Raw genomic sequence first — 114,674 nt, 5'->3', positions numbered from 1 at the left:
TTGAGCTCTTGAGAACCAGCGTGCAAGCCATGGCGCGGGTGCTGAGCGTACCGCTGAGCGTGGACATCGAGGGTGGCTATTCCGATGACCCGGAGGAAGTGGCCACGGTGGTCGAGGCAGTGTTGGCGGCCGGTGCGGTCGGCATCAATCTGGAAGATGGTCATGCCAGCCCGGAAATATTCTGCCGCAAGATTGCGGCGGCAAGGCGCGTAGCAGAGGCCCGGGGCGTGGATCTGTTTATCAACGCGCGTACCGACGTTTACCTCAAGGGACTGGTCGCACCTGAACAGCGGCTTGCCGAGACCCTGACCAGAGCCGATTTTTACAGCAGTGCCGGAGCCGATGGTCTGTTTGCCGCCGGCATGGTTGATAGCGATGAGATCGGTGAACTGTGTCGCTCGATAGAGCTTCCGGTCAACCTGCTCTATCGCCCCGGGCTACCGGAGATCGACACACTTCGTGAACTCGGCGTCAGACGCCTGAGTGCCGGCTCGGCGATTGCCGAATTTCTCTATGGTGCCGGTGCCGATATGGCTGCTGACTTCATGGCCACCGGCAGGCTCTCGACGCAAAACCTGAGCGCCTGTACCTATCGGGAAATGAACGAGCTGATGCCGCCGGTGTAGAGGCTCACGTCAGCTCACGAATCACCCGGGCCGGGTTGCCCACCGCCACGACATTGGCGGGAACATCCCGGGTGACGACGGCGCCAGCACCGATGACGCTGTTCTCCCCGATGGTGACGCCGGCCAGTACGATCACGCCGCCGCCCAGCCAGACGTTGTCATGAATGACGATGGGGGCGCCGGCTTCGAGCTTGTCCCGGCGCGCCTGCGGGTCCAGCGGGTGGGTCGGCGTTAAAAGTTGCACATTGGGGCCGATCTGCACGTCCCGCCCGATGGTGATGGGTGCCACGTCCAGCGCCATCAGGCCGAAATTGGCAAACGAGCCCTCGCCGAAGCTGATGTTGAAGCCGTAGTCGACATACAGCGGCGCTCTTATGTGGGCGGTGTCGCCCAGGTGCCTGAACAGCCCCTTCAACACCAGATGGGCGGCGTCGACGTCGTGCTCGTAGGCTCTGGCGAACTCGGCCATGGCCGCCTTGGCAACGCCGGCATCATGAGCAAGCGCCGGGTCGTCGGCGATGTAGTGCTCGCCGGCGAGCATCTTCTCTTTTTGCGAACGCTCATCCGTCGGCTGATCGTGACTCATGGCGCGCTCCTGTCAGGTCCAGGGTTGAACGATTCAGGCCCCGGGCACCGGGGTGACCAGCGTTTTTCCATCGCGAAAGGCCTCGAGGTTCTGGATCACCAGATCGATGGTGGCGTCGAGCGCCTCGGGTGAGAGGCCAGCGGTGTGCGGTGTCATGATGATGCGCGGCTCGTCCTTCAGCGCCCGGGGCACCTCGGGCTCATGCTCGAAGACATCCAGCGCGGCGCCGGCGATGCGCTTTTCGCTCACGGCGCGGGCCAGGGCGTCGCTGTCCACCACGCTGCCGCGGCCGATGTTGACCACGATGCTTTCGGGCGTCATGGCGCCCAAAAGGGCGTCATCGATCAGATGTTGGGTGTCCGGGCCGCCGGGCAGGGCACTGACCAGCACGTCGGCCTGTTCGGCCACGCGCCTGGGGTCTGATTCGTGCTGCCAGTCGAGATCGGGTTTTGGCTGGCGGCTGAAGTAGACAATCGGCATGTCAAAGCCGTAGTGGGCGCGCCTCGCAATGGCGCGGGCCACGTTGCCCATCCCTAAAAGCCCCAGGGTTCTGCCGTGCAGCACCGGGGCTCCGCGGCGAATCTCCTTCCATTGCCCTTGCCGCAGGCCGGCATCGCCCTGTGGAATGCGGCGCAGGCAGGCCAGCATCAGCCCGAGCGCATGATCGGCGACCGTCTCGGCGTTGGTGCCGGGGCCGTGGACGACATTGATACCCCGCTCGCGGGCGGCCACAACGTCGATGCCTTCAAAGCCCACGCCCTGGGCGCAGATCAGCCCCAGATTCGGCAGTTCGTCCATTTCATCCGCCGTGAAGCCGATGGTGCCAATGGTCATGACCGCGCGGATATCGTCACGGTGGTGATCGATGACCTCGCGCCGGGCCTCGGCGTCTTCGGCCATATGCAGGCGAAAGCCTGCCGCCTCGATGCGAGCCTGGTGATGGCGTGACAGACGCGTCACGACCAGCAGATGAATCGCCATGTTGCGGGCTCCTTGTGCCGGAAGCAGTGTCGGTGTCGATACCTTATCGTGGCGCGTCATGTGAGTGGTAGCGCGCCGCAAGTCTGGCCAGCTCCGATAGCCCACATGGACCAGGGGACATCGAGCCCAGGTGCTGTTGAATGAATACTAATATAGGTAAGGTGGGAGAGGCCGGGTCGAGCCATGGCTGACGCCGGGATATCACTCTTTGCGCTGTCTGACGGTCCATCCCTTCGCGGGCAGGCCCGTCAACCAAAGGAAGGAGGTGGAACATGACACAGAATATTCTGGTACCCCTTGATGGTTCCCGCAGTGCTCGCATGGCGCTTGAGCACGCCTGCCTGATGCAAAGGGCAGGTGGTGGCACCCTGCATCTTCTCCATATTGTTGAGCCACCCCCCGCGACCGATCACCTGGGCGTGCTGACCGGGTCGTCAGCCGTGGGTTACACCACGGCGCAGGGCCATGAACAGGGCGAGACGCTGTTGAAGAAGGCCTGGTCGGATCTCGGTACACCTTCAGCGCCGGTCGAGTTTCATGTGGATGACAATCGGCTGGGCCGACCGGACCATACGATCGTGGCGCTGGCCAAAGCGCTTGGCGTGGATGCCATCGTGATGGGCAGCCGCGGTCTCAGCGATATCAAGGGACTGGTGGTGGGCAGCGTGTCGCACAAGGTTTCCCATATCGCTCCCTGTACGGTGATTACCCTGCACGTGCCCGACGCGGACGGGTGATGCCGCCGGGCAGCCTCACCGGGGTCATCTGACACCTGATTCAATGCGCGCCGGGTGCTGTTGCCTTCATGGCATCAGCATCCGGCGTGTCCTTCATGTCGACAAGGACGTCGATCGGGCGTTACGGCGCGACATCACGAGTGTGCAGTGTGTCTTCACTCGATTCGCCATGATCAATCACCGCCTCGAAGGCGCGTAGACGCTTGATGATCGAGAGCAGCTCGATGATGGTCGACCATGAGTTGACCAGATACTGAAAGGATTCCCGCACCTGACCAAAGACGTTGAGGATCTGCTGCAACAGCCCGAGTGTCAGCTTGCCGGCCACGATCGAGGGCGCCAGCACGATCAGGCCGAACACCACATCGGCCTGCAGATAGAAAATGCGGGCAATATTGAAGTAGGCGTAGTGCCAGTAGAGGCGAAAGTAGTTGCGCCGCACCCGGTTAAACAGCGTAGCGACGGTGGCAGGCGCCGCACGCGCCGGGTCATCCTCGCCGTAGACCAGCTCCTTGCGGTAGGCCGCCTCGACGCGCTGGTTACGAAATTCAAGACCCGGCAGGCGGATGCCGACCACCGCCAGCAGCACGGTGCCAAACAGCGACCAGGCGATCGCCGACCACACCAGCGCGTTGGGAATATGACCAACCAGCGGCAGCTCGGTGATGTTCTGCGACATGGTGACCAGAAGCGGCATGAAGGCGATCAGGGTCATCACCGCCTTCAGGAGATTGACGCCCAGCCCTTCGAGCGTGGTGGAAAAGCGCATGGTGTCTTCCTGCACGCGCTGGGCGGCGCCTTCGATGTGGCGCAGCTGCGACCAGTGGCGCATGTAGAAGTTGTTCATCGCCCAGCGCCAGCGAAAGATGTAGTGGCTGACCACGAAGTAGTTGAGCACGCCCACCGTCACGGCCACGAAGGCAATACCGGCAAAGCTGAACATGCCGGTGTAGATATCGGTCACCGTCACGTCACTGTCACCGCCCAGCGCCTGCTGGATCATGTCCCAGAACGGCCCGTACCAGGCGTTGACCGCCACGCTGGTCTGCACCGAAAACCAGGTCATGAAGACGATCAGCGCGCTTCCGAGAATCGACCAGCGCTGCCAGCGGTGAGGCCTGATCAGGGCCCACGCCGCGGCAAAGACCGCCACGCACAGCGTGTAGTAGAGATAAAACCACAGCATCGACGGCGCCCAGAAGCGCGAGACATCCACGGGCAGGGCATCACCCTCGGCCAGCGGCGGCAGACCGATGGCCCCACCCCAGCTGCTGGCGCCCAGCTGCCACAAACCAATACAGATCAGCGCCCAGACCACAACGCTTGAGAAAAAAAGGGGCGGATTGGGAAAAAACGACCGTAACACGATAGGTATCCTGGGGTAGCGACAACGTTCAGACAGGCCTGGTGGGGCCGCGCACTTTCAATCGACCCTGTGGCGAGCGTTGCGTTCCCGAGTGTCACCTCGAGAAGGCGGTTGGCTTATACCACAGCGACGTGCCCTGGCGTGTCACGATAAAGGCGTGCCGCGACACGACGTGCCAGGAAATGGCAGGTTACGCAGTGACAGGTTACGCAGGACAGAGCGACAGCAGCGTGCTGACGGCGCGGGTCTGGAGGGAGAGGGCGCCGCCATGGCCCTGCCGGCACCAGGCGGCGGGTCATGGCGGCGTCCGTGGCAGTGATCTACCAGTTCAGCGTTTCGAAATCCCCTTCCCTGCGCTGCTCGGGGGCCGTTTCATGCTCATCCGAGGGGTCATTAGTGACACCATCGGCCGGCAGCGGACCGGCGCCGGGGTCGCGGGCGATACCGTCGGTCACGGGGTGGTCGCGGAAATACTCGTCAAAGCGCATCTGCGCCTCATCACCAAACAGCAGCTCGCACGCCTCCATCAGGCCTGCCGACTGGCGGATGGTCTCCTGACGCGAGACGAGGCTGATCTTGGAGCGACGGCGCAGAAAGTCCTCGAGCTTGGTGATCATCTCGCGACGCGCGGCCTGACGCACCTCGGCGCGGATGTATTCGGTGCCCTCGATGAGAATCTCGGCCTGGCGCGGGTCCTCGCGAATGTATTCCAGCATGCCGATGGCATGGGCCGCGTAGCGCCGCCACAGCCGGGTCGACAGCGGCTCGGAGGCGCTGGGGTCGGTGTAGTCATCAAGCTTCATCAGGCGCGCCTGGTGGAAGAACTCATCGCGTACGGCGTCTACCGGCTCGCCGTACCAGCGATAGTCCGGGAAGCGGATGTCGATCCCCATCTTCTTGACCAGATCCACGATTTCTTCACCGACGTTAATGCAGTCGGTGAGCTTGCCGCCGAAGATGCTGATAAAGCCCTGATCGATATCGGAGTCGATCTCGTGCTTGCGCGAGAGCTGCAGAAAATCGCGGTCGCCGCCGCTGGTGTTCTGCACCGCCAGCGGCCGCACGCCACAGCGGGTGGCGATGATGTCGTCACGATCCAGCGGCTTTTCAAGCGACAGACGCGCGTTGATGTTATCCAGCACGAACTGGATGTCGTCGTCGGTGATGGCCGCGTGGGGATCTTCGGTACGGGTATCGGTGGTGCCGATGCAGGTGCGCGTCCCCATCGGGATGGCGAAAAAGAGCCGCCCGTCCTCATCGAAAAACGCCAGCACGCGCTTGTTGGGCGTGATCTGGTCGACGATCAGGTGGATGCCCTTGGAGAGCACATGACTGTGCTCGGTCTTTTTGTGGGCCAGGGCGTTGGTGCGATCGGCCAGCGGGCCGCAGGCATTGACCAGGGTCTTCGTTTTGACGGTCCACTCACGCCCGCTCATGACGTCCCTGAGGCCGACGTGCCAGAGATTACCCTGACGCTCGAAGCCGGTCGCCTCGACGTAGTTGGCCGCCACGCAGCCGCTGTTCATGGCGATGCGCACGAAATTCCACACAAAGCGCGCGTCGTTGTCGTGCAAAAAGGCATCGGAGTATTCGAAGCAGCCGACAGCCGGGTCAGTGTTGATCACCGGCTCCTCGCGGTTGATGGTCGAAAGGCTCGGCAGGCGCGGTATTCTGGTAAAGCCGTTGCCGAACAGCCAGTAGATCCAGGTGCCTGCCCACAGCGCCAGCGGATGCCAGCGAAACCCCTTGGTGATCGTGGTGAGAAAGCGGATCTCCTGGACGGTCGAGGGGTAGTGCTTGATCAGGTGATTGCGCGAGATACACAGTTCGCGCACCAGCTTGAAGTCCCGCGACTCCATGTACTTGATGCCGCCCCAGATAAGGTTGGATGACCACATGCTGGTCATGCCGGCGAAATCGCCCTGTTCCACCAGACCGACCTTCACGCCGCGCCCGGCCAGCGCCGCGGCGCAGACCGCGCCGTTGATACCGCCACCGATGATCAGCGTGTCGTAGGTCCCGCCGTCGGCGAGTCTTTCGATATTGCTCTGCCTGAGTTGCATCGCTTGGCTCCGCGTATCAAAAAAATGGCGCGCCGTGACGGGATGCCCCGTGTCGGCGTGGTCATCACTTCAGTGTCCTTTGCTCCAGTGTACTACCCATGCGCCGGGTTGCATCCGCAGGCGCGGTATTCGGTGCCCGAGCGCACCATCGCCTCGGCCTGTTTGAGGGCGTAAAAAAGACTCGACGGGTCGGCACGGCCGGTGCCTGCGATATCAAAGGCGGTGCCGTGATCGACGCTGGTGCGCACGAACGGCAGCCCCACCGTGATGTTCACGCCGTTCTCGACGCCCAGATACTTCACCGGAATCAGGCCCTGATCGTGATACTGCGCCACCACGGCGTCAAAGTGGCCGCGGCGGGCGTTCATGAACACCGTATCGCTTGGCCAGGGGCCGGAAGCATCGATGCCTTCCGCGCGCGCGCGGGCGATGGCCGGTGCAATGATGGCCTTATCCTCGTCACCGAAAAGCCCCCCTTCACCGGCGTGCGGGTTGAGCCCGGCCACCGCAATGCGAGGTTCGGCGATGCCGTAGGCATGGCAGGCGCGCGCGGCCAGGCGGATGGCGCGCAGCTCGCGCGCCGGTGTCACGGCTTCGATCGCCTGACGTAGCGACAGATGGATCGACACCAGCATCACGCGCAGCTCGTCGTTGGCCAGCATCATGCCGAAATCCTGCGTGCCGGCGCGGTCGGCCAGAATCTCGGTATGACCGGGATAGGTGATACCGGCGGCGGCCATGGCGGCCTTGTTGAGCGGGGCGGTGACGATGGCGCTGATCGAGCCCTCGAACGCCAGATCAATGGCGCGATTGACGTAAGCGTAGGCGGCGGCACCGGCGCGGGCATCGACCCGGCCCCAGGGCAGATCCGGCGGCAGCGGCTCACCGGCCGGCAGCACGGCCAGCTGCCCCGGTGTGAGGCCGCGATCGCCCAGCTCGTCCGGATGCCTGATCGGAAACAGGGTCAGGGCCAGCCCGAGCTGATCGGCCACACCACGCAGCCGCTTGATATCGCCGATGACCAGCAGCGGGGTATCACCGGCACGCGGAGCGCAGGCCAGACGGACAACGATTTCCGGGCCGACGCCGGCCGGGTCGCCCATGGTGATGGCGATGGGCGTGCGGGGGGATGCAGACATGACAGGGCCCTTCTGGCTGGTGAGCGCCCTGAGCACAACGTCATGGGCGACAGGAATTGACGGTGCCATAATAGCGCTCTGCCCCGCGCCGCGTCAGGCCCCTGCGTGACGCCGCGTGCCCCGATGATTGACAGCCGGCGGTCGTGTCCATGTCTGAAATGCCAACGTGCCCTGTTGCTCCTCTTGAAACCCTGTCGGCGTCGCTGGCCGAGCGCCTGGCGCGTGACGGCTACCTGTTCGCGCCGGCCGGTGCGATCACGCCGGCGTTCCAGACCTGGTGCAGCGAGCGCGATCACCGCCGTGATGATCGCGCGGCGTTCACCCGCTACTGGGATGATCTCGCCCCGGATCGCTTCATGAATGATGGCGGTCGCTACCGGCGTCGCCGTCATGCGGTGTTCAGCGCCGCCCCCGGGGCGCACTCGCTGGTGCGCAAGCCGCATCAGCCCCATTTTCAGACCACCCATTTCAATGCGCTCAACGGCGGCATCGAGCGTCACTTCGAGCCGGTGGCAGACGGGGCCGTCGAGACCCACGCCTTTGCCTTTCTCTGTGAGCTCTGCCTTGGTGTGTTCGGTCGCTGCGCGAGCGATGCCGCCTGGCATGTCGAGATGCATCAGTTTCGTATCGAGGTGGGCGGTGACATCGCCACCGGCCTGCCCACGCCGGAGGGGCTGCACCGTGACGGCGTGGATTTTGTCGCGATGGTAATGATCCACCGTGACAACGTCTGCCAGGGCGTCTCCCACATTCACGGTCTGGACCGTCAGCCGCTGGCTGACTTTACGCTGGCCGAGTGTCTGGACATGGCGCTGGTGGATGACACCCGCGTGCTGCACGGCGTGACGCCGATCGTGGCGATGGACGCCGAGCGTACGGGGACGCGCGATCTGCTGGTGCTGACCTTCAAGCGCTGCGATCCGGCGTCTGATCAGCCCTCCGGCGGTGCGTCCGGCGTGTGAGCCTTCAAGGAGGCCTTGAGCTGCTGGCGGCGGTGTCCCGGAGGCTTTTGATAACCGGCGAGCCAGTAGTAGGCGATCGGCACCACGCCCAGCGTTAACAGCGTGGCGCTGGCGCAACCGGCCAGCAGCGTGATGCCCAGTCCGAAGCGGCTGGCCGCCCCGGCACCGGTGGCCATTACCAGCGGCAGCGCGCCGGCCATGGTCGACAGTGAGGTCATCAGAATCGGGCGCAGGCGCGTCTGCGCCGCCTGCAGGATGGCCTCGCGCAGCTCGGTGCCCTCATCGCGGCGCTGATTGGCGAACTCGACGATCAAAATGCCGTTCTTGGCCGACAGGCCGATCAGCATCAAAAGCCCGATCTGGGCGTACAGATTGAGGCTCTCGCCCAGAAGCCACAGCGCCATGCCGGCACCCAGCAGCCCCAGCGGTACCGTCAGCATCACCACCAGCGGGCTAATGAGGTTCTCAAACTGGGCGGCGAGCACCAGCCAGGTGACCGCGATCGCCACGGTAAACACCAAAAGCAGATCACGCCCGGCATCGAGAAAGTCCTGGGTGGCGCCCTTGTAGTCGATACGTGCCTGCTCCGGCAGGGTTTGTGCCACCGTTGCGTTCATGTGATCGAGCACCTGCGACAGGCTGTAGCCCTCGGCGACGTTGGCCGAAAAGGTGACGGCGCGAATCCGGTTGTAGCGGTTGAGCGTGGGGGACACCGCTACCTCTTCCAGATGCACCAGATTGGCCAGACTCACCAGCGCGCCGCTGGCGCTGCGCACCCGAATCTGCTCAAGCGCCTCGGGCGTCAGGCGCTGCTCGCGCAGGCCCTGCAGGATGACGTCATAGGACTGGCCGTCGCGCTCGAAAGTGGTCAGGCTGCGCTCGCCGAAAAAGGATTCAAGCGTCTGACCCACCGTTTCGGCGCTGACGCCGAGCTGGGCGGCGCGCTCACGGTCCAGGCGCACCTGCAGCTGCGGCGTGGTCTCGATCAGATCGCTGTCGAGCGCTTCAAGTCCGGGGTAATCCTGCCACTGGGTCATCAGCGCATCGCGCCAGGCGCCCAGGGTGGCATAGTCCGGCCCGCCGACCACGAACTGCACCGGCGCGGCGTTGCCCGAGCTCAGCCCGCGGGGCAGCAGCGTGGTGGCGCTGAGCTCGGAGAAGCCCTCGAGCGCGTCGTTGATGCGCGCGGCCACCTCGCGGGTGCTCTCGTCGCGGTCCTGCCAGGGGGTAAAGCTGATGATCCAGCGGCCGTTGTTGACCGGCCCTTCGCTGTTGCCGGGCGAGGGCAGGCGCAGCGAGGCGTTATCGATCAACGCCTTGTCGCCGAGAATCGGCGCCAGACGCTGGCCCATGGCCTCCATGCGCCGCTGCATCTCCTCGAAATTGACCCCTTCCTCCGCCTGCACGCCAATGCGCAGTGCGCCGCGGTCGTCATAGGGTTCGTATTCGGTGGGCAGCGTCGTGATGATCGCGGTGGTCACGATCACCATCGCCACAAAGCCGCCGCCGACCAGTACCGGGCGGTGCAGCATGCTGCCCAGATGGCGCTGGTAGCGCACCGCCACGCCGGCCATCAGCCGCCCCACCGGCGAGCCCTGACGGTGGTGTCTGCCGGTCAACAACCACGAGGCCATCACCGGCGTCAGCGTCAGGGAGACCAGGGTGGAGAAGGCAATGGTGGCGGCGATGGTGACGGCGAATTCGGTAAAGAGCCGCCCGGTCTGGCCGCTCATCAGCGTGATGGGCAAAAAGACTGCCATCAGCACCAGGCTGGTGGCGATGATGGCAAAGGCGACCTGGCGGGCGCCGCGAAAGGCGGCCAGCAGCGGGTGGTCGCCATCTTCCAGATGGCGCTGGATGTTTTCGATCATGACGATGGCATCATCCACCACCAGTCCCACCGAGAGCACCAGCGCCAGCAGGGTCAGCATGTTGAGGCTGAAGCCCAGCCCCAGAAGCAGCATGCCGCAGGCCAAAAGCGAGACGGGAATCACCGTGGCCGCCACCAGCGCCGCGCGCCAGGAGCCCAGAAACAGGAGAATGACGCCGACCACCATCATCACCGCGATGACCAGCGTCAGCAGCACCTCCTTGAGCGCTGCAGAGATGTAGCGGGTGTCGTCAGAGACGATGTCGATGCGCAGGCCCTCGGGCAGATCACTGCGCAGATCCTCAAGCGTTGCGCGCACGTCGCGCGAAATGGACAGCGTGTTGGCGGTGCTCTGACGGCTGATGGCGATCGAGACGGTGGGCTCTCCGTCGACCAGAAACGCCTCGCGCCGCGTTTCGGAGCCCAGCGTGACCTGTGCCACATCGCCCAGGGTGACGGTGCGGGTGCCCTCGCCCCGGCGCAGCGGCAGGCGACGGAAGGACTCCGGCGTTTCATAGCCCGGCAGCAGGCGCACGGTGAACTCGCGGGTGGTGGACTCGATCCGCCCGCCCGGGTACTCGACGTTCTGGGCGGTCAGGGCGCTGGTGATGTCCGACACGGTGATGTCATGCGCTGTCATGGCGTGGCGGTCCAGATCCACCCGCATGGCCGGCAGCTGCGAGCCCCACAGCCGCACCCGCGAGACGCCATTGATGGTCGAGAAGCGATCCAGCAGCTGCCGGTCGGCATAGTCCGACAGCGCCATGGCACTCATGCGATCGGTCTGGACCGACAGGATCATGAGCGTATCGCTGCCGCCCTGGTCCTTGCTGATCTCGGGCGCCTCGGCACCGGTCGGCAGGGCATCGGCGACTCTTGAGACCTGATCGCGCACGTCGTTGGCGGCGGTGTCCAGATCCACGTCGCTTGAAAAGGTCAGCGTGACTTCGGACTCGCCGTCGTTGCTTTCGGATTCAACGCTGACCACGCCTTCAATGCCGGCGACCACGTTTTCGATCGTCTGGGTGACGCGCGATTCCACCACCGCCGCCGAGGCGCCGGGCCAGGCGATTTCGACCGACACCTCCGGCTCCTCGATGGACGGGTACTCTCGAATGGGCAGGTCCAGAAAGCCCAGCACGCCAAAGAGCACCAGCAGCGCCGAGAGCACCAGCGTGCCGACCGGTCGCGTCACGGCCAGATCGGTCAGGGTCATGGGACGCTCGTCTCCCGGACCGGGGCGTCATCGCCGTTGGCGGCAGGCTTGAACAGGGCCTGCGTGTCGCGGGCAGCGTCCTCGTCGAGCACCAGATCACGTCCTTCGCCGATATCGCGCAGACCGCTGACGGCCACCGAAGCGCCGGGACGCAGCGCGGCGTCGTCATCCTCTGCTTCGATGGCAGCCCAGCCGGGCCCGCGTTCGAGCACCCCGATGTTCACCCGGTGAGCGCGATGGCTGCCATTTTCAGAAGCGATCACCCAGGTCCACTGGCGGTCACGCTCACCCAGAAGGGCACTTTCCGGCACGATCAGGCGGCGCTGCGCCGGCAGAAGAAGGGTGATCTCGAGCAGCATGCCGGGTCGCAGGGCCATATCGGGGTTATCAAATTGGGCGCGAACCATGACCGTGCGGGTGCCGCGATCCAGGCGCGGATCAATGGTGGTGACCTCACCGTGAAAGGTGCGATCGGGCCAGGCCACCGAGCGCGCCGTGACCGTCATGCCCTCACTGACGCGTCGCAGCTCGCGCTCGGGCAGGGAGAAGTCGACCTGCACCTGGTCGATGCTGTCGAGAGTCACCAGTGGCGTGTCGGCGCTGATCTGCTCTCCCGTGCTCAGATTGTTGAATCCCATGAAGCCGGTCACCGGGGCCACGATAGTGCGATCTTCCAGCGCGGCGTTGAGGCGGGCGAGTTCGATCCGGGCGCTTTCCAGCCGGTTGCGCTGGGCATCGACCTGCTGGGTGGCGATCGAGCCCTGACGTGCCAGCGGCTGCAGGCGGTCATATTCACGCTGCTCCTGCTCGACAATGACGCTGGCGGCGCGCAGCCCCTGCTGCTCGGCGCGGTCATCGAGCTGGATCAGCAGATCGCCCTTGCTGACCCGCTCGCCGCTGTCAAAGTGCAGTCCGGTAATGCGCTCTGTGACCAGTGAGGCGATCTCGATCGAATCAAGGGCTTCGACATCGCCCACGGCGTGCAGCGTGGCGGATAGATTGCGCTCGATCACCTCGGCGCGACCGACGGCCACGGGGGCGGCGGGACCGCTCTCCTTTGGCGCTTGCTCGCGCGCCAGCCACCACCAGAAGGCAAGGGCCAGCGCCACCGCCAACAGCGCAACCAGCCAGATCAGCGGGCGTCGGGCATCGTGGGACTCAGCAGGCATGGGCAGGTTTCCGCAGAAAGGCGTTCAGGACAGCAGGGAGCTTGTCCCCTGACAGCATACGAGTATCGGGGCAGGCCGCAACGTCATTTATTCAAGCGTGCTTAAGGCGACAGTGACCGGCAGGTTCAAATGCCACGACAGGAAAAACGGGCAGTCATCGCGTGAATGCACCAGGCTGACAGGGGTTTACACTATCGTGGGTTAACCCCAGGACCTGCCAAAAGGAGACAGAGACGATGGCCCGGATACTGGTGCTGTATTACTCGATGTATGGCCATATCGAAACCATGGCCGAAGCGGTCGCAGAAGGCGCCCGCTCGATTTCGGGAGCCGAAGTCACCATCAAGCGCGTGCCGGAAACCATGGACGAGGAGGCCTTCAAAAAGGCCGGTGGCAAGGTGGATCAGTCGGCGCCGGTCGCCGAGCCGTCCGAGCTTGCCGATTATGATGCCATCATCCTGGGCACGCCGACCCGCTACGGCAACATGGCCGGCCAGATGCGCACGTTTCTGGATCAGACCGGCGGGCTGTGGGCAAAGGGCGCCCTGCGCGGCAAGATCGCCAGCGTCTTTACCTCCACAGGCACCGGCGGCGGCGAGGAGATGACCATCACCTCGAGCTGGACGACGCTGGCGCATCACGGCATGGTGATCGTGCCGATCGGCTACGGGGTCGAGGAGCAGTTTGATATCTCCGAGGTCAGCGGCGGCACGCCCTACGGCGCCTCGACGCTGGCCGGTGGTGACGGCTCGCGCCAGCCCAGCGCGCGCGAGCTGAAGATTGCCCGCTTCCAGGGCGAGTATGTGGCAGGCTTTGCCAAAAAGCTGACCGTGCAGGAACTGTAACGCCAGCGTCATTTCTGATTGGAAGCAGGATAAAAAAACGCCCGGCCAAATGGCCGGACGTTTTTTATCGTATGACGCAGGCCGTCATGGCCGCTATCGTCACATCTTACTTGTCGAGCTTTGTCATGCGCAGGTAGGGCTTTTTCTCGTCCCAGCCCTGCGGGAAGAGCTTGGCGGCTTCCTCGTTGCTCAGTGACGGCACGATAATGACGTCATCGCCCTGGCGCCAGTTGACCGGCGTGGCCACTTTCTGGTTGTCGGTCAGCTGCAGGCTGTCGAGCACGCGCAGTATTTCCTGGAAGTTACGGCCGGCGCTGGCCGGGTAGGTCAGGGTCAGACGCACCTTCTTCTGAGGATCGATGATGAAGACCGAACGGACTGTCAGGGTGTTGTTGGCATTGGGGTGAATCATGCCGTACTTCTCGCTGATACTGCGATCGGCGTCGGCCAGCAGCGGGAAGTTGAGGCCACAGCCCTGGGTTTCCTCGATGTCACCCTTCCAGGCATGGTGGTCTTCCAGCGGATCGACGGACAGACCAATGGCCTTGGTATTGCGCTTGTCGAACTCGGGCTTCAGACGGGCCACTTCGCCCAGCTCGGTAGTGCACACCGGCGTGAAGTCCTTGGGGTGAGAGAAAAGAATCGCCCAGCTATCGCCCAGCCACTCGTGGAAATTGATAGTCCCTTCAGTGCTTTCCTGAGAGAAATCCGGGGCAGTATCACCAAGTTGCAGCGCCATTTGTCACTCCTTTGGATGATCAATAAAAGCGGAAGTCGACAGCAGTCCCGTACCAGGGGACGGGCCGACAAGGGTCATTGCCAGATAATGACGACTCCGGGTCGCAGAACCAAACAACGAGTTGTCCTATGCTGATTCCTTTTTGGTATAAAAAGACACCGTTAAAGCATCAATCGCTATAACGAATGAAGGCCCGATCCTTGTCCGGAATCAGCACGGTTTCACCCTTGCGCAGCCCTTCATGTTCTTCAACACGCCTTTCATCTTCAACACTGATGCCGAGCACCTCGGCAATCGAGGTGTCATTGCCTTCACGATCCAGCACCTTCATGCGCACATTGGCCTGCATGTAGCGGGCCGTAATGATATCGCCCTTTTTGGGCTTCTTGTGCAGGAACTGGGTCAGCTCGTCGTGATCGGCGACATGATCAACACCTTCCTGATCCCATGTCACAGCGCGTGCGTTACTCATGCTCTATCTCCTTTTCCAATAACAAAAGTCTAGCAGTTTGCGCCTGCCTCGCCGCATGCATTCGCCTTCAGAATCCGGTTGACCCGTCGATATTTTTATAAGAAACGACGAATATTGACGCGTGAGGATGGTATGACATGGCGACGGTGGGTCACTGCGGGCATAACCCTGATAGGGCTGTCAGCGCCGATGACGGCACAGGCCGAAGGGTGCCCGACACGTAAGGAGATTGAAGATCGCATCAAGCAGCTTGCCGAGCAGGTGGCGCGCTGGGACGAGGCCTATTATCAGCGCGGCAAGCGGATGGTGGATGACGGAGTGCATGACCAGGCGCAGGCACGTTTGGCGCACTGGCGACACTGTATGGGGCAACCGGCGCCCGCCATTACCCTTGACGGCGGTGAGCAGCGTCATGCCATCGCCCAGACGGGACTGAACAAGCTGCCGGATCAGACAGCCGTCAAGCGTTGGCTGAAGACATTGCCGCCGGGGCCGCTATGGGTTCAGCCCAAGGTGGACGGCGTGGCGCTGACGTTGGTGTATGACGCGGGTCAGCTGATAGCAGCGACCAGTCGCGGTGATGGGCTGACCGGTCAGGACTGGCTGGGCAGCGTATCAGGTATCAGGGATATCCCCGTTCAGCTGGCCGGAGAGGCACCCACCCGGGTGGTGGTTCAGGGTGAGCTCTATCTCAAACGCGATGACCACGTGCAGCGCCGTGACGGCAGCGCCGGCGCGCGTTCAGACGTTGCCGGGCTGATGCAGCGCCATGTGCTGGACAACGAGGCAGGCGCTCAAATCGGCTTTTTTGCCTGGGCACTGCCTGATGGTGCCGAGACGCTGACCGAGCGCAATCGACAGCTGGCCGCCTGGGGGTTCATGAACCCGCAGCGCTGGAGCCAGCCGGTCAGCACCATTGATGACGTGGCGCACTGGCGCCGCTACTGGTATCGACACGCACTGCCCTTTGCAAGCGATGGCGTAGTGGTCAAGCGCGATGTCCAGCCACCGGGCCGTAGCTGGCGCAATACACCGCCTGCGGAGAGCGTGGCATGGAAATATCCGGCCGCTGCCACGCTTGCCGAAGTGCAGGACGTCGAGTTTCGTATCGGTCGTACCGGGCGCATCACGCCCGTGCTCGAGCTCTCGCCGGTCACGCTGGATGACCGTACCATCCGCCGCGTCAGCGCCGGCTCCCTGGCGCACTGGCAGTCAATGGATATTCGCCCCGGAGATGAGGTCATGATCTCGCTGGCCGGACTGACCATTCCGCGCCTTGATGAGGTCGTGATTCGCAACGAAAAACGCGTGGTGCTGGACGTGCCTGATCCCAAGGCGTTCAACGCCCTGAGCTGTCTCGAGCTGACGCCGGGGTGTCGCTCGCAGTTTCTGGCCCGTCTGACACATCTGAGCAGCCGTCATGGGCTCGACATGCGTGGGATCGGAGAGGGCACCTGGAAACGATTAATTGACGCCGAAATGATGACTTCCTTGCTCGATTGGCGCGATCTGGATGGCGCTACATTGCGCTCGTTGAACGGTGTTGGCGATGTTCGCGCCAGACGATGGCGTGCAGCGTTTGATCGGGCCGGCCAGCAGCCGCTGCAACGTCTGCTGATGGCGCTGGAACCGGCGCATGCCCGGTTTTATGCCTCTCAGCCTAAAGTCGTCTTTCGATCAGTCGATAGTTTGAACCACATTGTATTCATGCGCTCGCTGCGCGATGACGGCTGGCAGCAGGTTCCAGGATTGAACAGTAAGGATGCAGCTACGCTGGCGGCCTTTTGGCAGGATGAAACGATGCAGGCACTACTGACGAAGTGGATATCTGAAGAGGGTGTCGACGCAGGAAGCGGATGAGACAGGGTATGCAGGATGATGGAGGTTGTCATCATTTTGGCGGTTGAAAAGTTGTAGTTCGATAGTTCTTTTCAATTTCCCTCATGCTAATTACACAGTGTACTTTGCGTTACCTTCTGATACATTAAGCATTACAGAGTTACTGATAAGGCAGCTCATACGGTTCTCAACCTTCATGCAGGGTGAATCGATCAGCGAAGGTATCAGTGGTCTGAAAGGAATCAGCGGTTTGTTGGAGCACAGCGCCCGGAAAAGGCGACCACCATCAGGAACATGGCTGTGCAAAGTGGCTTCCATTTAAAAAACGCGCTGCGATAACGCCGCGTTGAGAGGAGATAGGACCATGGCACTGTTAATCATTGGCGGAATGGGTTACGCACTGCTGATCATGTTCATGCTGGGGGCGATGATGCTTTCCGGACGAGCAGCAGATCGCGAAGCGCGTCGACTGCAGCCGGTAGCGGTAAGAACTTCTACACCGGTTGCTTGCAGCAACACACAGCAGCCTGCAAGCTTTTCGCCCATGGCCGGCCGTGACGCTGCCTGATCTTCCCTGAGCGTTGATCAACAAAAGGCCGCTGCCCGAAAGGGCAGCGGCCTTTGTGTATCTGCTGTCTGCTGTCTGGTGATTCAGGAGGCAGGAGGCAGGAGCGACACTATCCATCCGATCGGGGTTATCTTCAGAACATAAAAAACGGCCTGCATTTCTGCAGGCCGTTTTCGTGTTCAACGATACCGTTTCAAGCGTGCTTACTTCTTGTTGCGCTTGCGGTCGGTTTCCTTGAGGTGCTTCTTGCGGATCCGGATGAAGCCGGGCGTGACTTCCACCAGCTCGTCGCTGTCCAGAAACTCGATGGCCTGTTCCAGCGTGAAGCGGATCGGCGGCGTCAGCACGATGTTTTCATCGTTACCCGAGGCACGCATGTTATCGAGCTTCTTGCCCTTGGTCGGATTGACCACCATGTCATCGGAACGGTTGTTGATCCCGATCAGCATGCCTTCATAGACCTCGGTGCCGTGATCGATGATCAGCTTGCCGCGATCCTGCAGGGCGTAGAGGGCATAGGCCAGTGCCTTGCCGTCCACCATGGAGACCAGGACGCCGTTGCGACGCTCAACGCCGGCGCCTTCCTTCAGCGGCCCGTAGTGATCAAAGCGGCTGGTCAGGATACCGGTACCGGAGGTCATGGTCAGAAACTGTGAGCGGAAGCCGATCAGACCGCGCGAGGGAATCATGAAGTCCAGACGCACACGACCCTTGCCATCCGGGTTCATGTTGGTCAGCTCGCCCTTGCGATAGCCCAGCTCTTCCATGACAGAGCCCTGATGCTGCTCTTCACAGTCGATGATGACCTCTTCGTAGGGCTCCTGCTTGACGCCATCAATCTCGCGAATGATGACCTCGGGACGACCCACGGCCAGCTCGTAGCCTTCACGACGCATGGATTCGATCAGCACTGACAGGTGCAGCTCGCCACGCCCGGAGACCGTGAACTTTTCAGCGGATTCACCCTGCTCGACACGCAGGGCCACGTTGTGGATCAGTTCCTGATCCAGACGGTCCTTGATGTTACGGCTGGTGACGTACTTGCCGTCACGCCCGGCAAAGGGCGAATCGTTGACCTGGAAGGTCATCGAGACGGTCGGCTCATCCACGGTCAGCGCCGGCAGCGCTTCGACATTGGACGGATCACAGATCGTATCGGAGATCGAAAGATCGTCGATGCCGGTGATGCAGACGATGTCGCCGGCACTGACCTCATCGGCCTGAACACGTTCCAGACCCAGATGCGTCATGACCTGACCGATCTTGCCCTTGCGGGTCACGCCGTGACGGGAGATGACGCTGACCTGCTGGTTGGGACGTACGCGACCGCGCTTGACGCGACCCAGACCGATGACGCCCACGTAGCTGTTGTAGTCCAGCGCCGAGATCTGCATCTGGAACGGGCCATCGAGCTCAACGGTCGGCGGCTCGACGATATCAACGATGGCCTGGAACATCGGGTCCATGTTGTCGGACAGGTTTTCCGGGTCCATGCCGGCGATGCCGTTGAGCGCCGAGCAGTAGATGATCGGGAAGTCGAGCTGCTCGTCGGTGGCACCCAGGTTGTCGAACAGATCAAAGATCTGATCGATGACCCAGTCAGGACGCGCGCCGGGACGGTCGATCTTGTTGACGACCACGATCGGCTTGAGGCCCTGGGCAAATGCCTTCTGGGTCACAAAGCGGGTCTGCGGCATCGGGCCATCAACGGCGTCGACCAGCAGCAGAACGGAGTCCACCATCGACATGACGCGCTCGACCTCACCACCAAAGTCGGCGTGCCCGGGGGTGTCGACGATGTTGATGTGGTAGTCGTGCCAGGTAATGGCCGTGTTCTTGGCCAGGATGGTAATACCGCGTTCCTTCTCCTGGTCGTTGGAGTCCATGATGCGCTCCTGGTTTTCCGCCTTGCGGTCCAGGGTGCCGGACTGGGCCAGCAGCTTGTCAACCAGCGTGGTCTTGCCGTGGTCAACGTGCGCAATAATGGCAATGTTTCTTAGCTTCTCGATATTGCCGGAAGTCAGCGTATCGGACATAACGCGTTTTCACCTTTGTGTACACGCGCCTGTTCAGGGTAGGAGCATGACCGTGCATTGTTTCAACGGCCACGTCAGCAGCGTGCAATAAATTTGGCCCCGCATTGTATAGGCTAAGTCGTCGGTCGAATAGCTGGAATCGTGACCCGGACGCTGTGAAATGCAATCAGTCGTGCCATGACATACCGCTGTCATGACAATATGACGACAGCACGCCCCTCGGGTTCTGCGCTTTTTTGGTGCAAAAGCGGCATTGGCTGAGCCTTGATGGTGCAGGGCAGCCTCGCCAGGCAGGCCTTCCCACGCCTGCAGCGTCATGGGAAAAAGTGTCTGAATGACGGTTTGAATCTTCAAGTCGCTGTATCGACAGCATTTTTAAAATGCAGTGATTGTCTGCGCGCCATTTTGGCACGCTCCATGCATTATTTGGGTACACGGCGGGACTTGCATGCACTGTGCTTGCGCGTGATACAACGGTGGCGAAAGTGATGGCGTCCTGTTAACGGTTTTTGAGCAGTACCCTTTTTATTGGAGGAGTCACATGTCTGAGAAAACGCTTGCCCTGATCGAAGAAAATGACATCAAGTGGGCCGACCTGCGCTTTACCGACACCAAGGGCAAGGAACATCACGTCACCATTCCTGCGCGCATGGTGGATGACGAGTTTTTTGAAAACGGACAGATGTTCGATGGCTCCTCCATCGGCGGCTGGAAGGGCATCAACGAGTCCGACATGATTCTGATGCCCCAGGATGGCTCCGGCTATCTCGACCCCTTCACCGAAGACCCCACGATTGTCCTGCGCTGTGACATCATCGAGCCTGCCACCATGCAGGGCTACGAGCGTGATCCGCGCTCGATCGCCAAGCGCGCCGAGGCCTATCTGAGCAGCACCGGTCTGGGCGATACGGCCTTTTTCGGCCCCGAGCCCGAGTTCTTCATCTTTGATCAGGTGCATTTCAAGAACGACATGAACCATTCGTTCTTTCGCATCTCGTCCGAAGAGGGTGCCTGGTCGACCGACGGCACGTTCGAAGGCGGCAACATGGGGCACCGTCCGCGCGTGAAGGGCGGCTATTTCCCGGTCCCGCCGGTTGACTCCTTCCACGATATCCGCAGCGCCATGTGCGCCACGCTGGAAGCCGTGGGACAGAGCGTTGAAGTGCACCACCACGAAGTGGCCAACGCCGGTCAGAACGAGATCGGTGTGAAGTTCAACACGCTGGTGCAGAAGTGCGATGAAGTGCAGACCATGAAGTATGTGATCCACAACGTGGCACATGCCTATGGCAAGACCGCGACCTTCATGCCCAAGCCGATGGCCGGCGACAACGGCAGCGGCATGCACGTTCACCAGTCCTTCTGGAAGGATGGCGAGAACATGTTTGCCGGCGACGAGTACGCAGGTCTCTCCGAAACCGCGCTGTATTACATCGGCGGCGTGATCAAGCATGCGCGTGCCCTGAACGCTTTCACCAACCCGTCGACCAACTCCTACAAGCGTCTGGTTCCGGGCTTTGAAGCGCCGGTCATGCTGGCCTACAGCGCCCGTAACCGCTCGGCCTCGATTCGTATCCCCTACACCGCAAGCCCCAAGGGCAAGCGTGTCGAGACCCGCTTCCCTGACCCGATGGCCAACCCGTATCTCGCCTTCTCGGCGCTGCTGATGGCCGGTATCGATGGTATTCGTAACAAGATTCATCCGGGTGAGGCACTGGACAAGAACCTGTACGACCTGCCGGCCGAAGAAGCGCTCAACGTGCCTACGGTCGCCTCAAGCCTTGAAGAAGCCCTCAAGGCGCTCAAGGAAGACCACGCCTTCCTGACCGAAGGTGGCGTGTTCACCGAAGAGATGATCGAGGCCTACATCGAGCTGCAGATGGAAGATGTGACCGCCGTACGCATGGTGCCAAGCCCCATGGAGTACGAGCTGTACTACAGCCTCTGATCGCTGATGCACGATGCCGGCCTTCGGGCCGGCACAGGGAAAAGCCCCGTTTTGACGGGGCTTTTTGTCGTCTGGTGTCAGGGCTGCTTCCGCGATAATGGTTGCCCCATCTTCGTGGAACTGCTGCCGTGTCGGGTCGCCTTCTTTACCCCATGACGCTCTGGGCGGTCGTGCTCTGGCTGCTGCTGACAGCCGTGATACCGGATGCCCACGCGGCGGTCTATCGGCATACGGATGCCCAGGGCAATACGGTCTGGAGCGATCGCCCCAGCGGTACCCGCGCCCAGGTGCGCGCACCGCGCGTGCTGTCGCCTGCAAAAGCTGCTTCCGAACCCGCCGCGACGCCATCCGTCCCGGCGGTCTTTATTCCCTATCAGCGTGTGAGTCTGAAACCCCGCGCCGCGGCCGTTACATTCGAGCAGGCCCGCCTGGGCATTGCCCTGCGTGTGGAGACGGTGCCGCCCCTGCGTGCCAGCGACCGGGTGCAACTGATGATTAATGGCAGGCGGCATCAGTCTCCCCTTGCCAGTCGTGTGCTGGTGGCCATGGGGCTGGCAGCGGGCCGTCATGACCTGATGGCCGAAGTGCTCGACAGCGCCGGCAAGGTCCGTCAGCGCTCACCCATCATGACGCTTGAAGTGCTGGCGGCGACCGAGTCGCAGGTAATCTCTCCCTGAGCTGCCGGGCCGCTGGCCTTGATGCACCATAAAGGTGCATCATGTTCTGCTCAATATTGGTGCTGCGCCACGCACGTGCCCTCCCGACGACATTCCTTCCCCTTGTGGTGCGGCATTTCGCATATGTGGCGCGCTTTTTGCACTATGACAGGGAAACGACGTTCACGAGGCGCTTCATGCATCAACGTCTGCTGGAACATCTCACCACGGCCGTGGTGCTGCTCGATGAGCAGTTGAATGTGCGCTGGCTCAATCCGGCGGCAGAAGCCCTGATGGGGCTGAGCCTGTCGCGGGTACAGGACATGCGGCTTGAGTGTCTGGAAGGGGAAGAGGGACAGATTGCCACCATGCTGGCAGGCGCCCTGCGCAACCAGCATCCCTATACCCAGCGCGAAACGCAGCTGGCCATGCCCAGCGGTGAGCGCATTACGGTGGACTACACCGCCACGCCCCTGTCAAAAACCGAGCTGCTGCTGGAGTTCGAGCCGCGTGATCGGCTGATGCGCATCTCGCGCGAGGAATCCCTGATTGCACGTCAGGAGATGGTCAAGGTGCTCACCCGGGGGCTTGCCCATGAGGTCAAGAATCCGCTGGGCGGCATTCGTGGCGCGGCGCAGCTTCTGGAGCGCGATCTGCCCGATGAAAGCCTGACTGAATTTACCCGCATCATCATCGAAGAGGCCGACCGGCTGCGTGATCTGGTCGACCGCATGCTGGGGCCCAACCGCCCGGTCGAACAGCGCCCCATCAACGTGCATGAAGTGGTCGAGCGCGTGCGGGCGCTGCTGCAGGCCGAAACCGACACCATTCATCTGATTCGCGATTACGATCCCAGTCTGCCCGCCATCATGGGTGATGCCGGCCAGCTGATTCAGGCGGTATTGAACGTCACCCGCAACGCCGTGCAGGCATTAAAGGAAAACGCCATCGAGCAGCCGGTGGTAACGCTGCGTACCCGGGCGCGGCGTCAGTTTACCCTGGGGGCGGAGCGTCACCGGCTGGTGTGCGAGGTCAGCGTGATCGACAACGGCCCCGGCATTCCCGAGACGCTGGCAGAGTCGCTGTTCTACCCGATGATCTCCGGACGTGCCGAGGGTAGCGGGCTGGGGCTGTCCATCGCCCAGTCAATCCTGCATCAGCATCAGGGGCTGATCGAATGTGAAAGCCGCCCCGGCCATACCGAATTTCGCCTTTTGATTCCGCTGGAAGGATTCAGCGAACCCGAGCACGACCGACATGAGAAGGGAGGCACCCATGAGTGATACGGCCCGCGTCTATATCGTGGATGATGATCGCGCCATTCGCTGGGTACTCGAGCGCACGCTCGCCCAGCCCGATATCGATGTCTCCAGCTTTGAACGTGCCGATCAGGCCGAGGAGGCGATCAATCGACAGGCCCCCGACGTGCTGCTCACCGATATCCGCATGCCGGGCATCGATGGACTGGATCTGATGGCACGCGTGCGCGAGCGTCACGCTGACATGCCGGTGATCATCATGACCGCGCATTCGGATCTGGACAGCGCCGTGGCCTCCTATCAGGGCGGGGCGTTCGAGTATCTGCCCAAGCCCTTTGATGTGGATGATGCGCTGTCACTGGTGCGCCGTGCCATCGCCCATGCCCGCGAGCGACAGGCCCCGGCCCGCCTGCCGGAAGGCATTCAGGCCGAGATCATCGGCGAGGCACCGGCCATGCAGGAGGTGTTTCGTGCCATCGGGCGGCTGTCGCACTCCCACATCACCGTCATGATCAACGGCGAGTCGGGTACCGGCAAGGAGCGGGTCGCCCGCGCCCTGCATCAGCACAGTCCGCGCGGCCATCAGCCCTTTATTGCGCTGAACATGGCCGCCATTCCGCGCGATCTGATGGAATCCGAATTGTTCGGTCATGAAAAGGGCGCCTTTACCGGCGCCACGGCGCAGCGTCGCGGGCGCTTCGAGCAGGCCGACGGCGGCACGCTGTTTCTCGACGAGATCGGCGACATGCCGGCCGAAACCCAGACGCGGCTTTTGCGTGTGCTGGCCGACGGCGAGTTCTACCGGGTCGGTGGCCATGTGCCGGTCAGGGTGGATGTACGCATCATCGCCGCCACCCACCAGCATCTGGAGCGCCTGGTCGAGGAAGGGCGCTTTCGCGAGGACCTGTTCCATCGACTCAATGTGATCCGTGTGCATCTGCCAAGGCTCTCCGAGCGGCGCGAGGATATTCCCAGGCTGGCCCGGCACTTTCTGGCCGAGGCGGCGCGTGAACTCTCTGCCGAGCCCAAGGTGCTCACCGAGGCCGCCGGGCAGCATCTCTCCCATCTGCCGTGGCCGGGCAACGTGCGCCAGCTGGAAAACACCTGCCGCTGGCTGACCGTCATGGCCTCCAGCCGCGAGGTGCTCGTCGATGATCTGCCGCCGGAGCTTCGCGACCTGGAAAGTCCGGGCGAGGGCAGCGGTGACTGGCGCAGCGCCTTTCGCGAGTGGGCCGACCGGGCACTGGCCGCCGGCCATACCCACCTGCTGGAAGAATCCGTACCGGATTTCGAGCGCATCCTGATCGAGACCGCCCTCAAGCACACCGGCGGGCGCAAGGGCGAGGCGGCCGAGCTTCTGGGCTGGGGCCGCAATACCCTGACCCGCAAGCTCAAGGTGCTATTGCCGGCACTGGCCGACAGTACCGACCAGGCCGATTGACACAGGTCGATATTCAAAGCGCGCCGGATTGGTGCGTTATGGGACAAAGGTATAAAGTAGGTCGCCATCAAGGATGGGCCGGTCGGGCCCATCGCCGCTTTGTGATGTTCAGGAGTTGTCATGGCTACCCCGTCCCAGCACGATCTGCGCAACCAGTTCCGCGACCTGCTTGCCCGCGAGGACTGCTTTTTCACTGCCTCGACCTTTGATCCCATGTCGGCCCGCATCGCCGCCGATCTGGGCTTTGAAGTCGGCATTCTGGGCGGCTCGGTCGCCTCGCTGCAGGTGCTGGCAGCCCCCGACTTTGCCCTGATCACGCTCAGTGAATTCGTCGAGCAGGCCACCCGGATCGGGCGCGTCACGCGGTTGCCGATCATTGCCGACGCCGACCACGGTTACGGCAACGCGCTCAACGTCATGCGCACCATCTCGGAGCTGGAGCGCGCCGGTGTCGCCGCCCTGACCATCGAGGACACGCTGCTGCCGGCCAAGTACGGGCGCAAGTCCACTGATCTGGTGCCGCTGGAAGAGGGCGTGGGCAAGATTCGCGCCGCCCTGGAAGCGCGTATCGATCCGGCCATGTCGATATTTGCCCGCACTAACGCCGGTGTGCTCAGCGCCGAGGACGCCACGACCCGCGCCATGGCCTACGAGCGCGCCGGGGCTGACGGTATCTGCATGGTCGGCATTCGCGATTTCGATCATCTGGAAAGCATTGCCTCCCATATCAATGTGCCGCTGATGCTGGTCACCTACGACAACCCCGAGCTGCGCGATCGTGAGCTCCTGGCGCGTGCTGGCGTGCGCGTGGTGGTCAATGGGCACGGTGCCTACTTTGCCGCCATCAAGGCCACCTATGACTGCCTGCGCGAACAGCGCCAGATTGCCGATGGCAACCTCAACGCCTCAGAGCTTTCTACCCGCTATTCAACGCTTGAAGAGAACCGCGAGTGGGCGCGTCGCTATATGGATGTCAACGAATAAGCGGGCCTGCAGGGCAGTCATCAATGAACGGCCGGCGGCTGAAGCGCCGGCCCGAAGGGACGAGGCGAGATGAGTCAAATGCAGTGGGAACAGTTGCTCACCCCCGTGCGTCTGGATGACAAGACGACCGAGCGGGAGCGCGAGATCGGCCGCAGTCCCTTCCACAAGGACTTTGATCGCATCGTCTTTTCCGGCTCCTTTCGCCGGCTGGGGCGCAAGACCCAGGTCCACCCGCTGACCGAAAACGATCATATCCACACCCGGTTGACCCACTCGCTGGAAGTCGGCTGTGTGGGTAGAAGTCTGGGCATGATCGTGGGCGAGCGTCTGAGCGAGCGCCTGCCGGGCTGGATTACCCCGGCTGACATGGGGGTGATCGTGCAGGCGGCGTGTCTGAGCCACGACATCGGCAACCCGCCCTTTGGCCATGCCGGCGAGTACGCCATCCGCGACTGGTTCAAGCGCGCCGAGGCCGACGGCACCGGCTTTCTCGAGGCCTTGAGTCCGACCCAGCGGGCTGATCTGCTGACCTATGAAGGCAACGCCCAGGGATTTCGGGTGGTCACCCAGATCGAATACAATCAGTTCAACGGTGGCATGCGCCTGACTGCACCGACGCTCGGGGCGATGCTCAAGTACCCCTGGACGGTGGAGCGGGCGGGCCTGGCCGGCAAGTTTGGCGCCTATCAGTCCGAAAGTGATCAGCTCGAGCGCGTGGCTGGCCTGCTGGGACTCAAACGGCTGAGCGATCACGCCTGGTGTCGTCATCCGTTTGCCTGGCTGGTCGAGGCGGCCGATGACATCTGTTATGCCCTGCTCGATCTCGAGGATGGTCTCGAGATGGGTATCCTGCGCTTTGAAGAAGTCGCCGGCGTGCTGACTCATATCGCCGGTGGTGAACCCGAGGACTACGCCCGCATGGCGCGGGACAATGTTTCCCAGCGTCGGCGTGTGGCGGCTCTGCGTGGTGTAGCCATGGAGCGGGCGGTCAATGAGGTCGCGGCGACCTTTGTCACCCATGAGCAGGCGCTGCTCGACGGCAGCCTGGAAGATGACCTGCTCGATCTGTGCCACCCGGATCTGGGCTGGGGCGTGAGCGAAGCCAAGAAGATCGCCCGCGATCGCATCTTTCGCAATGCCCGCAAGGCCAAGCTCGAGATCGGTGCCTATACGACACTGGGCATCCTGCTGGAAGCCTTTATCGGCGCGGCGCACGAGCTGCACTTCACCGGGAGCTCAAGCTTCAAGCATCAGCGCGTGCTGGCGCTGATTGGGGAAAACACTCCGCAGACTCAGTGGCCGCTGTATGACAGCTACCGTCGCATGCTCGATTTCATCGGCGGCATGACGGATAACTTCGCCGTCGATCTGGCCCAGGAGATGGGCGGGCGTCTGCGAGGGGAGTAATCAGAGGATAGCCCGCACAAAGACATGCAGGCATCAAGGACGCGGCCTGGCCACGTCCCGCTTTCTTTTGTTGGCTCCCCGGCGTTTTCTAGAACCACACTTCCATCTGGGTGCCGAAGGTCCATTCGCTGCCAGTGAAGCCGTCGCTGCCCAGCGCATCCTCATCCGAGAAGCGGTTGAGATCCTTGTTCCAGTCGCTCCAGGTAGCGAAGAAGCGAATCTCCGGGCGCAGCCCGAAACCGCCGACCTGCGGCTTGATGGTGGGTGCGATGGTCAAGCGTGTGTAGCCACCGTTGACTCTCTCAAAAACCTGGGGGTTGTTGTTGCCATCTACATATCCATATCCCGCAGGATCGAGATCCATCCACTGATAGCTGGCTTCGTACTGCATCTCGAAATTCTCGGTCAGCTCGTTGGCCAGTCGCGCGCTGAGGGTTACCCAATCGTAGCGGTCGCCGTTGGCGTAGCGGTCGCGGCTGGTCTGGGCCAGCAGTGACGGGGCGATGCGCCAGTTGGGTGACAGATAGGTGGTACCATACAGCGCCAGCCGGGTTGTATTGGCATCGTCGTTCAGGTTGCCGTCGGCTCCCAGATCCTTGACCTCGCCGCCCAGCCCATGACCGTACATCAGGGCCGCCTTGAAGGTGCCGTCACCCATGCCGAAAAAGCTGTCGCCATGATAAGCCAGCATTGTCTGAAAACCGTTTTCGGCAACATTGTCTCCCGGCACGCCATTACGCGGATCATTATCACGCTCGTCGTTGTCGTTGGCTGACATGCCGCTGATCATCCACTGCCAGGGGCCGAAGCGGTTATTGGAGGTCAGGATCAGGTTATCGGTATCACCATTCAGTTCCGGCTGCTCGCGGGTAATGACGGGGTAGTCGCTGAAGCTGCGCCCGTATAGCGAGACACTGGTGTCCCAGCCGTCGGTGACGCTGATGTCATAGATTCCCGCACCGGTACCGGCGAGAAAGACAATGTCGCTGTCAATCCACTCGATGTTGAAGTTGTCGCGGTCAAAGCGCTTGCCCGCCCAGATCGAGGCATTCTCGAACGCGCCGGTAAAGCTCGGCAGATCACTGAACTCGACGAAGGCCTGGCGCAGGTTGAGTTCGGACTCGTCGGCGGTCCAGTCGTTGCTGGTGGTGGTTTTGTCGGCCAGCATGACGCGATAGAGCGAGTGCGCGCCATTGTCGAAGCGCTGGTTGTAATCAAAGATCGTCTCGACGTAGGTGTCCGGTTCGTTGCCCAATCGCCCCACGGCACCGCCGGAGCGCCCGGCCGGGGTCAGGTAGGGCCCGCCGGGGGCGCTCTTGCGATCGCTGCCGATCAAAAGCCCCGAACGGGCGTAGACGCTCATCGACAGCCCCTCGCCTTTACCCTCTTCCTCGCGTATCTCGGACGGGATGCCGGGGGCCGAGAGCTCCTCATCCTCCGAAGTCTGTGGGACCCCGGAAGTCCGCGAAACATTGTCATGCTGCGCCAGCTGCTGCGCCGGAGCATGACCCTGCTCCGTGCCCTGCTGCGCTTCCAGTGCCGCTTCTGCCCGCGCGGCGCGCTGCTCGGCCTGACTGGCCCGGCGCTCGGAGGCGGCAATACGAGCTTCCAGTTCGGCAAGGCGTTCTTCAATGGACCTGTCAGCGGCACTGGCGGCTGTCGGCAGGGTCATCGCCAGCGCAACGGCAACGGCCAGCGGATGACGCGAAAAGCGAAAAGGCGAAGGCATCGAGGTTCCCTTGTTCATGATTATTGTCGTGATCCGGCTGCTCGATATGTGGGCAGTCTTGTTATGCGCGCCTTGTGCGCGGGATCGTCAAGGGAACTTACCGTTCGATGAAGCCGGTTTCATTGCGACATTCGTCGCCTTGACAAGGAATTATTAAATCCCCTTAAGTGTTGCTATCGCGTCGATAAAAGTGCCTTTCATGGTGGGCTAAAACGATTAAGCAATTGGTCTGGCCTTTGCTGCCAGAGGTGTTTTCAGATGCTCGAAGAGCTCCGCAAACCATCTGATAATCATCATCGCCTTTCACGTCTGGCAGGCCCGCACCGCTGGATTTTGCGCGGCACAGAGGCCATCTTTTTGATGACGACAGTCAGGCGCTGCCGCCGGACGACGTCGAGTACAGGAGCGCACAGGCGCCGATGCCCCCAATCCCCTCACCACACGACGGAAGCTCCCATGACCCAACAGCACTCCCGGCCACAGTGGTGGCATCACGCCGTGATCTATCAGATCTATCCGCGCAGTTTCATGGATGCCAGCGGCGACGGCATCGGCGATCTGGCCGGCGTTACCCAACGCCTCGATTACCTGGCAAACCTGGGGGTCGATGCGCTCTGGCTGTCGCCCTTTTATCGCTCGCCGCAGGCGGATGCCGGTTATGACGTGGCCGACTACCGTGATGTCGATCCGCTGTTCGGCACGCTCGAGGATTTCGATTCGATGCTGGCAGGCGCCCATGAGCGGGGCATGAGGATCATCGTCGATATCGTCCCCAACCATACCTCCAGCGAGCACGTCTGGTTTCAAAAGGCGCTGGCTTCCCCATCGGGAAGCCCCGAGCGGGCGCGCTACATCTTCCGCGAAGGGCGCGGTGAATACGGCGAGCAGCCGCCCAACAACTGGGAGAGCGTGTTCGGCGGGGCGGCCTGGACACAGGTGCCCGGCGAGCGCGAGTGGTATCTGCATCTCTTTGATACCAGCCAACCTGATCTCGACTGGCACAATCCCGAAGTACTTGATGAGTTCGACGATGTGCTGCGCTTCTGGCTCAAGCGCGGGGTCGACGGTTTTCGCGTCGATGTGGCCCACGGCATGATCAAGGCCCCGGGGCTGCCGGACTGGAACGGCTCTCAGGCGATGATCGAGGGCGGCAACCGGGGGCCGATGTGGGATCAGGATGAGGTGCACGACATCTATCGTCGCTGGAATCGGGTGCTCTCCGAGTTCGGACGCGATCGCATGATGGTCGCCGAGGCCTGGGTGCATCCGCCCTCGAAAACGGCGCGCTACGTGCGACCGGACGAAATGCAGCAGGCGTTCAACTTTGACTATCTGCTCACCCCCTGGGACGCCGACAAGCTCAGAGACGTTATCGATACCTCGCTTGAGAGCTACGGCGCGGTCGGTGCGCCCACCACCTGGGTGATGTCCAATCACGACGGGGTGCGTCATGCCTCGCGTCTGGGACTCTCACGCCCGGGAACGCGGCCCAACGGCATCGATGCCGACGATGAGCAGCCCGATGAGGCGCTGGGGCTGCGCCGGGCGCGAGCCATCATCATGCTGACACTGGCCCTGCCGGGCTCGGCCTATCTCTACCAGGGCGAGGAGCTGGGGCTGCCGGATCACACCACCATGCCGGCCCACTATCGCCAGGACCCCACCTTTCACCGCACCAACGGCGAACAAATCGGCCGTGATGGCTGTCGGGTGCCGCTGCCCTGGTGCGCCAATGCCCCGGCCTTTGGCTTTAACACCACCGGTGAAAGCTGGCTGCCGCAGCCGGAGAGCTATGCGCGCTACGCCGCGGATCAGCAGCTGGAAAATGAAGATTCAACGCTGGAACTTTATCGTCGGCTGCTGGCCATGCGTCATGAGCACGGGCTGGGTCATGGCGAGCTGGTCTGGCAGGCGAGCCCGCGCAGCGACGTTTTGAGCCTGACCAACGGGGACGTGACGCTGGTGCTCAACCTGGGCGAGATGCCGGTGGCACTTCCTGGCGGAGAGGTGGCACTGCAGAGCGTGACGGATGCCATCTGTGACGGACAGCTCGCCGGCAATGCTGCCGCCTGGCTGATCCACGCTGATGCCTACCCAGACAACGATTGAATCAAAAGGGCGTGGCGCACTTGTTGGGTGCGCCACCGCTTCATTTCTCATCCCTTTGGCGTTTGTAACCCCTCTCATGAGGACGAGGACACCAGCGCCGTTCATGCCTTGCTGACTCAGGCCCTCCCGGGACACGACCGGTCCACTCGGCAGCGTGGCTGCGAGAGATCTTTATCGGCGTCAATAACCATGGGTTTTCAAACTTTTGCTTTTCAATAAGTGTTTTTTTGAACGATGGTTAGATTGAGTTAACGTTATCCTGAATCACTGCCATGCGATAACAGCATTGAATGCTGATCAAGGGCGCTCTTCCAATCTCCAATAATCAATCAGGAAGACACATGAGTGAGACAACAAAAGACAAGGCCCCCTCGAGGGACCGGCTCAACCCCACCGTCTTCTACGGCTCGGTCATTGGCATTGTGGCGTTCTCGCTGTGGGCAATGATCGCCACCGAACAGGCCAGCGGCGTGATCAACGCCGTGCTGGGCTGGATCTCCAACACCTTTGGCTGGTACTACTTTCTTACCGTCGTGATCTATCTCGCCTTCGTGGTGTTCGTTGGCGTGTCACGCTTTGGCAGGATCAGGCTGGGCCCGGAGCATGCCCGACCGGATTTCAATATCTTCTCCTGGTCGGCGATGCTGTTTTCCGCCGGCATCGGCATCGGCGTCATCTTCTTTGCGCTGGCCGAGCCGTTGACCCAGTTCTATACCGCGCCAAACGCCCCCGAGGGTCAGGTGGAGGCTGCGCGTTATGCCATGCAGCTCACCTTCATGCACTGGGGCCTGTCGGGCTGGGGCATCTACACGCTGGTGGGCATGTCGCTGGCGTTTTTCAGCTATCGCCATAACCTGCCGCTGACCATCTCAAGCGCGCTCTATCCCATCGTGGGCAAGAGAATCTATGGCCCCATCGGCCATGCGGTGGATATCGCCGCGGTACTGGGCACCGTGTTCGGCATTGCGGCAAGCCTGGGGATCGGGGTCATCCAGCTCAACTACGGGCTGAACTTCATGTTCGGCATTGCCGAGAGCGCCTGGACCCAGACCGCGCTGGTGCTGATGATTGTGCTGTTTGCCACCATTTCCGCCGTGACCGGCGTCGAACGGGGCATTCGCCGGCTTTCCGAGTTCAACATCCTGCTGGCGGTGGCGCTGCTGCTGTTTGTCCTGTTTGCCGGCGATACCGTCTTTTTGCTCAACGCACTGGTGATGAACATCGGCGACTATCTCTCGTCGTTTGTGCAGATGTCGTTCAATACCTACGCCTTCGACCGGCCCATGGACTGGCTCAATGCCTGGACGCTGTTCTTCTGGGCCTGGTGGATTGCGTGGGGACCGTTTGTCGGGCTCTTTCTGGCGCGCATTTCCCGCGGTCGCACCATCCGTACCTTTGTGGCCGGTACCCTGACGCTGCCGATCGCCTTCATGGTGATCTGGATGTCGCTGCTGGGAAACAGCGCCATCGACATGGCGATCAACGGCGCTGCCGAGTTCGGTCAGCAGGTGATGGATAATCCGCCGGCAGGCATTTATCTCTTTTTGCAGGAGTATCCCTTCCCGGTGGTCACCACGATTGCCGTGAGCATTCTGGCGATCGTCTTCTTTGTCACCTCGGGGGACTCCGGTGCGCTGGTGCTGTCGAACTTCACCTCGATTCTCAAGGATGTCAGCAGCGATGCGCCGGTCTGGATGCGTATTCTGTGGTCGGCGGTCATCGGCATTCTGACCCTGGCGCTGCTGCTGGCCGGTGGGCTTTCCACCCTGCAAAGCGCCGTGGTAATCACGGGGCTGCCGTTCTCGGTGGTGCTCTTTTTCATGATGGCGGGGCTCTACAAGGCGCTCAAGGTCGAGGCCTTCAAGGAGGAGAGCCATCGGCTGAGTCTGGCCGGGTCCCTTTCCGGTCGCATGGGCACCAGCCGTGGCGGGCAGGGCAATTGGGAGCAGCGGCTTGATCGGGCGATGAATTTCCCGGACCGCAGCGAAGCGCAGCACTTTCTGGAGGCGCGGGTGCGCCCGGCCATGACCGCGATTCGTGACCGGCTCGACCGGCAGGAAGTGGGGGTGCATATCTGTGGCGGCGAGCAGCACGAGAACGACTATCTCTCGCTTAACGTCGACTTCGGTGACGAGCAGAACTTTACCTATCAGGTCTGGACCCGCGCCTTTGCCACGCCGGCCTTCGCCATGCGTACCAAAAGGGTGACGGAGCGCTACTACCGGCTCGAGGTGCATCTGCTGGAGGGCAGTCAGGGCTATGATCTGATGGGATATTCCGAGCAGCAGGTGATTGATGACATTCTCGATCAGTACGAGCGTCACCTGCAGTTTCTGCATCTCAACCGCATGGAGCCCGGCCATATCAACATGCCGGACAGCCCCGAGCAGCCACCGGTCTGAAAATGCCCCGCCCATAATGGCAAGGGCCCGACCACGCGGTGGTCGGGCCCTTTGTCATGCGATGTACGCCATGTGGCCCGTCTGATTGACCATGGTCGCCGCCCGATCAGGCCTTGGCCGCCGGTCGGGCCAGCGCAATGGCCAGTACTGCGGCCACGGCAAGCGCAATAAAGGCGTAGTGCAGCGTGATCGCCTCGGCCAGAAACCCCAGCATGGGTGGGCCGCCGAGCATGCTCAAATAGCCCAGCATGGCTACCGAGGCAATGGCGGCCGAAGGTGACATGGATCGATTGCGCCCGGCCAGGCTCAAAAGGCACGGGAACAGGGTCGACATGCCGATACCGGCCAGTGCAAACCCGAGCAGGGCGGCGTTGGGATCGGCCGCCACGATGGCAAAGGCCAGCCCTGCCAGTGCCATGGCGCTGCCGATCTCCAGTGCCCGCACGGCGCCAACCCGATCCAGCCAGCGATCGCCCAGCAGCCGGCCGACGGCCATGGTACCGGTGAACACGGCCAGCCCCAGCGCCGCGTGCCCGCGCGAGGCGCCAAGCTCAGTCAGAAAGAGTGCCGACCAGTCGGCCATCGAGCCTTCGATAAAGACCACGGCTGCCGCGATGATACCCAAAAGCCAGACACGCCCCTTCGGGCGCACGAACAATGCTCCCACCGGGCGTTCGGCGCGGGGCGGCGGCGCCAGGAGATGACGGTGGCTGATCACAATGCCCAGCAGCAAAAAGGCAGCGACCAGCAGCAGATGCCAGCGCGGTGTCAGCCCCAGCATCGCCAGTGCACCCCCGATCAGGGAGCCGGTCATGCCGCCCAGACTGAAGACGCCATGAAAGGAGGACATGATCGAGCGGCGATAGCGTCGTTCCAGCGTGGCGGCCTGATCATTCATGGCAATATTGAGCAGTCCCATGCCGGCACCGAAAAGCGCCAGCGCCAGTCCCAGCGTCAGCGGGGAGATGGCAAACCCGATCGATACCAGTGACACCACAATGGCGCAGGCCGCCACGCGAGTAATGCGCCGACTGCCAAAACGGGTATTGAAGTAGTTTGACAGCAGCGTCAGGGACAGCGACCCGGCCACCGGGCACAGCAGCAGCGCCCCGAGCTGGGACTGGGACAGATCAAGCACCATGCGAATATCGGGAATGCGTACCGCCCAGTTGGAGAAGGCAAGGCCCGAGAGGGCAAAGAACCAGGCAATGGCCGCGCGGCTGGCGGGGGCACGTGCCACGACGCTCTCGCCGGCAGGTTCATTCATGAAAGACTCCTTGTGAAACGCGGCGCGCCAGCGCCTTCGACAGGGCTGGCGCGTCGTTTTGATGACCAGTGTTGCAATGTGAGACAGGGCGCAGGATCTGCAGAAGCCATTAAATCACTGCATCAGGGCGACGTGAAATACACCCCGATGGCGCGTTATCGGGTCTCGGGAGACAGCGCGTGATGGGTCTGCTGGTCATCGGTCAGGCGCACCAGCGCCCGGCGGACTTCGTCAAACAGGGACTGTGGCAATGTCGGTGTATCATTGCGCTGCAGAAAGTCCAGCAGCTCGTTGTCGCCCAGCACGCGAACATCGTTGTTGTCCCTGGCCCGCTCGATGCGCCAGCCCGGCAATATCAACATGGCCTGTACAGGCACCTGCTGCTGGCAGTCCCGACTCAGGCGCTCGTGCAGCCAGCGCCGGGCGCGCTGCGCCTCGCGCATGGGGCGGGTCTCTTCACGATCGGGAAAGCGCAGTCGCTCGCCATCGAGTGTCAGGGTACGAACGTTATCCTGTACGGTTTCCGGGCCGGCATGACGGGTACGGACCAGCAGCGAGAAGATGCCGTGCTCGGTGACCACGACATGGTCGATGGTATAGCCATCGGCCGGGACATCATGAAAGATCAGGATGCCCTGATGGTGAGTGCGCAGTAGATTCTGCAGATCGTGTGCCACGTTCATGGCACCGGCCAGACGCAGGCGCAGATTAGAAATCCGGTAGGAAAGTGCCATCATGAAGGCGCCCACGATCATCGCCGCAATCGTGGTGATCAGCCCGTAAATGCTCCATTCGAGCCAGTCCTGATGCGATGAAAACAGCATGCGGCCCATGCCGTAGATCAACGGTGTGATCGCAAGAACAGGCCCCAGGGCGCCGGCCAGAAAGAGTTTGACGCGGGCCTCGGCCAGACGCTCGCGAAAGCGGTTGCCGGACTGTCTGAGCCGGTGGCCGGAAGGAGAGAAGCCGGGCTTGTCCTGAAATAGATGGCGCAGCCCGAACACGACCACGGCCGTGGCAAACAGGGGGGTCAGAAAAATCAGGGGGAGCAGATATTCCAGCCAGCGCATGACGTCATCCCGGTGGGTAGAGGGTTAGTCTAGCGTTCTGCGAGGTTGTCATCCATGCCCGACCACCATTTTGCAGTCGGAATTCATCGTCCGGCCGGCAGGTCATGAGGAGTGATCATGAGCAGCAAATCGCAGGCCTGCGCGCAGGCACTGATCGATCTTGTCAGGTGTTATCCGCGCCTGTGCGTCCTGACGGGCGCCGGGGTCAGTACCGACAGCGGTATTCCCGATTATCGTGACGAAAAAGGCGAGTGGAAGCGCCCACCGCCCATGACTCATCAAGCCTATATGCAAGGGCCTCTTGCGCGTCAGCGCTACTGGGCCCGTAGTCTGGTCGGCTTTCGCCTGCTGGCAGGCGCCGAGCCCGGTCGTGCCCACCACACGCTGGCGGCGCTGGAAGCGCAAGGGTTTATCGAGGGGATCATCACGCAAAACGTTGATCGATTGCATCAAAAGGCGGGCAGCAAGCGCGTGGTGGATCTGCACGGCCGCGCCGATCTGGTGCGCTGCATGCAGTGCAATCTGCTGGTGCGTCGTCATGTGCTGCATGACCATCTGGCCACGCTCAACCCGGACTGGGTCGGGATGGACGCCGAGATTGCCCCGGATGGGGACGCCTATCTCGACAATGTGGATTTCTCGAGCTTCCGGCTGCCGGACTGCCCCCGTTGTGGCCACGGCATCCTCAAGCCCGATGTGGTGTTTTTCGGCGATAACGTGCCGCGCTGGCGATTGGACCGGGCGATGTCGATGCTTGATGACAGTCAGGCACTGCTGGTAGTGGGTTCGTCTCTGATGGTGTTCTCGGGCTTTCGCTTTGCCCGCCACGCCGCTGCAAAAGGCATCCCGGTGGCCTGCATCAACCGCGGGCACACTCGGGCGGATGCGCTCTATACCCTCAAGTGCGAGGCGTCCATCGATGAGAGCCTGACCGCCCTGCTGGCCGGGCTGTCAGGCGCGCAAACGGCAAGGGCAACTACGGACTGACCGGCGTCAGCGGCACGCGTACCTGCTGCAAGGGCGCGCCATCGGTCAGTACCGGCAGGGGTTCCAGCGTCAGATAGCGCGTATTGTCACCTTCGCGCAGGGCAGCACTCAGGGCGTAGCGGCGATCGTCCTCGATATGGTGGCGGTCATACTGCAGCATGAAAGGCACCGGCCAGCGACCGTGGGTATTCTGATCGACCTGGGCGACGGTGGTGCGCCCCTGGGTGATATCCAGAAGGCGGATCTCCAGTCGGGCATCGTGCGTGATCGGCGTTTGTTCGTCGCTGAATGCCTCACCCGAGAGCGTGGCGAAATCGGGGCCGCTGGAAAACAGTGAGCAGCCGCTCAAAAGGGCGGTCAGTACCAGCGGCACAGCGGCCGGTAACGCGCGAAAGTGACGACGCTGCATGATCAGCCTCCCGCCAGCTTGACGGTGTAGCCGCGTTTTTCCAGCTCGGCGCGCAGCGTGTCGCGATGATCACCCTGAATCTCGATCACACCTTCCTTGAGCGCGCCACCGCTGCCGCAGCGCTTTTTCAGCGCCTGCATCAGGGTTTTCAGCTCATCGCTCGGCAACGGTATGCCATGCAGCGTGGTCACGCCCTTGCCCTTGCGTCCGGCCGTTTCGCGCTTGATGCGCACGATGCCATCCAGCGCGGCCAGACGCGCCTCATCCTGCGCCTTTTGGTCATCGCCGTCGTTGTGCTTGCGCATATCCCCGGTATCGGTGGAATACACCTTGCGGCTCAACTGATCGCGCAGTGATGACATTGTTCGACTCTCCCTCGCCTCAAGAAGGCTCAACAATAGCGCAACCCCGCGGTACTTCGAAACGCCGGGTCTGCACTCATGACGCCGCCGGTAGAAATAAAAACCCAAAGCGTCGCTATTCAGACAATTGGATATCCCGGGCATGAGTAGACTCACGGCTATCACATGACGCCGACATCATCGGCGCACCGGAACTTTGATCATTCTCGAGAGGCTACGTCATGCGTCGTATTGCTACTGCTGTAATCACCGGAACCCTGCTGCTGGCTACCAGTGCAGCGGCCATGGCGGAAGATCACTGGTCGGTGGCCGGCAGTGCCGGTACGACCGGGCTGGGCGCCAATGTGAGCTGGCGCTTTCATGATCATTTTGCCCTGACCGCCGGTTACAGCGGTTACGAATACAACGATCTTGACCACACCAATGGTGATTACACCTACAAGGGCAAGGTCGACATGGATATCTACAGCCTGAAGCTGGATGTCTATCCCTGGGTCAACAGCGGCTTTTTCGTTTCAGCCGGTGCGGTCAAGCCCGATGTTCAGCTCCGGGCCACAGGACGTTATACCGGTGGCGATACCTTTGATGAACTTGGCGGCTTCTCCATTAGCGCAGACGATGCGCGACTCGATGGCCGCGGAAAGCTTTCCAGCGATGTTGAACCCTATCTGGGCATTGGCTGGCGTAACAGCTCGAAGCAGGGGCTGGGATTCTATGCTGAAGCCGGCGCCTTCTGGATCGATCCCAGTGTGTCACTGACGCCGCGCGGTGACGCACTCAATATTCCGGGTGTCCGACCAATTGCCGAACGCGAAGCCCGTGAGCAGGAAGACGAGCTGCGCAAGGATCTGAACAAGTACAACGTCTATCCGGTCGCTGTCATCGGTATTGAATACACGTTTTAATTCCGATATCTCATGAAAAAGCCCCGCCATGCGGGGCTTTTTTGTGGCTGAAAACCAATATTTCCTCTCAATGTTCGACCGTATCGCCGTGTTCTACCAATCGACAGGAAGGCTGGCTCAAGGGGAACAGCTACGCTGAACCTCAGGTAACGTGCCATGGGCATGACGTTGCTGTTCGTGGAAACGGCGATGGCGTGCTCAAGCAGCCCTGCATCCGGTCGATAAGCACTTTTGCTCTCATCTGACGCATCCGGTCGGCAGCCCGGACAGGCCGGGTGTCTTTCAGTGATGCCATGCCGTCACCCTTGCGGGAGTGGCGAATCATTTAAATGACTGTGCGACGGTGCCGCGGACGAGGAAGTCCCCATGCAGGAAAATACCACGGAGCTGGACCGTGCGCTGGAGACTGAAGGCTGGCTGGGACGGATCACGATACCACCCGAGCAAAGGAATGCGTTCGCTGCCCGAACGCTGGCACTGCGCCGCCAGCTGCTGCTGATTTCCGTCCTTGTCGGGCTGGGCTTTTACACGGCCTTTGCGGCGGGAGACTGGTTTGCCGTGCCCGATAGGGTCTGGCTGGCCCTGACCCTTCGTTTCGCCGTTATCCTCCCCTGTGGTCTCGCGTTGCTCTACTGGCTGCGCCATGCGCGCTGCCGGTTGATCGTGCAGCAGTATGTGACCTGCGCCTTTCATCTGCTGGCCGTGACATTGCTGGCGGTGTTGATTGCGCTCTCCGATTCCGTCAATGCCCTGGGGTTCGTGTTCGCCAACTATGCGGTGCTGATGGCGATGGTCATCAGCATGGCGCTGCCCTGGCGTCTGGTGGTGATTCTGGCAGGTATCGTGGTTGCGATTCAGGCCCTGGCGATCGCCCTTGGCCCGCTTCAGCTATCGGTGCTGCAGTTACACAATATTATGATCGCCATTGTGATCGTCGGGCCGTCGCTGTGTGCCAACTGGCTGATCGAAAACGAGCGCCGTCGGCACTTTGTGCTTATCGAGCGCGAGGAGAACCGAAAGCGCCAGCTGGCTGAGCAACGCGATATGCTCAGCCGACTGGCGGCGCTGGACCCCCTGACCGAGCTGGCCAACCGCCGAGGGTTTCATGCAGGGCTTGAAAGTGACCTCGAGCGCTACTCTCCCGATAACGTCATGGCGATTGCCATGATCGATATCGATTATTTCAAGCCTTACAACGATCACTACGGGCACGCCGCCGGCGACCGGGCGCTCAGGCGTGTGGCACAGGCGCTGGCCGAGGCGGCGCGGCCGAAAGGACGTGCCGGGCGTCTTGGAGGAGAGGAATTCGCCATTGCCGTGCCGGGCATTACGGCCGAAGAGGTCGTGCTCTACGCGGAGCGCCTGCGCATCAGTGTGCAGCGCCTTGCCATGGCTCATCACTACAGCACTGCAGCCAGCGTGGTAACCGTCAGTATCGGCGTGGCGCTGGGCCGGATACCCGCTGGCAATACCGCTGCACTATTCGAGGTCGCTGATGCGGCGCTTTATCAGGCCAAGGCCGCCGGGCGCAATCGTGTAGTGATCCATGACCTGATACAGCCAGTGGCTGACGCCTCCTGGAGGTGCTTTTCTGCTGGAGCGCCATGATCGGTTTCATTGCTTTCCCTGACAGCGCCGAACAACTGCACCAGGCTTGGGAATAGTGTTTTTTATCCATGGAGAGATCAGGAGGTCACATGGCACAGGGAAAGGTGCGCTACGCCGTGCTCGGCGGTGGGGAAATCTCGCAGGGCGCGTTCATGCCGGGTATCGCGGCCAGCGACAACTCGGAAATGACCGCGCTGGTCACCGGTGATCCGAAAAAGGCCGAGGTGCTGGGCAAGCGCTACAACCTGAAGGTCTACGGCTATGAGGACTACGAGACGCTTTTGAACTCCGGCGAGATCGACGCCGTCTATGTCGCCACGCCCAATTTTCGTCATCGCCAGGACACCGTGCCGGCGCTGGAAGCGGGCATTCATGTGCTGCTGGAAAAGCCGATGGCGACCAGCGTTGAGGATTGCCAGGCGATGATCGAGGCCGCCGGGCGCGGCAATGCAAAGCTGATGGTCGCCTACCGGCTGCATCATGAGCCGGGCACACTGGAGATGATCCAGCACATGCGCGAAGGCACCATCGGCGCACCGCGCACGTTCTCCTCCCAGCTGACTCAGGATCTCAACCCGAAAAACCATCGCGCCCTGCACGGCTACTGGGCCGGCCCCGTACCCGACATGGGCACCTATCCGATCAACGCGGTGCGACATCTCTTCGGTGCCGAGCCGGTCGAGGTCAGCGCAATGAGCGACAACACGCCGGGGCGCGACTACACCTGCGATGACAGCGTGACCGTCAGCCTGCGCTTTCCCGAAGGGCAGCTGGCCCAGTTTTATGTCAGCTACGCCACCAGTGGTCATAACCATCTGTCAGTAGTGGGCGAGCGCGGTGCGCTGTTCTCACGCCCCAGCTACATGTTCGGGCCAGGCGTGTCGATCGACTATGACCTGAGTGTCGACGGCGAGACCACGGTCCATTCGCCGGGCCCGGTCGAGCAGTTCGGCGGACAGACCGACTATTTCTCCCACTGCATTCTCAATGACATCGACCCCGAAGCCGACGGTACGGAAGGGCTGCGTGATGTGCGCATTCTGGAAGCCATCGAGCAGGCGCTTAAAACCGGTCAGCCGCAGTCGATCGAACCGCTTGAGTATCGCGAGCGCATTCAATCGGACCAGGTGCGCCGCCTGACGCCGGTCGAGCCTCCGGAAGTGATCAGCGTCGAGACCATCAGCGGTGACTGAGTCATCCTGACCGCGCACGTGATGTAAAAGGGCCGCCCAACAGGGGCGGCCTTTTTGTGTCGGTAGTCGGTCGGTTTTGTATCGGAGGTCGGTCTGGCAGGGACATCCAGCGACTCAGTGGGACAGCCTGAACATGGGTTTGGCGCTACGGACGCCGTCGAAGCACTCAAGGGCCTGCTGCCACTGGTTCAGGGCAAACTCTTCGACCGGCGGCATATCAATGTCGCGCAGCAGCGCCCAGAGCGTCGTAAAGGTGTCATGCCACTCCTGTAGTGCCAGACCGATCAGATGATCGCGCAAATGAAAGCGCCGAATGCGCGGGCCCATCAGCGCCGGGCTGATCGGGGCGCCGGACAGCAGTCCATAGGCGATCAGCAGCCCATCTCCCGGCAGATAGGCAAGGATATGGTCGGCCAGCGCGCCGCCGGTGGCATCAAAGACGCGTTCGGCGCGTCCGGCAGCAGCGGCGATGGCCTCATGCTCATGCTGTCCCAGCAGGGTGATGCCCATGTCCGACAGCGTCTGATGCTGCTCGGGGTGACGACAGATGCCGGTGACCGACCGCGCCCCACAGTACAGCGCCCACTGTCCCAGCAGCTGAGCGCAGCCGGAGCCTGCTGCCGTCAGCAGCACATGACAGCCTGCGACCGGCCAGCGGTTGAGCATGGTCAGGGCTGCCATGGGATTGATCCAGGCCCGCGCCGCGACCTCATCGGGAATGTCATCGGGAACAGGAATGGCCAGACGCGGATCACAGTCGATTCGGGTCGCCCAGGTGCCGGGCCCCCGCAGTGGCAACACCCGCTGCCCCAGAAGCTGCTGCCAGGGCCCGTGTGCCTGGGTCACCACGCCCACACCCTCGTGACCGGCCACCAGCGGCGGGGTCAGACGGTGGCGGTAGGCGCCGGTAATTGGAATCAGATCCGAGGGATTGATTGGCGCACAGCGCATGTCGACCCGCATGAGCTCCAGGGGCAGTTCGCCTGTCGGCATTGGCTCCAGATTGAGCACTGACAGCGGCGAGCCAAAGCGGTGATAGCGCAGGGCAGGCGCCGCCATGGCGCTCAGGCAATGGGCAGCCGGGCGGGTAGTGGCATGGGCAGTGGCGACATTCATGTCAGTCAATCCTCCTGTTGCATTGTTCTATGGTAGTGAGGGCCGATCCAGGGACCACGACGCAGGATGTGGCGCAGTGCCCGGCACAGGGTGTCTTCAGGCTGAAAAGGAGGGCAGGGAGCGATGCCGGTGCCAAACGTCGCTGGCCCACAGGTCAGCGACACAGGCGACGTCCATCGGGGAGCCGGACAGTCTTTCGCCGGCCGCATGACCAGATGTGAGAACGGCAGGCATCCCGGACTCCTTTTCGAATACTGTTTAAATATACAGCTATTTCGACAGGAACCCAAGATATCCGGCGTGTTCAGTGCAGCGCGTTACGCCGTCTGGCGCAGCGCCGATCAAGGTCAGTTATCAGTTATAAGCGGGGACAGGCGTTGGCGGCCTCGACAGGATCGAAATTGCGTCGTCAGGGCTCTTTAAAGCAAACACACCCTGTGATAAATCTGCGCCGATACTCTGGCCGGGTCCGTCACCATGGCTTGGGGGGATCAATGCCTTCGGTGCTTGAATGCGGGCGTAAAGCAACCTCATTTCGAAATACCGCTGGCGGGTAGTCGCAACATCCATCAAAAGGATAACACCATGCGTCGTACACTATTGCTGTCAGCCCTGTTGCCCCTGTTATTGCCTGGTATGCCTGTTCACGCCCAACAGGCATTGGAAACGGACAGCGAATACCTTCAACACCGCGCGGCTTCATTGAATGAACGAATAGATGTCGCTGCAAAGGAACACAGCCTGTCCAGAAAACAGGCAGACGAGCTGCATCTTTCGGTAGAGCAGGTGCAGACGCTTGCAGGGAATTTACAGGCCCGTAACGGAACGATCAGTCGACAGGATGCTGACGAGATGAACCAAAGGCTTACTGACGTCGAAAGGACACTGACCCACCAGCCATGATGGACAAGGAAACGCCGTCACGCCGAGCAGTCGGTGCGGACAGTCACATTGTCGCGTCATCTCCTGACAGGACCGTGCCGATTGACTGTGCTGGTCGAGCATTTTGACAGCCTGATCCTTCCCTGCATCGACCCTCCCCAGGGCAGGCTCTCGCGGGTCTGCAAGGGCAGCTGCTCATTTCCGGGTCGCCCATCCCTCCAGGCCATTGGCTCCATGCGCTGCAGGCCAAAGCAGCGCATGGAGCAGTGGTGCATCATCGGGCCTGGCATCAATCAGCAGACGCAGTAGCTCGCAGATCCTTCAGCAACGCCTCGAGCCGCGCCTCGGTGAAGCCCGAAAAGGAGATCATGGCGCGCAGTGGCAGGTAGTGGCCCATAGCGTCCATCAGGTCGTCACCGCCGCCCCTGCCCATCAGGTCGTTGAGCATGGGCAGTTCCTCGGCGATGTCGGCAAGGTGCTCGCGCAGGATACGAACGGCGCCGTCATGAGCCTTGAGATCGCCCAGCAGGGTGTTGCGATCGATTGCCGGCAGCGGCGTCTTGTCACCGCGCACCTCAAGACACTGTGTCAGGCGAATATCACGCGAGGAGGCCCCCACGCGAATCTCGAAGCTGCCGGTGGGCAGGCGCCAGTCGGCGCGCTCGGCGTCATACCAGCAGAAATCACGTCGCGACAGCGTCATCTCGACCCGTTCGGTCGCGCCAGGGGCCAGCGTCACCCGGTCAAAGCCGCGCAGGGCCTGCGCCGCCACTGGCACGGTCTGCGTTTGATCGCTCAGGTAGAGCTGGACGATCTCGCTGGCCTCGCGCTCGCCGCTGTTGGTGATATCGAGACTCACCGTGAGCTGGTCATCGCCATTGAACGTGTCGGCGGAGAGCGTCAGGTTGGCGTAGTCAAAGTGGCTGTAGCTCAGGCCGTGACCGAAGGGGAAAAGCGGTGCGACATCATGGGTGTCATGGTAGCGATAGCCTACGAAGATGCCCTCGCCGTAGCGCACTACGTCCCCTTCGCCCGGGAAGTTGAGATGGACCGGGTTGTCCTCCAGCCGCTGCGGAAAGGTTTCGGCCAGCTTGCCGCCGGGGGAGACTTCGCCGTAGAGCAGATCGGCCACGGCGGCGCCGACGGCCTGACCGCCCAGATAACCCTCAAGAATGGCGCTGACGCGCCCGGCCCAGGGCATCACGATCGGCGCACCGTTGGCCAGTACCACCACGGTGTTGGGCTGCGCGGCGGTGACCGCCTCGATCAGGGCGAGCTGGTTGGCCGGCAGATCCAGATGGGTGCGGTCATAGCCTTCCGACTCGTGGCGGTCGGGTAGCCCCAGGCAGAGCACGGCAACGTCGGCGTGGCTTGCGGCGGTCGCTGCGTCCTGCTCGAGCTGCTGATCGGGCGCATCGCGGTCGATCTCGAAGCCTTTTGTATAGTCAAAGCTCGCGCCTCGCGTTTCGAGTGCCTCGAGCAGCGGTTCGACGCGGGTGGCATTGACATGCGAGCTGCCGCCGCCCTGATAGCGCGGGCGCTCGGCAAATTCCCCGATCACCGCCACGCGTTGCTCGTTGGCCAGCGGCAGGGTGCCATCGTTTTGCAGCAGTACCATGCTTTCGCGGGCAATGCGCCGGGCGAGCTGGTGATGGGCCTCGGCGTCGAAGCCGGCGTCTTCCAGACGAGCGTCCACCGCCCTGAAAAAGACTGTCAGCAGACGCGCCACGGCCTGATCCAGCACGGCCTCATCCAGCTGACCCTCGCGCACGGCGGCCACGATCTGAGCATCGCGCTCACCGCCGGAGGCCGGCATCTCGAGTTCCATACCGGCGACAAGGCCCGGCACGCGCTCGTTGACCGCGGCCCAGTCGGAGACCACAAAGCCTTCAAAGCCCCACTCATCGCGCAGAATATCGGTCAGAAGCCGGCGGTGTTCGCTGCAGTATTCGCCGTTGACCCGGTTGTAGGCACACATCACCGTCCAGGGCTGGGCTTCCTTCACCGCATGCTCAAAGCTTGCCAGATAGATTTCACGCAGCGTGCGCTCATCAATGCGGGCATCCACCGACATGCGGCGATGCTCCTGATTGTTGGCGGCAAAGTGCTTGAGCGAGCTGCCCACGCCGCGCGACTGGGTGCCGCGAATATGGGCCGCCGCCAGATGCGAGGAGAGCAGCGGGTCTTCGGAAAAGTATTCAAAGTTGCGTCCGCACAGCGGTGAGCGCTTGATATTCGCCCCCGGGCCGAGCACCACGTGCAGCCCCTCGGCCTGGGCCTCATCACCCAGCGCGGCGCCGAGCTGCTCGAGCAGATCCACACTCCAGGAGCTGGCAAGTCCTGCCGCGGTGGGAAAGCAGGTGGCCGGTTTGCTCTCGTTGACGCCCAGATGATCCTGCTCCTCGCCCTGGGCGCGCAGTCCGTGCGGGCCGTCGGAAAGGTTGATGGCTGGAATGCCGAGGCGTTCAACGCCCTTGGTGCGCCAGAAATTATCGCCCGAACACAGGCCGGCCTTCTCTTCCAGCGTCATCTGTTCGATGAGGGTTGTCACGTTGCGCATGCGCTTGCTTCCTTGTCGATTGATGGAGGGTCGGGGTCCGGTTCATGCCGCCGTGGGCTTGGCGGTACGGATGTCGGCCATGCGGCGATCGCCCAGTGGATAGATCAGCATCAGGATGGCAACCCCCACAGCACCCACGGCCGGCAGTACGCTCATCATGGATTTGATCAACACCAGTACGGTGTCGCTCTGCTCGGTATTGGGGGTGTAGCCGTAGGTGGTGAACAGCACGCCGGTGACCAGTCCGCCGATGCTCATGCCGAACTTCTGGCTGAAGGTGACGGCGCTGGTCGTGGTACTGGTCGCACGCCGCCCGCTCTTGTATTCCACGTAGTCGGCGATATCGCCCACCATGGCCCACATTGTGGGTGCGATGATGCCGTTGATGAACTTGGCGGCCATGAAGGCGGCAAAGTAGAAGGGCATGCCCATGTCGGCGGCCACGAAAAAGCTGGCCAGCGCGAGGGCGTAGGCCAGATTGGCGCCGATCATGACGCGGCGCTTGCAGAAGCGGCGCATGATCAGCTGATTGAAGATCACGCCCACCACCATGCTGGCGTAGCCCATCGCCAGAAAGAGCGACACCGAGGACTCCTGATCGGCGTAGTACTTGAAGAAATAGATGGCCGCCGAATCCGGCATCAGCATCAGGGTAAAGATCAGGATGCTGGTGGCGAACATGATCCAGAACGGACGCGCACGGGCGATGTGCGCGAAACTTTTGAGCGGATTGCTGGCGCTTTCGCCTTCTACATGGCGCTCACGCACACCCCGAAAGGTGAGCAGAAACACGAGGAAGGTGATCACGCCATACAGCGTATAGGTCAGGGAAAAGCCGCGCTGCTCATCGCCATTGCCCAGAAACTCGACCAGCGGCAGGGTGGCATAGCTGATCAGTACGAAGGCGATGTAGGAAAGAAACATTCGGGCGTTGGTCAGCTGGCGTCGCTCGTCGTTATCGGTGGTCATCGATACCGGCAGTGCCGAGTAGGGGATGTTGACCAGCGTGTAAAGCCCCATCAGGGCAATATAGGTTGCAAAGGCATAGATGATGCGTCCGGTCTCACTCAGTGCAGGCGTCGTGAAGGTCAGCGCCAGCATTGCCCCCAGGGGCAGCGAGAAAAAGAGCAGGTAGGGGCGCAGGCGACCAAAGCGGGTGCGGGTGCGATCGGCCAGCAGGCCCACGGCCGGGTCAGTGAAGGCGTCCCAGAGTCGGGTGACCAGAAACAGCGTGCCAACCACGGCCGGGCTGATATCAAACACATCGGTATAGAAATACATCAGATACAGCGACAGCGATGCCCACGTAAAGGCACTGGCAAAATCACCCAGTCCGTAACTCAGTTTTTCCTGTGTACCCAGCATTGATACGCCCTCATCGGTCCACCCGGATTGTCATGAAACCGGTTTCATGATGGCGTGAGGGTAGGCTTTCCAACCATGCGACATTGGGCCCATATATGTCGGAATACTACAGCGTATACACCATGAAGCAGACTTGCCGCGCGTGTGGGCTTCTGGTCAAGTAGGGCCGAATCAACGAGGAGTATCGATGGCCACCATTCGTGAGGTCGCCGCCCATGCCGGCGTTTCGCCCGCCACCGTATCGCGTGTCATGAAAGGCGAGGTGCGGGTCAACCAGAAGACCCGCGAACGCGTCGAGGCGGCCATCGCGGCGCTGCACTACGCCCCCAACGTGTTTGCCCGCTCGCTGGCGTCCAACCGGTTGGGCGGCGTGGGGCTGGTCATTTCCCATCTGGCCGGGCCGTTCATGGGGCGGGTCATGATGACGCTGGAGGCGGCGCTGCGCCGGGCCAATGTTTCCCTGCTGGTGGCCAGCGGCGGCGGCGAGGCCGAACGCGAGCAGGAGGCAGTGGACTTTCTGCTGGGGCGGCGCTGCGATGGATTGATCGTGCATGCCGATGCGCTGGAAGATGCCACGCTGGCGGCGCTGGCGACCACCACGCCGATGGTGGTCTTCAATCGGCTGGTGCCGGATATCGCCGCGCACTGTATCCATCTGGACAACGAGTGCGGCGGCTACCTGGCCACACGTCATCTGCTGGATCAGGGGCATCGCCACATTGCCTGCCTGACCGGACCGCTGCGCCAGCAGGACGCCGCCGGACGGCTGGCCGGCTATCGCCGGGCCCTGCGCGAGCAAGGGATCGAGGCAGATGAGCATGCCATCATCGAGGGTGATTTCACCGAGCGCAGCGGTGAGCAGGGCATGGCCACCCTGCTGGCTCGCGGGACGACGGTCACGGCTGTGGTGACCGGCAACGATGACATGGCCCTAGGCGTCATGACAGCATTGCGCGCCCGGAATTGGCAGGTGCCGCAGCAGATCTCGTTGATCGGCTATGACGATGAGGCCTGTGCGCGCCATGTCGTGCCGGCCCTGACGACCATTCATGCGCCACTGGAAGAGATGGCCGAGGCTGCGGCGCATCGCCTGCTGGCCCTGATCGAGGGGGCCTCGCCGGCACCCTCGAGTCCCTTCGTGCCAACGCTGATCGAGCGTGGCACGGTCGCCCCGCCTATGGCCTGATGACTACTGCTTCGGGGCTCTGAGCGGTACGTCATCCTCAGCTGTGACTACAGGGGCCTTTTTGAGTCGTCTCACGTTGATGATGGCAATGCCGCCGACCACCAGCGCCCCGCCGATGAGCTTGTTGAGCGCCATGCTCTCGCCCAGCATCAAAACGCCCAGCAGGACCACTACTGCCGGCGTCAGAAGCGACAACGGGATGAGACGCGCCACCGAATGGCGTCGCAGCAGGGTGTTCCAGAGGCCATAGGCGATAATCGATGACATGACGGCGCTGTAGATGACCGCGCCCCAGCCTCGCCAGCCGGCCTCCATCATGGCTGTCCACTGATGCTGTTCAAACAGGAGCGAGCCTGTCCCGACCAGTGGAATGGCAAACATCGACAGCCAGCCGGCCATGGTCAACGGCTCGATCTCCGGCCCTGTCTTGACCAGCAGGTTGGTGATCGCCCAGCCCAGTGCGCTCAACAGCAAAAGCGTCAGCGCCAGCGGGCCCGGTAGCGTGGGACCGCCGGCCAGCACCATCACGCCGGAAAAGGAGACCAGCATGCCGATGGCCGGCTTCAGCCGCAGGCGCTCTTTCAAAAAGATGGCGGCCAGAATGGTGGCAAAGGGCGTGCCCAGCTGGACCAGCAGCGCCCCGGTACCGGCTTCGGCGTAGTTGAGCCCGATGAACAGAAAGCCGAAATGCATCAGCCCGAAGCTGGCGGCCAGCTTGAGCACCAGCGGCAGCTGCGCGCGCGTGATCCGCGTGAACGGCACGATCAGCATCGCCACCAGCGCAAAGCGCAGGGTGGTCATCAAAAGCGGCGGCATCTCGACCAGGCCCAGCTTGATCATGATGTTGTTGAACGCCCAGATCAGGATGACGGCCAGGACCAGATAAAAATCGCGAAGTGGCACGGTGGCTCCTGTCAGTGTCGGGAAGACGTCAGGCGTCAGGGGGTATCGACCCCCGGGCAGCGATTGCCGGTCACTGGTGACGCAGCCTTTTGAAGGGTCATGACATTCTAGCAACTCATGACCGCCACGGGCGGCAACACCTGATAGGCAAGCCGGAAATTGGCCAGCGCCACGACAGGCTTCAGCATCCCCTGATACTGCCGGTTGAAAGGTAGGCGCGCCCGCAGGAAAGGCCCGGATCACGGCGACACATCAAAAGGCATGGACGCCGCCTGACGGTGCGATAAGCTTGGCGATCAAACCCCAGACAATCGCAGGAGAAAACCGGGATGCGTCAGTGGCAGGTATGGGCAGGAATTGTGTTAATGATGGGACTGGCCGGCTGTGAAAGCATCCAGAGGGTGGCGGACAACTTCCCCGGCATGTCCAGCGAGGGCACGGTGGGCAGTACGCCGGCCGACAATACCGTCAAGCGCCAGGTGCCCTTCCCGGCCGAGACCTATGCTGCGCTCCCGAAAACCGGCACGGCCACCATCAAGGGGCGGCTGGCCTACAAGCTGACCTCGGGACAGACCGCCTATGGTGATCACGAGAAGGTCTCGATCGCACCGGCCACCGAGTACTCGGCGGAAGCCGCCGACAAGGCACTGGCCGGGCAGCGCGTCGAGCCTGCCGACCCGCGTGCCCAGGCCTATACCCACATGGTCACCACCGACGGCAACGGCTATTTCACCGCCACCGGCATTCCGGCCGGCACCTTCTATGTCGCCGGCACCGTGGCCCTGCCGGAGGGCCGGGGTCGCAGTCCGTTCATCCTCAAGCAGGTGCGGGTGAAGGAGGGCGGCTCGGTCAACGTGGATCTGAGTCGCTAGATACCTCCAGTCGGCATAAAAAAACCGGCGCCCGAAGGCGCCGGTTTTCATGCAGGCCTGTCATCGCTGACAGTTAAACCCTATTGCATCAGCTCTTTTGAGAGAGCGTGGCAAGTGCGTCGTTAAGGATTTTGCTCGGACGCATGGCCTGACCGGCCAGTTCGATATCCGGGTGGTAGTAACCCTTGATCTCGACGGCCTTGCCCTGCACGCCGTTGAGCTCATCGACAATCGCCTGCTCGTTGTTTTTGAGCGTCTCGTAAAGCTCACCAAAGAGCTTCTGGAGTTCGGCGTCGTCACTTTGCTCGGCCAGCGCCTGGGCCCAGTAGAGCGCCAGATAGAAGTGGCTGCCGCGGTTATCCAGCTCACCGGTCTTGCGCTTGGGCGACTTGTCGCTGTCGAGGAACTCGCCGTTGGCGCGATCGAGTGCGTTGGCCAGCACGATGGCGCGCTGGTTATCAAACGTCTTGCCCAGGTGCTCGAGCGAGGCGGCAAGTGCCAGGAATTCACCCAGCGAATCCCAGCGCAGGTGGTTTTCTTCCACCAGCTGCTGCACGTGCTTGGGCGCGGAGCCGCCAGCACCGGTCTCGAACAGGCCACCGCCGTTCATCAGCGGCACGATCGAGAGCATCTTGGCGCTGGTGCCCAGCTCCATGATCGGGAACAGGTCGGTGAGATAATCGCGCAGCACGTTGCCGGTAACGGAGATGGTGTCTTCGCCACGGCGCGTGCGCTCCAGCGTAAAGGCCATCGCATCGACCGGTGCCATGATCTGGATGTCCAGGCCGCTGGTGTCATGATCCTTCAGGTACTGCTCGACCTTCTTGATCATCTGCGCGTCGTGGGCACGCGCGCTGTCGAGCCAGAAGATCGCCGGGGTCTGGCTGTCGCGGGCACGGGTCACGGCGAGCTTCACCCAGTCCTGAATCGGCGCGTCCTTGGTCTGGCACATGCGCCAGATGTCTTCACGCTCCACATTGTGCTCGAACAGCACGTTGCCGCTCTCGTCAGTGACGCGAACGGTGCCGTCGGCCGGGATCTGGAAGGTCTTGTCGTGAGAGCCGTACTCTTCGGCCTTCTGCGCCATCAGGCCCACGTTGGGCACGCTGCCCATGGTGGTCGGATCAAAGGCGCCATTTTTCTGGCAGTCCTCGATGGTGGCCTGATAGATGCCGGCATAGCAGCGATCCGGGATCACGGCCTTGGCATCGTGGCGGTCGTCGTCGGCGCCCCACATCTTGCCGGAGTCGCGAATCATCGCCGGCATGGAAGCATCGATGATGACGTCACTGGGCACGTGCAGGTTGGTAATGCCCTTACTGGAATCGACCATGGCCAGCGACGGACGCGCCTTGTAGAGCGCCTCGATGTCGGATTTGATCTCGTCCTGCTGGTCAGCCGGCAGCGAGGAGATGGCGGAGTACAGATCGCCCACGCCGCTGTTGGGGCTGAAGCCGGCATTTTTAAGCGCATCGGCATGCTTTTCCAGCACGTCGCGGTAAAACTCATCGACCACGATGCCGAACATGATCGGGTCGGAGACCTTCATCATGGTGGCCTTCAGGTGCAGCGAGAACAGCACGCCCTGCTGTTTGGCGTCCTCGATCTGTTCGCGGATAAAGGCGCGCAGGCCGCGAGCGCTCATGCTGGCGCCGTCGATCACTTCACCCTCGGTGACCGCGACCTTTTCCTTGAGCACGGTGGTGGTGCCATCGTTCTGGACCAGCTCGATCTTCAGGTTGCCGGCCTTGTCGACCACGGCGGATTTTTCGCTGCCGTAGAAGTCGCCTTCGCTCATGTGAGCAACGTGAGACTTCGAGCTCGAGGACCACTCACCCATGCGGTGCGGGTACTTCTTCGCGTAGTTCTTGACCGACTTCGGCGCGCGACGATCGGAGTTGCCTTCGCGCAGGACCGGGTTGACCGCACTGCCCTTGACGCGGTCATAGCGGGCACGAATGTCCTTTTCCTCATCGCTTGACGGCGATTCGGGGTAGTCGGGGATCTTGTAGCCCTGACCCTGCAGCTCCTTCACAGCGGCCTTGAGCTGTGGCACCGAGGCGCTGATGTTGGGCAGCTTGATGATGTTGGCTTCCGGCGTTTTGGCCAGATCGCCCAGTTCGGCCAGATGATCCCCTATCTTCTGGTCGTTACTGAGGTAGTCGGGAAACTGCGCCAGAATACGGCCGGCAAGCGAAATATCGCGGGTTTCAACGATGATGCCGGCAGAATCGGTAAAGGCATCAATAATGGGGAGCAGCGAATGGGTGGCCAGCGCAGGTGCTTCATCGGTGAGGGTGTAGATGATTTTTGGCGTGTTGGACATCCTGGTATAAACCTCTCTTGTCACTGCGATTGCATGATGGATACATGGCGGTTGCATGAAGCTGGAGCGGTACGCAGTGGACGTGCAAGGGCAGTCTATCGTCTGTCTTCGCACCCACTCGCCCGACGATGAGTCTTGCCTGCGAAGCGCCCGGGGCCCATGCGGCTGATGCACACGCACGGGTCGGCGATCCGACCTCGGCGAGTATAACAGCGGACCCAGCCGGGTGCATGACCGGACCCCGGGGCAGCGGTGCCCAAAAAGTAATCCATGTTATATAAATGTTTGATACAAAAGAAGTTGTTCTCAGCGCTTGGATAATCGATCAGCCCATCTATGCTGAGGGAGTACTCATTATTGCAGGAGGCAACATGAAAGCGACATGGATAGCACCCTTCGTTCTGGCACTGGCCACCACGCCGGCACTGGCCGGCGAGCAGGCAGGTTCTACAGGACAGGTCAGCAACAGTACCAGCACGTCTTCCCAGCAGGGTGTCGGTGGCTCGGGCCAGACTACCCAGCAGGGTGGCGGCAATACCGACACGACCCATGAAGGCGGCGATACCGGTACCACCGGCACCAGTGGCATTGACAATACCAGCGATAGTCAGAGCGGGCAGGAACAAAGCGTGCCCGGCAGTGCCAGCGACGCCGGCAATGCTGGTACCAGCTCAGGTCAGGGCAGCCAGTCCGGCAGCATGACCGACAAAATGAAGCAGAAGGGCGGCGAGAAAGCCAAGACCGAGATCGACAACCGCACGGGTACCGGCAGCACCAGCACCCCGCAGTAAAACTCTCTGCCCGGAATCTTGCTGATCGCGCCTGACCACGGCGCCTATAGTGCCTCTGCTTTACGGCAGGGGCACTTTTTTGTCTCAAGGCTTGTGAAGACAACAGATCGGGCGCTGAACGCTTGTGCCGAACTGTCGCCCTGATTGATGATCAGGCCAGCCCCGCACATGGCTCATGCAATGAATGACAGGGGTGCCCATGGCTCGCAGCCTGCAGGATCGAAAACAGCGTCTCGGTAAGCGGCTTGTCGGACTGATGGATCACCCGAGCGCCGTCTGGCTGCTGTTCGTTGCCTCGGTACTGGAAACCCTAATTGTCCCGATTCCCATCGAAACCGTGCTGATCCCCTGGATGGTGCTGCGCCCCGAGCGTCGCTGGTGGCTGGCCTTGATCGCACTGGCAGGCAATCTGATGGCGGGGGCCATTGGTTACGGGCTGGGTGCCTGGGCGATGGGACATTTCGGCGACCAGTTGATCTCATTGTTCGGTGGCCAGCAGGCCTTCAACGACTTCGATCAGCGCTTCAGCGACAACGGCTTTCTGGCCGTGCTCTCGATCGGCGTGATTCCCATTCCGTTTCAGATTGCCATGCTGGTGGCCGGTAGCACCGGTTACTCCTTTTTACTGTTCATGCTGGCTGCCATGCTGGCACGCGGTGCCCGCTACTTTGGACTGGCCCTGCTGGTGCATTTTTTCGGCGACAGGGCGCGCAGGCTCTGGCAGCGCAATGAGCGCACCATGCTGGTGTTGTTGGTCGTCGCCGTCGTTGGTTATCTGATCTACAAGGGCATCACTCTGATCGGTGGCAGTGGCTCGGCGTGAGCCACTGCCCCGAACTCTGCGTTACCAGTTCATGTTCCAGCCCAGCGAGAAGGTGCGCCCGCGACCCTGAAACTCGTAGAGTTCCTCGGGGCCATAGACAGGGGCATAGAAGATCGCTGCGCGCTGGCCCCATACGGTGGCGTACTTTTTGTCCAGCAGGTTGTCGATGCCGGCCGTAAAGGTGCCGTAGCCATCGGTGCGCTGGCGGGCGATCAGATCAAACGTCGTGACGCCGTCGATCTCGTTGTCGCTTGAGGCACCAAGCTCTGAAGCATCGTCAGACAGATCAAAGGCGTGATTGCCCTGCAGGCGCAGCGAGCGATCGCTGTCAGCCCACTCCACAAAGGCCGTCGCGCTGGACAGCGAGGCGTAGCGGGCATCGCGCCGGTGCCAGTCACCGTCGTCCCCGAGCTGTTCGGAGCGGGTCAGATGCGCGGTGCCACCCACTTCCCAGTGATCGCCGATATAGCGTGAGGTGGCGGCCTCAAGGCCGTAGTCGCGACGCTTGTCATCAATGATGCTGGTGCCCAGCTGGCGGTCGTTGTCCAGCGCCCGGTCCGACCAGGCGTAATAGAGCGCGACCTGACTGTTCCACGTGCGGCTGCGATAGCCCCAGCCCAGCTCGACCTGATCGGTCTTGATGCCCTCTACGGCGTTGTCGCCGATATCGAACTGCGCGTTGTTATACACCGCGCCGATGTTGGGCAGCTCAAATCCCTGGCTGTAGTTCGACCAGAAACGATGGCCGCTGTCGTACTCCTGTACCACGCCCAGGTTATAGAGGGTGTTGCTGTAGCTGTTGCGCCCGCCGCTGTTGCCGTCGGGCGTGTCGTTATTGAAGGCATCGACATCCACCTCGGCGTGTTCCTGGCGTACGCCACCCTGGACCTTCAGCCGCTCGGTGGCCTGCCATTCGAGCTGGGCATAGCCGGCGATGCCATCGACCGAATAGCCCGGGTAGCGCGGCCCGGTGCGGTCGGTGGCCAGACGCAGACCGCCGGTGGCATCGGCAGTGTCGCGTTCAAAAAACGCCTGATCGGAGTTGAAGCGCTCGTGGTAGTAGTCAAGGCCATAGGTCAGCTCGAGATCATCGCGCAGCGCCGCCACGAACAGCGCCCGCGCCCCGCCCAGGTCGGTGCGCTGCTCGGAGGCGCGAAACTCGACAGCGGTGTTGTCATCCACGTAGTAGGGGAAGGGCGAGAAGGTGCTGTCCTCCTCGCGATAATACGCCTGAAAATAGAAGTCCTGCCCCAGCAGGTCAGCGTGGTGGTAGTTGGCGTTATAGAGCTTGCGCCGGGTGCGCGGGTCACGATCGGCATCGTAATGGCCGCGAATGTCGGCGTTGTCCAGGCTGCCCTCGGCCAGTTCCGGGAAGCGTACGCCACGATCGCCTTCAAAGCCCGAGTCATAGTGCTGGGCCAGCAGCGACAGGCTCTGATCCTCGGCCAGGTCGATATCCACCCGGCCCAGGATATCCACGGCGCGGTTGTCCTGCAGATCGGTCTGGGCCAGATCCGGAAATATCTCCCGGTTGTCGCCGTCGTAAAAGCGACCGTTCTCTTCATAGGCTACGCTCAGCCGACCGCGCACGCGCTCGCTGCCACCCGAGACTGACTGGGCCACGCGCCGGTCGAAGTCGCGATGGTTGTTGAGCCCGGAAGTAACGCCCACCCGCGTTTCAAAATGCGGCCCGCCCGCCTCGGGCGTTTTGGTCACGATATTGATGGTGCCGCCGGTGGCGTTGCCGCCGTAGAGACTGTTGGCGCCGGAGAGCACCTCGACGCGCTCGATATTGAACAGATCGATCGAGTCGAACTGGCGTGACAGTCCCCGGGAGCTGGTCATCGACACGCCATCGATCAGGATCTGAGGGCTGCGCCCGCGCAGGTTCTGGCCATACTCGGTGCGCCCTTCCGGCGCGAAGTCGAGTCCCGGAATCAGCTTGCCCAGCATGGTCTTGATATCCTCACCGGCCTGGGCCCGGCTTTCGATCTGCTCGCGATCGATGAGCCAGACGGCGCCGGGAATCTGGTCGGGCGAGGCCGGAGAACGCGATCCGACCACCACCATCTCCTCCTGCGATTCGAGGGTGTCGCTGAACGAGTCTGCCGTGGTCGTGATGGTCGTGATGGTCGTGATGGTCGTGGATGCCGGTGACGACGGCGCCTCGGCCACGGCCGTGAGCGGTGCCAGCAGCAGGGCGGTCGACATCATGACCGTCAGCGGTGCGACGGCATGGTTTCGATAGGACATGTGGGTTCCCGGAGTCTCGTTGTTATGTGATTTCTTGAGAATGCTTATTGTTCACGATGAGACGCTACCCAGGGGCGAAGCGGTCGACAACCCGACAAGGGATGATGACTGAGCAGGCTTCAGTTTGACCCTGGCGTGGCGGAGGCGCCTGCCTTTGTAGAAAAGATGTCACGTAAAAAAGCCACCCCGGTGGGTGGCTTTTGATACCAACAGTACCGGCCAATGCTGCGTTAACCGATATCGCTGCGGGCCAGTACCACCAGTCGGTTGGGCAGTTCGTTGCGCTCGTGTGTGGCGGGCACATGGGTTTTCAATAGCGTCCCGCAGGCCTCGACGCAGTCGAGAAAGCCCTGCTGGGTCTGTCCCGCGCGCACCTTTTGGGTGAAATCGTTGACGATATCGGTCCACACCGTGTTGTCCAGCCGGCGTGAAATACCCTCATCCACCAGAATCTCGACGTAGCGCTCGGCTTCCGATACGAAGATCAATACTCCGGTGGCATCCTGCGTATGGTGCAGGTTCTGCTCGAGAAACTGTCGCCGGGCGAGATTGGATGCGCGCCAGAAGCGCACATGACGTGGAATCAGCCGCGTGGTGATACCGGGCAGCCGAAAGATCACCGCCAGTGCCACAAACATGACCCATTGCACCAGCAGCATGATCCAAGGGCCGGTGCCGAACACATCAAGGCCGAGCCAGCCCGCCAATACGGCCAGCGCCCCGGGCACGATCAGGGCGGCAAGCCCTGCCCAGAGCAGCGGGATGTAGGCGTAATCATCGGCCTGTGCGGCCAGCACCGTCACAATCTCGGCATCGGTATCGCGCTCGACGCGTGCTATCGCGTCACCGACCTCACGCTGTTCGCTCTCTTTCAGTAATGACATACCGCGTTATCCCTTTAGAGTCGTTACCAGCCGCCGGAAGCACCACCGCCGCCAAAGCCGCCGCCGCCACCGCTGAAACCACCACCGCCGCCGAGACCGCCACCCGAGCGGCCACCGCCGCCGAGCATGCCGCCCAGCAGCATGCCACCCAGCAGGCCGCCTCTACCGCGACCGCCGCCGCGCACGATCATCATGACGATGAACATTAAAATCGTCAGCCAGATGCCGGCGCCGCCCAGCTCATTGGATTCGCGTTCGGGACGCTGCCTGGACGTCTGCGCCAGCGGGTCGCCACCGAGCACCTGGATCATGGCCTGGCTGCCTTCAACAATCCCGCGGGCGTAATCCCCCTCACCAAAGGCCGGCGTGATCACCTGATTGATGATCATTGAGGACTGCGCATCGGTCAGGCGCCCTTCAAGGCCATAACCGACCTCGATACGCACCTGGCGCTCCTCAAGGGCCACGATCAAAAGTGCCCCGTTGTCCTCGCCCTCCTGACCGATGCCCCATTCGCGACCGAGCTGATAGCCATATTGCTCGATGGTCTCTCCGCCCAGATCGGGCAGGGTGACGACCACTACCTGTTCGCCGGTGGCCTCTTCGTGGGCGGCCAGCGTTTTGGAGAGCTGCGTCTCGGTGGACACATCGAGCAGTTCGGCGTTATCCACCACGCGTCCGGTCAGCTCGGGGAAGTCGGGTGCGGCATGTACGGCTGCCGTGCACAGCAGCAATAAAAGACCGACGGCGAGCGAGCGTGTCAGTCGCATAAGGCATTCACCTGTCGCATTGGAAATTTATCGGGGGCATTAGAAATTCACCTGCGGTGCCTGGTCTGCATTCTCTGCGGTGGCTTCGAAGTTGGCGCGGATCGGCATGTCGCTGTACATGATCTTGTGCCAGATGCTGCCCGGGAAGGTGCGGATTTCGGTGTTGTAGGCCTCGACCGACTGAATGAAGTCGCGACGCGCCACCGAAATCCGGTTTTCCGTGCCTTCAAGCTGTGACTGCAGGGCCAGGAAGTTCTGATTCGACTTAAGCTCCGGGTAGCGCTCCGAGACCGCCATCAAACGGCTCAGCGCGCCGCTCAGCTGCTGCTGCGCCTGCTGGAACCGCTGAAGCTGCTCGGGGTCGTTGAGCGTATCGGCATCGACCTGAATCGAGGTCGCCTTCGAGCGCGCCTCGATCACGGCCGTCAGCGTCTCCTGCTCCTGATTGGCGTAGCCCTTCACCGTCTCGACCAGATTGGGAACCAGATCGGCGCGGCGCTGGTACTGATTCTCGACCTGTGCCCAGGCGGATTTCACCTTCTCATCCAGTGTGGGGATGTTGTTGATGCCACAGCCGGAAAGGAATACACACAGGCACAGCAGCGCCAGCCACTGCCAGTGAAGGCGTCCCGGGGCGGTGCGGGAGGAAGAAGAACGGTCGTAATACGTTGGCATGATTCGGATTCTCGAACGGACAGGCTTGAAGGTTCCAGGTTGATGGTCCATCACCGTGATGGACCATCGATGATGTCAGTCTAGATGCCGGCGCGCCAATCGTCGTCGTTGATGCAATGCCGGCGCGTGTACGAGACCAGAGCAGTACCTTAAAAGAGGTGATTCATCCCGGCGCCCGCTATGCTCATGACTGGTATGGACCACCACAGGACATCATCATGAAAACATCACGGATCGCATCCTGGGGACTGACACTGGCGTTTGTGCCCATGCTGGCGCTGGCTTCCTCGCAGCCGGACGAGGCGCGCCCGGGCAGCATGTCGTCTCAGTCGATGGAGAGTGCCGGTCAGAACATGGAGAACGCTGGTCAGACCATGGAAGGCATGCCGCGTCAGGGCGGTGCCTCCGGACTGGAGAGTCAGAACGGCAGTATGCAGCGAGAACGTCAGCAACAGATGCAGGAGTCACATGCGCCATCTTCTCCGGCCATCGGAACTCATGACCAGCGTCAGGAAGCGGGAGCCGGCAGCATGAATGCTGACAACACCACCAGAATGGAGCAGGGCACCGGCGATATCCCCGATCAGCGCACTCAGGATGACACTGCGCCGTAAGCAGCTTGAGCTGCATTAAACCGCCTGTCTCATGACGAGGCAGGCGTATTTTCTGATTCCATGGCACCCGTTCGTCGATTCAGCCCCGTTACCGCCCACGCCATCAGCGCCACGACGACCAGCAGCCAGAGGTTGAGCAACTGCCAGCCCCGCCAGGTGTTGAGTGGCCCTGCCAGCAGCGCTGAAAGTGTCACGAGCGTGAACACCACGCAGTCATTGAGCGCCTGGACCCGGGGTGCTTTTTCGGCAGTGTGTATCCTTGTTAGCCAGACGCAGCAGGCCGGGCTGGTACTGGGCTATGCTGGAAGTCATGAAAAGGAGATCGCCCGTGCCGGTGGCTGGCTGGCGCGGGCGTGGCAGAGTCTTTAATGCTCGGTTTTTCAGCGTTAGGGGAGAGCATCATGGCCGGTGGCTGGACAAGAGATGGCGCGGTACAGGATCAGATCGACGATACCGTGGAAGAGGGTGTGGCGCGGGCGCGCAGTCGGCTGGTCCATCACGGCGAAAGCCTGGAATTCTGTGAAGCCTGCGAGGCACCCATCCCCGAACGTCGGCGCGAACTGGTGCCCGGGGTTCGCCTGTGCGTGGACTGTCAGGCCGAGGAAGACCGCCATACAAGCCGCAGTGCGGGTTTCAACCGACGTGGCAGCAAGGACAGTCAGCTGCGCTGACAGGATAGAGTCTTCAAACGCCGGGCCTGTAGGCCCGGTTTTTTCGCCTCTTACGCTTTTTGCTTATTTCGAGCATAACTGCGTCGCGCTATGCTGCGCGCCTGATATCACGGACAGGCGGAGGGCGCGATGACCACGGGGCGCTGGGTGGGCGTAATAGGGTTATTGGTAATTCCGGGCATTGTGGTGCCCTTTACGTTGCTTTCCCGGGTGCAGGCCTGGTATGGCAGCTTTCTGCTCTGGAGCGTGCTGGGGCTTTTGGTCATCGTGCTCAATGCGCTGGCCACGCGCCATTTTGCGCGTGCATCCAAGGAGGGTGACAGGCATGAGTGAGTCGCTGATCTGGAGTGCCGTGGCGCTTTATCTGGTGGTCTCACTGATGGTGGCCTGGTGTTCGCGCACGGGGCAGCGTGCCAGCATGGCGGACTACTTTCTGGGCAGTCGGCAGATGGGTGGCGTGGTGTCGGCGCTGAGCTACAGCGCGACCACCTATAGTGCCTTCATGATGGTGGGGCTGGCCGGGCTGACCTATGCCGGCGGGGTGGGCGCCTTTGGTTTCGAGATCCTGTATTTTGCCGGTGTGTCGCTGGTGGCCATCTTCGGGCCGCGTTTCTGGGCGGTCGGGCGCCATTTCGGTTTCGTCACGCCCGGCGAGATGCTCGGGCACCGTTATGAACATCGCGGCGTGGCGGTGGCGGTGACGCTGACCAGCTGTCTGTTTCTGATTCCCTATGCGGCGGTGCAACTGGCAGGCGTCGGCTATCTGCTCTCCGGCATGAGTGGTGGGGCAGTGTCGTTTATCACCGGCGTGGTGGTGGCTACGGTACTGGCCATTGTCTTTTCCCGAGTAGCGGGCATGCGCTCGGTGGCCTGGACCGATTCGCTGCAGGCGCTGTTCATGATTGTGGCGTCAACAACGGTGGCACTGCTGGTCGTGCAGGCGCTGGGCGGGTTTGGTGCGCTCTTTGAGCGGCTGGCGCTGGAACACCCGCAGTCGCTGGTGGTGCCGGGTAATGGGGTGTTCAACCTGGTCAACTTCCTGGGGCTGACCCTGCCCTGGTTCTTTTTCAGCCTCTCCAATCCGCAGGTCAGCCAGCGTCTTTTCATGCCGAAGGATCTCTCCGCGATGCGACGCATGCTGCTGGGATTTCTGGTATTCGGCTTTATCTACACGCTGGTGTCGGTGCTGTGGGGCTTTTCGGCGCTGGTGGCCTTTCCCGACCTTGCAAGCCCTGATCTCGCCACGCCGACGCTTCTGGCATCAACCCATGTGCCGCCGGTGCTGGGGGTGATCGTGATGGTGGGTATTCTGGCCGCGGCGGTATCGACGATTGATTCCATCATGCTGACGCTGGCCTCGATGATCGCGCGCGATCTTCGCGTGCCTTCGACGGGAGGGGCCGGGAAAGAGGCCGGTGAGCAGGCTCAGCTGCGGCTGGGTAAATGGGTCATGCCCCTTATCGCGCTGATCGCACTGGGCTTTGCCGAGTTGCGGCTGGATCTGATTGCGGTGCTGTCGGTGGCCTCATCCAGCGGGCTGGTAGTGGCCGTCCCCGCCATCGTGGGGGCATTTTTCTGGAGCCGGGGCACGGCAGCCGGTGTGCTGGTCAGTATCCTGGGAGCAGGAGCACTGGTACTGGCAAGCTTTGTGACCGGCATCAAGCCGCTGGGAATGCCGGCGGGCCTCTGGGGGCTGCCAGTGGCGACGCTTTTGTATATCGCAGCAAGCCTGGTCACCCTGCCGCCTCGTCACGCCGGGCAGTTCATGCAGATTGCCGCCCGGCAGGGACGAGGATGACGTCTCTGGTGACAGTGAACATCGCCACCCACGACAGCGCCGCCCGAAGGCGGCGCTGTGGGGTCAGACGCTATCAAATCCGTTAAGCAGACGGGCCGAATCAGGCGACCAGACGAGTACGAATCAGGCGGGTGACCAGCCAGGCGCGCAGCTGGGAAAGCTCATCAGCGCAGAACTCGTTGCCCATGGTATGGGCATGATAATCCACGCTGTAGCCCATGCGGGTGAACTGGTCGGCACGCTGGCGGGCGGCAGCTTCACCGACGACCGGGTCCTGGCGACCGTGATGCATGGTGATCAACAGGTGACGGTTGGCGTCATGGGTGTTCGAGGGCATCGTGCCCAGTGCGGTGGACAGCAGCATCAGCCCGCCCAGCCCCTTGCGATAGCCCAGCGCAGTATGGGCGGCGATATCCGCGCCCTGGCCGAAACCGCCCAGAATGATACGACTGGCGTCGATGCCATCGGCCAGTGCGCTGTCGATGCGCATTTCAACCTGACGCACTGCGTCCACCATCTGCTGCTGGGCATGACCGCTGGCAACCTCGCCGGGAGCAGCGTCATACCAGGCGCTGGCGCGCTCGCCCTGGCGGCATTCCAGCTGGCGCATCGGCGCACCGGGCAGCATGAAACGCACGGCGCTGCTGGCCGGCAGGCTCAGGGCGTGAAACAGCGGCTCAAAGTCATAACCGCTGCCGCCCTGACCGTGCAGGAAGATAACGCAGGCGTCCGCCGGACGGCCATTGGCGGGTTCGATAATCGATGACTGGGCAAAGGACATGTCGACACCTTGAGAGACGATGAAAGCGATGCCCTTAGGATGCCGCTGGCAGGTTCTCCTTTCCGTGCCGTAAAAGGCGATCAGCCTCGCCGGCGCCGTGTTTAGGCGCCCCGGCATGGCAGGCATGGCTTTTCTGATGCCGGGCATGAACATCCCTAGCCGCCTTTTTGCCGGCCAGGGCTGAGTGCGCTCATGAGCACGTGCCGGGTGGCCCCTGTTCAGGTCAGCCGTGCAAGCAGCCACCGACGAATGGCCGGTACCTGATCGGCGCTGATGGTATGAGCCATCGGCCAGGTGCGGTATTCCACGTCATACCCCATATCGCTCAGACGTTCGGACGCGCGGCGCCCGAGTGTCTCATCCACGATCGGGTCCTGGGTGCCGTGGTGGATCTCGATCGGCGTGTCGCGATTGGCCGCATCAACCTTGATGCTGTCAGCCGTGGCAAAGTAGGTCGACATGGCCAGTACCCCGGCGAGCGGCTCAGGGTAGGTCAGGGCCGCTTCATAGGCGACCGCGCCGCCCTGGGAGAAGCCGGCCAGCACGATGCGGCGACTGTCGATGCCGCTGGCAATCTGCTCATCGATGAGACGATGGATGCGTTTTGCCGACTCTCGCAGCTGGGTTTCATCGATCTCGCGATTAAGCGTCATGCTGGTGATGTCATACCAGGCCGGCATGGTCATGCCGTTGTTGACGGTGATCGGCAGCATGGGCGCCTGGGGCGACACAAAGCGCACCGCCAGATCCTTGGGCAGTGACAGCGCCGGCAGGAGCGGGTCGAAGTCATGGGCGCTGGCGCCCAGGCCGTGCAGGATGATGACCACGGCGGTGGCAGGCGTGTGTTCGGGCTCGACGATGACGGGGGGCTGTTCGGTCATGGGGTGTCCTGTACTTCCTTGATGAGGATCATTGGATGGTGCGGGACTACCTGCGTGCTGTCCATGGGGATAATTGATCCCTGTGCCATGAAGCGAGCTGGTGGGGAAGGGGTGCATCGACCAGGCTTGCAACAACATGATGCCTTTCGAGCATCGCAGGGACGGTCGTTCGGCCGGTTCGTTGTCTTTAGAAGGAGATTGCCATGAAGTCACATACGCTCTGGACCATCGTGGGTACCGCCACAGCAGGCGCTGCCGGCATACTGGTGCGTCAGACCATGAAGCAGACCTTTCGCTACGGGGTCTTCGAGCCGCCCGTCAATCCCGATCGTGATGATATCGATTGGCGTCAGGCCATCCTGTGGGGCGCTGCCAGTGGCATGGCCGTGGGGGCGGCCAGAATCGTGGGTTGGAAGATCGCCTCGGCCGGCATGCGGCGTACCCGCCGCTCGCGTCGTGGTCAGCGCCTGCTGGCACGCATCGAGGATTGATCATCCGGTGTGATGCCTCGACATGACGCCGGGCGATTGCACAACCGTGTCTCTCGTGTGATGATACTTTATAACATTTTTGGTGCCGAGTGCTTGTCCGCTCGGCATCGTGCCGTCATGGAATCACGTCGTGTCTCGTCATTTTTCTTCTATGGATGATTCGTCGGGCGCCGAGCGCTCGCGCGATAATGTCATGACCCGCTGCAGGCGCTCCATACTGGCCTCCTCGGTCGGTTGGCGGCTGCTGCTGGCGGTCGTGGGGCTGGTGGGACTCTGGAGCATGGTGCACTGGGCGGTGGCCGTCCCATGAGCTGTCCTGACCCAAAGGGTGCGCCGATTCACCTTGAAAACCTGACCATTACCTACCAGCGCCATCCTGCCGTCCACCATGTGACCGGCAGTTTCGAAGCCGGCAGTCTGACGGCCATCATCGGCCCCAATGGCGCCGGCAAGTCCACCCTGATCAAGGCGCTGACCGGCACCATGGCCGCTTCGGAAGGCCGAATCGATCGGGCCGGCATGTCGGCCAGTCGCTACGGCTATCTGCCCCAGGCCGCCGAGGTCGATCGCAGCTTCCCCCTGAGTGTTTTCGATACCGTGGCCATGGGCGACTGGCATCGTCTGGGCGTTTTTGGCGGCATGAAGCGCCAGGATGTGGCTCGGGCGCTGGATGCCCTCGACAAGGTGGGGCTTGGCGGTTTCGAGCAGCGTCGCATCAGCGAGCTCTCCTCCGGGCAATTCCAGCGCGTGCTGTTTGCGCGGCTTTTGCTGCAGGACGCGCCGGTCATTTTGCTCGATGAGCCCTTCAATGCCATTGATGAGCGCACGACCCGGGATCTGCTGGCGCTGATCCGTCACTGGCACGAGCATGGCCGTACCGTGATTGCCGTACTGCATGACATGTCTCAGGTGCGCCAGTGTTTCCCGCAGACGCTGTTGATGGCACGCGAGGCCATTGCGTGGGGCGCCACGGAAGATGTTCTGCAGGAGCACAATCTGCGCCGGGCCAACATGATGGAAGAGTCCTGGCGCGAGGATGCCCATACCTGTGCCGTGCATGAGGAGGCGCGAACATGAGCCTTCTCACGACGGTGTATGACGCAACGCTTGCCCCCTTTGTGGATTTTGGCTTCATGCGCCGGGCCCTGGTGGCCTGTATCGCGCTGGGGCTGGGCTCGGGGCCGGTGGGGGTTTTGTTGATGCTGCGGCGCATGAGCCTGGTGGGCGATGCCATGAGTCACGCCGTACTGCCCGGTGCTGCGGTCGGCTTTCTGGTGGCGGGGCTGTCGCTGCCGGCCATGGGGCTGGGCGGGCTGATCGTGGGACTGGCCGTCGCGCTGCTGTCCGGGCTGGTCAGCCGCACGACAGCGGTACGCGAGGACGCAAGCTTTGCCAGCTTCTATCTCACTTCGCTGGCGGCAGGTGTCCTGATCGTGTCGCTCAAGGGCTCGAGTGTGGATCTGCTGCATGTGCTCTTTGGCACCATCCTCGCCATCGATCAGGACGCGCTTTATCTGATCGCCGGCATCTCGTCGCTGACGCTGGTGCTGCTGGCGCTGATCTATCGGCCGCTGGTCATGGAGTGCTTTGATCCGGGCTTTCTACGCGCGGTCGGCGGGCGCGGGCATCTCTATCACGTGCTGTTTTTGCTGCTGGTGGTGCTCAATCTGGTCGCCGGCTTCCAGTCGCTGGGCACGCTGATGGCCGTGGGCCTGATGATGCTGCCGGCGGTGGCGGCGCGTTTCTGGGCGGTGAGTCTGCCGGGCATGATGTTCAGCGCCATGCTGGTGGCCTTTCTGGCCGGCGTTATCGGGCTCAATATCTCCTTTCATACCGGGGTGGCCTCGGGCCCGACCATCGTGCTTTCGGCCAGCGGTATCTATCTGCTGTCGTTTCTTTTCGGGCGGCTGGGCATCGTGCGTCAGCGCCTGTCACGTCCGCACCTGGCCGGTTAGGCCGGGTGTTTCACTGTTGAACGGGGAGCAAGCATGAAGATCAGCGTCTGGTGGGCCGGGGCCGCAATGCTGGCACTGTCGCCGCTGTCGGCGGCGGTGGCGCAGGCAGCAGAAGTCAAGGCCGTGGCCTCCTTTACCGTACTGGCTGATGTGGTCAGTGAAGTCGGGGGTGATCGCGTCGAGGTGACCAGTCTGATTGGCACCAACGGCGATCCGCACGCCTACGAGCCCTCGCCCAGCGACGTGCGTCGCGTGCGCGATGCCGACGTGGTGTTCATGAGCGGGCTGGGACTTGAAGGCTGGATGGGACGACTGATCGATGCCTCAGGGTTCAAGGGCCGCCCGGTGGTGGTCTCCGAACACATTCATACCCGCGAGATGGGCGAAGAGACGCACGGTCATGGCCACGACGAGGCGCACGGCCACGATGAGGCCCACGGTCATGATGAAGCACACGCCCATGGCGGCGGCCACCATCACCATCATGACGGGCCTGATCCGCACGTCTGGAACAGCCCGGTCAACGTTGAGGTATGGGTCGACAATATCGTGACGGCCCTTTCAAAGGCGGACCCGGCCGGTGCCGATGAATATCAGGCCAATGGCGATGCCTACAAGCAGGAGCTCGCGTCGCTGGATGACTACGCCAGAAAGCAGTTCGATGCGATCCCCGAGGAAAAGCGCAAGATCCTGACGTCTCATGACGCTTTCGGCTACCTGGGCGACCGCTATGGCGTGACCTTTCTCTCCCCGCTGGGCATGACCACCGACAGCGAGGCCTCGGCCCGCGATGTGGCCCGTCTCATCACCCAGATGAAGGAAGAGCATATCGGCAGCTACTTCTTTGAAAGCTCCAACGATCCGCGACTGGTCGAGCAGATTGCCAATGCCTCAGGCGCCGAGCCCGGCGGTGAGCTTTATGTAGAAGCGCTCTCCGATGCCGACGGGCCGGCACCTACCTACGCCGACATGTTCCGCTTCAACGTCGATCAGATGGCAACGGCCATGAAGAAAAACGACTGATTTCGACGTTTTAACGTCTCGTTCAGGGCCCGGTCACCGCAAGGTGTGCCGGGCCTTTGTGTCGGTGATGTTCTACCCTTTTTTATCCGGACGGATCATTTCATCTATACGCGGCGTCTGCCGCTGGAGTCACCATGTTTCCGACCTTTACCCTGCGTTATGCACGTCTGCCAGATCGTTTTTTTGAGCCCTTTACGCCGGTCCACGTCGAGAAGCCCGAGCTGGTGGCCTTCAATCGGGAACTTGCCGAAACGCTTGGCTTTGATCTCTCGGCTTTCAACGAGCAGGAGGCAACCGAGTGGTTTTCCGGCAACGAGGTGCCCGAGGGCGCCGAGCCGATTGCTCAGGCCTACGCCGGCCATCAGTTCGGTGGCTTCTCGCCGCGGCTTGGCGATGGTCGTGCGGTGCTGCTGGGAGAGGTGACCGACCGTGATGGACGCCTGCGTGATATTCAGCTCAAGGGCGCCGGCCGTACACCCTTTTCCCGCGGGGGGGATGGTCGAGCGCCGCTGGGGCCGGTGCTGCGCGAGTATCTGCTCAGCGAGGCCATGCATGTGATGGGCATTCCCACCACGCGGGCGCTGGCGGCCGTGACCACCGGTGAGCGGGTCATGCGGCGCATGCCCGAGCCCGGCGCGGTACTGACGCGAGTGGCCTCAAGCCATATCCGGGTCGGTACCTTTCAGTACTTTGGCTCGCGTCATGACGTTGAGGCCGTACGTACCCTGGCCGATCACGTGATCGAGCGCCACTACCCCGAGCTGCTCGACACCCCCGAGCAGGATCGCTATCTGGATCTTTTAAAGGCGATTCAGCAGCGTCAGGCACAGCTGGTGGCGCGCTGGATGGGGGTAGGTTTCATTCACGGCGTGATGAACACCGACAACACCTCGATTTCCGGCGAGACCATCGACTTTGGCCCCTGCGCGTTCATGGAGCGGTATGACCCGGGTACGGTATTCAGCTCGATCGATACCAACGGCCGCTATGCCTACGTCAATCAGCCGGTGATTTTGCAGTGGAACATGGCCCGCCTGGCCGAGGCGATGCTGCCGCTGTTTGATAGTGATGAGCAGCGCGCCATCGAGCGCGCCACCGAGGTGGTGCAGGGCTTTGCCGAGACCTACGCGGCTGCCTGGCTTGCGGTCATGCGCGACAAGCTGGGTCTGAGCCAGCCGGAAGACGGCGATCAGGTCCTGATCGAGGCCCTGCAGGAAGCGATGCGCGTCGGGCGCGCCGACTTCACCCTGACCTTTCGCCAGCTGGGTGAATGTGCCCGCGGTGAGGACGGTGATGCCGCACTGCTGGCGCTGTTTGAGCAGGACGCCGGCATCCGCGAATGGCTGCCGCGCTGGCGTGAACGTCTGGCACGTGAACAGGCCAGCGGTGATGAGATCGCGCGTCGCATGCACGCGGTCAACCCGCTCTATATTCCGCGCAACCATCAGGTTGAACAGGCGCTGAGTGCCGCCGCCGAGGGGGATTTTGCGCCGTTCGAGACGCTGCGCGAGATTCTCGCTCACCCGTTTGATGAGCAGCCCGGGCGCGAGGCCTGGACATTGCCGGCCGCGCCGGATGAGGCCGTATTTCGCACCTTCTGCGGCACGTAAACAAGCGGTAGCCGACCTGCAGATATCCAAAGGAGACAGGGATGACCCCATCGAACAGGACGTTCGCACTGGTGACCGGTGCCACTAACGGGATCGGTCTGGAGCTGGCCAAATGCTTTGCCAATGACGGTTACGATCTGCTGATCGTCTCCCGCGGCAGCCAGCTGGAAGAAACGCGCGAGATGCTGGAAGGCTACGGCGTCACGGTCACGACCTGCGCCGCCGACCTGACCCGGTTTGAAGAGGTCGACAAGGTGTATCAGGCCGTGGTCGACAGCGGCCGAACGCTGGATGCCGCTGCCCTCAATGCAGGCATAGGGCTGGGCGGTGCCTTCGTGGATGGCACCGCGTTGGAGGACGAGTTTTCGCTGATTCAGATCAACGTGATGTCGACGGTGCAGCTGACCAAGCGGCTGCTGCCGGCCATGGTCGAGCGCGGTGAAGGGAAGCTTCTGCTGACATCGTCGATTTCGGGCACCACGCCGATTCCCTTTGAAGCCGTCTATGGCGCCTCAAAGGCCTTTATCAATTCGTTTTTCTACGCGGTGCGCAACGAGATCCAGGGCTCGGGCGTGCAGATGACGCTGCTGCTGCCCGGACCGACCGAGACCAACTTCTTTCACCGCGCCGGTCAGGATGAAACCGAAGTGGGCGCGATGGAGAAGTTCGACCCGGCCGATGTCGCCCGTGATGGCTATGTGGCCCTGATGAGCGGCCATGACACCGCCTATGGTGGCGGCTCCTCGGTGGAATATGAGGCGGAAGTGCTCAACCGCATGGAGAGCGAGCTGCAAAAGGCCCAGCGCCATCGACTCATCTCGGCGCCGGGCTCGGCCAGTCGTCCACGCTAGTCGAGTACGATCTCGCGCCCGGTGGCGCTGCTCTCATGGGCGGCGTCGATCACGCGCATCACATCAATTGCCTGCTCGGGGGTGACCGCCAGCTCGGCCTGGCCGGCCAGGTGCGCGACGATATTGTCGTAGTAGGCGCGGTAGTCGCCGAGCGCGTTATCAATGGATTCGCGCTCGCCGGTATCTCCCTGGTAAAGCACGCCGCGCGTGGGGTCTTCCCCCCAGCCGGGCTGGCCCGGGACGCCGCCGTCGCGCAGGGTCTGCTCCTGGGTGTCGATGCCGTGCTTGATATACGAGGCGCGGGTGCCGTCGACGGCGTAGCGCAGCCCATCATGAGCGCTCATGGCATGACTTGAGAGCACGACCCGGTGGTCGTCATAGCGCAGCAGCACGTGGAAATAATCCACCGCGCCACCGTTGGGCCGCAGCGTGGCCAGGTCGGCGTAGACCGCTTTGGGCGTGCCGAACAGGGTCACGGCCTGGTCGGCCAGATGCGCGCCCAGATCATACCAGGCGCCGCTGCCCGGGCCGGGACGCTCACGCCAGCGGTCACGTACCTCGGGGCGAAAGCGGTCAAAGTGCATGTGGCAGCGGGTGACGCTACCCAGCCGATCGGCGTCCAGCAGGGCCTTGAGGGTCAGGAAATCGGCGTCCCAGCGACGGTTCTGGAAGACGCTGAAAACTCTGTCATGATGGCGGGCGCAGGCGATGATACGTTCAAGCTCTTCCCCATCAAGCGCTACGGGCTTGTCGACCACCACGTGCTTGCCGGCCTCGAGGGCGGCGATGGCAAACCCGGTATGGGTGTCGTTGGGTGTGGCGATCACGATCAGATCGACCTCAGGGTCCTTGAACGCCTGTTCGGCCGTTGGGTAGACCTCGACGTCGGGCAGCTCGGCGTGAACGTCGTCAGCGCGGCTGGAGACCACGCCCGTGAGCGTCATACCCTGGGTGTGGCGAATCAGGGGAGCATGAAAGACGCGCCCGACCAGCCCGTAGCCGATAATGACGGTCCTGAGAGGGGAGTGCATGAACTACCTCCGTGTTGTCCTGTGAACTTGCGCCGCGCCATTTGCGGCCTGTGGTGTTATTTCTGCCAACCTGATCGAACAATGGAGCGCGCATGACCGATACAACCGCTCAGCCCCCGCCGGCCTTCCGGCAGGCCCTCCTGTCGCGCTGGACGGACTGGGGCAAGTGGCTGGCCCTGATCTCCATGACCGTGGATCACGTAGTGCGCTATGCGCTCTCCAACGAGCTTGCCTGGCAGTTCAGCTGGGCCAGTTCCACCATCGGACGGGTGGCCTTTCCGCTGTTTGCCGCCATGGTGGCCTGGCACGGGCTTTTCGATACCCGCAACCCCATGCGCTATGCGCGTCGCATTCTGATCATCGGCCTGGTGGCCCAGTTACCCTATATGCTGATGCCACGCTACTCCAGTGTACTGGTGATCAACGTCTGCTTTACGCTGGCCTTTGGCCTGGCGTGGGGCGCGTGGCTGCGTCAGCTGATGGTGTCACCCCCAGGGGAAGAGCGCACCCGGGTGCTGAGTGCGGCCGGCGTGGCGCTTTCCCTGATCGCCTGGTATACGGTGGGGCCGCTTTTGGAGTACGGCCGCTTCGGTCTTTTGATGGTGCCCGGCTTCATGCTGGCGATGGCCTGCTATCGACACTTTGATCATGGGCTGGCGCGCATCTGGGCCTGGCTTGCGGGCGTGCCGATCCTCTGGATCACGGCCCAGCTCAATATCTATACAATCAGCAAGAGCGTGGCGTTTTCGACCACGCTGGTGGTGCTGGTGATCGCCGCGGGGCTGGCGCGCTTTATCCCGGGCGTGGTGCGCATGCCGCGCTGGCTGTGGCTTGGCTGGTACCCGGGGCATCTGGCCCTGATTGCCCTGATCGTCTATCTCCCCTATATGCTGCCCGTCTGACAGTCACCCGACAGTGAGTAATGCCATGTTCCCTGATGCAATGAGTTCAATGATCGGTCTGCGACGCGCCCTGTCGAGACTGCTACCGGTGCTGATGATGGTCAGCGCGCTTGTGGCCGGGCCCGCGTCTGCCGAGACGCAGGTGCCCATCGTCTTTCCCGAGCAGGTCCAGCAGGGAAGCATGGTGATCGGGCGGGTGCCGCCCGGTAGTCAGGTGACGCACGCCGGACGCACGCTGGGCGTGACCGACTACGGCACGGTGGTGCTGGGCATCGGCCGCGAGGCCGAGGGCACCAGCGAGGTGACGGTGACGCCACCTGGTGGGCAGGCGCGCACGGTGGGCATTCGGGTCACCGAGCGCGACTTCCCCGTCGAGCGCATCAATGGCGTGCCGCCAAAGACCGTCTCGCCACCGCCGGAGATCGCCGAGCGCATTCGTCGTGAGCAGGCGGGCGTCAGTCAGGCGCGCACCCGCGATGAGCGCATTACCGATTTCGCCGAGGACTTTATCTGGCCGGTCAAGGGGCGCATCAGCGGGCGCTTTGGCAACCAGCGCGTCTACAACGGTACGCCGGGCTCGGCGCATTCAGGTATGGATATTGCCGCGGCCACGGGTACGCCGGTCAAGGCGCCGGCCGGGGGCATCGTGACCTTTGCCAATCCGGACCTGTATCTGACCGGCGGCACGGTGCTGCTGGATCACGGCTACGGCATCAGCTCCAACTTTCTGCATCTGTCAAAGCTGGATGTGAAGGTGGGCGATCGTGTGGCGCAGGGCGATGTGATTGGCGAGGTGGGGGCGACCGGTCGGGCGACCGGACCGCATCTGCACTGGGGCATGAACTGGTTCGATACCCGCATTGATCCACTGCTGGTGCTCGAACGTCAGTAACGGACGGACAAAAGGCCGCGGACGGTTCAGTCCGCGGCGTGATCGCTCACCGACTGGCGGTACTGGCGGATCAGACGCTTGATGAGCAGCGAGATCAGAAATACCAGCCAGCCCACCGTCATCAGCAAACAGGCCAGGGTCCACTGCTGGGCATCGGGCAGACTGCCGACAATGCGCTCCAGCAGCCACCACAGCGGCGGAGCCAGCAGCATCGGTGGATAGAGGATGTGCATCCACATTTCGGTGCGACGCTTTCTGACCCGGTAGCGCGAAAGGGTAAGCTTGAGCGGCTGCCAGAGCAGCGTGATGAGGGCACAGATCAGTACCAGCAGGGTTGCCAGCAGAAAGACAAGACTCTGATGGTTGACCAGTGACCACTGAATGCTCCAGGCATAGCCTACCCACAGGGCGCCTTCGAGCAGGGCGGCCGAATCCGGCCAGCTACCGGCATAAAAGAGTCGTTTGTTCATGAAGGGCCTTTCTTGCACTTTGTCGCAGTGTAGCGCCGAGAAGGCAGCACGGAAACATGATGGTAAAACGGCGTTACACAAAAGGCCCTGCCTTCTTTTGAAGGCAGGGCCTTTTTTCTGCAGGTCAGTGCAGGCGCCGGGGATTACTTCGCGGCGTCGCGCAGGGCACTGACGGCTGGCAGGGTCTTGCCTTCCACGTACTCCAGGAAAGCGCCGCCACCGGTGGAGATATAGGAGATATCGTCGGTCACATCGTACTTGTCGATGGCCGCCAGCGTATCGCCACCGCCGGCAATCGAGAAGCCGTCACTGTCGGCAATGGCCTTCGCCATGGCTTTGGTGCCGCCGCTGAACTGATCGATCTCGAACACGCCAACCGGGCCGTTCCACAGGATCGTGCCGGCTTCGCGCAGGGCTTCGGCGTAGGTTTCGGCAGTCTTGGGGCCGACATCAAGAATCATTTCGTCATCACGCACGTCATCAACGTTGCGGGTGACGGCTTCGGCCTTGTCGGAGAACTCGGTAGCCACGACCACATCGATGGGCAGGGGCACATTGACCTTCTCCATCAGCGCCTTTGCCTGCTCTACCAGATCGGCTTCATACAGTGACTTGCCGACGTTGTAGCCGGCAGCGGCAATGAAGGTGTTGGCGATACCGCCGCCCACGATCAGCTGGTCGCACTTGTCAGACAGGGCGTTGAGAACGTCCAGCTTGGTCGAGACCTTGGAGCCGCCAACGATGGCCACCATCGGACGCTTCGGGTTGGCCAGGGCCTTTTCAAGCGCGTCCAGCTCCGAGGAGAGCAGCGGTCCGGCACAGGCGTCCGGGGCGAAGCGGGCCACGCCGTGGGTCGAGGCCTGAGCGCGATGCGCGGTGCCAAAGGCGTCCATCACGTAGACGTCGCAGAGGCTGGCATATTTCTTCGCCAGTGCTTCGTCGTCCTTTTTCTCGCCCTTGTTAAAGCGCACGTTTTCCAGCAGTACGACCTCACCTTCCTTCACCTCGGGGTCCTGCTCCAGATAGTCGCGCTCCAGACGCACCGTCATGCCCAGCAGTTCACCCAGGTGATTGGCCACCGGTGCCAGCGACTCTTCATCGTTGGGCTCACCTTCGGTCGGGCGCCCCAGATGGCTCATCAGCATGATGCGCGCATTCTGTTCAAGGGCCGTACGAATGGTGGGCAGGCTGGCACGAATGCGGGCATCCGAGGTGACCTTTCCATCCTTGATCGGCACGTTGAGATCCTGACGAATCAGGACACGCTGGCCGGCGAGGTTCAGCTCGGACATCTTGCGCACAGTCATGTCGCTACTCCCGTTTTGGCGTTAAGTGGTCAGCATTGAGCGGTGATATGGCCCGCCTGATGTCAGCAGGGCCAATTGGAAAACTGTCTCCAGCATAGCAGGGACACGGAAAACGAAGACAGTCGCGCCGGGCGCCATTATTGACTGTTAGCGCGTGCTCACGGGCATGAGACTTTCGTCCAGGGGGTATGGTGGCGCGCATCATGGTCAAGTGGTGCGTGTCATCCAGCCCTCACAATGAGCGCCCGTCATGACGGCCCTGAGCACGTGGTCGTCCGTGACAGACATGCAGTGCAGCCACCTTCATGCGTGAATACTACTGACAAAACATGACATGAACTGCAACGTATAGTTGCTTATGCTGTTCAGGCCGCGGCATTGGCCTGCGGCAATGCAAAATCTTTCGTAGAAAAGAGGATGAAGATAATGACAGATATCGCCAGGCTGCTGGGAGAGGAAGCGGATAGCCTGTTGAACCATACCTGTGCCGGGTTCAGGAAAGAAGACCTGCACCTGCCGGGTCCCGATTTCATCGATCGGGTCATGATGGACAGCAACCGCTCGCCGCATGTACTGCGCAACATGCAGACCATCTTCAACCACGGCCGACTCGGTGGCACGGGCTACGTCAGCATGCTGCCGGTGGATCAGGGGATCGAGCACTCAGCCGGTGCTTCCTTCGCTCTCAACCCCCAGTACTTTGATCCGAAAAACATCATTGAGCTGGCCATTGAAGGCGGCTGTAACTGCGTCGCCTCCACGCTGGGCGTGCTGTCTTCGGTGGCGCGTCGCTACTCGCACCGCATCCCGATGATGGTCAAGCTCAACCACAACGAGACGCTGACCTATCCGGCCATCTACGACCAGACGCTGTTCGCGCAGGTCGAGCAGGCCCATGACATGGGCTGTGTCGCGGTCGGTGCCACCATCTACTTCGGTTCGCCCGAAAGCCGCCGCCAGATCCAGGAGATCAGCGAAGCGTTTGAGCGCGCGCATGAGCTGGGCATGGTTACCGTACTGTGGTCCTACCTGCGTAACCCCGAGTTCAAGAAGGACGGTACCGACTATCACGTCTCTTCTGACCTCACCAGTCAGGCCGTGCATCTGGCAGCGACCATCAACGCCGATATCGTCAAGCAGAAGCTGCCGGAGAACAACGGCGGCTATCGCGCGGTAGGCTTTGGTCATACTCATGATCGCGTCTATGACGAGCTCGTCAGCGACAACCCGATCGACTGGGCGCGCTATCAGGTCGTCAACAGCTTCATGGGCCGTGCCGGTCTGATCAACTCAGGTGGTGGCTCCAAGGGCCATTCCGACATGGGTGAAGCCGTGCGTACTGCCGTTATCAACAAGCGTGCCGGCGGCATGGGTCTGATTTCCGGACGCAAGGCGTTCCAGAAGCCGCGTGAAGAAGGCGTGGCGCTTTTGAACGCCATTCAGGACGTCTATCTCGACAAGGACGTCACCATCGCCTGATCGGTATATGGTGCGCGTCACACAAAAGGGCCCGGCGATTGCCGGGCCCTTTCTTTTGTCGGCACCTTTGTCAGTGCCGCCATGAGGCTGTCAGCCCCGGGCGATGATGCCCGGGGCCAGACCCTCGATTACGCCTTGAGCATGGATTCTGCGCGCTCAACGACCTTCTCGACCGTGAAGCCGAAGTGCTTGAACAGGTCGCCGGCCTTGCCGGACTCACCGTAGGTGGTCATGCCGAACACGTGACCGTCCAGACCAACGTACTTGTACCAGGTCGACGGGATGGCGGCTTCGATCGCCATGCGCTTGCGCACGCTATTGGGCAGGACCGATTCGCGATAGCTCTCATCCTGCTCATCGAACGCACTGGTGCAGGGCATGGAGACCACGCGTACCTTCTTGCCCTTGCCTTCAAGCTCCTTGGCCGCATCCATCGCCAGACCTACTTCGGAACCCGTGGCGATCAGGATCATCTCCGGCTGGCCGCCTTCGGCATCCTTGAGCACGTAGCCGCCGCGACGGATGTTCTTGAGCTGCTCGTCGTCACGCGACTGCGCCGGCAGGTCCTGACGCGAGAAGATCAGCGCCGTGGGGCCGGTTTCGCGCATGATGCCTTCCACCCAGGCCGCGGCGGTTTCGGTGGCATCACAGGGGCGCCATGTGGCCAGGCCCGGCAGGTTGCGCAGGTCGGCCAGCTGCTCGACCGGCTGGTGGGTCGGGCCGTCTTCGCCCAGACCAATGGAGTCATGGGTAAAGATGTGGATGATGCGGGTGTGCGACAGCGACGACATGCGCACGGCGTTGTGCATGTATTCCATGAACACCAGGAAGGTGGCGTCATAGGGAATGAAGCCGCCGTGGGTCGCGATACCGTTGGCAATCGCGCCCATGCCGAATTCACGCACACCGTAGTGCAGGTAGCTACCGTCGAAGTTCTCCTTGCTGACCGCTTTGGCACCCTTCCAGAGCGTCAGGTTGGACGGCGCCAGGTCAGCACTGCCGCCAAAGAGCTCGGGCAGATCCGGGGCCAGCTCGTTGAGTACGCCCAGAGAAGCCTTGCGTGACGCCGTGGTCTCGGATTTTTCCTGGGCACGCTTGATCAGGGCATCGCCGTCAAAGCTTTCCGGCAGCTTGCCGCTCCAGCGACGCTGGAGTTCGCGGGCCAGTTTCGGATGGGCCTTTTCGTAGGCCGCCATGCGCTCGTTGTACTCGTCCTCGAGCTTCTGGCCCTTGTCGCGGGCATCCCACGCCTGGTAGATGTCGTCGGGAATTTCAAAGGCAGCGTGTTCCCAGCCCAGCTGCTTGCGCGCGGCTTCGACTTCTTCTTCACCCAGCGCGGCGCCGTGGCTCTCTTCCTTGCCGGCCTTGTTGGGCGAACCAAAGCCAATCACGGTCTTGCAGATGATCAGGGTCGGCTTGTCGGAGACTTCCTTCGCTTCGCGGATGGCCGCGTCGATCTGTTCGGCGTCGTGGCCATCAACGTCGCGAATCACGTTCCAGTGATAGGCTTCAAAGCGCTTGGCCGTGTCATCGGTGAACCAGCCTTCGACTTCACCGTCGATGGAGATGCCGTTGTCGTCATAGAACACGACCAGGTTGCCCAGGCCCAGCGTACCGGCCAGTGAGCAGGCCTCATGGCTGATGCCTTCCATCAGGCAGCCGTCACCGGCGAAGACCCAGGTGCGATGGTTGACGATCTCGTGCCCGTCACGGTTGAACTGGGCGGCCAGCGTACGCTCGGCCACGGCCATGCCGACGGCATTGGCCAGACCCTGACCCAGCGGGCCGGTCGTGGTCTCGATGCCCTGCGTATAGCCGTGTTCCGGGTGGCCGGGGGTTTTGGAGCCCAGCTGGCGGAAGTTCTTGAGCTCTTCCATCGGCAGGTCGTAGCCGGTCAGGTGCAGCAGCGAATAGTGCAGCATCGAGCCGTGACCGTTGGAAAGAATGAAGCGATCACGATCTTCCCAGTTTGGGTTGGCCGGATTATGACGGAGGTGATCGTTCCAGAGCACTTCTGCAATGTCTGCCATGCCCATTGGCATGCCCGGGTGGCCGGAATTGGCCTTTTGCACGGCATCCATGGAAAGCGCACGGATGGCATTGGCGAGGTGGCGACGCGAGGTCATATCTTGGAGAGCTCCTGCCTGCTGGTGGTAGTGAGTGGGGCGCTGGCGTCACCGATCGGATAGATGCGTCATGGCGTCAGCGTCCGCATTGAGTGCGCACATGTTTATTCGCCAAGAGTAGCTGTATGAAATGGTGATGTCGCCCCCCGGGTTTCAAGAAGGATGTGCCGAAAATGGCGCATCAGGGAACAGGCCGCTACTGATGCGATGCCGCCTGAAGCGTCATGACCTCATCGAGAATCTGCTCAAAGGCGCGGGCATCGTGCACAAAGCGCCCCAGAAACATGCCCTGCACACTGCCTTCAAGGCGGGATAACAGCCCGGGGCCGGCGCTGCCACCATAGATGACGCGCCCGCCGCCATGGGCATCCAGATGCGCCTGAAGTTTCAGGCACACGGTACTGATATGCTCACTGGACGCCGGCTGACTGGCACCAATGGCCCAGTGCGGCTCATAGGCCACGATCAGATCCGCACCTCGAGGTTGCGGTGTGTCGGCCAGCACACTGTCGATCTGGCGGATGCACTCGCTGGCCGCCAAACCCGGGTCGCCTTCATCAACTTCTCCCACGCACAGCACGGGGGAAAGCCCCTGTGCCATGGCCAGTGCGGTCTTGGCGGCGATCAATGCTTCATCTTCATGGAAGTGGCGGCGGCGTTCGGCGTGGCCGATCTCCACACAGCGACAGCCCATCTCGGCGAGCATGGCGGCGCTGACTTCCCCGGTCCAGGCGCCTGGCGGCTGGTCGGAAAGGTTCTGCGCCCCGATGCGAATGTCGGTGTCGCGCACGATTTCCAGCACCGGCGCCAGGGTCGGAAACGAGGGCATGATGAAAAGTGCCGCATGCCCCTGCGTCACGGCAGGATGGCGTTGAGCGATATCAGCCACCTGGCGGCACCAGTCAAGCGTTTGCTGATAGCCGAAATACATCTTGAGGCTGGTACCGATGAGCAGGGGTGCAGACATGTCTCTCTCCTGTGGTCAGACCGTGATGGGTGGCTTACAGCACATCCACAACGGCGCGGATGATCATGGATAGCGACACGGCGCCGGCATCCGGTGTGCCCTTGCTTTTTTCCGCCAGCGGCCTCGCCCGGCCGATTTTCGGCACGAGATCGGCTGTGTTCTTCGCGGCCTGTTCGGCGCGCTCGGCACCGGCCTGCCAGGCTGTTTTGAGATCATCACCGGCCTCGACGCGCTCGCCCAGCACCTCGCTGAAGGGCACCAGTACGTCGACCAGCGTCTTGTCGCCAACCTTTGCCTTGCCAAAGTGCATGATGTTGTCGCGGGCATCCCGCACGCCCTGGGCAATGCGCGCAGCATCCGGCTTTTTCTCATCGCCGATGGCCATGGCCAATGAGTGGAGCGCCGCGCCCCAGATGGCGCCCGAAGTACCACCGGCCCGATCGGCCCAGGCGTCACCCGCCATGCGCAGTGTCGTCCCGGCACCGGCGCCGCGTTCTTTTACCTCGCGCGCCTTCTCGACGGCCGCCTTGCCGCCGCGTGCCATGCCGATGCCGTGATCGCCATCGCCGGCCACGGCATCAATACGTCCGAACTCCTCTTCGTTTTCCTCGATGACCCGGTAGGTGGCTTCCAGTGCCGATAGCACCCTGGCGGCGGCCTCCTTCGACTCGTCGGTGGCCTCGGGAATGGCGTCCGGGTCGGGGATATCCAGTTCGGCGGCATCGAGCTGTTCGGTGACGGTCACGCTGCCCTTGCGGTAGGCAGGGGTGTCGCAGGGCGCGGCCCAGAACCTTTCGAGCTCTTCGTCGAGCCAGAACAGCGTCAGTGAGGCACCAGCCATGTCCAGACTGGTGACCAGCTCGCCCACCTCGGGTTCGACGATCTCGATGCCTGCATCTTTCAACAGTTGGGTGACGCGGCGATAGACCACGAAAAGCTCTTCATACTTGACCGTACCCAGGCCGTTGAGCAGCACCGAAGCGCGCGCGCCGCTGGCACTGCTGACGCCTTCGGGCAGCTCTTCCAGCAGTCTTTCAACCAGCAGCTCGGCCAGCGCATCAGCCGTGGGGATGTCCTGTTCGCTGATACCGGGCTCGCCGTGAATCCCCAGGCCTACGGCCATCTTGCCGTCAGGTACGTGAAAGAGGGCATCCTCGGCGCCGGGCAGGGTACAGCCATCAAAGGCCACGCCGAAGGAGCGGGTGCGCAGGTTGGCGGCCTCGGTGACGCGCACGACCTCTTCGAGCGAGTAGCCGGCCTCGGCGGCGGCCGCGGCGATCTTGAACACGGTCAGATCGCCGGCAATGCCACGACGCTTTTGAATCTCCTCAAGGCTGGCGCTGGAGACATCATCGATGACCTTGACCATTTCGCACGGAATGCCCTCGCTGACCAGACGATCGCGGGCCTGACCGAAGTGCAGCACGTCGCCGGCATAATTGCCGTAGCTCAGAAGCACCCCGGCGCCGTTATTGGCCGCACGGGCGACCGAGTAGATCTGCTGGGCCGAAGGCGAGGCAAACAGATTGCCCATCGCGGCACCGTGTGCCAGCCCCTGGCCGACCAGGCCGGCAAAGGCCGGGTAGTGACCGGAGCCGCCGCCAATGACGACCGCCACGGTATCAGGGGCACTTTTCGTGCTGCGGATGACGCCACCGGGTACCTGGCGGACACGGTTGGAATGTGCAGCCACGAAGCCTTCGGTCGCTTCATCCACAAACGCTGTAGGGTCGTTATAAAGGCGGGTCATGGCAAATCTACTCCTGAGGCGACAACGGATCTGGAGGACGGGCAGAGCAGTGATGAAAGGCACCGCTGCCTCGACGGATGCCCTGAAAAGGGCGCTCGATAAAATGTTCTGTTCTTGTTCATTTGTAAGCATCAATAAGTGCCATAGTAGCGCTCGATATTCGCGCAAAGCATGATACTTTGGTTTTAGTTGGAACCGTTGAGCCGCCTTCTTATGGCGTTGTTTTTATAAGTCATTGATTTAAATGCATTGAGGGTGGCAAATGAGATAGCGGGCCGCTGCAACCATTGTTCTGTATCATGTGAAAGGGCTTTGTTCATATGATCGACCTGGCATACCATCTCAGGGGTCAATCATCGCAAGGGCTTTTCAGGAGGCAACATGGCGACACAAAACAGCACGCTGCGGGTGGCACTGGGATGCGACGAAGCGGCTTATGACATGAAACAGGCACTGCTGGAGCACGTCCGCGGGCTGGGCCATGAGGTCGAGGACTTCGGGACCTTCAATGCCGAGCCGGTGCTTTATCCCGATATCGCCTTTGCAGCGGCTCATGCCGTGAAGGAAGGGCGGTTTGATCGCGCCATCCTGGTCTGTGGTACCGGCATCGGCGTGGCCATCTCGGCCAACAAGGTACCCGGCATTCGCGCCGCCCAGGCCCATGACACCTATTCGGCCGAGCGCGCCCGCAAGAGCAACGATGCCCAGATACTGACCATGGGTGCCCGCGTCATCGGAGTGGAGCTGGCCAAGAAAATCGCCGAATCCTTCCTTGAAAGCGAGTTCAGCGGCGGTGGCTCGCAGGCCAAGGTGGATCGCATTGAGGCCTATGAGCGTGAAGTAGCCGCCGGCAACAGCCCTGATTCGAAGGCGTGACATCAGAGGTTCAAACGTGAAGGGGCAGTCACGCCGGTGGCGTACTGCCCCTTTTGACGCTCAGGCGTCTGTGACAGGGGCAAAATCTACAGGTATCTTCCCGCCCGACTTGCGCCATGTAACTACCCCGGAGCCCCCATGAACGAGCGTGCCGACCCCGATATCGCGCTGATGACCGAGATTGCCAGTCTGTATTACATGCAGGGTGAAACCCAGGAGGCGATTGCGGTACGTCTGGGCATGTCCCGCATCAAGGTCGGGCGCATGCTCAAGCGGGCGCAGACCGAGGGCATTGTCGATGTTCGGGTGCGTCACCACCCTTCGGTCGCGGCCGAGATCGAGCAGGCGCTGATTCGTCGCTTCGGCATTCGTCGGGCATTGATCGCGCTCGACTGCGCCGATGCCGACCAGCAGCGCCATGAGGTCTCGAGTCTGGTGGCCGATCACCTTTCCAGAACGCTGGAAGACGGCACCATGGTGGCCGTCGGCATGGGGCGTAACGTGGGCACCGTGGCAGACAACGTCTTTAACCAGCGCACCCGGCAGTGCTCGTTCATCTGCGCTATCGGCGGCTCGCTGCGCGCCGGAGAGTACATGAATCCTGATCATATCTGCCGACGCCTGGCTGCCAGATTCGGCGGCGAAAGTGAAACCCTTTATGCACCCGCCATGGTGGCCAGCGCCGAACTTCGCGATGCCATGCTGGAAAATCCCACCGTGCGCCAGACGCTGGATCGCGCGCGGCGTGCCGATATCGCCATGATCGGCATAGGAGATCTCTCCGAGGACAGCAACATGGTGCGCATGGGCTGGTTCTCGCCGCAGGAGATTGCCGAGGCGCGTCTATCCGGCACGGTGGGCGACATGATGGGCTATGACTTCATTGATCTGAACGGCAGGCCATCCCATACCCCCATGCAGGGACGCGTGATCGGACTAAGCATCCCGGATCTGGCGCGCATCCCCGAGGTGATCGCGATTGCCAGCGAAAGCACCAAGGCCGCCGGCATTCTGGGGGCACTGCGCACCGGCGTGATCGATGTCCTGGCCACCAGCGCCACCAATGCCCATACCATCCTGCATCTTGATGAGGCCTCGCGGCAGGTGTAGGGCAAATCAGCGCTGCTTTACTCAGGTGCCTTCATGGTGCCTGATCCCATGAAAACACCCTGATGTGCAGCCATGCATTCTTCACTGACGTGCTGTCAGGTAGCGCCTTGCGCATTAAAAGGCGTCTTTTGCAGGCGCGCTTGGGCGCCTGCCGTCATCCACACTCAGGCCATTTCCACCCAGTCCGGTGACTGAGCAACTTCAACGCGATCAATAAACTCAAGCCTTCCCTCATCAAGGCGATAGGCCGCTACGTGATGCGAGGCCTGGCCGGCCACCAGCATGATTTCTCCGGTGGCATCCAGCGCGAACCCTCTGGGCTGCGACTCGACCTCAAAGGCGTCAATGCGTGTGAGCTCGCCGCTCTCAATGTCGACTTCGAAGGAGGTCACCAGTGAACTGCTGCGCTCGGAGGCAAACAGATAGCGGCCTTTGGCATCGAGATGAATATCCGCAGCCCAGAAAGTGTCGGCCTCGCCCTTGTCCACGATAACCCTTTGTCTTTCCGTCAGCGTCCGGGTGTGGCTGTCATAGTCGAACAGCGTGATGGAACCGTCCAGTTCGCCCAGCAGATAGAGCTGCGTGCCCTCCTTGTTGAAGATCAGGTGCCTGGGACCGGTTCCATGAGGCAGCGTGACCTCGGTCGTGTCGAAAAAGGGCGGTTGCGCTTCAAGACTGGCGCAGTAGAGCCGGTCGCCGCCAAGGCTGGTAAAGAGCAGGTTGCGCTGATCGGGGTCGGGAAGAATGCAGTGGGCATTGGGATCGGTAGCCCGGCGGCCCTGTTCGCCTTGTACTTCTCCTTCAGGAGATAGCTCGTAGGCGGCCACTAGATGGTGGTGATAAGAGGCCGAGAAGAGACGATTGTCTTTGCTGCAGGCCAGATAGGCGATGCTTTCCTCGATGGGAAAGGTCGACACCGGGGATAGATGATGACTTTCTGTGTCGATGGCAAAGGTGAAAATGCCCATGGGGGTGCCTCGGCCGGCAGCGTAAAGATGGCGCTGGTCAGGGCTCAGGCACAGTGGCATGGAGCCGCCGGCCTTTTCCAGATCGGGCAGCGTCACGCGCTGCATCAGCTCAAGGCTATCGTGCGAGTAGCGCACGAGGCAGACCTCGCCGGCGCCGCCACAGCCGATATAGGCAAAAAGGGATTGCGATGATGACATGTGCCTACCTTTTTTCAAACGTAAGGAAACAGGAGGGGGCAGTCGTCTCCCCGTCATTCAGCCTGTCATTTTATGCACGCCTGCCGATAAAGGCTTCATCAGCGATAGTCCGGGCCACTGCCTGGCCGTAATCCCGTGCAGGCATCGGTCATGAACGATATGCGTGATGGGCTTGAAGATGCTGCACGGGTGCGGGTTAGGCACTTCGCTTTTACCGGGTGTAAACTTTTTGGTCTGTGTCGACAAGACCAACCTCTTAACCCCTGCTCAGGAATGAGCGACAAAAGGACCCAGAGCTTTCATGAGCGAATACTCCCTGTTTACCTCCGAATCCGTATCCGAAGGCCATCCTGACAAGATTGCCGACCAGATTTCCGATGCGGTGCTCGATGCCCTGATCGCCCGGGACAAGCAGGCACGCGTGGCATGCGAGACGCTGGTCAAGACGGGAGTCGCGATCGTGGCCGGCGAGATCACCACCAGCGCCTGGGTGGATCTGGAAGATCTGGTGCGCCAGGTCATCCTGGATATCGGCTATACCTCCTCCGACGTCGGTTTTGATGGGGCCACCTGCGGCGTACTCAATCTGATCGGCAAGCAGAGCATCGATATTGCCCAGGGCGTCGATCGTACCCGACCCGAGGATCAGGGCGCCGGTGACCAGGGGCTGATGTTTGGTTACGCCACCAATGAGACGCCGTCCTACATGCCGGCGCCGATCCACTACTCGCATCGGCTGGTCGAGCGCCAGTCGGAGCTTCGCAAGAACGGCACGCTCTCCTGGCTGCGTCCTGATGCCAAGAGTCAGGTGACCTTTCGCTATGGTGAGGATGGCCGGCCGGTGGCCGTGGATGCGGTGGTGCTGTCTACCCAGCATGACGAGAGCATCTCGCAGGAAGAGCTGCGTCACGCCGTGGAAGAGCTGATCATTCGTGATGTGCTGCCCGCCGAGTGGATTACCGAATCCACGCGCTTTCATATCAACCCGACCGGCAAGTTCGTGATTGGCGGGCCGGTGGGTGACTGCGGCCTGACCGGGCGCAAGATCATCGTGGATACCTACGGCGGCATGGCGCGCCACGGGGGCGGTGCCTTCTCCGGCAAGGACCCTTCCAAGGTGGATCGCAGTGCGGCCTATGCCGGGCGTTATGTGGCCAAGAACGTGGTGGCCTCCGGCATTGCCGAGAAGTGCGAGATCCAGGTCTCATACGCCATCGGGGTGGCCGAGCCGACCTCGGTGGCCATCAATACCTTCGGTACCGGCAAAATCAGTGATGACAAGATCATCGAGCTGGTGCGCGAGCATTTCGATCTGCGTCCCTATGCGATCACGCGCATGCTTGATCTTCTGCATCCGATGTATCAGCTCACCGCCGCTTATGGACATTTCGGCCGTGAGCCCTTCGAGCATACCTATCGCTGGAAGGATACCAGCGGTGAAATGCAGACCGAGACCTTCACGGCCTTCCCCTGGGAGAAGGTGGACCGCGCCGAAGCGCTCAGGGCCGCTGCCGGTCTTTGAGTCGTCAGTCTGTCCGATTGATCCGATCAAGCCCACGCCTGCGTGGGCTTTTTTGTGGCTGAACGTGGACTATGCTCATGGGCATCCATCGATCCGTGCCTGCATCGCCACGGATCAACAACACAGATGTCTATCGGACCGACCAGATAAAATCCCATGCTTAATATTGCTGCACTCTTTATTACCATCACTGCGCTTTTTGCGTGGTTCAACTACCGCTTTGTTCGGTTGCCGGCCACCATCGGGGTCATGGTCATCGCCCTTTTGATGTCGCTGGGGCTGATCGCGCTGGATCATCTGGGCTTTACCTATATCACCGATCTGACCGAACAGTGGCTGGGCAGCATCAACTTCAACACGCTGCTGATGGACGGCATGCTGTCGTTTCTGCTGTTCGCCGGTGCCCTGCACGTGGATATCGATAAGCTCAAACGCTATCGCTACTCGATCGGATTTCTGGCCTCGATCGGCGTGGTGGTCTCGACGCTGGCCATCGGCAGTGCTGCCTGGTGGCTCTTTGCCACCTTTCATATCGAGGTGCCGTATCTCTACTGCCTGGTCTTTGGCGCGCTGATTTCACCCACCGACCCGATCGCGGTGCTGGGCATCATGCAAAGCGCCGGTGCGCCGGAGGACATGGAGATCAAGATTGTCGGTGAGTCGCTCTTCAACGATGGCGTGGCCGTGGTGGTCTTTACCCTGCTGGTTGGCGCAGTCACGGCCGGTGAACAGCTCACACCCACGCATTCGCTGGCGCTTTTTGCCGAAGAGGCCGGCGGCGGTCTGTTGCTGGGCCTGGTGATGGGGTATGTCGCCTATCGGATGATGAAAAGCATCGATCAGTATCAGGTTGAGGTGCTGATCAGTCTGGCACTGGTGCTGGGCGGCTATGCACTGGCGACCTGGCTGGAAGTGTCAGGTCCCATTGCGATGGTCATTGCCGGGCTTTTCATTGGCAATCGCGGTCGTGAGCTTGCAATGTCGGACAACACTCGGCGCTACGTGGACGGCTTCTGGGAGTTGATCGACGAGATCCTCAACGCGGTGCTGTTTGTCCTGATTGGCCTTGAGCTCTTGCTGATTCCGTTCGAATGGAGCTATCTGTTGGTGGCCGGACCGCTGATCATTGCCATCCTGTTGGTGAGGCTTGTGACCATCGGGCTGCCGATGATGGCCATGCGTCGCTGGGTTGACTATCGCCCTGGTACGACGCGCGTGCTGACCTGGGGCGGGCTGCGTGGCGGCATTTCGGTAGCGCTGGCGCTGGGCCTGCCGGAAAGCGAGTATCGTGAGGCGATCGTGATGATCACCTACATCATCGTGCTGTTCTCGATCCTGGTGCAGGGACTGACCATCGGCAAACTGGTGGGGTATGTGGTGCCAGGCGTTGGTGAAACATCATCGTCATCGAAAAATCACTGAGATGTGATCTCGTGTTTACGGCTCTGGTGCCGATAGTACGATAGCAGGTCGGCAGCTTTTATCTCCGGTATTGACCATTAAAGGCGCCGGCCCGCTATAATTTGCACCAGATTTTCATGCCCCACCCCTTCGTGGGGCGTCATGTCCGCCCGAGGGGCGCTGCAGCAGGAGAAAGGTCCCTGCGAGGCTCGGGATGGATACTCCGGATTCAACGGCGCCCGCTATCTGCCAGGAGTGTTTCATGGCTACTGCCGAAAACGCCGTCCATCAGGACTACAAGGTCGCCGATATCAGTCTGGCCGACTGGGGCCGCCGCGAGATTCGCATCGCCGAAACCGAAATGCCGGCGCTGATGAAGATTCGCGCCAAGTACCGCGATCAGCAGCCGCTCAAGGGCGCCCGTATCGCCGGCTGTATTCACATGACGATCCAGACCGCGGTACTGATCGAGACGCTGATCGAGCTGGGTGCCAGCGTACGCTGGTCTTCATGCAACATCTTCTCGACCCAGGATCAGGCGGCTGCGGCCATTGCTGCTGCCGGCACGCCGGTCTTTGCCTGGAAGGGTGAAACCGACGAGGAGTTCTGGTGGTGCATCCAGCAGACCATCGAGGGCCCGGACGGCTGGCGCCCGAACATGGTGCTCGATGACGGCGGCGACCTGACCCTGATGCTCCACGATGAGCATCCCGAACTTCTCGACGCCATCCACGGCATCAGCGAAGAGACCACTACCGGCGTTCACCGCCTGCTCGACATGATGCGCAAGGGCACCCTGCGTGTACCGGCCATCAACGTCAACGACTCTGTCACCAAGTCGAAAAACGACAACAAGTATGGCTGCCGCCATTCGCTGTCGGACGCCATCAAGCGCGGTCTTGATCACCTGCTCTCCGGCAAGCAGGCGCTGGTGATCGGCTATGGTGACGTGGGCAAGGGCTCGGCTGCCGGTCTTCGCAACGAAGGCATGATCGTCAAGGTTAGTGAAGTCGACCCGATCTGTGCCATGCAGGCCTGCATGGACGGCTATGAGGTTGTCTCGCCCTACATCGATGGTGTCAACGACGAGTCCGGCAGCAATCTTGATACCTGGATGCTGGGCAAGATCGACGTGCTGGTGACCACTACCGGCAACATCAATGTCTGTGATGCCGGCATGCTGGGCGCCATCAAAAAGGGCGCCGTGGTCTGCAACATCGGTCACTTCGATAATGAAATCGATACCGCCTACATGCGCAAGCACTGGGCATGGGAAGAGATCAAGCCGCAGGTCCACAAGATCTATCGTGATGGCACGCCGGGCAACTTCGACCCGAGCAGCGATGACTATCTGCTGCTGCTCTCCGAAGGGCGTCTGGTGAACCTGGGTAACGCCACTGGCCATCCGTCGCGCGTCATGGACGGCTCCTTTGCCGACCAGGTGCTGGCACAAATCCATCTGTATGAGCGTCGCTTTGCCGACATCCCGGTCGAAGAGCGCCCGGCCGTGACGGTGGAAGTGCTGCCCAAGCAGCTCGATGAGGAAGTCGCCCGCTATATGGTCGAAGGTTTTGGTGGCACGCTCACCAAAATGACCCGGACGCAGGCTGACTACATCGGCGTGCCGCAGGAAGGGCCGTTCAAGCCGCACGAGTATCGCTACTAAGTGACAATCTGACCGGCGATTCAATGTCGGCCTGATGCACGATATTGCCGCCCCGGTGACCCTGAGAAGGGTTTCCGGGGCGGTTTTCGTTGTATAAGGAGCGTGATGCCACACCGGTGGCGCGCAAGGTAAACCGCCATGTTTCGACGCCCTTTAAAGCAACGGCCTGCAAGGCGCTTTAATTATCTTCTGAAAACATTGGGCATCGCGTTGCTGGCAGCGTCACTGACACCGACGGCTGCCAGCAGTAAGGCCATGTCGTCCGACATTGACGTGGACATTGCCGGTACGGCTGATACACGCTTTAGTGCGCGCTGGGAACTCACGCGTGCCGATGGCAGCCGTCAGGTGATCGAGGAGGAGGGGCGCATACCCACGCGGCGTCATTTTCAGGGGATGGCGCTGACAGCAGAGCTGACGGTGCTGGATGAAGGGCGCCTGCAACTGGCTATCCAGAAGGGGAATAGTCGCTCCAGATCCTCGACTGGCGGTGCAGGGAGTCGGATCAGTATCAGCGTGCAGTGAGTGTTTGAAAAGCATCGCCCCGCAAGCGCGGGGCGATGTCTTTCGGGCTGCTGCTCAGGCCATTTGTGGAGCGTTCAAGCACTGCTCTGACGAACCCGGTGAGGCTGTTATGACATTACCACTGTGTGGTGATGGCCGTGTTGTTGCCGTTGTCCTGGTAGACTTCTGCTCTGGCAGCGCTGCCGCTTTGTCGAATGGTGGAAGAAAGATTGCTCGAGTCCCCCAGTAGACGGTTTCCCTGCCATACGTAGGCCTCATGACCGATGCCACTCTGGTAGATGTAGGAAGCACTCGTATCAGCATAAATTTGCGTGACGTCAGCAATGTTGTTGTCGCCGTCCTGATAGATCACGCTCGATACCTCACTGGTTGAGCCCTGCTCCAACCGAGCCAGGTTGGCATAACCGTTTTGTTCGATCATGGAATCACTCAGGATGGCGCCTTCCTGAATGACGCTGGCCTGATTGTCCTGGCCGCCGTAAGACGACTGAACAACCAACGATCTGTTCTGACGGCCACCATCCTGGTGAACGTCAGCCATGTCCTGCAGCCCGTATTCTTGGGTAATCAGTGAGCTGTGCTGCTCACCGCTTTGTTCCACATGCGCCTGTTCATCGTCGCCGCTTTGATAAATGCGCGAATAATGCACATTACCGCCCTGTGTCACTTCGGCCAGGTTCCCACCGCCGCGTTGCGCTATGTCAGAGACTCGCTTTCCCGAGGCGTCTGGCATATCGCCCAGGCTTATGTTTTGTGCATCAAAGACTGGATTGGTCGTGCTATTGGCCTCGGGCGTTGTCGTGGAGTTGGCGGGGGTATCTGCTGCCCAGGCAGGAAAGGTGGCGGCCAGGGCAACGACTGCGGCAAGTGTGGTCAGTCGGGTGTTCATGCGTAAGGCTCCTTGGAATTGATCAATGGCTTGTCGTTTTATTACTGATCAATACCGGTGACATCACCGGCAGGTGTCGATAGTTACCAAAAGCGCATTACCCGAGTGGACGTACTGCATCACACTGATGCCCTGGTCACTTTCGATTATGTGATCCCGACGCAGCGCCTGAAAATGAGCGGTCTGATGGCGGCGGGATGCATCTCTGTCGTGCCTCTGTCCTCATGGTGCTGCTGGTAAAGTTGACGCTCGGCCGGGCGCCTTGATCAACATGGCGGCAAGTCATGAGCCCCGGGCGAGGACGCGGTTAACCAAAATGTTGCTGATCGCTGATCGCTGATCGCTGATCGCTGATCGCTGATCGCTGATCGCTGATCGCTGGTCGGCCGGTAGCGGTCACATTATTGCTGGGGCGTTAGCAAATAAACACGTCGAACATGAAAATCCCTGCCTGCCAGATTATGACTGTTGTCATTAACTGTTGGGCTATTAACGGATCAGACCGCTGTTTTGTAAATACAATATTTATAAGAGAAAACATCGTTTTCCATTGGTATTAACAATATATGTTTAAAATGCCAGTGTTATTTGAGTGTTGGCAGCTGCTCAGGGAGTAACGACTTTCCGGAACAACAATTAATCGATATTAAGTTGTGATCAGATGACAGGTTTAAAAACGGGTTCTTCAAGAGCGTTGTTCGCAAGCCGTCATGCTGTTGAAGCATCCTTTCAAAGGTGTATTTTTTGCAATTCATCAGGCAGCACAGGCGATGTATTAATAACCAGCTTTTTCCAGCTATCAGCGTGGCGTCAACAAGTGCCGAAAAAATATCGCCTTGCGAAGGCAAGGCGATATCGTGATGGACTGCCAACTACGCCAGACTGCAGTTTTTACAGACGGTTCAGGATAGTGATGACCGGGCCTGATCAGGGCGCCACGGCCATTACCACTGAGTGGTAATGGCCGTGTTGTGGGCACCGTCCTGATACACGTGGGCCATGGCCGCACTGCCGCTCTGGCGAATGGTGGCGGTGTTGTTCAACGAGTTTTCCAGCAGACGATTGCCCTGCATCACATAGGCTTCATGACCGGTACCGCTCTGGTAGACATAGGCGGCACTCGTGTCAGCATTGAGCTGAGTGACCTTGGCAATGTTTTCAATGCCATCCTGATAGATCACGCTGGATACCTGATTGGAGTAGGTCTGTTCGATTTGAGCGTCATTGCTTTCCCCGTTCTGGTTGATAAGGGCATCGCTCAGATTGGCGCTGGACTGAAGAATGGTGGCCTGGTTGTTGTGGCCATAATATTCGGACTGCTCGATCAGGGCGTTGTTTGCCTGGCCATTGAGCTGTTGAATGTCGGCCATGTCACTCATCCCGTAATGCTGTGAGATGTAGGCGTCATTTTGATCACCGCTTTGTTCGACAGAGGCTCTAACGTTGTCGCCGCTTTGATATATGCGAGAGCGCTGAGCATTACCGCCCTGTGTTACCTCGGCCAGATTGCCGCCGCCACGCTGTTCTATTTCAGAGGTCCGTCTTCCCGAAGCACCGCTCATGTCCTGCAGACGCGCGGTTTGTGCTGCAAGGCTTGAATTGGTCGCGCTGTTGGCTTCAGGCGTAGTGGTGGAGTTACCGGGGCCGGATGCTGCCCAGGCAGGAAAGGAAAGCATCAGGGCAACGGTGGCGAGCGTGGTCAGTCTGGTGTTCATGATAACGTTCCTTGTAATTGATCGATGGCTTGTGATTGGACTGTTGATCAATACCGGCGGAGTCACCGGTAGGTCTCGATAATGACCGGGCGTGCACTGCCGGAGTAGGCGTGTTGCACCACACTGATGCCCTGGTCACTGCTCGATTGCGTGATCTCGACACGGCCCTGAGAGCCGAATTGCATAATGGAGGCATCGAGACGCGTATTCGTGCCGCTGCCGTTTTGATAAATACTGGCAACATGCTGACTTCCGTTCTGGGTAATGACGCCAAGGGCGTTGGCATTCTGCTGGCTGATCAGGGCCTGATGGTGGCTTCCGTTTTGATAAATGCCCGCGCTTTGCTGATAGCGCGCCGATGCGGACTGGGTCACCCAGGCCTGGTTATGGTGACCGACCTGTTCGATAACGCTGTACTTTTGAGCGGCACCAACAGGGAGATTTGCCGTGCTGAACTGCTCGATTCTGGAAAGCGCCACGTTGTTTTCCGCCAGAACCGGGCTCATGACAAAAGGCAACAACATCAGAAGAAAGGAGGTGAGCCAGCCGGTATGACGGATATCCGGTCCTGAGGTGCTGACGTGAAGGCTCATGACGATTGATCTCCCGGAATGTCTTTCATGAAGGCGCTACAGCGCCATCGTTGGCATGTCCAGATAGTCGGCAAGGAGGGTATCTTCCAGCGCGGTCCCTGACTGGAGGTGCCAGAGGTTGTCCCTGACGCCTCGCGCGACAAGATGAATCACCGCCGACTCGATGGCTGACATGACCGCCATCTGTACTGGCTCATTGGTGGTATATCCCGCTTCTGCCTCCAGCAGCCGCTTGAACTCGATAAAGCGGAAAAAGCCTGCGCGTATTTCCTTTGAATAGATGGTCTTGGTTGTCGTGACATTGGCCAGAATTTCGCCGGTCGAAATCTCTACCGCGCGCAGATTGATCGTCACCTGATCCACCTGATATTTCCCCGAACTGCCGATACCAAAGTATTCGGCGCCCAGCCCACCGGTGCGCACATTGCTGTCATAGGCAATGATGCCGCCTTCCAGCATGACCGACGCGGCGCGCAGCGATGGCAGGGTATCCGGCCGGCCAAAACGCTCGGCCTCGGCGCGAATGATGCGCCGCTCGGTCAAAAGGTTCTGGAGACCGACGCGCTCCAGGGGAATGAACCAGCCGGAATCAGACAGCGCACCGGTGAGCATGGCGGCAGCGCCCTGGGTGACCGCTGTTGAAAAGCTGCTGGCCGGCGCCGGGCGGTACTGCCCGGTCTGATCGACAAAGTCGTAGACGGAGACAAAGATGCGCCCGGCTGGTGGTGGCAGTGAGACAAGATCCTGATAGGCAGCGCTTCGTGGCGTCAGGGTCGGCGGGGTGCCTTCAAGGTGAGCGGGCATGGCCACCATGCCGGCACAGCCTGCCAGCATCAGCGTCATGAGCACTATCGCAGCAAGCTTCATGAATGTTCCTTTTTTCTTTTGTTATGGCGCTGCAGATCAAATGTTCAGGGATTGAAAAGGCCACCAACCTGGATGTCGGTAACATCGCCGGTCAGCTTGTCCAGGATGCGCAGGCTGACCAGATCGTTGTCCTCTCGAATGACGATGCTGAAATCATTGCTTTCAAAGCTGCCCTCTCCCAGTTCACCGCTGCTGATATCGCCAATCAGCTGCGAGATCAGTCGGCTCTGCAGGCTCTGTACCAGTCGATCGGTTGCTGACAGTGCGCTGCTTCCCCGGACGTTCGGATCGGTGTGGGTGTCCTGCGCCTGCGCCTTGCCCAGCAGGTAGCTGCCGTAGAAGGGGTCACCGCCAAAGGAAGGATTAAGCGGCTGGTAGACCAGATTGCCTGCCTGGGTATTGGCTGATACGAGTGTAGTAAGCATCAACGCACAGGCAGGCAGGATACGCAGTGCTTTCATGGCTGAAGTTCCTCTTTGCCCAGATCCTGATCGGATGACAACGCGGCACCAATACGACGCGTAAGCAGGGCTTTCTGAACAATGTCGACCGCGCCCTGTGCCGTGTTGCCAGCGTCATTTATGCGGGGAGACAGTCGGGTCTGAAAATGGATGTGGCTACCCTCGGCAATCCATATCTGGCTGCCCCTGCGAGGGTCGGGGCGTTCCATGACAGCAAGCGCTGCAGTGTTGAAGATGGGATTACCCATGGCTGCACGGCTGAAGGCGCGATAGAAAACGTTGCCCGGTAGGGTAATGGTTCGATCCATGAGGACACCGGTCAGAATACTGGTGCCAACAAGAGGGCGTTCGATGGCAGCGCCGTCGGGGCCTGAAAGGTGGTTGATCGCCTGCCTGTCAGCGTTAGCAGGGTCCATGCCGTCGCTGGCATACGCTGGCAATGGCGCTGCGATAGTGATGCAAAGCGTCAAGAGGATGGAATAAAGGCGGGAGAAAAGGGCTCTTATGCACCGGTCAACCAGAAGGCAGTACAGGTCACCATGCCTGAGCGATAACATGCAAACCGTCCACGGGGTACACATTATCATCGGAGTATTATTGAAAGGAGTGCGGTGCAACATGAGGATTCCCGCATATTAAACAATCATTATTGTTTGTCGTTTGTCATGCTATTAACGAATGTCGCTATTGTTTTGTAAATACAATATTTATGAGTGCAACTGTTATGGGTGATTGGAATTAATAATTTCCTTTTCAGGATGTGCAGGAGGATAAATAAAGGTTTTTAATATATGTTGAGGTGTATGGTTTTAATTATTGTTGATGCGGATTATTAATCCTTATTGTAATGGCGCGACTTTATTTTTGATATTTAAAATATAAAGGATGATACGATTTAAGCTGATGAATGAACTGTCTCAGGACCGGGTCCATTTGAATACGCCTGACCGTCGTGACCCTGGATATGCCGACGCAGGGGCTGGCCGTTGGCATATCCGTATGGGGTGCCTTGTAGTATCAAGGTGCGCGATGCCCGGTCCTTGATGATAACCCCTAGCGCGTCATCAGTTTCCTGAGCTGGGTGACGGTGCGGGTGTTGAGCACGTCTTTCTTTTCCAGCCAACCGCGGCGCGCCTGTGCCACCCCCAGGGCCATGTGGCCCAGTTGATCGGGCGCGTGGGCATCGGTATTGATGGCAAGCGCCACGCCGATCTCACGCGCCATGCGCACCCAGTGGGCGGCCAGATCCAGCCGGGCGGGCTGGGCGTTGATTTCGAGAAAAACACCGCGTTCTCTTGCGCCGTGCAATACGGCCTCAATATCCACGTCATACCCTTCACGACCATTGATAATGCGACCGGTGGGGTGCGCCAGAATATTGACATGGGGATTGTCCATGGCGCGCAGGATGCGGCGGGTCTGTTTCTCTCGTGACAGGTTGAACTTCGAGTGCACCGAAAAAACGCAGACATCGAGTTCTGCAAGCACGTCATCGGGCAGATCCAGCGTGCCGTCTTCCAGAATATCGACCTCGTTGCCCTTTAAAACCGTAAAGTTCTTTAGCCGCTCATTGAGGGCATCGATCTCGGCCATCTGCTCGCGCAGGCGTCTGGCATCCAGACCGTTGGCCATCGCCAGGCGCTTTGAGTGATCGGTGATGGCGATATAGCGATAGCCGCGTCTTTTGGCGGCGCGCACCATCTCCTCAAGACTTGCCTTGCCGTCGGAAGCGGTGGTGTGCATATGCAGATCGCCACGAATGTCATCCAGCGTGACAAGCTCGGGCAGGGTACCTTCACGGGCTGCTTCTATTTCACCCCTGTTTTCGCGCAGTTCGGGGGGAATCTAGGGCAGATCAATCTGTGCCAGCACGTCCTCTTCGGTGCGCCCGGCCAATCGTTCCTCACCTCTGTAAATGCCGTATTCATTGATCTTGAGACCGCGGTCGGTGGCCATTTTACGGGTGGCAATATTGTGCGCCTGAGAGCCGGTGAAGTAGTAAAGGGCGGCGCCGAAGCTTTCATCAGCGACGACACGAACATCGACCTGCAGGCCTGAATGCAGATGGATGGTGGATCGTGTCTTGCCATGGGAAGCGGTCTCGGCAATTTCGGGATAGGCCATCAGATGCGTCATAATGGCCGGGCCATCATCACTGCTGACCAGAATGTCGAGATCACCGACCGTCTCGCGACTACGGCGCAGGCTGCCGGCGGCGCTGATGCGCTGGGCGCCCTCGGCATGTTCAAGCCAGGCGATCAGATCGGCGGCGGCCCGGTGGGCTTCATCAAGTCGTGTGCGCGGCGGGGTATCATCAATGCGCTCGGCCTCCTTGAGAATGCTGGCTTCGGTCTTTTTGCCAAAGCCTTCAAGGGCACTGATACGGCCTTCCCGCGCGGCCTTTTTCAGGGCCTCGAGACTATCAATGCCCAGCGCTTCATGCAGCTGGCGCACACGGCGCGGTCCCAGTTGGCTGACCCGCATCAGCTGCAGGAGTCCGGGCGGCAGACGTTTTTCGGCTTCTTCAAGTACCGGCAGGTGGCCGGTGGTGATCAGCTCGGTGATCTTCTCGGCCAGATCACGGCCGATGCCGGGCAGTTCGTTGAGTGGCTCGTCGCGCGCCAACATCTCCTGCAGGGCATGGGGATGCGTTTCGATGGTCTGAGCCGCGCTGCGATAGGCGCGCACGCGAAAGGCATTGGCGCCTTCAATATCCAGCAGGTTCGCCAGGCGGTGAAGGGTACGGGCAATATCGGCGTTTTGCATGAGTCTCGGCTTCCGGTCCGGTCACATGAAAAAGGGCCGCCGGGCGGCCCTTTCTGCAAGGGTAAGGATTACTCCCAGCCGAGCTTTTCCATATAGGCCCGCGCATGCACATCTACCGCCTTGATGGCGTAGACGACCTGGTCCGGCGTGAGCGTATAGGCCAGATTGTGGATCGATTCGCCTTCCTTGAGTGCTGCCTCGGCCACGCGATAAAGATCCTCATCGCTGACTTCCTTGAGCTTGAGCGCTTCCAGCGTCATCGGCAGACCCAGGGCCAGATAGAGATCAAGATATTCTTCCAGTTCGGCCTGCGGGGTTTGATCCAGAATCAGCTGGGCCATGGTGCCGTAGGCCACCTTTTCGCCATGGGTCAGCTCGTGAATCTCGCCGTGCAGGGCGGTGAAACCGTTATGGATGGCATGCGCGCCCGCCAGCCCGCCGCTCTCAAAGCCCAGCCCGCTCAGGAGTGTATTGGCCTCGACCACGGCTTCAAACGAGGGTGTCACGATCTGGGCCTGGTTGGCCTGCCAGGCGAGCAGGGCATGATCGAAGAGCACTTCTTCACACTTCTCGCCAATGGTCTGACCCAGAATGGTGGCCTGACCGCCGGCCATGTTGGTGGCACAGGCGCGAATGGCGGCGCGCGCCTCGACCCAGGTGGCGAGTGCATCAGCAATGCCGGAGGCCAGAAAGCGGGGAGGCGCCTTGACGATAATGGCGGTGTCGACCAGCACGAGGTTGGGGTTCTTGTCGTAGAAACGGTAGGACTCGAACTCGCCATCGTCACTGTAGATGACGGACAGTGCACTGGTCGGCGCATCCGTTGAGGCCGTCGTTGGCAACACGGCGCAGGCGGCATTGAGCCTGTCGGCCACGCCCTTGGCGGTGTCCAGGGTTTTACCACCGCCAAAGCCGATGATCACATCTGCCTTGTATTTCTCACCCTGTGTGACCAGTCGATCGATTTCGCCAGTGGAGGATTCACCTTCAAAGATGGCCCGTTCAAAGCTGATATCGCTGCCCTTGAGACTGTCACTCAACGTCTCGCCGGCCATTTTCCAGACGAAGTCATCAGCGATGACCAGTGCCTTCTGACCCAGCTGTGACACATAGTGACCGGCGCGGGAAAGTGTATCGGCACCCTGAACGTAACGGGCGGGGCTGATAAAGACCTTCTCGTTGGGAGCAGACATCAGTGTTCTCCTTCGATAGTGGCGATAGGGTAGGTGCATAATGAGTGTAGTTGTTCCTGTTGAACTCCATGGTTGAGGATTCGACGGATTTCAATGTTATGTCGATAATTGGCTGTCATTGAAGGTGTTTAATGTGACGCAGGAATGCGTTGTCGAGACTGTCCGGGAGGATCCGATGGCCCGAAGGCCCAATGCACGCACCCTGTTTGTGTCCGATCTTCATCTGGGCACGCCCGATGCCCAGGCACAGCTGCTGCTTAATCTGATGCGGCTGGTGCGCCCCGAACGGTTGTATCTGGTTGGCGATGTCTTTGACCTGATTGCCATGAAGCGCCGGGCCATATCGGTACTGGATGTCCATCAGCAGCGGCTGGTACGCCATATCCTGCGCCTAGCGCGTACCGGCTGTGAGGTGATCTACATTCCCGGCAATCACGATGCCGCCTTTCGTACCTTCTGTGGCGAGACCTTTCGCAGCATCGAAGTTCGCCGCGACGCCGTACACGTCACAAAAGATGGCCGGCGGCTGCTGGTCAGCCACGGTGACGAGTTTGATGGCCACTTCAAGGCGCCGCGCTGGAAGCTGGTAGTAGGTGAGATGGCACTGCATACCATGCGCCGTACCAATCGCTGGACGGTGCAGGTGCGTCGCAGGATGGGGCGTCCGTACTGGTCGCTGTCGGCCGCGCTCAAGCGCCGCTCAGGCAACGTCAAGCACTTTGCCGATGCCTTTCGGCAATCGGCACTGGCGCGCGTGCGCCGTGAAAACGTGGATGGCTATATCGGCGGCCATATCCACATTCCGTTTTTTGGTGAGTGTGAAGGCTTCGTCTACTGCAATGATGGCGACTGGGTAGAAAACTGCACGGCGCTGGTTGAGGAATTTGACGGCCGGCTGCGGCTGGTGGACTGGGAGAACAAGACGCTGGTGGATGATCCCAGACCCCCTTCCGGTCAGCGTGAAAAGACCGAGGCCGAGGACTGGCTGGCTGATGAGGAAACCAAATCCACTGCGGATTAAAAAAACATTAATGCCGGCGCTGTTTTGTTAGCCGCGTAACGATTTGAATTATATCGGGTTTTGAAAGGCATCAAAAAATTGTGCCGTTTACTTTTGAAACCCGATGATGACAGAACGTAGAATGTGCTGGAAAATTATCCTATGCGACATTTTGCACCAGGCAGGAGGCTGACGCCTTCAATGCCTGACTCCCTTCTTTGTAGTACCAGATAAAAACTATTCCAATCATGGAAACCATTAATAATCGGTGAGGTCATGCCGATAAACAGTGACTGGCCACATCGTGCCGCTGGCCGATGTTCAAGCATGACGCCTGCCCGCCCTGACAGCTGGTAATCCGGCAGGCGATGAGGAGATTGACCCATGACGGTTAATGTAACCCGAAGACAGTTCTTCAAGCTGGGGGCCGCAGGTGTGGCGTCTTCCAGCATGGCGATGATGGGGTTTGCCCCGGAGTCGGCTGAAGCGTCCGTGCGTCATTTCAAGCTGACGCATGCCAAGGAAACCCGCAACAACTGCACGTACTGCTCGGTCGGCTGCGGTGTTCTGATCTATAGCCATGGCGATGGTTCCAAGAACACGCGCCAGGAAGTCTTCCACATCGAGGGCGACCCGGACCATCCGGTTTCTCGCGGCTCGCTGTGTCCGAAGGGCTCGGGGCTGGTGGATTTCGTGCGCAGCGAAACGCGCCTGGAGTATCCGCAGGTACGTGCGCCGGGCTCCAGCGAGTGGAAGCGCGTCAGCTGGGATGAGGCGCTTAACAAGATCGCGCGCTACATCAAGGATGACCGCGATGCCAACTTCGTTGAGCGTGACGAAACCGGCAAGACGGTCAATCACTGGACCACGACCGGTTTTCTGGCCGCGTCCGGTGCTTCCAACGAAGCCGGTTATATCACCCACAAGGTGGTGCGTAACCTTGGCATGGTAGCGTTCGACAACCAGGCGCGCGTCTGACACGGACCGACGGTGGCAGGTCTTGCCCCTTCATTCGGTCGCGGTGCCATGACCAATCACTGGGTCGACATCCGCAATGCCAATCTGATTCTTTCGATGGGCGGCAACTCTGCCGAGGCTCACCCCGTGGGCTTTCGCTGGGTTACCGAAGCGCTTGAGCACAACAAGGCCAAGCTGATCTGCATAGATCCGCGCTATACGCGTACCTGTGCGGTCGCCGATTACAAGGCCTTTATTCGTACCGGAACCGATATCACGTTCCTGGGCGGTCTGATTCATTATCTGATCACGACCAATCAGATCCAGCGTGAGTACGTGCTTCACTACACCGATGCCTCGCTTCTGGTGCGTGAAGACTATGGTTTCGAAGACGGTATCTTCACCGGCTATAACCCTGAAAAGCGCTCCTACGACGACAAGTCGTCCTGGATGTATGAGCTGGGTGATGACGGTTACGCCAGGCGTGACATGTCACTTCAGCACCCCAGGTGCGTTTATCAGCTGATGCGCGAGCACTACAGCCGCTATGACATCGATACGGTGTCGAGCATCTGTGGCATGCCTCGTGAGCACATCGAACATATCTGGTCGGAAATCGGCAAGATGGCCGTGCCGCACCAGACCATGACGATTCTCTACGCGCTGGGCTGGACGCAGCACTCGATCGGTTCGCAGATCATTCGTACTGCGGCCATGGTGCAGCTGCTGCTGGGTAACATGGGCATGCCAGGGGGCGGCATCAATGCGCTGCGCGGCCACTCCAATATCCAGGGTTTGACGGATCTGGGTCTGCTCTCCCAGCTGTTGCCGGGTTACATGTCACTGGCCAATGCCAGTGAGCAGGACTATGGCGAATACATTAAAAAGCGTGCCAAGCAGCCGATTCTGGAAGGCGAGGTCTCGTACTGGAAAAACTACGAGAAATTCCACGTCAGCCTGATGAAATCCTGGTTTGGTGATGCCGCCACGCAGGAAAACAACTGGTGCTTTGACTGGCTGCCCAAGCTTTCAAAGCCGCTCTATGATGTGCTTGATACCTTCGAGCGCATGCACAAGGGCGAAATCACCGGTTATTTCTGTCAGGGGTTCAATCCGCTGGCGTCATTCCCCAACCGTCAAAAGATTACGGAAGGCCTTTCCAGGCTGAAGTATCTGGTGGTCATGGACCCGCTGAATACCGAAACCAGCGAGTTCTGGAAGAACTACGGCGAATACAACGATGTGGATTCTTCGCAGATCCAGACCGAAGTCATTCGTCTGCCAACCACCTGCTTTGCCGAGGATGATGGCTCGATCACCAACAGTGCCCGCTGGCTGCAGTGGCACTGGGCAGCGGCGCAGGGCCCTGGCGAGTCGCGTCCGGATACGCGCATCATGGGTGAGCTTTTCATCCGCATTCGTGATCTGTACCGACAGGAAGGCGGCGCTTTCCCCGATCCGATCCTGAATGTGGACTGGGACTACGATATTCCTGAAGCACCTTCCTCGGAAGAGATTGCCCAGGAATACAACGGTCGTGCACTGGTCGATCTGACCGATGATAACGGCAACGTGATTCGTCGTGCCGGTGAACTGCTGTCGGGCTTTTCCGAAATGACAGCCGATGGGCGTACCGCTTCCGGTTGCTGGATTTTTGCCGGTTCGTGGACGCAGGACGGTAATCAGATGGCGCGTCGTGACAACTCCGACCCGTATGGCACCGGTAATACGCTGGGCTGGGCGTGGGCATGGCCTGCCAACCGGCGCCTGCTGTACAACCGTGCCAGTGCCGATCCGCAGGGTCGTCCCTGGGGCAAGGAGAAGGCGTTTGTCTGGTGGAGCAGCGAGCAGGGTCGCTGGGTCGGTGCCGATATTCCGGACTTCCCGGTCACCTCTGATCCTGCGCTGGGCCAGGGCCCCTTCATCATGCAGCCAGAAGGCGTTGGGCACTTCTTCGCCGGGCAGAGCATGGTAGAAGGTCCGTTCCCGGAGCATTACGAGCCGTTCGAATCGCCGATTCCGAACAATCCGCTGCATCCGAACAACCCGCTGGCGAAAAACAACCCGGCAGGCCGGATATATGAGAAGGATCGCGAGGCACTGGGCAGTTGGGAGGAGTTCCCGCATGCGGCAACGACCTATCGTCTGACCGAGCATTTCCACTTCTGGACCAAGCACGCCCGTCTTAATGCGGTGGTGCAGCCGGAGCAGTTCGTGGAAATCAGCCATCAGCTGGCTGAAGAGGTTGGCGTGGTAGCAGGTGACTGGGTGCGTGTCTCCTCCAACCGCGGTTCCATCAAGGCCGTGGCAATGGTGACCAAGCGCATGCAGCCGCTGCGTATCGGGGATCGTGACGTGCATCACGTGGGTATTCCGATTCACTGGGGCTTCACCGGCGTGGCGAAAAAGGGCTATCTGATCAATGCCCTGACGCCTGTCGTGGGTGATGCCAATACCCAGACCCCGGAATACAAGTCATTCATCGTCAAGGTCGAGAAGGCATAAGGGAGGGCATATGATCAACTCACAAAATATCGTTGCCCGTTCCGCGACGACACTGCCGGCACCTCATGTACGTGACAACGTGGTGGAAGTAGCCAAGCTGATCGATGTCTCCAAGTGCATCGGTTGCAAGGCCTGCCAGGTCGCCTGCATGGAGTGGAATGATCTGCGTGATGAGGTAGGCGAGTGCCATGGGGTGTATGACAACCCCATGGACCTGACCGCCGAGTCATGGACGGTAATGCGCTTTAGCGAAGTGGAAACGGATGCCGTGGGCGGTGCGGACGTCAGCAAGGAGAAGGAACTCTCTTGGCTGATTCGCAAGGATGGCTGCATGCACTGCGCCGAGCCGGGCTGTCTCAAGGCCTGCCCGGCGCCCGGTGCGATCGTGCAGTATGCCAATGGTATCGTCGACTTCGATTCCAATAACTGCATTGGCTGCGGCTACTGTATTACAGGCTGTCCGTTCAACATTCCGCGTATTTCGGAAAAGGACAGCAAGTCCTACAAGTGCACCCTGTGCTCTGATCGCGTGACCAATGGTCTGGAGCCGGCCTGCGTCAAGGCCTGTCCGACCAACTGCATCGAGTTTGGCAGCAAGAAGGACATGCTGGCGCGCGCTGACAAGCGTGTGAATGACCTGAAAGAACGCGGCTACGAAAAGGCCGGTATCTATGATCCGGCAGGTGTTGGCGGTACACACGTCATGTACGTGCTGCACCACAACGACGAGCCCGGGCTCTATCATGGCTTGCCGAAGGACCCGCGTATTTCGCCGGTCGTCGGTGCCTGGAAGGGTATTACCAAGCCCATCATGTCCGCCATTCTGGGGATCACGGCGTTTGCCGGTTTCTTCCACTACATTACCAAGGGCCCGAAGGAAGAGCCTACGGATGAGGAAGTCTTCGGCGAAGGCGATGACCATCATCGTGTCTCACGTGAAGAGGAGCATCGGTCATGAACTTCAAGAAACAAAAGACCATGCTGCGTTACGGCCCGGGCACCCGGGCCAATCACTGGGCAATGGCAGGCGCCTTTATCCTGCTGACGCTGTCAGGACTTGCCTTCTTTCATCCACCGTTTTTCTTTTTGAGCAATACGCTGGGCGGGCCGGTCTGGTCGCGCGTGCTGCACCCCTTTATCGGCGTGGTGCTGTTTGTGCTGTTCGTCATCATTGCAGTGCGACAGCTCAAATATAATCTGCTGATGAAAAACGATGTGCAGTGGATGCGCCAGATGGGCGATGTGCTCAATAACCGGGATGAAAAACTGCCGCCGATTGGCAAGTACAACCCGGGCCAGAAGCTGGTGTATTGGGCGTTGATCCTGTGTATTCCGGTGCTGTTGATCACGGGTGTGATCATGTGGCGGCCCTGGTTTGCCGGATTCTTCCCCATTCCGCTGATTCGCGTGGCAAGCCTTGTGCATGCACTGGCCGCATTCATCGGTATTGCGACCATTATTGTGCATGTGTATGCCGCTATCTGGGTCAAGGGCTCGATCAAGGCCATGACCCGCGGTCGCGTCACGCATGCCTGGGCGAAGCACCATCATCCGCTCTGGTACGAACAGGAAATGGAAAAGCCTTCGCAGCGTGCGGGAGGAGAGAGCGCCCAGGAGCTTGATGCACCACCTCACCACGGAGCTCGCAATGACGGCCGAACATCAGGCTGAACATGATTATGGTGTAACCCCCGGCGGGGTCGTTGAACCCCCCGCCGTGGTGTTGCCCGAACGACGTCTTTTCAGCCAGCGGGCGCGGCGCCTGCGCGATCTATCCAGACGCATGCGCTCAATGGCCGATTTTCTCGGTTTTGCCGCCCGTCTGGCACAGGCCCAGCACCAGGTATTGCAAAAGCAGGTCAGCACCTTTGCGCCGGACGCCGAGGCCTTTGAGCTGGCACTGGAACACGGCATGCCCCCGCTCATGGCGCAGACGCTGCAACATGATCTGGACTGGCAGGAAGATCTGAACGCGCTTTGTGACGCGCTTGAGCTGAATGTAGGACAGGCGCAGCAGCAGCTGATTCGTCAGCTGCGCGCCCTCGATGTTACTGCACGTCAGGACATGGCAGCCGAAGTCCTCAATGCGGGCAACGGTACAGAGGACACGCGCGCTTTCATGCCTCTGGTTGCCGCCGCGTTGCAGGTGGCCTGGCTGCGTCAGTGCTCTGTCCTGCCGCGTCCTCCAAAGCGGGCAGAAGGTGTCGCGCAGACCGTATGTCCCTGCTGTGGCTCCCTGCCGGTGGCCAGCCTGATTCAGGTAGGTCGCGAGCGTTCACGCGTGCGTTATATGCAGTGTTCGATCTGCGCCGCCGAGTGGTACATGGAGCGGGCGCGCTGCACGACCTGCTTTGAAACCGGCAAGCTGGATTACGTCAGTCTTGAAGGCGAAGACGGCAAGCGCCCACTTCCGGTAAGAGCTGAAACCTGTGGCGACTGCCATAGCTATGTGAAGATCGTTCATCTTGATACCGAGGTGGATGCCGATGCACTGGCTGATGACCTGGCAAGTCTGGGGCTGGATATCATGATCGCAGGTGAGCGCGATATTGGACGCAGCAGTTATAACCCCTGGCTCATCACTGGCTGATGCTGCTGTCTGCTTTTAAACGCGCTCAACATGAGCGCGTTTTTTTTATGTTGTTATACGAAAACATTCTCTGCGAACGCTGCCGGGTACTTGTTTCAATACTTTTTTAAGGGATGATGACCGGCTTGAATGATCGTGTACCGTATGGTCCGATTCATGCCTGTCACTGCCGGTTGCCCTGCATGGCTGCTGGATTGATGGCCATGCATGTATTACAAGATGAAACGCGTTTCATGTATGAACGCGCTCTCGCCATGAAAGGAGTTTTCGATGTGTGACCCGCGACGTTACCTGCCGGCAGTGGATGTACTGCTGTCCCATCAGATGATGGTGCGTTCGCAGGTCAGCCATCGTCTTAAAAGGCGTGCCGTGCGCGAGCTGCTTGCCGGCGAGCGTGAACGCCTGTCCCGGGCGGATTCGGTACCCTTTGATCATGACCAGCTGGCCACACAGGCCCTTGCCAGAGCCCGATCAATGGCAGCTTCCCGCGCGCCCAGCGTTTTCAACCTGACTGGTACCGTTATCCATACCAATCTGGGCCGGGCGCCGCTGGCGGAATCCGCCATCGAGGCCATGACGCGGGCCGCCAGCCATTCGCTGGCGCTGGAGTATGATATCGACAGTGGGCGTCGTGGGGATCGTGATCAGGTCGTCGAATCGCTTTTGTGTGAACTGACCGGCGCTGAAGCTGCGACCGTGGTCAACAACAATGCTGCGGCCGTGGTACTGACACTGTCGGCGCTGGGAGCCGGTCGCGAAGCCGTGATTTCGCGTGGTGAGCTGATCGAGATCGGTGGTTCATTTCGTCTGCCCGACATCATGCATACTTCCGGTTGTTATCTGCGCGAGGTCGGTACGACCAACCGCACGCATACGCGTGATTTCGAACAGGCCATGAATGATGCTACAGGCCTGATTTTCAAGGCACATACCTCCAACTACGCCGTTGAGGGATTTACAGCCTCGGTGCCGGAAAACGAGCTGGCGCGTGTCGCACATGCCCGCGGCGTCCCCTTCATTGTGGATCTGGGCAGTGGTGCCCTCACCGACATGGCCGCGCTGGGGCTACCCGATGAAGCTCAGCCTCGACAGAGTATCGATGCCGGGGCCGATGTGGTGACCTTTAGTGGCGACAAGCTGCTCGGAGGCCCTCAGTGTGGTCTGATTGTGGGCAGCCGAGAGTATATCGACCGTATTCGCCGCCATCCGCTCAAGCGTGCGCTACGTGTCGACAAGCTGATCATGAGCGCGCTGGAAGCAACCCTGCAGCTTTATCGGGACAGTGATGAGATTGCGCGCGATATCCCGACGCTGGCCCTGTTGACGCGCGGTGAAGCCGATATCGCAGCTACGGCAGAACGCCTGCTGCCTGCCGTTGCCGAGTGTCTTCCCCATATGCAGGTCAGTATTGCTGCGTGCAGGAGTCAGCTGGGCAGTGGCGCGTTGCCGGTGGATCGGTTGTCCAGTCGTGCGCTCGTCATTGCCTCGACCGCTCAGGAGCGCCGCCTCGGTGAGCGGTCTTTACGCCAGCTCGAAGCCGCTTTCAGGCAACTGCCGCGGCCTGTCATTGGCCGACTGCATGATGGCGCATTATGGCTTGATCTGCGCTGTCTTCAGGGCGAGCTCGAGGAGAGCGCTTTCACGGAGCAGCTTTGCCACCTTTCGCTGAATCAGGAAAACACACCATGATCGTAGGAACGGCAGGCCATGTAGATCATGGCAAGACAGCCCTGATCCACTCGCTGACCGGTATCAGCACGGATCGACTGCGTGAGGAGCAGGAACGCGGCCTGACCATTGAGGCAGGCTACGCCTACCCGGAAATGGCTGACGATTTCGAGCTGGGATTTATTGATGTCCCCGGTCACGAACGATTTATCCATAACATGCTCTCGGGTGTGGCGGGCATCGATACCATGCTGCTGGTCGTGGCCGCTGATGATGGCGTCATGCCGCAAACCCGTGAGCACATGCAGATACTGCGTCTTCTGGGCATTGATCGCGGCGTGGTTGCACTGACCAAATGTGATCTGGTTGAGCGCCAGCGGCTTGTCGAAGTGCATGAGCAGATTCAGGCGCTACTGGCAGACTCACCGCTGGCAGACTCGCGTATCTTTGAGGTGTCCAGTCGCACCGGCGAGGGCATTGCAGCCCTGAAGGAAGAGCTCTGGCGACGCGCACAGGCCAGCGATGCCGAGGTGGCACAGGGCAATTTTCGCATGGCAGTGGATCGCGCCTTTACCAAGACCGGGTCGGGGCTTGTGGTCACGGGCACGGTAGTGGCCGGCGAGATTGCCGTGGGTGACAGCGTCAGATTATTTCCCTCCGATCATGAGGCTCGCGTCAGGGGGCTTCGTCGTCAGGGTCGGGTGGCGGAACGTGCCCGTCAGGGCGATCGGCTGGCACTGAACCTGGCAGGTCCCGGTATTGATCGGGAAACCGTTCAGCGCGGTGACTGGGTAGTGGCCCAGGCGCTGCCCACACCGGCGTTAACGCGTGTGGATATTGCGCTGGAGCTTCTGGAGGATGCCCCGCCACTGAACCACTGGTCCGGGGTGCATCTGCATCTGGGCGCGTCGCATGTCATCGGGCGTATTTCCCTGCTGGAAGGCCAGCAGCTGCTGCCCGGGGAGCGCATGCTGGCCCAGATGATTCTGGAAACACCGCTGCATGCCTGTATGGGGGATCGGGTGATCGTTCGGGATCACGGTGCGCGCCGTACCATCGGTGGTGCCATTGTGCTCGATGGCACACCACCCCGACGCGGTCAGCGCTCCCCGGCGCGACTTCAATGGTTGCAAAGCTGTCGGCAGGCGACCATGAGCAGTACCGGGATGTCGCTGGACGAGCCGCTCAGGGTGGCGCTGATGCTGCGTCAGGATGGACCGGATATTTATGGTCTGGCACGCAACTTCAATCGCACGCCCGCCTCGCTGGCCCGGGAGTTCGAGGTGCTGGGCGCCCGGGTCATCAGTGCAGGTCAGGACATGCGTGCCTTCTCGCCGCAGGCGCTGGAAGCGCTCCGGGAGCGTATCCTCAAGGTGGTCACCGACAACCATGAGCGTGAGCCGGCCATGCTGGGTACCGAGCGTGAACGTCTACGCCGTCAGGTCATGCCGGGCCTGCCCAGTGCCCTGTTTCGCCAGATCCTGCAGCCGCTGATGACGGCGGGCATGCTAAAGCAGCATGGTCCCTTTCTGTCACTACCGGAACATCAGGCCGCCCTGTCGGAAGAGGATGAAAGGATATGGCAACGTGTTCAGCCATACCTGACTGCAGCACCCTTTGATCCGCCACGGGTGCGTGATCTGGCCGGGCTGGAAAACATTGAAGAAGCGCAGGTGCGGCATGTATTGTCCCTGGCAGCCCGGCTTGGGCGTGTTTATCATGTGCGTCGGGATCATTTTTTCCTGGCTCGATCAGTCCATGACATGGCCGACATGATCCGACAGCTTGAGGCGCAGCAGGGCGCTGCTCATGTCGCCAGTTTTCGCGACCGGCTGGGCATCGGCCGCAAGCTGGCGGTTCTGATCCTCGAATTTTTTGATCGAATCGGCTATACACGGCGGGTGCGCGATGATCATGTCGTGCGTCGGGCCGACATGTGGCATTAATTACGCTATCATGCGGGCACGTTTTAGCACCTGCTGAAATCGTCTGGTTCCGGAAAGGCTTCGTTCCCCGGTGGGGCGCTCGGGCTTCAAACCCGAGAGGGGCTGCCAGCAGTCCCTGGTGGGTTCGACTCCCACGCTTTTCCGCCATTGTTGTCTACCTTTTGAGGGCAGATATGCCCTGCCCCCCTGCCCCCCTGCCCCCCTGCCCCCCTGCCCCCCTGCCCCCCTGCCCCCCTGGTCCTCCAGCGTCCATAAGCTTGATCAGGATTCTGTCTGACATGAATTCTGCTTGATAAGTACCCCCGAATCTTTCATTTGGCCTGATACGTTGGCGTCGTCACAATACATGCCATCAATCAAGGCCTGACCGATGGCGGAAACAGGCAGTCCGGGGCCGTACACACGTCTGTCAGTCAATCAGCGGCGTGACTTATCAAAAGGATGTTCAGACTCATGAGTGAATTGCGCTCAGCCGAACTCAGCTTCGAGTTCTTTCCGCCGCGTACCGAGGCCGGTCGTGATCGGCTGCCGGAAGTCTATACACGGCTGGCCGAACTCAAGCCGCGCTTTTTCTCGGTGACCTTTGGTGCCGGGGGTACCACGCGTGATTTCACCTTTGATGCGGTTAAAAGCATGTCACGCGATACCGGTATCTGCACGGCGCCGCATCTTTCCTGTGTGGCCAGCGACAAGGACGATATCCGCAAGCTTTTGACGCAATACCGTGAGCATGGCATCAAGCGCATTGTTGCCCTGCGAGGTGACATGCCCTCGGGCATGCTGGGGATTGGGGAAATGCGCTATGCCCGCGATCTGGTTGACTTCATTCGTGAAGAAACGGGTGATCATTTTGATCTGACCGTGGCGGCTTATCCCGAGTGTCATCCGCAGGCGCAAAACCTTGAGCGTGATATCGATCATTTTGCCGACAAGGTACGCGCCGGCGCTGACATGGCCATCACGCAGTATTTCTTCAATCCGGACGCCTATCATCATTTTGTGGACAGGGTCCGGGCGCGCGGTGTGGATATACCGATCGTGCCGGGCATCATGCCGATCACCAACTACACCAAGCTTGCCCGCTTTTCCGAAATGTGTGGTGCCGAGATTCCGCGCTGGGTGCGTCGACAGCTTGAAGCCTATGGCGATGACAGTGAGAGCATTCAGGCCTTTGGGCATGAGGTGGTGACACGCCTTTGTCAGCAGCTGCTGGAGCAGGGGGCGCCGGGTCTGCATTTCTACACGCTCAACCAGGCAGAGACCTGCACGAAAATCGTGACTGATCTCTCGCTTGAGAAGGCTTGTCGCTGATTGGTCGCATGCTCTGGAGCGAACTAGTCTTGTTGATACGCCAATCGTTAATGGGCTGACTCAAGAGGACTTCCAATGAAAAGACTTTTTCTGGCATCAGCATTGCTGGCAATGACGCCTCTGGCCATGGCCGATACCACTGTAGAGCTGCACAAGGCAACGGACGAAGGCGTCAGTGATTCCGTGGGCACGGTGACCTTTGAGGATACCGATTACGGTCTTCTGGCGACCCCGGATATCTCCGGTCTGCCAGGGTTTGGCATGCATGGCTTCCATCTGCATGCCAACCCCAGCTGTGATCCTTCCACCGAAGATGGTGAAGTGACACCGGCCGGCGCTGCCGGCGGCCATTTTGATCCGGACGAAACGGACACGCACAGCGGCCCGTATGTCAAAGACAGTCATCTGGGGGACATGCCGCTGCTGGTCGCGGACAATGATGGCAACATCAAGACACCGGTACTGGCACCTCGCCTGAAGGAAAGTGACCTTGCCGGGCATGCCGTCATCATTCATGAAGGCGGCGATAACTACAGCGATACCCCGCATCTGGGCGGCGGCGGCGCTCGCTGGGCCTGCGGCGTCATTGAAGGCCGCTGAGCCGATATATCAGCATTGCTGGTCATGAAAGGACCCTGCCGTTATCCGGCAGGGTCCTTTTGATACTGCCATGGCACAGGGTTATCTAGCGCTTGCCCGGATCGATAATCCTGACGGGCTGAAAATCATCGCTTTCCGCGTTCGGCTGGCTTTTGGAGACACGAGTATCCAGTGCTGCAGGCGCCTGTTCGGTCATGGGCAACTGTTCGAAGAAATCACAGCTGACACACTCCCGGTAGCGGGTGCCATTGCTTTCCCAGCTGCGGATACGATCCATGGCGCTACAGCGCGGGCAGACTGCCCCGGCGATAAAACGTTTGGGCGTTGACTGGTTCATTGGATCTCCTGACCGGCAGCGCAGGGCTGCCGGTCGTGTCACAAGCGATCAGGCGGTTTGAAGAATACCGCTATGGCGCAGCAGCGGTTCGATGCTGGGCTCGCGCCCACGAAACTCCTGAAACAGTACTGCTGCATCCCGGGCGCCGCCCTGTTCCAGAATGGTAGTGCGAAAGCGCATGCCGGTGTCCTGATCGAAGACGCCGGCATCTTCAAAGGCAGACCAGGCATCCGATGAGAGGACTTCGGCCCACTTGTAGCTGTAGTAGCCGGCTGCATAGCCGCCAGCGAAGATATGGCTGAAGCCATGCTGGAAGCGGTTGAACTCGACTCTGGGCACCACCGAGACCTGCTGACGAACGCTATCGAGCAGGGACTGGATATCCTCTGCCTTCGGTGTCTGATACTCACGGTGCAGGCGTAGATCAAACAGCGAGAATTCAAGCTGACGCACCATGGTCATGGCCGACTGGAAGTTGCGGGCCGCCTGTAGACGCTCGAGCAGATCGTCCGGCAGGGATTCTCCGGTATCGACATGCGAGGCAATCAGGTCAAGACCTTCACGTACCCAGCAGTAGTTTTCCATGAACTGGCTGGGCAGCTCGACGGCGTCCCACGCCACGCCGTTGATGCCGGAAATGTCGGCCACGTTCTGGCGGGTCAGCATGTGATGCAGGCCATGTCCGAACTCATGGAACAAAGTCAGGACTTCATCATGGGTCAGAAGGGCCGGACGATCACCTACCGGGCGGGTGAAATTGCAGGTCAGGTAGGCGACCGGCAGCTGAATGTCACCATCCCCGCGAGCGCGTCTGACACGGCATTCATCCATCCACGCGCCGCCGCGCTTGCCTTCACGCGCGTAAAGGTCGAGATAGAACCCGGCGATGACATGGTCATCTTCAAGAATATCGAAAAAGCGCACGTCGCTGTGCCAGCGCGGCGCCTGAGTGTTCTCACGAAAGCTGACGTTAAAGAGCTTGCCGATAACCCTGAACAGCCCGTCGACGGCCCCGGGAGCCGGAAAGTAGGGACGAAGTTCTTCCTGTGAAATGGCGTAGCGTGCTTCACGCAGCTTCTCGCTGGCGTAGCCGGTATCCCAGGGCGCCAGGCTGTCGATCCCCAGTTCATCACGGGCGTAGGCGCTGAGCGTTTCAAACTCTTCCTTTGCCTGCGGCACGGCGCGGCTGGCCAGATCATTGAGAAAATCGAGGACCTGGTCCGGGCTCTCGGCCATCTTGGTCGCCATCGAGTAGTCGGCATAGGATGCAAAGCCTGCCAGTGAGGCAATCTCCTGGCGCAGCGATACGATTTCGGCCATGACGTCCGAGTTGTCAAACTCGCCGGCATTGGGGCCCTGATCGGAGGCACGGGTGACGAAGGCGGTATAGACCTCTTCGCGCAGGGCACGATCCTGGGCATAACTCATGATCGGGAAAAAGCTCGGGAAGTCGAGCGTAATGCGATATCCCTCGACACCCTTGGCCTCGGCATTGGCTGCCAGGGTCTCCAGTGCACTCTCGGGAAGACCATCCAGACGCTCGCGCGCAACATCCAGGTGCCAGGCCTGGGTGGCGTCCAGCACGTTATTGGAAAAGGTATTGGAAAGCGTTGACAGCCTAGCCTGAATCTCGCCAAACCTGGCCTTTTTCTCAAAGGGCAGATCGACACCGGCCAGACGGAAGTCGCGCAGGGTGTTGTCGATTGATTTGCGCTGCCCTTCATCCAGGCGGTCGTACTCTTCACTTTCTGCCAGCGTCTGGAACGCCTTGAAAAGCCCTTCATGCTGACCCAGCCAGGTGCCATAGGCCGAGAGTTTCGGCAGGCACGCCTGATAGGCCTCGCGAAGTGCCTGGGAGTTCATGGTGGCGTTGAGATGCGATACCGGCGACCAGGCCTGGGAGAGCTGGTCATTGATGGCTTCAAGCGGTGCTGCCAGCCCCTGCCAGGTATAGCTGCCTTCCTCGACCAGCCTTTCGATGGCCGCCTTGTTGCGCGAGAGCAGCTCGTCCATGGCCGGTTCGATGATCTCCGGTGTGATGGCCTCGAAAGGGGGCAGGGCATGGGATTCAAGCAGGGGGTTGGTAGACATGAAGCGACCTCGCGGTTGGCGAAAGATATACTGTTGACAATGAGGGTGTCGGACGCCGGTTTCAATGCAGGCGGCCGGCATTGTGAATTGATTCAGTGCGCATCATGGCGCGGTAGAAGGGATGCAGGACATGTCCGAAGTGGTAGAGCGCTGGGGGTCGCGCCGTGCGTTCATTATAGCAGTGACGGGTGCGGCAGTGGGTCTGGGCAATATCTGGCGCTTTCCCTGGATGGTCGGTGAAAACGGAGGGTCGGTCTTTCTTCTGTTGTATGTGGCCTTTGTGCTGCTGCTGGGATTGCCGGTCATGGTGGCTGAAATCCTGATTGGACGGGCGGGGCGTCGTACACCCATGCAGGCATTGGCCTTTCTGGCCCAGGAGGCAGGTGGTAGCCGGCACTGGCGACTTCTGGGGCTTCTGGGCGGAATCACGCTTTTTTTGATTCTCTCCTTCTATGCGGTCGTATCGGGCTGGTCGCTGGAATATCTGGTCGATGCGTTCAGCGGCGATTTCGCGTCCCGCTCTCCTCAGGAGATTGGCGCCGCCTTTGATGCCTTTCTGGCAAGCCCGGGGCGGGTCATCATCAATCAAACCCTGTTCATGGTTTTGACGATGAGCGTGGTGGCCTTTGGCGTGGGTAGCGGGCTGGAGCGACTCAACAACCTTCTGATGCCGCTTTTGTATCTACTGCTTGTCGTGCTGGTCGGTTATGCCGCGACTACAACAGGCTTTGGGACAGCGCTGCGCTGGCTTTTCTGGCCCGACCCTCAGGCCATCACCTTCATGGTAGTGCTCAATGCCATGGGACATGCCTTCTTTACCCTGGCTGTGGGGGCTGGCGCCCTGATGGCCTACGGTGCCTATATGCCGGAAGGACAGAGCGTACCCCGTGCCGTGGTCACCGTGGCACTGCTGGATATTCTGGTAGCGCTGCTGGCAGGCATTGCCATCTTCTCGATTGTCTTTTCTCAGGGCATGGACCCGGCCTCCGGCCCGGGGCTCATGTTTGTAACCCTGCCAGTGGCCTTTTCGCAGTTGCCCGGTGGTGCCCTGTGGTTGGGCAGTTTCTTTATTCTGCTGTTGATTGCGACCTGGACGTCCTCCATCAATCTTGCCGAGCCAATGGTGGCCATGTTGCACTCCGCCGGGCTTCGTCGTGTCACATCAGCGCTTTTGATTGGCAGCGGTGTCTGGCTGGTAGGGCTGCCTTCGGCGCTGTCGTTTTCTTGGCTTTCGGATGTACAGCCGATCGGTGGCATGACCTTCTTTGATCTGGCCACCACCATACCTACCGATATCCTGTTGCCTGTCGGCGGGTTACTGATTGCCTTTTTCGCCGTCTGGGTCATGGATGCGCCGCGCGCAGTACAGGCGCTGAGCAGCAATGAACGCTTCTTTGTTATCTGGCGTCAGGTCACGCGCTGGATCGCCATTCCACTGCTGACACTGGTATTGGTGGGTGCCATGTTCTGAAATAAGGGCAGGGGCAGCCTTGTTGCCTGATGCAATCTACAGGGGCTGTCATCCATATGGGGTTTTAACAAGGCGAGGATACAAGCATGAGCATTCGAAGCTTCAGGGGAAATTCGCCATCACTGGGTGAGCGCGTCTTCATCGATGAGACGGCTGTGGTGCTGGGAGATGTCACGCTGGGAGATGATACCTCGGTCTGGCCCACGGCCGTGATCCGTGGCGACATGCATCGTATCCGCATTGGCGCCCGGACAAGTGTTCAGGATGGTTCGGTACTCCATATTACCCACGCCAGCGACTATAGCCCCGGCGGTTACCCGCTGACCATCGGTGATGATGTGACCGTGGGGCACCGCGCCATCTTGCATGGTTGCACCATCGCCTCGAAGGTATTGATTGGCATGGGAGCCACGGTACTGGATGGCGCGGTCGTTGAAAGCGAGGTGCTGGTAGCGGCAGGCGCCGTCGTGCCCCCCGGCAAGCATCTTGAAAGCGGCTATGTCTATGGTGGCAATCCGGTGCGCCAGCTGCGCCCGCTCAAGGAATCCGAATATCGCTTCTTTGAGTATTCTGCCGCCAACTACGTGTCCCTCAAGGACGAGTTTCTGGCTCAATCACATGAGTAGCATTGTTCTCGTCTAGCGCTAGAGCATTGTTGTCACTGAAGAAATTGCGCCATAATATGTTTTTATATCCAGTAGTTATATTATGGCCAATTTCAAGACACACTTTACTGTTGCTGCCGCCGGCGGTGCTCTCGTGGGCGGACTGGGCTGGCAGGCAGGGCTGTGGCCGTTTGTTGATGGCTTTCCGGTAGCAGGGCTGGTTGCGCTTGGCGGCATTGTTCCGGACATTGATGCCGACCAGTCCCGCTCCGTGCGTCTACTCTTCACGCTGATGGCAATGCTTGCGGTGATTGGCTGTGTCTCGGCCCTGCAGCCCTTTCTATCCCTGGTAGAGCTTAGCGGCGTGGGTATCGGCGCCTATCTCCTTGTGCGTTATCCCCTCAGTACTCTTTTCAAACGCTTCTCAGTGCATCGGGGAATCTGGCACTCTCTGCTGGCGGCCATGCTGTCGGCACTGGCTGTTGCCGTCGTGAGCTATCACCTCTTTATACAAACGGCTACACAGTCCTGGTTTTTCGCCGGCGCCATGTTGATTGGCGTACTCATTCATCTATTACTGGATGAGATATACAGCATCGATCTCGAAGGGCGCCGTTTAAAACGCTCCTTTGGTACTGCCTTCAAGCTCTACGATTATGGTACGCCGCAGACGGCACTGTTGATGGGCGTCGTGATGCTATCAATGGCACCCTGGTTACCGCCTTATGGGGCACTGCAGGACATCGGTCACAGAGTGTGGGCACTCTGGAATTGAATGCCTGCCTAAAGGCATGTGACACAAATGTGAAATCTTTTTCAAAAAAGGGTTGCGCGATCGGAGGTCGATCTATAAAGTACGCATCCGCTGCCACGGAGCACAACGCAACG

At 60.8% G+C, this 114,674-nt stretch carries 102 protein-coding genes, 1 tRNA gene and 1 riboswitch (1 of these 104 running past the window's edge); of the genes, 58 read left to right on the top strand and 45 right to left on the bottom strand.

Annotated elements, in window-relative coordinates; all coding sequences use genetic code 11:
• A protein-coding gene (locus IE123_RS05980) for an isocitrate lyase/PEP mutase family protein (RefSeq protein WP_189516146.1) crosses the window boundary here: on the top strand, window positions 1-626 show its 3' portion. Its footprint begins 178 nt before the window's first position; the window shows 626 of its 804 coding nt (coding positions 179-804); its start codon lies off the left edge, out of view; the stop codon is at window positions 624-626.
• Between the two features lie 4 nt (window positions 627-630).
• Here IE123_RS05980 and IE123_RS16255 read toward each other — a convergent pair whose 3' ends face one another.
• Together IE123_RS16255 and IE123_RS05970 are read right to left on the bottom strand one after the other, a co-directional pair.
• Window positions 631-1,212, bottom strand: a complete 582-nt coding sequence (locus tag IE123_RS16255) for a sugar O-acetyltransferase (RefSeq protein ID WP_308430195.1) — start codon at window positions 1,210-1,212, stop codon at window positions 631-633.
• A 33-nt stretch (window positions 1,213-1,245) separates the two neighbouring features.
• A complete protein-coding gene (locus IE123_RS05970; RefSeq protein ID WP_189516144.1) occupies window positions 1,246-2,193 on the bottom strand; it encodes a 2-hydroxyacid dehydrogenase in 948 nt (315 codons plus the stop codon).
• 272 nt (window positions 2,194-2,465) lie between these two features.
• Between IE123_RS05970 and IE123_RS05965 the strand changes: the two genes are divergently transcribed.
• Window positions 2,466-2,930, top strand: coding sequence for a universal stress protein (locus IE123_RS05965; RefSeq protein ID WP_189516143.1), 465 nt, complete (start codon window positions 2,466-2,468; stop codon window positions 2,928-2,930).
• A gap of 121 nt (window positions 2,931-3,051) precedes the next feature.
• Here IE123_RS05965 and sbmA read toward each other — a convergent pair whose 3' ends face one another.
• From sbmA to pdxA, 3 genes are all read right to left on the bottom strand, one after another.
• Window positions 3,052-4,296: a peptide antibiotic transporter SbmA gene (gene sbmA, locus IE123_RS05960; RefSeq protein ID WP_189516141.1), complete on the bottom strand. Its 1,245-nt coding sequence runs from the start codon at window positions 4,294-4,296 to the stop codon at window positions 3,052-3,054.
• A gap of 320 nt (window positions 4,297-4,616) precedes the next feature.
• Entirely contained in the window at window positions 4,617-6,359 is a 1,743-nt protein-coding gene (locus IE123_RS05955) for a glycerol-3-phosphate dehydrogenase/oxidase (protein ID WP_189516139.1), read from the bottom strand.
• Between the two features lie 92 nt (window positions 6,360-6,451).
• Window positions 6,452-7,498, bottom strand: a complete 1,047-nt coding sequence (pdxA, locus tag IE123_RS05950) for a 4-hydroxythreonine-4-phosphate dehydrogenase PdxA (protein ID WP_189516137.1) — start codon at window positions 7,496-7,498, stop codon at window positions 6,452-6,454.
• Between the two features lie 149 nt (window positions 7,499-7,647).
• Between pdxA and IE123_RS05945 the strand changes: the two genes are divergently transcribed.
• On the top strand, window positions 7,648-8,460 hold the full coding sequence (locus IE123_RS05945; protein ID WP_189516135.1) for a 2OG-Fe dioxygenase family protein: 813 nt from the start codon (window positions 7,648-7,650) through the stop codon (window positions 8,458-8,460).
• Here IE123_RS05945 and IE123_RS05940 read toward each other — a convergent pair.
• Window positions 8,430-11,546: an efflux RND transporter permease subunit gene (locus IE123_RS05940; RefSeq protein WP_189516133.1), complete on the bottom strand. Its 3,117-nt coding sequence runs from the start codon at window positions 11,544-11,546 to the stop codon at window positions 8,430-8,432. The genes IE123_RS05945 and IE123_RS05940 overlap by 31 nt on opposite strands.
• Window positions 11,543-12,715: an efflux RND transporter periplasmic adaptor subunit gene (locus IE123_RS05935; protein WP_189516131.1), complete on the bottom strand. Its 1,173-nt coding sequence runs from the start codon at window positions 12,713-12,715 to the stop codon at window positions 11,543-11,545. Before IE123_RS05935 ends, IE123_RS05940 begins: the two co-directional genes overlap by 4 nt.
• 236 nt (window positions 12,716-12,951) lie before the next feature.
• On the opposite strand from IE123_RS05935, the gene wrbA reads away from it, so the two are divergent.
• The gene (gene wrbA, locus IE123_RS05930) at window positions 12,952-13,560 is read left to right on the top strand and encodes an NAD(P)H:quinone oxidoreductase (RefSeq protein WP_189516129.1); all 609 of its coding nucleotides are present in this window, start codon (window positions 12,952-12,954) and stop codon (window positions 13,558-13,560) included.
• Between the two features lie 106 nt (window positions 13,561-13,666).
• Here wrbA and IE123_RS05925 read toward each other — a convergent pair whose 3' ends face one another.
• Complete coding sequence (locus IE123_RS05925) at window positions 13,667-14,299, bottom strand: peroxiredoxin (RefSeq protein WP_189516127.1); 633 nt, start codon at window positions 14,297-14,299, stop codon at window positions 13,667-13,669.
• A 169-nt stretch (window positions 14,300-14,468) separates the two neighbouring features.
• Window positions 14,469-14,771 carry a hypothetical protein gene (locus tag IE123_RS05920; protein WP_189516125.1) on the bottom strand — a complete coding sequence of 101 codons (303 nt, stop codon included), beginning with the start codon at window positions 14,769-14,771 and terminating at the stop codon, window positions 14,469-14,471.
• 132 nt (window positions 14,772-14,903) lie between these two features.
• Here IE123_RS05920 and ligB point away from each other — a divergent pair, with 132 nt between their 5' ends.
• A complete protein-coding gene (gene ligB, locus IE123_RS05915; protein WP_189516123.1) occupies window positions 14,904-16,631 on the top strand; it encodes an NAD-dependent DNA ligase LigB in 1,728 nt (575 codons plus the stop codon).
• A gap of 343 nt (window positions 16,632-16,974) precedes the next feature.
• Window positions 16,975-17,178 (top strand): hypothetical protein, encoded by a 204-nt coding sequence (locus IE123_RS05910; protein WP_189516121.1) that lies wholly within the window; start codon window positions 16,975-16,977, stop codon window positions 17,176-17,178.
• Window positions 17,179-17,381: 203 nt separating this feature from the next.
• Here the strand turns inward: IE123_RS05910 and typA are convergent, their stop codons facing one another.
• A complete protein-coding gene (gene typA, locus IE123_RS05905) occupies window positions 17,382-19,214 on the bottom strand; it encodes a translational GTPase TypA (protein ID WP_189516119.1) in 1,833 nt (610 codons plus the stop codon).
• Window positions 19,215-19,755: 541 nt separating this feature from the next.
• Here typA and glnA point away from each other — a divergent pair.
• From glnA to IE123_RS05875, 6 genes are all read left to right on the top strand, one after another.
• Entirely contained in the window at window positions 19,756-21,162 is a 1,407-nt protein-coding gene (gene glnA / locus IE123_RS05900; RefSeq protein WP_189516117.1) for a glutamate--ammonia ligase, read from the top strand.
• Between the two features lie 128 nt (window positions 21,163-21,290).
• Window positions 21,291-21,839, top strand: coding sequence for a DUF4124 domain-containing protein (locus IE123_RS05895; RefSeq protein WP_189516114.1), 549 nt, complete (start codon window positions 21,291-21,293; stop codon window positions 21,837-21,839).
• Window positions 21,840-22,015: 176 nt separating this feature from the next.
• On the top strand, window positions 22,016-23,101 hold the full coding sequence (gene glnL, locus IE123_RS05890) for a nitrogen regulation protein NR(II) (RefSeq protein WP_189516112.1): 1,086 nt from the start codon (window positions 22,016-22,018) through the stop codon (window positions 23,099-23,101).
• Window positions 23,094-24,518, top strand: a complete 1,425-nt coding sequence (ntrC, locus tag IE123_RS05885) for a nitrogen regulation protein NR(I) (protein WP_189516110.1) — start codon at window positions 23,094-23,096, stop codon at window positions 24,516-24,518. The genes glnL and ntrC overlap by 8 nt, the downstream gene beginning before the upstream one ends.
• A 120-nt stretch (window positions 24,519-24,638) precedes the next feature.
• Complete coding sequence (locus tag IE123_RS05880) at window positions 24,639-25,502, top strand: oxaloacetate decarboxylase (RefSeq protein ID WP_189516108.1); 864 nt, start codon at window positions 24,639-24,641, stop codon at window positions 25,500-25,502.
• Window positions 25,503-25,571: 69 nt separating this feature from the next.
• Window positions 25,572-26,909, top strand: a complete 1,338-nt coding sequence (locus IE123_RS05875) for a deoxyguanosinetriphosphate triphosphohydrolase (protein WP_189516106.1) — start codon at window positions 25,572-25,574, stop codon at window positions 26,907-26,909.
• Window positions 26,910-26,997: 88 nt separating this feature from the next.
• On the opposite strand, the gene IE123_RS05870 is transcribed toward IE123_RS05875, so the two are convergent.
• Entirely contained in the window at window positions 26,998-28,638 is a 1,641-nt protein-coding gene (locus IE123_RS05870) for a carbohydrate porin (RefSeq protein WP_189516104.1), read from the bottom strand.
• Window positions 28,639-29,094: 456 nt separating this feature from the next.
• Here IE123_RS05870 and IE123_RS05865 point away from each other — a divergent pair, with 456 nt between their 5' ends.
• Both IE123_RS05865 and betT read left to right on the top strand, forming a co-directional pair.
• On the top strand, window positions 29,095-30,747 hold the full coding sequence (locus IE123_RS05865; RefSeq protein WP_189516102.1) for a glycoside hydrolase family 13 protein: 1,653 nt from the start codon (window positions 29,095-29,097) through the stop codon (window positions 30,745-30,747).
• Window positions 30,748-31,088: 341 nt separating this feature from the next.
• The gene (betT, locus tag IE123_RS05860; protein ID WP_189516100.1) at window positions 31,089-33,149 is read left to right on the top strand and encodes a choline BCCT transporter BetT; all 2,061 of its coding nucleotides are present in this window, start codon (window positions 31,089-31,091) and stop codon (window positions 33,147-33,149) included.
• A gap of 106 nt (window positions 33,150-33,255) precedes the next feature.
• Here betT and IE123_RS05855 read toward each other — a convergent pair whose 3' ends face one another.
• Window positions 33,256-34,416 (bottom strand): MFS transporter, encoded by a 1,161-nt coding sequence (locus IE123_RS05855; protein ID WP_189516098.1) that lies wholly within the window; start codon window positions 34,414-34,416, stop codon window positions 33,256-33,258.
• Between the two features lie 155 nt (window positions 34,417-34,571).
• A complete protein-coding gene (locus IE123_RS05850) occupies window positions 34,572-35,486 on the bottom strand; it encodes a nuclease-related domain-containing protein (protein ID WP_189516096.1) in 915 nt (304 codons plus the stop codon).
• A gap of 117 nt (window positions 35,487-35,603) precedes the next feature.
• Here IE123_RS05850 and IE123_RS05845 point away from each other — a divergent pair, with 117 nt between their 5' ends.
• Window positions 35,604-36,473, top strand: a complete 870-nt coding sequence (locus IE123_RS05845; RefSeq protein WP_189516094.1) for an NAD-dependent protein deacetylase — start codon at window positions 35,604-35,606, stop codon at window positions 36,471-36,473.
• Here IE123_RS05845 and IE123_RS05840 read toward each other — a convergent pair.
• Together IE123_RS05840 and IE123_RS05835 are read right to left on the bottom strand one after the other, a co-directional pair.
• Complete coding sequence (locus IE123_RS05840; RefSeq protein ID WP_189516092.1) at window positions 36,463-36,882, bottom strand: YbaY family lipoprotein; 420 nt, start codon at window positions 36,880-36,882, stop codon at window positions 36,463-36,465. The genes IE123_RS05845 and IE123_RS05840 overlap by 11 nt on opposite strands.
• 2 nt (window positions 36,883-36,884) lie before the next feature.
• On the bottom strand, window positions 36,885-37,244 hold the full coding sequence (locus IE123_RS05835) for a translation initiation factor (protein ID WP_189516090.1): 360 nt from the start codon (window positions 37,242-37,244) through the stop codon (window positions 36,885-36,887).
• Between the two features lie 221 nt (window positions 37,245-37,465).
• Here IE123_RS05835 and IE123_RS05830 point away from each other — a divergent pair, with 221 nt between their 5' ends.
• The 3 genes from IE123_RS05830 (at window position 37,466) to IE123_RS05820 (ending at window position 40,950) form a co-directional block, all read left to right on the top strand.
• Entirely contained in the window at window positions 37,466-38,149 is a 684-nt protein-coding gene (locus tag IE123_RS05830) for a hypothetical protein (RefSeq protein ID WP_189516088.1), read from the top strand.
• Window positions 38,150-38,515: 366 nt separating this feature from the next.
• A complete protein-coding gene (locus tag IE123_RS05825) occupies window positions 38,516-39,757 on the top strand; it encodes a GGDEF domain-containing protein (protein ID WP_189516087.1) in 1,242 nt (413 codons plus the stop codon).
• Window positions 39,758-39,846: 89 nt separating this feature from the next.
• Window positions 39,847-40,950, top strand: coding sequence for a Gfo/Idh/MocA family protein (locus IE123_RS05820; protein ID WP_189516086.1), 1,104 nt, complete (start codon window positions 39,847-39,849; stop codon window positions 40,948-40,950).
• A gap of 114 nt (window positions 40,951-41,064) precedes the next feature.
• On the opposite strand, the gene IE123_RS05815 is transcribed toward IE123_RS05820, so the two are convergent.
• Window positions 41,065-42,066 carry a zinc-dependent alcohol dehydrogenase family protein gene (locus IE123_RS05815; protein WP_189516085.1) on the bottom strand — a complete coding sequence of 334 codons (1,002 nt, stop codon included), beginning with the start codon at window positions 42,064-42,066 and terminating at the stop codon, window positions 41,065-41,067.
• Between the two features lie 585 nt (window positions 42,067-42,651).
• Here IE123_RS05815 and IE123_RS05810 point away from each other — a divergent pair.
• A complete protein-coding gene (locus tag IE123_RS05810; RefSeq protein WP_189516084.1) occupies window positions 42,652-42,969 on the top strand; it encodes a hypothetical protein in 318 nt (105 codons plus the stop codon).
• 268 nt (window positions 42,970-43,237) lie between these two features.
• On the opposite strand, the gene IE123_RS05805 is transcribed toward IE123_RS05810, so the two are convergent.
• Together IE123_RS05805 and IE123_RS05800 are read right to left on the bottom strand one after the other, a co-directional pair.
• A complete protein-coding gene (locus IE123_RS05805) occupies window positions 43,238-45,508 on the bottom strand; it encodes a glycoside hydrolase family 3 C-terminal domain-containing protein (RefSeq protein WP_189516083.1) in 2,271 nt (756 codons plus the stop codon).
• A 42-nt stretch (window positions 45,509-45,550) separates the two neighbouring features.
• Window positions 45,551-46,873, bottom strand: coding sequence for an MFS transporter (locus IE123_RS05800; RefSeq protein WP_189516082.1), 1,323 nt, complete (start codon window positions 46,871-46,873; stop codon window positions 45,551-45,553).
• 187 nt (window positions 46,874-47,060) lie between these two features.
• Here IE123_RS05800 and IE123_RS05795 point away from each other — a divergent pair, with 187 nt between their 5' ends.
• Entirely contained in the window at window positions 47,061-48,059 is a 999-nt protein-coding gene (locus IE123_RS05795; RefSeq protein WP_189516080.1) for a LacI family DNA-binding transcriptional regulator, read from the top strand.
• Window positions 48,060-48,062: 3 nt separating this feature from the next.
• Here IE123_RS05795 and IE123_RS05790 read toward each other — a convergent pair whose 3' ends face one another.
• Window positions 48,063-48,962, bottom strand: coding sequence for a DMT family transporter (locus tag IE123_RS05790; RefSeq protein ID WP_189516078.1), 900 nt, complete (start codon window positions 48,960-48,962; stop codon window positions 48,063-48,065).
• A gap of 329 nt (window positions 48,963-49,291) precedes the next feature.
• Here IE123_RS05790 and IE123_RS05785 point away from each other — a divergent pair, with 329 nt between their 5' ends.
• Complete coding sequence (locus tag IE123_RS05785) at window positions 49,292-49,834, top strand: collagen binding domain-containing protein (RefSeq protein WP_189516077.1); 543 nt, start codon at window positions 49,292-49,294, stop codon at window positions 49,832-49,834.
• A gap of 88 nt (window positions 49,835-49,922) precedes the next feature.
• Here the strand turns inward: IE123_RS05785 and IE123_RS05780 are convergent, their stop codons facing one another.
• A complete protein-coding gene (locus IE123_RS05780) occupies window positions 49,923-52,160 on the bottom strand; it encodes an NADP-dependent isocitrate dehydrogenase (protein WP_189516075.1) in 2,238 nt (745 codons plus the stop codon).
• 371 nt (window positions 52,161-52,531) lie between these two features.
• Between IE123_RS05780 and IE123_RS05775 the strand changes: the two genes are divergently transcribed.
• Together IE123_RS05775 and IE123_RS05770 are read left to right on the top strand one after the other, a co-directional pair.
• Window positions 52,532-52,951, top strand: coding sequence for a hypothetical protein (locus IE123_RS05775; protein ID WP_189516073.1), 420 nt, complete (start codon window positions 52,532-52,534; stop codon window positions 52,949-52,951).
• Window positions 52,952-53,150: 199 nt separating this feature from the next.
• Entirely contained in the window at window positions 53,151-53,774 is a 624-nt protein-coding gene (locus IE123_RS05770; protein ID WP_189516071.1) for a YqaA family protein, read from the top strand.
• 21 nt (window positions 53,775-53,795) lie between these two features.
• On the opposite strand, the gene IE123_RS05765 is transcribed toward IE123_RS05770, so the two are convergent.
• The 4 genes from IE123_RS05765 to IE123_RS05750 form a co-directional block, all read right to left on the bottom strand.
• The gene (locus IE123_RS05765) at window positions 53,796-56,027 is read right to left on the bottom strand and encodes a TonB-dependent receptor (RefSeq protein WP_189516069.1); all 2,232 of its coding nucleotides are present in this window, start codon (window positions 56,025-56,027) and stop codon (window positions 53,796-53,798) included.
• 230 nt (window positions 56,028-56,257) lie between these two features.
• Window positions 56,258-56,911 (bottom strand): TPM domain-containing protein, encoded by a 654-nt coding sequence (locus IE123_RS05760; protein WP_189516067.1) that lies wholly within the window; start codon window positions 56,909-56,911, stop codon window positions 56,258-56,260.
• Window positions 56,912-56,934: 23 nt separating this feature from the next.
• Window positions 56,935-57,681 (bottom strand): TPM domain-containing protein, encoded by a 747-nt coding sequence (locus tag IE123_RS05755; protein WP_189516065.1) that lies wholly within the window; start codon window positions 57,679-57,681, stop codon window positions 56,935-56,937.
• A gap of 39 nt (window positions 57,682-57,720) precedes the next feature.
• Window positions 57,721-58,356, bottom strand: coding sequence for a LemA family protein (locus IE123_RS05750; protein ID WP_189516063.1), 636 nt, complete (start codon window positions 58,354-58,356; stop codon window positions 57,721-57,723).
• 218 nt (window positions 58,357-58,574) lie between these two features.
• On the opposite strand from IE123_RS05750, the gene IE123_RS05745 reads away from it, so the two are divergent.
• Entirely contained in the window at window positions 58,575-58,970 is a 396-nt protein-coding gene (locus IE123_RS05745) for a hypothetical protein (protein WP_189516061.1), read from the top strand.
• 29 nt (window positions 58,971-58,999) lie between these two features.
• Here IE123_RS05745 and IE123_RS05740 read toward each other — a convergent pair whose 3' ends face one another.
• Window positions 59,000-59,164 carry a hypothetical protein gene (locus IE123_RS05740; protein ID WP_189516059.1) on the bottom strand — a complete coding sequence of 55 codons (165 nt, stop codon included), beginning with the start codon at window positions 59,162-59,164 and terminating at the stop codon, window positions 59,000-59,002.
• A gap of 4 nt (window positions 59,165-59,168) precedes the next feature.
• Between IE123_RS05740 and IE123_RS05735 the strand changes: the two genes are divergently transcribed.
• The 4 genes from IE123_RS05735 (at window position 59,169) to IE123_RS05720 (ending at window position 61,439) form a co-directional block, all read left to right on the top strand.
• Window positions 59,169-59,339, top strand: a complete 171-nt coding sequence (locus IE123_RS05735; protein ID WP_189516057.1) for a hypothetical protein — start codon at window positions 59,169-59,171, stop codon at window positions 59,337-59,339.
• Between the two features lie 32 nt (window positions 59,340-59,371).
• Entirely contained in the window at window positions 59,372-59,641 is a 270-nt protein-coding gene (locus IE123_RS05730; RefSeq protein WP_189516055.1) for a DksA/TraR family C4-type zinc finger protein, read from the top strand.
• 129 nt (window positions 59,642-59,770) lie between these two features.
• Window positions 59,771-59,974: a hypothetical protein gene (locus IE123_RS05725; protein ID WP_189516053.1), complete on the top strand. Its 204-nt coding sequence runs from the start codon at window positions 59,771-59,773 to the stop codon at window positions 59,972-59,974.
• Window positions 59,967-61,439, top strand: coding sequence for a sodium:solute symporter family protein (locus IE123_RS05720; RefSeq protein WP_189516051.1), 1,473 nt, complete (start codon window positions 59,967-59,969; stop codon window positions 61,437-61,439). The genes IE123_RS05725 and IE123_RS05720 overlap by 8 nt, the downstream gene beginning before the upstream one ends.
• A 100-nt stretch (window positions 61,440-61,539) precedes the next feature.
• On the opposite strand, the gene IE123_RS05715 is transcribed toward IE123_RS05720, so the two are convergent.
• Complete coding sequence (locus tag IE123_RS05715) at window positions 61,540-62,220, bottom strand: alpha/beta hydrolase (protein WP_189516049.1); 681 nt, start codon at window positions 62,218-62,220, stop codon at window positions 61,540-61,542.
• A 218-nt stretch (window positions 62,221-62,438) separates the two neighbouring features.
• Entirely contained in the window at window positions 62,439-63,101 is a 663-nt protein-coding gene (locus IE123_RS05710) for an alpha/beta hydrolase (RefSeq protein WP_189516047.1), read from the bottom strand.
• A gap of 203 nt (window positions 63,102-63,304) precedes the next feature.
• On the opposite strand from IE123_RS05710, the gene IE123_RS05705 reads away from it, so the two are divergent.
• From IE123_RS05705 to IE123_RS05675, 7 genes are all read left to right on the top strand, one after another.
• Complete coding sequence (locus IE123_RS05705; protein WP_189516045.1) at window positions 63,305-63,592, top strand: DUF4235 domain-containing protein; 288 nt, start codon at window positions 63,305-63,307, stop codon at window positions 63,590-63,592.
• A 130-nt stretch (window positions 63,593-63,722) separates the two neighbouring features.
• Window positions 63,723-63,902, top strand: a complete 180-nt coding sequence (locus IE123_RS05700; protein WP_189516043.1) for a hypothetical protein — start codon at window positions 63,723-63,725, stop codon at window positions 63,900-63,902.
• The gene (locus IE123_RS05695) at window positions 63,899-64,669 is read left to right on the top strand and encodes a metal ABC transporter ATP-binding protein (protein WP_189516041.1); all 771 of its coding nucleotides are present in this window, start codon (window positions 63,899-63,901) and stop codon (window positions 64,667-64,669) included. Before IE123_RS05700 ends, IE123_RS05695 begins: the two co-directional genes overlap by 4 nt.
• Window positions 64,666-65,547 carry a metal ABC transporter permease gene (locus IE123_RS05690; protein ID WP_189516039.1) on the top strand — a complete coding sequence of 294 codons (882 nt, stop codon included), beginning with the start codon at window positions 64,666-64,668 and terminating at the stop codon, window positions 65,545-65,547. The genes IE123_RS05695 and IE123_RS05690 overlap by 4 nt, the downstream gene beginning before the upstream one ends.
• Before the next feature lie 33 nt (window positions 65,548-65,580).
• Complete coding sequence (locus IE123_RS05685; protein ID WP_189516037.1) at window positions 65,581-66,570, top strand: metal ABC transporter solute-binding protein, Zn/Mn family; 990 nt, start codon at window positions 65,581-65,583, stop codon at window positions 66,568-66,570.
• A 134-nt stretch (window positions 66,571-66,704) separates the two neighbouring features.
• Window positions 66,705-68,180 (top strand): protein adenylyltransferase SelO, encoded by a 1,476-nt coding sequence (locus IE123_RS05680; protein WP_189516035.1) that lies wholly within the window; start codon window positions 66,705-66,707, stop codon window positions 68,178-68,180.
• 41 nt (window positions 68,181-68,221) lie between these two features.
• Window positions 68,222-69,031: an SDR family NAD(P)-dependent oxidoreductase gene (locus IE123_RS05675; RefSeq protein ID WP_189516033.1), complete on the top strand. Its 810-nt coding sequence runs from the start codon at window positions 68,222-68,224 to the stop codon at window positions 69,029-69,031.
• Here IE123_RS05675 and IE123_RS05670 read toward each other — a convergent pair.
• Window positions 69,028-70,062, bottom strand: a complete 1,035-nt coding sequence (locus tag IE123_RS05670; RefSeq protein ID WP_189516031.1) for an oxidoreductase — start codon at window positions 70,060-70,062, stop codon at window positions 69,028-69,030. The two genes, IE123_RS05675 and IE123_RS05670, sit on opposite strands and share 4 nt — an antisense overlap.
• A 92-nt stretch (window positions 70,063-70,154) precedes the next feature.
• Here IE123_RS05670 and IE123_RS05665 point away from each other — a divergent pair, with 92 nt between their 5' ends.
• Window positions 70,155-70,964, top strand: coding sequence for a TraX family protein (locus IE123_RS05665; RefSeq protein ID WP_189516029.1), 810 nt, complete (start codon window positions 70,155-70,157; stop codon window positions 70,962-70,964).
• A 25-nt stretch (window positions 70,965-70,989) separates the two neighbouring features.
• Window positions 70,990-71,856: a M23 family metallopeptidase gene (locus IE123_RS05660; protein WP_229819629.1), complete on the top strand. Its 867-nt coding sequence runs from the start codon at window positions 70,990-70,992 to the stop codon at window positions 71,854-71,856.
• Window positions 71,857-71,882: 26 nt separating this feature from the next.
• Here IE123_RS05660 and IE123_RS05655 read toward each other — a convergent pair whose 3' ends face one another.
• A complete protein-coding gene (locus tag IE123_RS05655) occupies window positions 71,883-72,326 on the bottom strand; it encodes a hypothetical protein (protein WP_189516027.1) in 444 nt (147 codons plus the stop codon).
• A 143-nt stretch (window positions 72,327-72,469) separates the two neighbouring features.
• On the bottom strand, window positions 72,470-73,633 hold the full coding sequence (locus IE123_RS05650; RefSeq protein WP_189516025.1) for a phosphoglycerate kinase: 1,164 nt from the start codon (window positions 73,631-73,633) through the stop codon (window positions 72,470-72,472).
• Window positions 73,634-74,059: 426 nt separating this feature from the next.
• On the opposite strand from IE123_RS05650, the gene IE123_RS05645 reads away from it, so the two are divergent.
• A complete protein-coding gene (locus IE123_RS05645; protein WP_189516023.1) occupies window positions 74,060-75,112 on the top strand; it encodes a class I fructose-bisphosphate aldolase in 1,053 nt (350 codons plus the stop codon).
• A 128-nt stretch (window positions 75,113-75,240) separates the two neighbouring features.
• Here the strand turns inward: IE123_RS05645 and tkt are convergent, their stop codons facing one another.
• The 3 genes from tkt to IE123_RS05630 all read right to left on the bottom strand — a co-directional run bounded on the left by tkt (window position 75,241) and on the right by IE123_RS05630 (window position 79,955).
• Complete coding sequence (gene tkt / locus IE123_RS05640) at window positions 75,241-77,238, bottom strand: transketolase (protein ID WP_189516021.1); 1,998 nt, start codon at window positions 77,236-77,238, stop codon at window positions 75,241-75,243.
• 196 nt (window positions 77,239-77,434) lie between these two features.
• Complete coding sequence (locus tag IE123_RS05635; RefSeq protein WP_189516019.1) at window positions 77,435-78,205, bottom strand: triose-phosphate isomerase family protein; 771 nt, start codon at window positions 78,203-78,205, stop codon at window positions 77,435-77,437.
• A 34-nt stretch (window positions 78,206-78,239) separates the two neighbouring features.
• Window positions 78,240-79,955, bottom strand: coding sequence for a dihydroxyacetone kinase family protein (locus tag IE123_RS05630; RefSeq protein ID WP_189516017.1), 1,716 nt, complete (start codon window positions 79,953-79,955; stop codon window positions 78,240-78,242).
• A gap of 381 nt (window positions 79,956-80,336) precedes the next feature.
• On the opposite strand from IE123_RS05630, the gene rpiB reads away from it, so the two are divergent.
• A complete protein-coding gene (gene rpiB, locus IE123_RS05625; protein WP_189516015.1) occupies window positions 80,337-80,831 on the top strand; it encodes a ribose 5-phosphate isomerase B in 495 nt (164 codons plus the stop codon).
• Between the two features lie 138 nt (window positions 80,832-80,969).
• Window positions 80,970-81,941 carry a sugar-binding transcriptional regulator gene (locus IE123_RS05620; protein WP_189516013.1) on the top strand — a complete coding sequence of 324 codons (972 nt, stop codon included), beginning with the start codon at window positions 80,970-80,972 and terminating at the stop codon, window positions 81,939-81,941.
• 164 nt (window positions 81,942-82,105) lie between these two features.
• Here IE123_RS05620 and IE123_RS05615 read toward each other — a convergent pair whose 3' ends face one another.
• Entirely contained in the window at window positions 82,106-83,107 is a 1,002-nt protein-coding gene (locus tag IE123_RS05615; protein ID WP_189516011.1) for a lactonase family protein, read from the bottom strand.
• A 301-nt stretch (window positions 83,108-83,408) separates the two neighbouring features.
• Here IE123_RS05615 and metK point away from each other — a divergent pair, with 301 nt between their 5' ends.
• The 4 genes from metK (at window position 83,409) to IE123_RS05595 (ending at window position 88,221) form a co-directional block, all read left to right on the top strand.
• Window positions 83,409-84,629, top strand: coding sequence for a methionine adenosyltransferase (metK, locus tag IE123_RS05610; protein ID WP_189516009.1), 1,221 nt, complete (start codon window positions 83,409-83,411; stop codon window positions 84,627-84,629).
• A 156-nt stretch (window positions 84,630-84,785) separates the two neighbouring features.
• A complete protein-coding gene (locus tag IE123_RS05605; RefSeq protein ID WP_189516007.1) occupies window positions 84,786-86,051 on the top strand; it encodes a cation:proton antiporter in 1,266 nt (421 codons plus the stop codon).
• Window positions 86,052-86,196: 145 nt separating this feature from the next.
• Window positions 86,197-86,278: riboswitch (S-adenosyl-L-homocysteine riboswitch) on the top strand.
• A gap of 14 nt (window positions 86,279-86,292) precedes the next feature.
• A complete protein-coding gene (gene ahcY, locus IE123_RS05600) occupies window positions 86,293-87,696 on the top strand; it encodes an adenosylhomocysteinase (RefSeq protein WP_189516005.1) in 1,404 nt (467 codons plus the stop codon).
• Window positions 87,697-87,951: 255 nt separating this feature from the next.
• A complete protein-coding gene (locus IE123_RS05595; protein WP_189516003.1) occupies window positions 87,952-88,221 on the top strand; it encodes a hypothetical protein in 270 nt (89 codons plus the stop codon).
• A gap of 115 nt (window positions 88,222-88,336) precedes the next feature.
• Here IE123_RS05595 and IE123_RS05590 read toward each other — a convergent pair whose 3' ends face one another.
• The 9 genes from IE123_RS05590 to IE123_RS05555 all read right to left on the bottom strand — a co-directional run bounded on the left by IE123_RS05590 (window position 88,337) and on the right by IE123_RS05555 (window position 96,705).
• Complete coding sequence (locus IE123_RS05590; RefSeq protein WP_189516001.1) at window positions 88,337-89,110, bottom strand: hypothetical protein; 774 nt, start codon at window positions 89,108-89,110, stop codon at window positions 88,337-88,339.
• Between the two features lie 944 nt (window positions 89,111-90,054).
• Window positions 90,055-90,825: a hypothetical protein gene (locus tag IE123_RS05585; protein WP_189515999.1), complete on the bottom strand. Its 771-nt coding sequence runs from the start codon at window positions 90,823-90,825 to the stop codon at window positions 90,055-90,057.
• 62 nt (window positions 90,826-90,887) lie between these two features.
• Window positions 90,888-91,418 (bottom strand): hypothetical protein, encoded by a 531-nt coding sequence (locus IE123_RS05580; RefSeq protein ID WP_189515997.1) that lies wholly within the window; start codon window positions 91,416-91,418, stop codon window positions 90,888-90,890.
• Between the two features lie 36 nt (window positions 91,419-91,454).
• Window positions 91,455-92,285 carry a CsgG/HfaB family protein gene (locus tag IE123_RS05575; RefSeq protein WP_189515995.1) on the bottom strand — a complete coding sequence of 277 codons (831 nt, stop codon included), beginning with the start codon at window positions 92,283-92,285 and terminating at the stop codon, window positions 91,455-91,457.
• A gap of 44 nt (window positions 92,286-92,329) precedes the next feature.
• Window positions 92,330-92,746 carry a curli assembly protein CsgF gene (locus IE123_RS05570; protein ID WP_189515993.1) on the bottom strand — a complete coding sequence of 139 codons (417 nt, stop codon included), beginning with the start codon at window positions 92,744-92,746 and terminating at the stop codon, window positions 92,330-92,332.
• Window positions 92,743-93,054, bottom strand: coding sequence for a CsgE family curli-type amyloid fiber assembly protein (locus IE123_RS05565; RefSeq protein WP_229819628.1), 312 nt, complete (start codon window positions 93,052-93,054; stop codon window positions 92,743-92,745). The genes IE123_RS05570 and IE123_RS05565 overlap by 4 nt, the downstream gene beginning before the upstream one ends.
• Before the next feature lie 745 nt (window positions 93,055-93,799).
• Window positions 93,800-94,507 carry a PHP domain-containing protein gene (locus tag IE123_RS16125; protein WP_268246946.1) on the bottom strand — a complete coding sequence of 236 codons (708 nt, stop codon included), beginning with the start codon at window positions 94,505-94,507 and terminating at the stop codon, window positions 93,800-93,802.
• A gap of 84 nt (window positions 94,508-94,591) precedes the next feature.
• Window positions 94,592-95,512 (bottom strand): helix-hairpin-helix domain-containing protein, encoded by a 921-nt coding sequence (locus IE123_RS16120; RefSeq protein WP_229819626.1) that lies wholly within the window; start codon window positions 95,510-95,512, stop codon window positions 94,592-94,594.
• A gap of 68 nt (window positions 95,513-95,580) precedes the next feature.
• Window positions 95,581-96,705 carry a glycerol dehydrogenase gene (locus IE123_RS05555; RefSeq protein WP_189515991.1) on the bottom strand — a complete coding sequence of 375 codons (1,125 nt, stop codon included), beginning with the start codon at window positions 96,703-96,705 and terminating at the stop codon, window positions 95,581-95,583.
• A 175-nt stretch (window positions 96,706-96,880) separates the two neighbouring features.
• Here IE123_RS05555 and IE123_RS05550 point away from each other — a divergent pair, with 175 nt between their 5' ends.
• The 11 genes from IE123_RS05550 to sodC all read left to right on the top strand — a co-directional run bounded on the left by IE123_RS05550 (window position 96,881) and on the right by sodC (window position 109,282).
• The gene (locus IE123_RS05550; protein WP_189515989.1) at window positions 96,881-97,726 is read left to right on the top strand and encodes a UDP-2,3-diacylglucosamine diphosphatase; all 846 of its coding nucleotides are present in this window, start codon (window positions 96,881-96,883) and stop codon (window positions 97,724-97,726) included.
• A 363-nt stretch (window positions 97,727-98,089) separates the two neighbouring features.
• The gene (locus tag IE123_RS16370) at window positions 98,090-98,683 is read left to right on the top strand and encodes a molybdopterin-binding domain-containing protein (RefSeq protein WP_229819625.1); all 594 of its coding nucleotides are present in this window, start codon (window positions 98,090-98,092) and stop codon (window positions 98,681-98,683) included.
• Between the two features lie 12 nt (window positions 98,684-98,695).
• A complete protein-coding gene (fdnG, locus tag IE123_RS05545) occupies window positions 98,696-101,167 on the top strand; it encodes a formate dehydrogenase-N subunit alpha (protein ID WP_505735882.1) in 2,472 nt (823 codons plus the stop codon).
• A 10-nt stretch (window positions 101,168-101,177) separates the two neighbouring features.
• Window positions 101,178-102,125, top strand: a complete 948-nt coding sequence (gene fdxH / locus IE123_RS05540; RefSeq protein WP_189515985.1) for a formate dehydrogenase subunit beta — start codon at window positions 101,178-101,180, stop codon at window positions 102,123-102,125.
• Window positions 102,122-102,838, top strand: a complete 717-nt coding sequence (locus tag IE123_RS05535) for a formate dehydrogenase subunit gamma (protein WP_189515983.1) — start codon at window positions 102,122-102,124, stop codon at window positions 102,836-102,838. The genes fdxH and IE123_RS05535 overlap by 4 nt, the downstream gene beginning before the upstream one ends.
• Window positions 102,816-103,757, top strand: coding sequence for a formate dehydrogenase accessory protein FdhE (gene fdhE / locus IE123_RS05530; protein WP_189515981.1), 942 nt, complete (start codon window positions 102,816-102,818; stop codon window positions 103,755-103,757). Before IE123_RS05535 ends, fdhE begins: the two co-directional genes overlap by 23 nt.
• Before the next feature lie 270 nt (window positions 103,758-104,027).
• Window positions 104,028-105,446 carry an L-seryl-tRNA(Sec) selenium transferase gene (selA, locus tag IE123_RS05525; RefSeq protein ID WP_189515979.1) on the top strand — a complete coding sequence of 473 codons (1,419 nt, stop codon included), beginning with the start codon at window positions 104,028-104,030 and terminating at the stop codon, window positions 105,444-105,446.
• Entirely contained in the window at window positions 105,443-107,371 is a 1,929-nt protein-coding gene (gene selB / locus IE123_RS05520; protein ID WP_189515978.1) for a selenocysteine-specific translation elongation factor, read from the top strand. Before selA ends, selB begins: the two co-directional genes overlap by 4 nt.
• Before the next feature lie 51 nt (window positions 107,372-107,422).
• A tRNA-Sec gene (locus IE123_RS05515) sits at window positions 107,423-107,518 on the top strand.
• Between the two features lie 306 nt (window positions 107,519-107,824).
• Window positions 107,825-108,682: a methylenetetrahydrofolate reductase [NAD(P)H] gene (metF, locus tag IE123_RS05510; RefSeq protein WP_189515977.1), complete on the top strand. Its 858-nt coding sequence runs from the start codon at window positions 107,825-107,827 to the stop codon at window positions 108,680-108,682.
• A gap of 75 nt (window positions 108,683-108,757) precedes the next feature.
• Window positions 108,758-109,282 carry a superoxide dismutase family protein gene (gene sodC, locus IE123_RS05505; RefSeq protein WP_189515976.1) on the top strand — a complete coding sequence of 175 codons (525 nt, stop codon included), beginning with the start codon at window positions 108,758-108,760 and terminating at the stop codon, window positions 109,280-109,282.
• A gap of 85 nt (window positions 109,283-109,367) precedes the next feature.
• Here the strand turns inward: sodC and IE123_RS05500 are convergent, their stop codons facing one another.
• Together IE123_RS05500 and prlC are read right to left on the bottom strand one after the other, a co-directional pair.
• Window positions 109,368-109,619 (bottom strand): YheV family putative zinc ribbon protein, encoded by a 252-nt coding sequence (locus tag IE123_RS05500; protein WP_189515975.1) that lies wholly within the window; start codon window positions 109,617-109,619, stop codon window positions 109,368-109,370.
• Window positions 109,620-109,667: 48 nt separating this feature from the next.
• The gene (gene prlC, locus IE123_RS05495) at window positions 109,668-111,710 is read right to left on the bottom strand and encodes an oligopeptidase A (protein ID WP_189515974.1); all 2,043 of its coding nucleotides are present in this window, start codon (window positions 111,708-111,710) and stop codon (window positions 109,668-109,670) included.
• Window positions 111,711-111,840: 130 nt separating this feature from the next.
• Between prlC and IE123_RS05490 the strand changes: the two genes are divergently transcribed.
• The 3 genes from IE123_RS05490 (at window position 111,841) to IE123_RS05480 (ending at window position 114,561) form a co-directional block, all read left to right on the top strand.
• Window positions 111,841-113,181 (top strand): sodium-dependent transporter, encoded by a 1,341-nt coding sequence (locus IE123_RS05490; protein WP_189515972.1) that lies wholly within the window; start codon window positions 111,841-111,843, stop codon window positions 113,179-113,181.
• 86 nt (window positions 113,182-113,267) lie between these two features.
• A complete protein-coding gene (locus IE123_RS05485; RefSeq protein WP_189515970.1) occupies window positions 113,268-113,807 on the top strand; it encodes a gamma carbonic anhydrase family protein in 540 nt (179 codons plus the stop codon).
• Between the two features lie 82 nt (window positions 113,808-113,889).
• Complete coding sequence (locus IE123_RS05480; RefSeq protein ID WP_189515968.1) at window positions 113,890-114,561, top strand: metal-dependent hydrolase; 672 nt, start codon at window positions 113,890-113,892, stop codon at window positions 114,559-114,561.
• Window positions 114,562-114,674 lie beyond the last annotated feature (113 nt).

This window comes from Kushneria pakistanensis (genome assembly GCF_014652795.1).
Lineage (GTDB): Bacteria > Pseudomonadota > Gammaproteobacteria > Pseudomonadales > Halomonadaceae > Kushneria > Kushneria pakistanensis.
Note: the sequence above shows the minus strand (reverse complement) of the source record. Positions and strands in the feature narration are given on the sequence as shown.

What these genes read in the sequence shown, in the direction of transcription:
- IE123_RS16255 (WP_308430195.1), bottom strand. Translation starts at nt 1,212, where the DNA reads ATGAGTCACGATCAGCCGACGGATGAGCGTTCGCAAAAAGAGAAGATG.
- IE123_RS05970 (WP_189516144.1), bottom strand. Translation starts at nt 2,193, where the DNA reads ATGGCGATTCATCTGCTGGTCGTGACGCGTCTGTCACGCCATCACCAG.
- IE123_RS05965 (WP_189516143.1), top strand. Translation starts at nt 2,466, where the DNA reads ATGACACAGAATATTCTGGTACCCCTTGATGGTTCCCGCAGTGCTCGC.
- IE123_RS05955 (WP_189516139.1), bottom strand. Translation starts at nt 6,359, where the DNA reads ATGCAACTCAGGCAGAGCAATATCGAAAGACTCGCCGACGGCGGGACC.
- pdxA (WP_189516137.1), bottom strand. Translation starts at nt 7,498, where the DNA reads ATGTCTGCATCCCCCCGCACGCCCATCGCCATCACCATGGGCGACCCG.
- IE123_RS05945 (WP_189516135.1), top strand. Translation starts at nt 7,648, where the DNA reads ATGTCTGAAATGCCAACGTGCCCTGTTGCTCCTCTTGAAACCCTGTCG.
- IE123_RS05940 (WP_189516133.1), bottom strand. Translation starts at nt 11,546, where the DNA reads ATGACCCTGACCGATCTGGCCGTGACGCGACCGGTCGGCACGCTGGTG.
- IE123_RS05935 (WP_189516131.1), bottom strand. Translation starts at nt 12,715, where the DNA reads ATGCCTGCTGAGTCCCACGATGCCCGACGCCCGCTGATCTGGCTGGTT.
- wrbA (WP_189516129.1), top strand. Translation starts at nt 12,952, where the DNA reads ATGGCCCGGATACTGGTGCTGTATTACTCGATGTATGGCCATATCGAA.
- IE123_RS05925 (WP_189516127.1), bottom strand. Translation starts at nt 14,299, where the DNA reads ATGGCGCTGCAACTTGGTGATACTGCCCCGGATTTCTCTCAGGAAAGC.
- IE123_RS05920 (WP_189516125.1), bottom strand. Translation starts at nt 14,771, where the DNA reads ATGAGTAACGCACGCGCTGTGACATGGGATCAGGAAGGTGTTGATCAT.
- ligB (WP_189516123.1), top strand. Translation starts at nt 14,904, where the DNA reads ATGACATGGCGACGGTGGGTCACTGCGGGCATAACCCTGATAGGGCTG.
- IE123_RS05910 (WP_189516121.1), top strand. Translation starts at nt 16,975, where the DNA reads ATGGCACTGTTAATCATTGGCGGAATGGGTTACGCACTGCTGATCATG.
- typA (WP_189516119.1), bottom strand. Translation starts at nt 19,214, where the DNA reads ATGTCCGATACGCTGACTTCCGGCAATATCGAGAAGCTAAGAAACATT.
- glnA (WP_189516117.1), top strand. Translation starts at nt 19,756, where the DNA reads ATGTCTGAGAAAACGCTTGCCCTGATCGAAGAAAATGACATCAAGTGG.
- glnL (WP_189516112.1), top strand. Translation starts at nt 22,016, where the DNA reads ATGCATCAACGTCTGCTGGAACATCTCACCACGGCCGTGGTGCTGCTC.
- ntrC (WP_189516110.1), top strand. Translation starts at nt 23,094, where the DNA reads ATGAGTGATACGGCCCGCGTCTATATCGTGGATGATGATCGCGCCATT.
- IE123_RS05880 (WP_189516108.1), top strand. Translation starts at nt 24,639, where the DNA reads ATGGCTACCCCGTCCCAGCACGATCTGCGCAACCAGTTCCGCGACCTG.
- IE123_RS05875 (WP_189516106.1), top strand. Translation starts at nt 25,572, where the DNA reads ATGAGTCAAATGCAGTGGGAACAGTTGCTCACCCCCGTGCGTCTGGAT.
- IE123_RS05870 (WP_189516104.1), bottom strand. Translation starts at nt 28,638, where the DNA reads ATGCCTTCGCCTTTTCGCTTTTCGCGTCATCCGCTGGCCGTTGCCGTT.
- IE123_RS05865 (WP_189516102.1), top strand. Translation starts at nt 29,095, where the DNA reads ATGACCCAACAGCACTCCCGGCCACAGTGGTGGCATCACGCCGTGATC.
- betT (WP_189516100.1), top strand. Translation starts at nt 31,089, where the DNA reads ATGAGTGAGACAACAAAAGACAAGGCCCCCTCGAGGGACCGGCTCAAC.
- IE123_RS05855 (WP_189516098.1), bottom strand. Translation starts at nt 34,416, where the DNA reads ATGAATGAACCTGCCGGCGAGAGCGTCGTGGCACGTGCCCCCGCCAGC.
- IE123_RS05850 (WP_189516096.1), bottom strand. Translation starts at nt 35,486, where the DNA reads ATGCGCTGGCTGGAATATCTGCTCCCCCTGATTTTTCTGACCCCCCTG.
- IE123_RS05845 (WP_189516094.1), top strand. Translation starts at nt 35,604, where the DNA reads ATGAGCAGCAAATCGCAGGCCTGCGCGCAGGCACTGATCGATCTTGTC.
- IE123_RS05840 (WP_189516092.1), bottom strand. Translation starts at nt 36,882, where the DNA reads ATGCAGCGTCGTCACTTTCGCGCGTTACCGGCCGCTGTGCCGCTGGTA.
- IE123_RS05835 (WP_189516090.1), bottom strand. Translation starts at nt 37,244, where the DNA reads ATGTCATCACTGCGCGATCAGTTGAGCCGCAAGGTGTATTCCACCGAT.
- IE123_RS05830 (WP_189516088.1), top strand. Translation starts at nt 37,466, where the DNA reads ATGCGTCGTATTGCTACTGCTGTAATCACCGGAACCCTGCTGCTGGCT.
- IE123_RS05825 (WP_189516087.1), top strand. Translation starts at nt 38,516, where the DNA reads ATGCAGGAAAATACCACGGAGCTGGACCGTGCGCTGGAGACTGAAGGC.
- IE123_RS05820 (WP_189516086.1), top strand. Translation starts at nt 39,847, where the DNA reads ATGGCACAGGGAAAGGTGCGCTACGCCGTGCTCGGCGGTGGGGAAATC.
- IE123_RS05815 (WP_189516085.1), bottom strand. Translation starts at nt 42,066, where the DNA reads ATGAATGTCGCCACTGCCCATGCCACTACCCGCCCGGCTGCCCATTGC.
- IE123_RS05810 (WP_189516084.1), top strand. Translation starts at nt 42,652, where the DNA reads ATGCGTCGTACACTATTGCTGTCAGCCCTGTTGCCCCTGTTATTGCCT.
- IE123_RS05805 (WP_189516083.1), bottom strand. Translation starts at nt 45,508, where the DNA reads ATGCGCAACGTGACAACCCTCATCGAACAGATGACGCTGGAAGAGAAG.
- IE123_RS05800 (WP_189516082.1), bottom strand. Translation starts at nt 46,873, where the DNA reads ATGCTGGGTACACAGGAAAAACTGAGTTACGGACTGGGTGATTTTGCC.
- IE123_RS05795 (WP_189516080.1), top strand. Translation starts at nt 47,061, where the DNA reads ATGGCCACCATTCGTGAGGTCGCCGCCCATGCCGGCGTTTCGCCCGCC.
- IE123_RS05785 (WP_189516077.1), top strand. Translation starts at nt 49,292, where the DNA reads ATGCGTCAGTGGCAGGTATGGGCAGGAATTGTGTTAATGATGGGACTG.
- IE123_RS05780 (WP_189516075.1), bottom strand. Translation starts at nt 52,160, where the DNA reads ATGTCCAACACGCCAAAAATCATCTACACCCTCACCGATGAAGCACCT.
- IE123_RS05775 (WP_189516073.1), top strand. Translation starts at nt 52,532, where the DNA reads ATGAAAGCGACATGGATAGCACCCTTCGTTCTGGCACTGGCCACCACG.
- IE123_RS05770 (WP_189516071.1), top strand. Translation starts at nt 53,151, where the DNA reads ATGGCTCGCAGCCTGCAGGATCGAAAACAGCGTCTCGGTAAGCGGCTT.
- IE123_RS05765 (WP_189516069.1), bottom strand. Translation starts at nt 56,027, where the DNA reads ATGTCCTATCGAAACCATGCCGTCGCACCGCTGACGGTCATGATGTCG.
- IE123_RS05760 (WP_189516067.1), bottom strand. Translation starts at nt 56,911, where the DNA reads ATGTCATTACTGAAAGAGAGCGAACAGCGTGAGGTCGGTGACGCGATA.
- IE123_RS05755 (WP_189516065.1), bottom strand. Translation starts at nt 57,681, where the DNA reads ATGCGACTGACACGCTCGCTCGCCGTCGGTCTTTTATTGCTGCTGTGC.
- IE123_RS05750 (WP_189516063.1), bottom strand. Translation starts at nt 58,356, where the DNA reads ATGCCAACGTATTACGACCGTTCTTCTTCCTCCCGCACCGCCCCGGGA.
- IE123_RS05745 (WP_189516061.1), top strand. Translation starts at nt 58,575, where the DNA reads ATGAAAACATCACGGATCGCATCCTGGGGACTGACACTGGCGTTTGTG.
- IE123_RS05730 (WP_189516055.1), top strand. Translation starts at nt 59,372, where the DNA reads ATGGCCGGTGGCTGGACAAGAGATGGCGCGGTACAGGATCAGATCGAC.
- IE123_RS05725 (WP_189516053.1), top strand. Translation starts at nt 59,771, where the DNA reads ATGACCACGGGGCGCTGGGTGGGCGTAATAGGGTTATTGGTAATTCCG.
- IE123_RS05720 (WP_189516051.1), top strand. Translation starts at nt 59,967, where the DNA reads ATGAGTGAGTCGCTGATCTGGAGTGCCGTGGCGCTTTATCTGGTGGTC.
- IE123_RS05715 (WP_189516049.1), bottom strand. Translation starts at nt 62,220, where the DNA reads ATGTCCTTTGCCCAGTCATCGATTATCGAACCCGCCAATGGCCGTCCG.
- IE123_RS05710 (WP_189516047.1), bottom strand. Translation starts at nt 63,101, where the DNA reads ATGACCGAACAGCCCCCCGTCATCGTCGAGCCCGAACACACGCCTGCC.
- IE123_RS05705 (WP_189516045.1), top strand. Translation starts at nt 63,305, where the DNA reads ATGAAGTCACATACGCTCTGGACCATCGTGGGTACCGCCACAGCAGGC.
- IE123_RS05695 (WP_189516041.1), top strand. Translation starts at nt 63,899, where the DNA reads ATGAGCTGTCCTGACCCAAAGGGTGCGCCGATTCACCTTGAAAACCTG.
- IE123_RS05690 (WP_189516039.1), top strand. Translation starts at nt 64,666, where the DNA reads ATGAGCCTTCTCACGACGGTGTATGACGCAACGCTTGCCCCCTTTGTG.
- IE123_RS05685 (WP_189516037.1), top strand. Translation starts at nt 65,581, where the DNA reads ATGAAGATCAGCGTCTGGTGGGCCGGGGCCGCAATGCTGGCACTGTCG.
- IE123_RS05680 (WP_189516035.1), top strand. Translation starts at nt 66,705, where the DNA reads ATGTTTCCGACCTTTACCCTGCGTTATGCACGTCTGCCAGATCGTTTT.
- IE123_RS05675 (WP_189516033.1), top strand. Translation starts at nt 68,222, where the DNA reads ATGACCCCATCGAACAGGACGTTCGCACTGGTGACCGGTGCCACTAAC.
- IE123_RS05670 (WP_189516031.1), bottom strand. Translation starts at nt 70,062, where the DNA reads ATGCACTCCCCTCTCAGGACCGTCATTATCGGCTACGGGCTGGTCGGG.
- IE123_RS05665 (WP_189516029.1), top strand. Translation starts at nt 70,155, where the DNA reads ATGACCGATACAACCGCTCAGCCCCCGCCGGCCTTCCGGCAGGCCCTC.
- IE123_RS05660 (WP_229819629.1), top strand. Translation starts at nt 70,990, where the DNA reads ATGTTCCCTGATGCAATGAGTTCAATGATCGGTCTGCGACGCGCCCTG.
- IE123_RS05655 (WP_189516027.1), bottom strand. Translation starts at nt 72,326, where the DNA reads ATGAACAAACGACTCTTTTATGCCGGTAGCTGGCCGGATTCGGCCGCC.
- IE123_RS05650 (WP_189516025.1), bottom strand. Translation starts at nt 73,633, where the DNA reads ATGACTGTGCGCAAGATGTCCGAGCTGAACCTCGCCGGCCAGCGTGTC.
- IE123_RS05645 (WP_189516023.1), top strand. Translation starts at nt 74,060, where the DNA reads ATGACAGATATCGCCAGGCTGCTGGGAGAGGAAGCGGATAGCCTGTTG.
- tkt (WP_189516021.1), bottom strand. Translation starts at nt 77,238, where the DNA reads ATGACCTCGCGTCGCCACCTCGCCAATGCCATCCGTGCGCTTTCCATG.
- IE123_RS05635 (WP_189516019.1), bottom strand. Translation starts at nt 78,205, where the DNA reads ATGTCTGCACCCCTGCTCATCGGTACCAGCCTCAAGATGTATTTCGGC.
- IE123_RS05630 (WP_189516017.1), bottom strand. Translation starts at nt 79,955, where the DNA reads ATGACCCGCCTTTATAACGACCCTACAGCGTTTGTGGATGAAGCGACC.
- rpiB (WP_189516015.1), top strand. Translation starts at nt 80,337, where the DNA reads ATGGCGACACAAAACAGCACGCTGCGGGTGGCACTGGGATGCGACGAA.
- IE123_RS05620 (WP_189516013.1), top strand. Translation starts at nt 80,970, where the DNA reads ATGAACGAGCGTGCCGACCCCGATATCGCGCTGATGACCGAGATTGCC.
- IE123_RS05615 (WP_189516011.1), bottom strand. Translation starts at nt 83,107, where the DNA reads ATGTCATCATCGCAATCCCTTTTTGCCTATATCGGCTGTGGCGGCGCC.
- metK (WP_189516009.1), top strand. Translation starts at nt 83,409, where the DNA reads ATGAGCGAATACTCCCTGTTTACCTCCGAATCCGTATCCGAAGGCCAT.
- IE123_RS05605 (WP_189516007.1), top strand. Translation starts at nt 84,786, where the DNA reads ATGCTTAATATTGCTGCACTCTTTATTACCATCACTGCGCTTTTTGCG.
- ahcY (WP_189516005.1), top strand. Translation starts at nt 86,293, where the DNA reads ATGGCTACTGCCGAAAACGCCGTCCATCAGGACTACAAGGTCGCCGAT.
- IE123_RS05595 (WP_189516003.1), top strand. Translation starts at nt 87,952, where the DNA reads ATGTCGTCCGACATTGACGTGGACATTGCCGGTACGGCTGATACACGC.
- IE123_RS05590 (WP_189516001.1), bottom strand. Translation starts at nt 89,110, where the DNA reads ATGAACACCCGACTGACCACACTTGCCGCAGTCGTTGCCCTGGCCGCC.
- IE123_RS05585 (WP_189515999.1), bottom strand. Translation starts at nt 90,825, where the DNA reads ATGAACACCAGACTGACCACGCTCGCCACCGTTGCCCTGATGCTTTCC.
- IE123_RS05580 (WP_189515997.1), bottom strand. Translation starts at nt 91,418, where the DNA reads ATGAGCCTTCACGTCAGCACCTCAGGACCGGATATCCGTCATACCGGC.
- IE123_RS05575 (WP_189515995.1), bottom strand. Translation starts at nt 92,285, where the DNA reads ATGAAGCTTGCTGCGATAGTGCTCATGACGCTGATGCTGGCAGGCTGT.
- IE123_RS05570 (WP_189515993.1), bottom strand. Translation starts at nt 92,746, where the DNA reads ATGAAAGCACTGCGTATCCTGCCTGCCTGTGCGTTGATGCTTACTACA.
- IE123_RS05565 (WP_229819628.1), bottom strand. Translation starts at nt 93,054, where the DNA reads ATGGATCGAACCATTACCCTACCGGGCAACGTTTTCTATCGCGCCTTC.
- IE123_RS16120 (WP_229819626.1), bottom strand. Translation starts at nt 95,512, where the DNA reads ATGCAAAACGCCGATATTGCCCGTACCCTTCACCGCCTGGCGAACCTG.
- IE123_RS05555 (WP_189515991.1), bottom strand. Translation starts at nt 96,705, where the DNA reads ATGTCTGCTCCCAACGAGAAGGTCTTTATCAGCCCCGCCCGTTACGTT.
- IE123_RS05550 (WP_189515989.1), top strand. Translation starts at nt 96,881, where the DNA reads ATGGCCCGAAGGCCCAATGCACGCACCCTGTTTGTGTCCGATCTTCAT.
- IE123_RS16370 (WP_229819625.1), top strand. Translation starts at nt 98,090, where the DNA reads ATGACGGTTAATGTAACCCGAAGACAGTTCTTCAAGCTGGGGGCCGCA.
- fdxH (WP_189515985.1), top strand. Translation starts at nt 101,178, where the DNA reads ATGATCAACTCACAAAATATCGTTGCCCGTTCCGCGACGACACTGCCG.
- IE123_RS05535 (WP_189515983.1), top strand. Translation starts at nt 102,122, where the DNA reads ATGAACTTCAAGAAACAAAAGACCATGCTGCGTTACGGCCCGGGCACC.
- fdhE (WP_189515981.1), top strand. Translation starts at nt 102,816, where the DNA reads ATGACGGCCGAACATCAGGCTGAACATGATTATGGTGTAACCCCCGGC.
- selA (WP_189515979.1), top strand. Translation starts at nt 104,028, where the DNA reads ATGTGTGACCCGCGACGTTACCTGCCGGCAGTGGATGTACTGCTGTCC.
- selB (WP_189515978.1), top strand. Translation starts at nt 105,443, where the DNA reads ATGATCGTAGGAACGGCAGGCCATGTAGATCATGGCAAGACAGCCCTG.
- metF (WP_189515977.1), top strand. Translation starts at nt 107,825, where the DNA reads ATGAGTGAATTGCGCTCAGCCGAACTCAGCTTCGAGTTCTTTCCGCCG.
- sodC (WP_189515976.1), top strand. Translation starts at nt 108,758, where the DNA reads ATGAAAAGACTTTTTCTGGCATCAGCATTGCTGGCAATGACGCCTCTG.
- IE123_RS05500 (WP_189515975.1), bottom strand. Translation starts at nt 109,619, where the DNA reads ATGAACCAGTCAACGCCCAAACGTTTTATCGCCGGGGCAGTCTGCCCG.
- prlC (WP_189515974.1), bottom strand. Translation starts at nt 111,710, where the DNA reads ATGTCTACCAACCCCCTGCTTGAATCCCATGCCCTGCCCCCTTTCGAG.
- IE123_RS05490 (WP_189515972.1), top strand. Translation starts at nt 111,841, where the DNA reads ATGTCCGAAGTGGTAGAGCGCTGGGGGTCGCGCCGTGCGTTCATTATA.
- IE123_RS05485 (WP_189515970.1), top strand. Translation starts at nt 113,268, where the DNA reads ATGAGCATTCGAAGCTTCAGGGGAAATTCGCCATCACTGGGTGAGCGC.
- IE123_RS05480 (WP_189515968.1), top strand. Translation starts at nt 113,890, where the DNA reads ATGGCCAATTTCAAGACACACTTTACTGTTGCTGCCGCCGGCGGTGCT.